The organism is Frigoriflavimonas asaccharolytica (genome assembly GCF_013294015.1).
GTDB classification, from domain to species: Bacteria; Bacteroidota; Bacteroidia; order Flavobacteriales; family Weeksellaceae; genus Frigoriflavimonas; species Frigoriflavimonas asaccharolytica.
This window is the reverse complement of the sequence record NZ_JABSNO010000013.1, coordinates 1-84,915: the sequence shown is the minus strand read 5'-3', so window position 1 is coordinate 84,915 and position 84,915 is coordinate 1. Positions and strand designations below refer to the sequence as shown.

At 31.8% G+C, this 84,915-nt stretch carries 77 protein-coding genes and 3 tRNA genes; 37 read left to right on the top strand and 43 right to left on the bottom strand.

Annotation, left to right across the window (positions count from 1 at the left end; translation table 11 throughout):
- Nucleotides 1–561: 561 nt before the first annotated feature.
- The 3 genes from HNQ03_RS09805 to HNQ03_RS09795 all read right to left on the bottom strand — a co-directional run bounded on the left by HNQ03_RS09805 (nt 562) and on the right by HNQ03_RS09795 (nt 5,300).
- Nucleotides 562–2,019 (bottom strand): LptF/LptG family permease, encoded by a 1,458-nt coding sequence (locus HNQ03_RS09805; protein WP_173779494.1) that lies wholly within the window; start codon nt 2,017–2,019, stop codon nt 562–564.
- Nucleotides 2,020–2,088: 69 nt separating this feature from the next.
- Entirely contained in the window at nt 2,089–2,736 is a 648-nt protein-coding gene (locus HNQ03_RS09800) for a LolA family protein (RefSeq protein ID WP_173779493.1), read from the bottom strand.
- Nucleotides 2,737–2,840: 104 nt separating this feature from the next.
- Nucleotides 2,841–5,300 carry an FtsK/SpoIIIE family DNA translocase gene (locus HNQ03_RS09795; RefSeq protein ID WP_173779492.1) on the bottom strand — a complete coding sequence of 820 codons (2,460 nt, stop codon included), beginning with the start codon at nt 5,298–5,300 and terminating at the stop codon, nt 2,841–2,843.
- Between the two features lie 374 nt (nt 5,301–5,674).
- On the opposite strand from HNQ03_RS09795, the gene ccsA reads away from it, so the two are divergent.
- The 6 genes from ccsA (at nt 5,675) to HNQ03_RS09765 (ending at nt 13,249) form a co-directional block, all read left to right on the top strand.
- The gene (gene ccsA, locus HNQ03_RS09790; protein WP_173779491.1) at nt 5,675–9,076 is read left to right on the top strand and encodes a cytochrome c biogenesis protein; all 3,402 of its coding nucleotides are present in this window, start codon (nt 5,675–5,677) and stop codon (nt 9,074–9,076) included.
- Between the two features lie 157 nt (nt 9,077–9,233).
- On the top strand, nt 9,234–10,784 hold the full coding sequence (gene amaB / locus HNQ03_RS09785) for an L-piperidine-6-carboxylate dehydrogenase (RefSeq protein ID WP_173779490.1): 1,551 nt from the start codon (nt 9,234–9,236) through the stop codon (nt 10,782–10,784).
- Nucleotides 10,785–10,905: 121 nt separating this feature from the next.
- The gene (lat, locus tag HNQ03_RS09780; protein ID WP_173779489.1) at nt 10,906–12,240 is read left to right on the top strand and encodes an L-lysine 6-transaminase; all 1,335 of its coding nucleotides are present in this window, start codon (nt 10,906–10,908) and stop codon (nt 12,238–12,240) included.
- 54 nt (nt 12,241–12,294) lie between these two features.
- The gene (locus tag HNQ03_RS09775; RefSeq protein ID WP_173779488.1) at nt 12,295–12,546 is read left to right on the top strand and encodes a putative signal transducing protein; all 252 of its coding nucleotides are present in this window, start codon (nt 12,295–12,297) and stop codon (nt 12,544–12,546) included.
- A gap of 72 nt (nt 12,547–12,618) precedes the next feature.
- On the top strand, nt 12,619–13,131 hold the full coding sequence (locus HNQ03_RS09770) for a GNAT family N-acetyltransferase (protein ID WP_173779487.1): 513 nt from the start codon (nt 12,619–12,621) through the stop codon (nt 13,129–13,131).
- A 44-nt stretch (nt 13,132–13,175) separates the two neighbouring features.
- A tRNA-Ala gene (locus HNQ03_RS09765) sits at nt 13,176–13,249 on the top strand.
- 152 nt (nt 13,250–13,401) lie between these two features.
- On the opposite strand, the gene HNQ03_RS09760 is transcribed toward HNQ03_RS09765, so the two are convergent.
- The gene (locus tag HNQ03_RS09760; RefSeq protein ID WP_173779486.1) at nt 13,402–14,076 is read right to left on the bottom strand and encodes a YceI family protein; all 675 of its coding nucleotides are present in this window, start codon (nt 14,074–14,076) and stop codon (nt 13,402–13,404) included.
- A gap of 141 nt (nt 14,077–14,217) precedes the next feature.
- On the opposite strand from HNQ03_RS09760, the gene HNQ03_RS09755 reads away from it, so the two are divergent.
- The 5 genes from HNQ03_RS09755 (at nt 14,218) to HNQ03_RS09735 (ending at nt 19,254) form a co-directional block, all read left to right on the top strand.
- The gene (locus HNQ03_RS09755; protein WP_173779485.1) at nt 14,218–15,099 is read left to right on the top strand and encodes a GLPGLI family protein; all 882 of its coding nucleotides are present in this window, start codon (nt 14,218–14,220) and stop codon (nt 15,097–15,099) included.
- 19 nt (nt 15,100–15,118) lie between these two features.
- Nucleotides 15,119–16,024, top strand: a complete 906-nt coding sequence (locus tag HNQ03_RS09750; RefSeq protein WP_173779484.1) for a GLPGLI family protein — start codon at nt 15,119–15,121, stop codon at nt 16,022–16,024.
- 20 nt (nt 16,025–16,044) lie between these two features.
- A complete protein-coding gene (locus tag HNQ03_RS09745) occupies nt 16,045–16,908 on the top strand; it encodes a GLPGLI family protein (protein WP_173779483.1) in 864 nt (287 codons plus the stop codon).
- A gap of 181 nt (nt 16,909–17,089) precedes the next feature.
- Nucleotides 17,090–17,458: a BlaI/MecI/CopY family transcriptional regulator gene (locus tag HNQ03_RS09740; protein WP_173779482.1), complete on the top strand. Its 369-nt coding sequence runs from the start codon at nt 17,090–17,092 to the stop codon at nt 17,456–17,458.
- On the top strand, nt 17,458–19,254 hold the full coding sequence (locus HNQ03_RS09735) for a M56 family metallopeptidase (RefSeq protein WP_173779481.1): 1,797 nt from the start codon (nt 17,458–17,460) through the stop codon (nt 19,252–19,254). Before HNQ03_RS09740 ends, HNQ03_RS09735 begins: the two co-directional genes overlap by 1 nt.
- 95 nt (nt 19,255–19,349) lie before the next feature.
- On the opposite strand, the gene fsa is transcribed toward HNQ03_RS09735, so the two are convergent.
- The gene (gene fsa / locus HNQ03_RS09730) at nt 19,350–20,003 is read right to left on the bottom strand and encodes a fructose-6-phosphate aldolase (RefSeq protein ID WP_173779480.1); all 654 of its coding nucleotides are present in this window, start codon (nt 20,001–20,003) and stop codon (nt 19,350–19,352) included.
- 173 nt (nt 20,004–20,176) lie between these two features.
- Between fsa and HNQ03_RS09725 the strand changes: the two genes are divergently transcribed.
- Nucleotides 20,177–20,866: a DedA family protein gene (locus tag HNQ03_RS09725; RefSeq protein ID WP_173779479.1), complete on the top strand. Its 690-nt coding sequence runs from the start codon at nt 20,177–20,179 to the stop codon at nt 20,864–20,866.
- A gap of 75 nt (nt 20,867–20,941) precedes the next feature.
- Here the strand turns inward: HNQ03_RS09725 and HNQ03_RS09720 are convergent, their stop codons facing one another.
- From HNQ03_RS09720 to HNQ03_RS09665, 12 genes are all read right to left on the bottom strand, one after another.
- Complete coding sequence (locus HNQ03_RS09720; protein WP_173779478.1) at nt 20,942–22,114, bottom strand: M20/M25/M40 family metallo-hydrolase; 1,173 nt, start codon at nt 22,112–22,114, stop codon at nt 20,942–20,944.
- Nucleotides 22,115–22,199: 85 nt separating this feature from the next.
- Nucleotides 22,200–22,544 carry a 50S ribosomal protein L20 gene (gene rplT, locus HNQ03_RS09715; protein WP_173779477.1) on the bottom strand — a complete coding sequence of 115 codons (345 nt, stop codon included), beginning with the start codon at nt 22,542–22,544 and terminating at the stop codon, nt 22,200–22,202.
- Nucleotides 22,545–22,666: 122 nt separating this feature from the next.
- Nucleotides 22,667–22,864, bottom strand: coding sequence for a 50S ribosomal protein L35 (gene rpmI, locus HNQ03_RS09710; RefSeq protein ID WP_173779476.1), 198 nt, complete (start codon nt 22,862–22,864; stop codon nt 22,667–22,669).
- Between the two features lie 165 nt (nt 22,865–23,029).
- On the bottom strand, nt 23,030–23,542 hold the full coding sequence (infC, locus tag HNQ03_RS09705; RefSeq protein ID WP_173779475.1) for a translation initiation factor IF-3: 513 nt from the start codon (nt 23,540–23,542) through the stop codon (nt 23,030–23,032).
- 135 nt (nt 23,543–23,677) lie between these two features.
- Nucleotides 23,678–25,597 (bottom strand): threonine--tRNA ligase, encoded by a 1,920-nt coding sequence (thrS, locus tag HNQ03_RS09700; protein ID WP_173779474.1) that lies wholly within the window; start codon nt 25,595–25,597, stop codon nt 23,678–23,680.
- A gap of 97 nt (nt 25,598–25,694) precedes the next feature.
- Nucleotides 25,695–25,886 carry a hypothetical protein gene (locus HNQ03_RS09695; protein ID WP_173779473.1) on the bottom strand — a complete coding sequence of 64 codons (192 nt, stop codon included), beginning with the start codon at nt 25,884–25,886 and terminating at the stop codon, nt 25,695–25,697.
- A gap of 9 nt (nt 25,887–25,895) precedes the next feature.
- Complete coding sequence (locus HNQ03_RS09690; protein ID WP_173779472.1) at nt 25,896–26,498, bottom strand: DUF4230 domain-containing protein; 603 nt, start codon at nt 26,496–26,498, stop codon at nt 25,896–25,898.
- 7 nt (nt 26,499–26,505) lie between these two features.
- Nucleotides 26,506–27,066, bottom strand: a complete 561-nt coding sequence (locus tag HNQ03_RS09685) for a thioredoxin family protein (RefSeq protein WP_173779471.1) — start codon at nt 27,064–27,066, stop codon at nt 26,506–26,508.
- 81 nt (nt 27,067–27,147) lie between these two features.
- On the bottom strand, nt 27,148–27,615 hold the full coding sequence (locus HNQ03_RS09680) for a pyrophosphohydrolase domain-containing protein (protein ID WP_173779502.1): 468 nt from the start codon (nt 27,613–27,615) through the stop codon (nt 27,148–27,150).
- Nucleotides 27,616–27,714: 99 nt separating this feature from the next.
- Complete coding sequence (locus HNQ03_RS09675; RefSeq protein WP_173779470.1) at nt 27,715–30,633, bottom strand: reprolysin-like metallopeptidase; 2,919 nt, start codon at nt 30,631–30,633, stop codon at nt 27,715–27,717.
- A 213-nt stretch (nt 30,634–30,846) separates the two neighbouring features.
- Nucleotides 30,847–31,974 (bottom strand): acyl-CoA dehydrogenase family protein, encoded by a 1,128-nt coding sequence (locus HNQ03_RS09670; RefSeq protein ID WP_173779469.1) that lies wholly within the window; start codon nt 31,972–31,974, stop codon nt 30,847–30,849.
- Nucleotides 31,975–32,061: 87 nt separating this feature from the next.
- On the bottom strand, nt 32,062–32,733 hold the full coding sequence (locus tag HNQ03_RS09665) for a phosphatase PAP2 family protein (protein ID WP_173779468.1): 672 nt from the start codon (nt 32,731–32,733) through the stop codon (nt 32,062–32,064).
- A gap of 103 nt (nt 32,734–32,836) precedes the next feature.
- Here HNQ03_RS09665 and HNQ03_RS09660 point away from each other — a divergent pair, with 103 nt between their 5' ends.
- From HNQ03_RS09660 to HNQ03_RS09650, 3 genes are all read left to right on the top strand, one after another.
- Nucleotides 32,837–34,729: an endonuclease gene (locus HNQ03_RS09660; RefSeq protein ID WP_173779467.1), complete on the top strand. Its 1,893-nt coding sequence runs from the start codon at nt 32,837–32,839 to the stop codon at nt 34,727–34,729.
- 252 nt (nt 34,730–34,981) lie between these two features.
- Nucleotides 34,982–36,655, top strand: a complete 1,674-nt coding sequence (locus tag HNQ03_RS09655) for a glutamine--tRNA ligase/YqeY domain fusion protein (protein ID WP_173779466.1) — start codon at nt 34,982–34,984, stop codon at nt 36,653–36,655.
- A 99-nt stretch (nt 36,656–36,754) separates the two neighbouring features.
- Entirely contained in the window at nt 36,755–37,318 is a 564-nt protein-coding gene (locus HNQ03_RS09650; protein WP_173779465.1) for a YceI family protein, read from the top strand.
- Nucleotides 37,319–37,348: 30 nt separating this feature from the next.
- On the opposite strand, the gene HNQ03_RS09645 is transcribed toward HNQ03_RS09650, so the two are convergent.
- The 7 genes from HNQ03_RS09645 to HNQ03_RS09615 all read right to left on the bottom strand — a co-directional run bounded on the left by HNQ03_RS09645 (nt 37,349) and on the right by HNQ03_RS09615 (nt 44,923).
- On the bottom strand, nt 37,349–38,335 hold the full coding sequence (locus HNQ03_RS09645) for a YpdA family putative bacillithiol disulfide reductase (RefSeq protein ID WP_173779464.1): 987 nt from the start codon (nt 38,333–38,335) through the stop codon (nt 37,349–37,351).
- Between the two features lie 4 nt (nt 38,336–38,339).
- On the bottom strand, nt 38,340–39,632 hold the full coding sequence (locus HNQ03_RS09640) for a glycosyltransferase family protein (RefSeq protein ID WP_173779463.1): 1,293 nt from the start codon (nt 39,630–39,632) through the stop codon (nt 38,340–38,342).
- 95 nt (nt 39,633–39,727) lie between these two features.
- A complete protein-coding gene (locus tag HNQ03_RS09635) occupies nt 39,728–42,274 on the bottom strand; it encodes a YfhO family protein (protein WP_173779462.1) in 2,547 nt (848 codons plus the stop codon).
- Nucleotides 42,261–42,488, bottom strand: coding sequence for a hypothetical protein (locus tag HNQ03_RS09630; RefSeq protein ID WP_173779461.1), 228 nt, complete (start codon nt 42,486–42,488; stop codon nt 42,261–42,263). The genes HNQ03_RS09635 and HNQ03_RS09630 overlap by 14 nt, the downstream gene beginning before the upstream one ends.
- A 16-nt stretch (nt 42,489–42,504) precedes the next feature.
- The gene (locus HNQ03_RS09625; protein ID WP_173779460.1) at nt 42,505–43,557 is read right to left on the bottom strand and encodes a DUF6263 family protein; all 1,053 of its coding nucleotides are present in this window, start codon (nt 43,555–43,557) and stop codon (nt 42,505–42,507) included.
- Nucleotides 43,558–43,609: 52 nt separating this feature from the next.
- Entirely contained in the window at nt 43,610–44,365 is a 756-nt protein-coding gene (gene rlmB, locus HNQ03_RS09620; RefSeq protein WP_173779459.1) for a 23S rRNA (guanosine(2251)-2'-O)-methyltransferase RlmB, read from the bottom strand.
- Between the two features lie 87 nt (nt 44,366–44,452).
- Complete coding sequence (locus tag HNQ03_RS09615) at nt 44,453–44,923, bottom strand: DinB family protein (protein WP_173779458.1); 471 nt, start codon at nt 44,921–44,923, stop codon at nt 44,453–44,455.
- Between the two features lie 317 nt (nt 44,924–45,240).
- On the opposite strand from HNQ03_RS09615, the gene HNQ03_RS09610 reads away from it, so the two are divergent.
- The 9 genes from HNQ03_RS09610 (at nt 45,241) to HNQ03_RS09570 (ending at nt 53,667) form a co-directional block, all read left to right on the top strand.
- Nucleotides 45,241–46,245, top strand: a complete 1,005-nt coding sequence (locus tag HNQ03_RS09610) for an AAA family ATPase (protein ID WP_173779457.1) — start codon at nt 45,241–45,243, stop codon at nt 46,243–46,245.
- A gap of 78 nt (nt 46,246–46,323) precedes the next feature.
- Entirely contained in the window at nt 46,324–47,187 is an 864-nt protein-coding gene (locus HNQ03_RS09605) for a DUF58 domain-containing protein (RefSeq protein ID WP_173779501.1), read from the top strand.
- A 6-nt stretch (nt 47,188–47,193) separates the two neighbouring features.
- Nucleotides 47,194–48,108 (top strand): BatD family protein, encoded by a 915-nt coding sequence (locus HNQ03_RS09600; protein ID WP_194305179.1) that lies wholly within the window; start codon nt 47,194–47,196, stop codon nt 48,106–48,108.
- A gap of 16 nt (nt 48,109–48,124) precedes the next feature.
- Nucleotides 48,125–49,117: a VWA domain-containing protein gene (locus HNQ03_RS09595; RefSeq protein WP_173779499.1), complete on the top strand. Its 993-nt coding sequence runs from the start codon at nt 48,125–48,127 to the stop codon at nt 49,115–49,117.
- Nucleotides 49,117–50,124, top strand: coding sequence for a vWA domain-containing protein (locus tag HNQ03_RS09590; protein WP_173779456.1), 1,008 nt, complete (start codon nt 49,117–49,119; stop codon nt 50,122–50,124). The genes HNQ03_RS09595 and HNQ03_RS09590 overlap by 1 nt, the downstream gene beginning before the upstream one ends.
- 229 nt (nt 50,125–50,353) lie before the next feature.
- On the top strand, nt 50,354–51,097 hold the full coding sequence (locus tag HNQ03_RS09585; RefSeq protein WP_173779455.1) for a tetratricopeptide repeat protein: 744 nt from the start codon (nt 50,354–50,356) through the stop codon (nt 51,095–51,097).
- The gene (locus tag HNQ03_RS09580; RefSeq protein WP_173779454.1) at nt 51,097–52,815 is read left to right on the top strand and encodes a BatD family protein; all 1,719 of its coding nucleotides are present in this window, start codon (nt 51,097–51,099) and stop codon (nt 52,813–52,815) included. Before HNQ03_RS09585 ends, HNQ03_RS09580 begins: the two co-directional genes overlap by 1 nt.
- A gap of 45 nt (nt 52,816–52,860) precedes the next feature.
- A complete protein-coding gene (locus HNQ03_RS09575; protein ID WP_173779453.1) occupies nt 52,861–53,457 on the top strand; it encodes a MarC family protein in 597 nt (198 codons plus the stop codon).
- Between the two features lie 12 nt (nt 53,458–53,469).
- Entirely contained in the window at nt 53,470–53,667 is a 198-nt protein-coding gene (locus HNQ03_RS09570; RefSeq protein ID WP_173779452.1) for a hypothetical protein, read from the top strand.
- On the opposite strand, the gene HNQ03_RS09565 is transcribed toward HNQ03_RS09570, so the two are convergent.
- From HNQ03_RS09565 to HNQ03_RS09545, 5 genes are all read right to left on the bottom strand, one after another.
- Nucleotides 53,653–54,618, bottom strand: a complete 966-nt coding sequence (locus HNQ03_RS09565; protein WP_173779451.1) for a chorismate-binding protein — start codon at nt 54,616–54,618, stop codon at nt 53,653–53,655. The two genes, HNQ03_RS09570 and HNQ03_RS09565, sit on opposite strands and share 15 nt — an antisense overlap.
- Nucleotides 54,619–55,053, bottom strand: a complete 435-nt coding sequence (locus HNQ03_RS09560; RefSeq protein WP_173779450.1) for a PaaI family thioesterase — start codon at nt 55,051–55,053, stop codon at nt 54,619–54,621.
- 38 nt (nt 55,054–55,091) lie between these two features.
- Entirely contained in the window at nt 55,092–55,664 is a 573-nt protein-coding gene (locus tag HNQ03_RS09555; RefSeq protein WP_173779449.1) for a 1-acyl-sn-glycerol-3-phosphate acyltransferase, read from the bottom strand.
- A gap of 333 nt (nt 55,665–55,997) precedes the next feature.
- Nucleotides 55,998–57,710, bottom strand: a complete 1,713-nt coding sequence (locus HNQ03_RS09550) for a PspC domain-containing protein (protein WP_173779448.1) — start codon at nt 57,708–57,710, stop codon at nt 55,998–56,000.
- Between the two features lie 11 nt (nt 57,711–57,721).
- Entirely contained in the window at nt 57,722–58,051 is a 330-nt protein-coding gene (locus HNQ03_RS09545) for a PadR family transcriptional regulator (RefSeq protein WP_173779447.1), read from the bottom strand.
- A gap of 297 nt (nt 58,052–58,348) precedes the next feature.
- On the opposite strand from HNQ03_RS09545, the gene HNQ03_RS09540 reads away from it, so the two are divergent.
- Genes HNQ03_RS09540 through HNQ03_RS09525 form a run of 4 tightly spaced genes read left to right on the top strand, consistent with a single transcriptional unit; the run spans nt 58,349 to nt 64,010 of the window.
- Complete coding sequence (locus HNQ03_RS09540) at nt 58,349–60,235, top strand: DNA topoisomerase IV subunit B (protein WP_173779446.1); 1,887 nt, start codon at nt 58,349–58,351, stop codon at nt 60,233–60,235.
- A 12-nt stretch (nt 60,236–60,247) separates the two neighbouring features.
- The gene (locus HNQ03_RS09535) at nt 60,248–60,742 is read left to right on the top strand and encodes a hypothetical protein (RefSeq protein ID WP_173779445.1); all 495 of its coding nucleotides are present in this window, start codon (nt 60,248–60,250) and stop codon (nt 60,740–60,742) included.
- A 2-nt stretch (nt 60,743–60,744) separates the two neighbouring features.
- On the top strand, nt 60,745–63,351 hold the full coding sequence (locus HNQ03_RS09530; RefSeq protein ID WP_173779444.1) for a DNA gyrase/topoisomerase IV subunit A: 2,607 nt from the start codon (nt 60,745–60,747) through the stop codon (nt 63,349–63,351).
- A gap of 14 nt (nt 63,352–63,365) precedes the next feature.
- The gene (locus HNQ03_RS09525; RefSeq protein ID WP_173779443.1) at nt 63,366–64,010 is read left to right on the top strand and encodes a rhomboid family intramembrane serine protease; all 645 of its coding nucleotides are present in this window, start codon (nt 63,366–63,368) and stop codon (nt 64,008–64,010) included.
- Nucleotides 64,011–64,984: 974 nt separating this feature from the next.
- Here the strand turns inward: HNQ03_RS09525 and HNQ03_RS09520 are convergent.
- The 4 genes from HNQ03_RS09520 to HNQ03_RS09505 form a co-directional block, all read right to left on the bottom strand.
- Complete coding sequence (locus HNQ03_RS09520) at nt 64,985–65,938, bottom strand: EamA family transporter (protein WP_173779442.1); 954 nt, start codon at nt 65,936–65,938, stop codon at nt 64,985–64,987.
- Between the two features lie 67 nt (nt 65,939–66,005).
- Nucleotides 66,006–66,866: a peptide chain release factor N(5)-glutamine methyltransferase gene (prmC, locus tag HNQ03_RS09515; protein WP_317170366.1), complete on the bottom strand. Its 861-nt coding sequence runs from the start codon at nt 66,864–66,866 to the stop codon at nt 66,006–66,008.
- 10 nt (nt 66,867–66,876) lie between these two features.
- Nucleotides 66,877–67,635: a peroxide stress protein YaaA gene (yaaA, locus tag HNQ03_RS09510; protein ID WP_173779441.1), complete on the bottom strand. Its 759-nt coding sequence runs from the start codon at nt 67,633–67,635 to the stop codon at nt 66,877–66,879.
- 166 nt (nt 67,636–67,801) lie between these two features.
- Nucleotides 67,802–68,413, bottom strand: a complete 612-nt coding sequence (locus HNQ03_RS09505) for an L-threonylcarbamoyladenylate synthase (RefSeq protein WP_173779440.1) — start codon at nt 68,411–68,413, stop codon at nt 67,802–67,804.
- Between the two features lie 90 nt (nt 68,414–68,503).
- Between HNQ03_RS09505 and HNQ03_RS09500 the strand changes: the two genes are divergently transcribed.
- From HNQ03_RS09500 to HNQ03_RS09475, 6 genes are all read left to right on the top strand, one after another.
- Nucleotides 68,504–68,576, top strand: a tRNA-Met gene (locus HNQ03_RS09500).
- Nucleotides 68,577–68,624: 48 nt separating this feature from the next.
- Nucleotides 68,625–68,756 carry a GIY-YIG nuclease family protein gene (locus HNQ03_RS16120; RefSeq protein ID WP_226927479.1) on the top strand — a complete coding sequence of 44 codons (132 nt, stop codon included), beginning with the start codon at nt 68,625–68,627 and terminating at the stop codon, nt 68,754–68,756.
- Nucleotides 68,757–68,866: 110 nt separating this feature from the next.
- Nucleotides 68,867–69,172 carry a GIY-YIG nuclease family protein gene (locus tag HNQ03_RS09490; protein WP_317170365.1) on the top strand — a complete coding sequence of 102 codons (306 nt, stop codon included), beginning with the start codon at nt 68,867–68,869 and terminating at the stop codon, nt 69,170–69,172.
- A gap of 147 nt (nt 69,173–69,319) precedes the next feature.
- Nucleotides 69,320–69,451, top strand: a complete 132-nt coding sequence (locus HNQ03_RS16115) for a GIY-YIG nuclease family protein (RefSeq protein WP_226927482.1) — start codon at nt 69,320–69,322, stop codon at nt 69,449–69,451.
- 110 nt (nt 69,452–69,561) lie between these two features.
- Nucleotides 69,562–69,912 (top strand): GIY-YIG nuclease family protein, encoded by a 351-nt coding sequence (locus HNQ03_RS09480; RefSeq protein WP_317170364.1) that lies wholly within the window; start codon nt 69,562–69,564, stop codon nt 69,910–69,912.
- Between the two features lie 238 nt (nt 69,913–70,150).
- Nucleotides 70,151–70,223 (top strand) — tRNA-Met (locus HNQ03_RS09475).
- 447 nt (nt 70,224–70,670) lie between these two features.
- On the opposite strand, the gene HNQ03_RS09470 is transcribed toward HNQ03_RS09475, so the two are convergent.
- The 7 genes from HNQ03_RS09470 to HNQ03_RS09440 all read right to left on the bottom strand — a co-directional run bounded on the left by HNQ03_RS09470 (nt 70,671) and on the right by HNQ03_RS09440 (nt 77,977).
- A complete protein-coding gene (locus tag HNQ03_RS09470; RefSeq protein WP_173779439.1) occupies nt 70,671–71,045 on the bottom strand; it encodes a response regulator transcription factor in 375 nt (124 codons plus the stop codon).
- 218 nt (nt 71,046–71,263) lie between these two features.
- A complete protein-coding gene (locus tag HNQ03_RS09465) occupies nt 71,264–71,758 on the bottom strand; it encodes a hypothetical protein (RefSeq protein WP_173779438.1) in 495 nt (164 codons plus the stop codon).
- Nucleotides 71,759–72,016: 258 nt separating this feature from the next.
- A complete protein-coding gene (locus HNQ03_RS09460) occupies nt 72,017–74,209 on the bottom strand; it encodes a TonB-dependent receptor plug domain-containing protein (protein ID WP_194305178.1) in 2,193 nt (730 codons plus the stop codon).
- A gap of 36 nt (nt 74,210–74,245) precedes the next feature.
- Nucleotides 74,246–75,055, bottom strand: a complete 810-nt coding sequence (gene kdsA, locus HNQ03_RS09455; protein WP_173779437.1) for a 3-deoxy-8-phosphooctulonate synthase — start codon at nt 75,053–75,055, stop codon at nt 74,246–74,248.
- Nucleotides 75,052–75,924, bottom strand: coding sequence for a hypothetical protein (locus HNQ03_RS09450; protein ID WP_173779436.1), 873 nt, complete (start codon nt 75,922–75,924; stop codon nt 75,052–75,054). Before HNQ03_RS09450 ends, kdsA begins: the two co-directional genes overlap by 4 nt.
- A complete protein-coding gene (locus HNQ03_RS09445; RefSeq protein ID WP_173779435.1) occupies nt 75,921–76,445 on the bottom strand; it encodes a DUF1697 domain-containing protein in 525 nt (174 codons plus the stop codon). The genes HNQ03_RS09450 and HNQ03_RS09445 overlap by 4 nt, the downstream gene beginning before the upstream one ends.
- 2 nt (nt 76,446–76,447) lie before the next feature.
- Nucleotides 76,448–77,977, bottom strand: a complete 1,530-nt coding sequence (locus tag HNQ03_RS09440) for a hypothetical protein (RefSeq protein ID WP_173779434.1) — start codon at nt 77,975–77,977, stop codon at nt 76,448–76,450.
- A gap of 101 nt (nt 77,978–78,078) precedes the next feature.
- Between HNQ03_RS09440 and HNQ03_RS09435 the strand changes: the two genes are divergently transcribed.
- Nucleotides 78,079–78,804: a glycerophosphodiester phosphodiesterase gene (locus HNQ03_RS09435; protein WP_173779433.1), complete on the top strand. Its 726-nt coding sequence runs from the start codon at nt 78,079–78,081 to the stop codon at nt 78,802–78,804.
- Between the two features lie 186 nt (nt 78,805–78,990).
- Nucleotides 78,991–80,091 (top strand): poly(ethylene terephthalate) hydrolase family protein, encoded by a 1,101-nt coding sequence (locus HNQ03_RS09430; RefSeq protein ID WP_173779432.1) that lies wholly within the window; start codon nt 78,991–78,993, stop codon nt 80,089–80,091.
- 30 nt (nt 80,092–80,121) lie between these two features.
- Here HNQ03_RS09430 and HNQ03_RS09425 read toward each other — a convergent pair whose 3' ends face one another.
- Nucleotides 80,122–80,466 (bottom strand): ribose-5-phosphate isomerase, encoded by a 345-nt coding sequence (locus tag HNQ03_RS09425; RefSeq protein ID WP_173779431.1) that lies wholly within the window; start codon nt 80,464–80,466, stop codon nt 80,122–80,124.
- A gap of 699 nt (nt 80,467–81,165) precedes the next feature.
- Complete coding sequence (recQ, locus tag HNQ03_RS09420; RefSeq protein ID WP_262888556.1) at nt 81,166–82,926, bottom strand: DNA helicase RecQ; 1,761 nt, start codon at nt 82,924–82,926, stop codon at nt 81,166–81,168.
- 174 nt (nt 82,927–83,100) lie between these two features.
- Between recQ and HNQ03_RS09415 the strand changes: the two genes are divergently transcribed.
- Nucleotides 83,101–83,535, top strand: coding sequence for a cold shock domain-containing protein (locus HNQ03_RS09415; RefSeq protein WP_173779429.1), 435 nt, complete (start codon nt 83,101–83,103; stop codon nt 83,533–83,535).
- A gap of 235 nt (nt 83,536–83,770) precedes the next feature.
- Here the strand turns inward: HNQ03_RS09415 and HNQ03_RS09410 are convergent, their stop codons facing one another.
- Nucleotides 83,771–84,484 (bottom strand): 3-ketoacyl-ACP reductase, encoded by a 714-nt coding sequence (locus HNQ03_RS09410; RefSeq protein WP_173779428.1) that lies wholly within the window; start codon nt 84,482–84,484, stop codon nt 83,771–83,773.
- Nucleotides 84,485–84,915 lie beyond the last annotated feature (431 nt).

The following is an 84,915-nucleotide window of genomic DNA, read 5'->3' as shown; positions in this document are numbered from 1 at the left end:
TCAAATTTTCTTCTCGTTTTTCTCATGTTTTTTCCGACTATTTAAAGTTAATAATTTCAACTTAAATAGTGGTCCAGTTTTTCAAGGGTATTATAGAAAGACATCAGAATTTGAGATATGAAAGCTGGAATTTCAATATAAGAGATACAGTTTTTAATATAACACATTTTAAACTTGATAATACTTTTAGCATAAGTGAAAGTACAAATCGAGGTTCATCGACAAGTTTTATCGAAGGAAAGTTTAGCAGAAAAGAGAATATAATTTGCTAAACAACAGACTCTATAAAATACAAAATCAGAAATGAATACTTATATGGATTTAGAAACTCAAAAGACAGTATTAAATTAACAAAAATTAAAAAATAAAAGTCCGAATGCATAACATCGGTAACCTTTGTACAACAATAAAATTTTTAAGTTTTTTAAAATACAACACAAAAACTAAGCTCTTTTAAAGCAATTTAAGAGAGCTTGGTTTTGGCCAAAAATTTATTTTGAATTTTATAGGAGCTGAAAATTCTACAAATATCAATTTCCAATCCCTTGTCAATGATCTTCTTTATTGATATCTACCATGCTCTTTCTTTTTGCTGAATTTTGCAATTAATGGTTTGAAGAGGGCTTTATATTTTTCTACGTCAAAGAGTTGAGAGTCCGTCAATGCTTTATACGTAAGCCAAACACCAAATGGAAACAGAATAATATTGGGTAGCCACGCTGCAAGATATGGATTCAATTTTCCTTCCCAAGCTAGATTTTCTATCGTAAGATTCATCACATAGAAAATAATAAAGATAATAATTGCTATTACAACCGGCAAACCAATTCCACCTTTACGTATAATGGAACCTAGACTTGCACCTATCATAAAAAATATAAGACAGGTGAAAGAATAAGAGATGATTCTCTGCTGATACATCACAATTTGTGTATAAAATTTCACTACAGGATTGATGACATCTTCTCTACTATTGGTAGAAAGTTTTACGGATTCTAACCTGTTGTATGCAGAATAGAGTGCTTCTAGTTTTTTATCCTGTTTCAGAGTATCAAATAGATATTGTGGTGCAAGTTTTTGTTTTGTAGGTGGTGTATTTGCTATTACATTTACAAAAGGATTGGTTTGCGATACCAAATCTCTACTCAAACCATCAAATGTATTTTCATTTTTTATTCTTAACGTATCAATCGCAATATTTATTTCTGGATAAGATTTAAATCGGTAATCGTCGGTTATTTTCTGTTTATCTAATTCACCCTTTATTATTTCGCTGATATCTATAAGAGATGAAAGTGTATCAAATTTTATAGCTTGATCTGGTTGTTTTGCTCTTTCACTATACTCTTTGTTGGCAATATTTTCATCAAAAATATAGCCGTCAAAAAGTAATAATTTTAAATAATTTTGATTTTTTGTAGGTACAAATTTTCCGTTTTTAGCTAATATAGATTGTTGATCTTCGTAAGCATTTGCCTTCTTGTGCAAAAATACACCGGTTACGTTTTCTCCATTTTCGCCAGATATTTCATCAAATTTTATTAAAAATTGCGGAACTTGATCTATAAATTGCCCAGGTGTGAAATTGAGCGCAGGTTTTGTGAGTGCTATATTGTACAGCATATTTTTTGCCTTCCGCTGAAAATCTGGTACTATATTATTAGAAAAGAAAAATAACAGTACGGAAATAAGAAATGTAACAATAAACAAAGGCATCATAACTCTTGTAAGTGAGATTCCGGCTGCTTTCATTGCTGCGAGTTCGTATTTCTCGCCCAAATCTCCAAAGGTCATGATAGAAGAGAGTAGTATGGTAAGTGGCATTACCAAATTCACCACATTGACACCAAAATAGAATAGCAATTTAAAAATTTCCCAATACGTAAGTCCTTTCCCCATGAACTGGCCCAATTGTATCCAAACGATGTTTACTATAAATATAAAAAACAAAACGCTGAAGATAAAAAAGAACGGTCCGAAGAAAGATTTTATGATGTATTTATCTAAAATTTTAATCATGCCTCAAAAGTAAGAAAAAGCCACAAAGAATTGCCTTGTGACTTTTAATTTTATTAAAATTATTTTTTCCTAAAGTTCTGTGATGATGTAATCTTTGTATTTATTCTTATCAAATTTAAACATATCCGCGCTTAAGGTTTGATTTTCTTTATACTCTTTTACCGCAATTACAGAAACATCTTTGTTGGTGCCATGTTGTTCCATTTTCACCATTTGTTTACTCGCGCTATCTATAAAAAGATAAACGTAATCTAGACCGTTTTTCTTCACTGGCGTTAATTTTATAAGATCAGAGTTTACACCATTTACCTCCATTTTTTTCACGTAATTCACGTTGAAATCTTTACGGTAAGAAGTTAAATAATTAATTGGTGAAAACATTGCCTCGCTTCCATTAGGTTTTGCAATGGTAACTTCCATATCTTCTTCGATGATGTTGTAGATTTTGTTGCCATCAAATATCTGCTCCGTTCCCATTATTTTCAATTTGTATTGATCTCCCGACGAATAAAAAATACCTGGTTCCGTTTTTGTCACTTTTCCATTGGTACCAGAGCCGAAAGAAAATTTGAAATAAGAATTCTTTTTGGAATTATAATTTGCAGTAACGGCATCAATGATGTCTTTAGATTTTTTATCAATTTTTTGTGCATTTGCAAATCCTATAGATCCTACAATTAATGAACTTAAAATTACTTTGCTTATTATTTTTTGCATTTTTTTATTTTTGAATAAAGAATTTTGTATTATTTTTTCTTTATTAATGAATCGTCTTGGTCTTTTCAAAAAACGTTCCAAGAAATATTAAAGAATCTTAAAGTTTAATTTTTGAGCTCATTTAGGAAGGTTTCCAAAGAATTCAAATCCATTATCTGCACTTCTCTCGCTTTAGAACCATTAAAGCTTCCTACAATTCCGGTAGCTTCCAGTTGATCCATTATTCTTCCTGCTCTGTTGTAGCCTAGCTTTAATTGACGTTGCAACATAGATGTAGAACCTTGTTGTGTGGAAACCACTATTCTTGCTGCATCTTCAAAGAGTGCATCTTTTTCATTCGGATCAAAACCTCCTACAGAGCTAGAACTTTCCGTAGTTTCTACTTCTGGCAATTCAAATGCAGAAGCGTAGCCTTTTTGAGAACCGATAAAATCTACAATTTTTTCCACTTCTGGTGTATCTACAAAAGCACATTGCAAACGGATGATTTCATTTCCATTGAAGTAAAGCATATCTCCTTTTCCTATTAATTGATCTGCTCCAGGAGAATCCAAAATCGTACGAGAATCTACACTAGAAATTACACGAAATGCTGCTCTAGCTGGGAAATTCGCTTTTATCATACCTGTAATTACGTTTACAGATGGTCTTTGTGTTGCTACTATCAAGTGAATTCCAACTGCTCTTGCCAATTGCGCCAATCTTGCAATTGGATGTTCCACTTCTTTTCCAGCGGTCATTATTAAATCTGCAAATTCATCTACAACCAATACGATATAAGGCAAATATCGATGTCCATTTTCTGGATTAAGTTTTCTTTCGCTAAATTTTTTGTTGTATTCTTTTATGGTTCTACAGAATGCGTTTTTCAGCAATTCATACCGTTGATCCATTTCTACACACAAAGAATTTAAAGTATTGATTACCTTGTTGGTATCCGTAATGATCGCATCTTCGGAATCTGGTAATTTTGCTAGATAATGTCTTTCAATTTTAGAATAAAGCGTCAATTCCACTTTTTTCGGATCTACCATTACAAATTTCAATTCGCTTGGATGTTTTTTGTAGAGTAGGGAAGTAAGAATTGCGTTTATACCTACAGATTTACCTTGTCCTGTTGCACCAGCCATCAAAAGGTGTGGCATTTTGGCAAGATCTGCCATGAAAATTTCGTTGGAAATTGTTTTCCCAAAAACCACCGGCAATTCCATATCTGTATTCTGAAATTTTTGAGAAGAAAGCACGCTTTTCATAGAAACCATCGTTGGGTTTTTCCGTGGAACTTCAATTCCAATAGTTCCTTTTCCCGGCATTGGAGCGATGATTCTTATTCCTAATGCAGATAAATTTAGCGCAATGTCATCTTGCAATTTTTTTATCGCAGAAACTCTAATTCCAGCTTCTGGTACTATTTCGTATAAAGTAACGGTTGGTCCAATGGTCGCTTTTATTTCAGAAATTCCTACGTTGAAATTTTTTAAAAGACCTACAATTTTATTTTTGTTTTCCTCAAGTTCTTCCTGGTTTACAGAAATTTCTTCGTTTCCATGACTTGCTAATAAAGATAATGGAGGAAACTGAAATTTTGCGAGGTCTAATTTGTGATCAAACAATCCAAATTCACTCACCAATTTTTGAGATTTTTGGTCATGCTCATCTAGTTCATCTACAACGGGAGCAATTTCTACCTTAAAAGAAATATCTTCCTCGGTTTTAACAATTGGTTTTGGCGCATCTACACTTAAAGAAATCTGATCTCCGCTATTCAACTTTTCTGTTTGTTCTGTAGAAGTTTTGTGTGGAGTAGAAATTATATCTAAAGTATTGCTAACAGGAACAACGGGCATTCCAGAAACGCTGATAGTCTCTTTTTTTGCTGGTATTGTTTTCTCGATTTCATTTCCGTCTTCTTGGATTTTTTCTAATGCTACATCTGCTTCAAAATCTTCTGAAGAATTTTCTTTTTTATTAAATTTGCTAAAGGCTATATCTTTCAACGTGTTATAACGATGTTGTATGGCACTTGGGCGAAGATTAAATTCTAAAATAAAATACAGCCCGATAGAAACGATAATTAAGAGCCAAAGACCAAATACGCCAATAATCGAGTCTAGAAAATCTACGATTTGGTATCCATAAACACCACTTAAAGTGCCTTGCGCCTTAAATATAGCTGCTATAAAAATTGGCAGCCAACAAATGAAAAATAAGGCATGACCAATAGTTTTATACGGCTTGAAATATTTCTTTTTTAGTATAAAAGTTCCTAAAACTAAGAATAGAAAGGCAACCAGAAATGCGGCAACGCCCAAACTATCAAAGATGAATAATTTACCCAACCAATCTCCAACTTTTCCAAAAATATTAGAAGATTCTATGGTAGTATCCATCATGGTTCCCGCCTGGCTTTGGTCGGATTTCCAATTGAGAAGGTAGGATATAAATGAGATTGTCATCACTAAAGAAAATACTATGCAAAGAATTCCAAAGAATATTCTTGGTTTGCTTAATCTTTTAGTGGTTTCTAATGGTTTTCCTGTGTTTGTTTTTGTGTTTTTTTCCATAATTTCTATCGTCGCAAATTTAGTATTTTTTATTAAAATTGAACTCATAGTTGATGTAAATAAATTAAACAATAAAATGTGAAATGGGTATATATCGCAATGAATTTACTAACTGAATATTATCATATCAACTCTATTTGTAGATATGAACACAGTAGAAAAAGCCTATAAACACTAATGAATTTGAAGAATTTAAGTGTTAATTTTAATATTTATTTTTCTTAAAATAGTTTTGCAATCATTCTCAATTTCGTTTTATCCTGCTTATTTTTGCAATTGATTTATTTTTTCTTATGAATATAAGATTTAAAATCTGGTTTGAATAAATAGTAAATGCTAGAAAATTTATAAAAAGAAAATACAAATATTTAGATATGAAAAAGCTTCAGAATATTATCATTAATACCAGAACAACTGCAGTTCTACTTTTGTTGTATGCATTTTCTATGGCGTATGCAACGTTTGTAGAAAATGATTATGGTACGCCAACTGCAAAAGCTTTAATCTATGAAGCAAAATGGTTTGAATTGATCATGATACTTTTAATCATCAATTTCATTGGTAATATTGGTAGATACAGACTTTTACGCCGAGAAAAATGGCCTGTTTTGATGTTTCACCTTTCGTTTGTATTGATTTTTATTGGTGGTGCGGTTACAAGATACATCAGCTATGAAGGAATAATGCCTATTCGTGAAGGCAAAACATCTAATGAAATAATTACAGACAAAAATTTCTTCAAAATACAGATAGAAAACAAGGGAGATGTTCTTAAATATAAAGATGCACCTTATATTTTAGCATCAGATAAGCCATGGATCGCGAAGATAATTCCGCATAAATTTTCCGCAAACTACATGTACAATGATTCTAAGATTTCTGTAAGGCAAATCGATTATGTACAAAGAAAAAAAGATTCTTTGATAGTCGGAAATACGGGTACAGAATATTTACACATTGTTTCTACAGCAGATACAGGAAGAAAAAACATCTATATTAAATCTGGTGAATCAAAATCTGTAAACGGAATGTTGGTTTCTTTTGATAGAAAAATTGATGGAGCCGTAGAATTTGAAAAAAGAAATGGTCAATTATACATAAAAACGCCTGTGAATGCGGAATATATGACGATGGCAACTCAAGCAAAAGGAACGACAATTAAAGATGAATATCAACCGTTGGTTTTGCGAAGCTTGTACAGCGTGAATGATTTGAAATTGGTAGTACCAATCGGCTTACAAACTGGAAAATTAAAGGCATTTGAAGGGGACAAAAAGAAAGATCAAAATGTACCAGATGTTTTAACAGTTGCTGTGAAAGGTCCAAAAACCACACAAAATGTAGAACTTTCTGTAGAAAAAGGGAATCCAAACGCATACAAACAAATTAAATTAGATGGATTAAATATTATGCTTGGTTTTGGTCCAAAAATTTATAAAACACCTTTTTCTATAAAATTAGATGATTTTGTGATGGAAACTTACCCTGGTTCCACATCGCCAAGTGCCTATGAAAGTCACGTGAAAATAATTGAAAATGGTAAAGAAACACCTTACAAAATATATATGAACAATGTATTGAATCATGGCGGTTTTAGATTTTTCCAATCCAGTTATGATCCAGATAGATTGGGAACTGTACTTTCTGTAAACCACGATTGGTGGGGTACAATTATTACATACATTGGGTACACTTTTCTATTCTTAGGCTTGTTTATCATATTCTTTTGGAAAGGTTCTCATTTCTGGGATCTAAATAATAATCTAAAAAAAGTAAACTTGAAAAAAGGGATGATGATGCTATTGTTGCTCTTCAGTTTTGGCTTGAATGCGCAAAATATTGATATGCACGGTACAGAAGATGGGCACAATCATAGCGCAGAAGAAGTGCAGCAAATGTCTGCTCAAAATGGGCAAACAAATACACAATCAAATACGCAGGAAACTGTAGCAAGACCTTTAAATAAAATTCGACGCATCTCTCCAAACGAGATAATTGCAAAAAATAAAATATCCAAAGAGCACGCACATAAATTTGGGAATCTTTTAGTTCAAAATTATGAAGGTAGAATTGTACCAATAAACACTCAAGCATTAGATGTATTAAGAAAATTGTACAGAAGAGATACATTTAAGCCTTCCGAAGAGCCAACATTTATTGATAAAGTGAAAGTGATGCTTGGGTTAAAAGATCAACCTGAAGCTTTAACAGCAGAGCAATGGTTCCTTTCCATCAACACAGATACAGAAAGTTGGACAATGGTTCCACTCATAAAAGTTGGTACAAAAGGTGGTGATGATCTAAAAAATAAAACAAAAGCCAACGATGATGGTTATACAACATTGATGGATCTTTTTCCAGTAGATCCTACTACGGGAAATATTAAATATGTTTTGGAAGATGATTACAATATTGCTTTTAGAAAAAAACCAGCAGAGCAAAGCAATTATGATAAGGAAGTCATTACCGTAAATGATCGAGTACAAGTTTTTAATGGTTTCTTTGGAGGTCAGTTTTTAAAAATTGTTCCCGTGAAAAATGAACCTAATAACACTTGGCATTCTTGGATGGATCAAAATTTCGAACCAGATATGGCTTCGCAAGAAGTAATGGGACCATATTTCGTAAGCATTATTGATGCTCAGAATACAGGAGATTGGTCTAAAGCTGATGCAGAATTGAAGAAATTGTCTGCCTTTCAGCAAACTTGGGGAAAAAACGTGGTACCTTCTGAAACAAAAGTGAAGGTAGAAGTATTTATGAATAGAGTGAATATCAATTTCAAACTATTGATTTTTTACACGATAATTGCTAGTTTATTGATGATTTTAGGATTTGTAGAATTATTTAGACCTTCAAAATTAGTACAAAAAAGCATTAAAATCTTAATTTATACAGGAATCGTTGGTTATGCAGCTCATTTTTTAGGATTGGTAGCAAGATGGTATATTTCTGGTCATGCACCTTGGAGCAATGGATATGAAGCAATAATATTTATTAGTTGGATCGGAATATCCGCTGGATTGATGTTTTATTTTGGTTTTGGGAAACCAACATTTACAAAAGAAGAATTGGCAGAAAATTCAAATTTATTAAAAAAGAGAAAAGTAGGTAATAATGCTTTAATTCCTGCTGCAGGATTTATGGTAGCCGTTATCATGATGGGATTTGCACACGGAGGTTCTGCTTTAGATCAACAAATTACTCCATTAGTTCCCGTTTTAAAATCATATTGGTTAATTGTTCACGTGGCAATTATTGTTTCTAGTTATGGTTTCTTTGCATTGTCTATGGTTATCGCTGTCATCACTTTGATATTTTATATTATTGCAAAAAAACATCATTTCAAATCTCATAATGATAGCACATTAAAAGAACTGACCATCGTTTCGGAAATGTCTTTAACGATAGGTATTTTCACTTTGACTGTAGGTAATTTCTTGGGTGGTATTTGGGCAAATGAATCTTGGGGAAGATATTGGAGTTGGGATCCAAAAGAAACTTGGGCATTTATTTCTATAATGGTATATGCATTTGTTCTACACATGAGACTGGTACCAGGTTTGCGTGGTAGATGGGCATTTCACACTGCCGCGATGTTTGCATTTTGTTCTATGGTAATGACGTATTTTGGCGTAAATTATTATCTTTCTGGCTTGCATTCCTACGCAGCAGGAGATCCAGTTCCAATCCCATATTGGGTTTATCTTGGTTTGGCTTTTATGATAACGCTTTCTGCCGCAGCTTTTTATAAATTTAAAAAATTGCAGAAATAAATTTATTTTATATTTAACATAAACCTTTCAACTTTTGTTGGAAGGTTTTTTTATTGAATTCAAGCCTGGCTGATAGTCTTTTTTAAATATCATTTATAAAATATTTTCTAATCTTATCAAATTTTCCTAACTTTCCACAACATTCAAAAAATAATTTATGACAAACAATTCAAATGATTTTGGTATACAGAAATCTTTAGAAAATCTAGGTTTACTATCGGAAAATAAAGGTGTTTCTACAGGCGCAGATTACTTTGCAAGCGGAGAAACCATAGATTCTTACTCACCAACAAATGGTAGTCTAATAGCAAAAATCCAAATGGGTTCCGTAGAAGATTACGAAAAATGTATTGCGGAGGCAAAATCTGCTTTCAAAGAATTTCGTATGATTCCGGCACCAAAAAGGGGAGAATTGGTGCGTCAGTTTGGTTTAAAATTAAGAGAATATAAAGATGATCTTGGTAAATTGGTATCCTACGAAATGGGAAAATCTTTGCAAGAAGGTCTTGGAGAAGTGCAAGAAATGATAGATATATGCGATTTTGCAGTTGGACTTTCTCGCCAACTTCACGGTTATACCATGCATTCTGAAAGACCAGGACATCGTATGTACGAGCAATATCATCCTTTAGGAATTGTAGGAGTTATTTCTGCTTTTAATTTTCCAGTAGCAGTTTGGGCTTGGAATACAGCGCTAGCTTGGATATGCGGTAATGTAACCGTATGGAAACCATCTGAAAAAGTAGGTTTGTGTGGAATTGCATGTCAAAATATTATTAATGAAGTTTTAAAAGAAAATGATATGCCATCTGGAATTTCCAGTATGATTGTTGGAAATCACGAAGTAGGGCAGAAGTTGGTAGATGATAAAAATATTGCGCTTGTTTCTTTCACTGGTTCTACAAAAGTAGGTAGAATGGTAGGTAGAAATGTTGCAGAACGTTTCGGAAAAAGTATTTTGGAATTAGGTGGAAATAATGCCATTATTATTTCTAAAGATGCAGATATAGATATGACCATTATCGGTGCTGTTTTCGGCGCTGTAGGTACTGCTGGACAAAGATGTACTTCTACAAGAAGATTAATCATCCATGAAGATGTTTATGATACTGTTGTAGAAAGACTCAAAAGCGCATATTCACAACTAAAAATTGGAAATCCTCTAGACGAGAATAATCATGTCGGACCATTAATTGATAAAGATGCGGTTTCGCAATATCTTAATTCAATAGAAAATTGTAAACAACAAGGTGGGAAATTCATCGTAGAAGGTGGAGTTTTAGAGGGCCAAGGTTTTGAATCTGGTTGCTACATAAAACCATGTATTGCAGAAGTAGAAAATAGCTACAAAGTTGTGCAACACGAAACTTTTGCACCTATTTTATATGTGATGAAATATAAAAACCTAGAAGATGCAATTGCTACTCAAAATGATGTGCCACAAGGTTTAAGCTCAGCAATAATGACTAATAATTTGCGAGAAGCAGAATTATTTCTTTCTCAAGCAGGATCTGATTGTGGAATTGCCAACGTAAACATTGGAACTTCTGGTGCAGAAATTGGAGGCGCTTTCGGTGGCGAAAAAGAAACTGGAGGAGGTAGAGAATCTGGTTCTGATGTTTGGAAGTATTACATGAGAAGACAAACAAATACCATCAATTATACCGATAGTTTGCCATTAGCACAAGGAATTAAATTTGATTTGTAAAATAGTTTTGAAGAAAATAGACGAATAGAGAATAGATTTTTTAATTTCTAATATTCACGTCTATCATCTATCTGCCTATTATCAAACATCAATTATCATTAATCAACAATCATTTATAAATATGAACGACGCAATAGAAACAATAGAAAAGCACAGCAATAAAGTAAAAGAAACCCTTTCCAAACATATATTAGCAGACGGATTTGATTTCGTAATGGATTTCGAAAAATCTCACGGATCTTGGATTCATGATAGAAATACAGGCAAAGAATTTTTGGATATGTTTTCCATGTTTGCCTCGGCTTCCATTGGTTATAACCACCCGCATTTGGTTGCAAACACCGAATGGTTGGGCAAAATGGCCATTAATAAACCAACTTTAGCAGATGTATATTCTCAAGAATATGCAGATTTTATGGAAGTTTTTGAAAGAGTAGTAATCCCAGAACATCTACAATACGCGTTCTTCGTTTCTGGTGGAGCTCTAGGAGTAGAAAATGCCATGAAAGCTTGCTTCGATTGGAAAACGAGAAAAAATTTAGAAAAAGGAATTGATAAAGAAGCTGGAATTTGTATCCATTTCCAACAAGCCTTTCACGGTAGAACAGGATATACCATCAGCTTGACAAATACTACCGATCCTAGAAAATACATGTATTTCCCTAAATTTGATTGGCCAAGAATTGTAAACCCAAAGATGTATTTCCCTGTGACGGATGAAAATTTGGAAATTACAATGCAGCAAGAAAGATTGGCACTATTAAATATAGAAGAAGCAATTCTAACGCATCCAAATGAAGTAGCTTGTATCATTATAGAACCGATACAAGCAGAAGGTGGTGATAATCATTTCCGAGATGAATTTATGGTTGAATTAAGAAAATTATGCGACCAAAATGAAGTACTTTTAATTTTTGATGAAGTGCAATCTGGAATGGGATTAACGGGTAAAATGTGGGCTTATGAACATTTCAGTGTGAAACCGGATATTATTTCATTTGGTAAAAAAGCGCAGGTTTGTGGAGTTTTGGCAAACAAAGAGAAATTTGATCAAGTACCACACAATGTTTTTAAAGAAAGCTCTAGAATAAATTCTACATTTGGTGGCAATTTTATAGATGTAATGAGATTAAAACTCATCATGGAAGTTATAGAATCAGAAAATCTGGTAGAAAATGCCAGAGTTGTAGGAGATTATTTATTAGAAAAACTAGTAGAATTATCGCAAAAATATCCAAATCTAGTTTCCAATGCAAGAGGAAAAGGTTTGATGTGCGCATTTGATATGCCAGATACAAAACAAAGAGATGATCTTGCGCAAGAATTATATGATGATGGTTTGCTTGCATTAATTTGTGGCGCTCAATCTGTAAGGGTTCGTCCGCATTTGAATGTGACAAAGGAAGAGATACAATTGGCGATTGATAAAATTGACAACGCTCTTTCAACTAAATAAATTTGTTTCTTAAAAATATTTAAAGTATATTGTCTATTCAAAATAAATATTAAAATGGAAAGAGAAACTAGAGTAGTGGTTTTCGAAAGTGAAAATCCTGCAGAAATACAATTGATAAAATCTAAATTAGAAGACGCGAATATTAGTAACTTCATGCAAAATAGTTACATGTCTTTTATGAGCACGCCAACTGCAGCTACATTAAAACTGCAAGTGAATTTGACAGATGAAAAGCAAGCTTTTGAAATAATTGATGCATTTTTGAAAGAATCAGATTTAGATTTAAACAGTACTCAAGCAAATTAATTTTGCTACTGTTAACTTAAAATTATTGGGATTTAATATTATTAAATCCCAATTTTTATGTAAAATTTTAAAATGAAAAACGAATTTTTTGAAATTGCCAAAATTGAAGACGCTGCAAAAATCTGGGAGATTTTAAAAGATGCAATTGAAAGGAGAAAAATTGAAGGAAGTGATCAATGGCAAAATGGCTATCCCAATCTTGAAGTAGTAGAAAATGATATTGAAGTAGGAAAAGGTTTTGTGTTCAAAACTGATGAAGAAATTATTTCCTATTGCGCCATCAGCAAAAATGATGAACCCGCTTACGATTTGATAGATGGGAAATGGCTGCAAGACGGAGATTATTTGGTTCTACATAGATTAGCAGTTTCAGAAAAATTTTTAGGTCAAGGTTTTGCGAAAAAAATAATACGAGCAGCAGAAAACTATGCGAAAGAAAATAAGATTAAAAGTTTGCGATTAGATACAAAATATGATAACTTAGGAATGCTAAAAATCTGCGAGCAATTAAATTATACCTATTGCGGTATAGTGCTTATGAATCATTCAGAGAGAAAAGCCTTTGAGAAAATTTTAAATAATTAATTTTAAAAGTTAATAAAAAAAGATTATTATTGCAGAATAAAAATGGGGGATTAGCTCATCTGGCTAGAGCGCAACACTGGCAGTGTTGAGGTGGTCGGTTCGATCCCGATATCCTCCACAATCACAAATTTAAATAAATTTGTGATTTTTTTTGCCAGAAATTTAAGGATAAATTGATTTTTAAAAAGAAATTTTGTGTTCGTTGCCAAATAACACAACAAAAAAAGCCACAAATAAATGTGGCTTCAAATTTATAAATAGTGTTGTAAATTATTTTGTAGCTACAATATTCATATCAAGATCTACTTCTTGAGAAATTGCCCAATCTTTCACATCTCCTTCTGCTCCGTATGCTAATCCCCAATCTTGTCTGTTGATGGTAAATTTAGACCACATTTTCACTTCATTTCCAGTAATTTCAACTTTTGCTGGGAAAGTTACATTCACTGTTTTGTCTTTTATTGTCAAATTTCCACTCACTGTTTTGTTAGCACCTTCCGTTTTAGAAGATGTTCCTGCAGCTAGATCTTCTACTTTAGTTATTTCAAACTTCACTGTAGGATATTTTGCAACATCAAAGAAATCTGCATTTTTCAAGTGACCATCAAGATCAGCAGAAGTTTTTCCTTCACTTGCTTTTGGATCTACAGATTTCGGATCCGTAGTCAAAGAATTGATATCAGATATTAAACTTCCAGAAGTAAGATTTCCGTTTTCTACAGAAAGAGTTCCCGTTGTTTTTGTGATTCCAAATCTTGGGTTCAATCCTCCTTTATGGTATGCTTTCCAGTTTACACTACTGCTGTCTGTGTTTATCGTATACATTTCACCTTTACTTTCTGCAACAGATTGCTCTGTTGTAGTTGTTGCATCATCGGTTTTTGATTCTTTGCAAGAAACCGTAAATAAAAATGCGGAAAGTGCTAAAATTGTAATCTTTTTCATAGAATAATTATTTATAATTAAAATTAAGTCGTAAAAATAGTTTTTTAAATAATGCCATCAAATTTATTTAGCTTAGAATTAAAAAATTACGTTATATTTGTTTCACTAAACAAATAGTTATACAATTAAAAGCTTTAACATATGAAAAAAAGCACATCAACAATTTTTCTTGTCCTTTCATTTTTGTTACTCGGTATTTCTTTGTTTGCACAAAATCAACGTTTTATTTATGAATATACTTTCGTGCAAGATTCTCTAAATAAATCTGAAATTGGTACAGAACAAATGTTTTTGGATATTACAAAAGATGGTTCAAAATTTTACAGTCGCGATGTTTTTTTGCAAGATTCAATCATGATGGCAGATTTTGAAAAGCAAATTAAAGCTACGGGAGCTATGAATGTGATTTCAAAACCACAATCCAACAAAGCTAATTTTAAGAATAAGATTTTTAAGGAATACCCAAACTACAATATTTTTCTGGAAACGAGATTGGGCCGTGATCTCTTTAAAGTTGCTGACAATAGACCAATAGTTTGGGAAGTTCTAGCAGAAAAAGAGAAAATTGGAGAGTTTGACGCTCAAAAAGCAACAACAGAAATGTTTGGTAGAAAATGGACTGCTTGGTTTACTACAAAACTTCCTTTTCAAGATGGACCATATAAATTCCACGGACTTCCTGGTTTAATTGTGAAAATGGAAGATGCCTCCAAAACGCATGTGTTTGAATTAAAAGGAATTTCTAAATTTAATAATGTTTCTGCCGAACCATCCGAGTTTAATCGCACTTCAAAAGCCGTAGAAATAAATGAACAACAGTACAAAAAATTGTTTAAAGAAGATAGAAGTGATCCTGCTAAAAGTATGAAGCAAATGTTTTCTAGTGGAATGATGACGGGTATGAAAGATGCCAATGGTTCTAGTATTTCTACGGGCACGATGATAAAAAATATCGAAAAAATGGCAGCGGAGAGAAATGCTAAAAATAATAATTTGATTGAATTAGATCTTTTGAAAAAGTAACACCTTAAAAAATTAGTATATGAAATTTTTATCAGCAATTTTGCTATTTTTAGTCACTTTATTGTCAGCGCAAAATCATCGTTTTGTGTACGATTATACCTTTGTAAAAGATTCTTTGGAACAAGACAAACCAATATCCGAAGCTATGACTTTAGATATAACTCCCAATGGTTCCAGATATTATAGTTACGGAATCTACGAGAGAGATTCTACCATGCAAGCGGAAATGAGCAAACAATTGAAAATGGCAACCAATGGTTCAAATATTTCATTTAAATCCATATCTACTTCATCTAAAGCTACGATAAAATCTGTTGTTAATAAGAGCTACCCAAATTTTGCAATTTCTAGTAATGAAAAAATGGGCATGAATACTTACAAAGTAACAGATGCTCGAAACATTATTTGGAAAATACAACCAGAAAAAATGATGGTTGGAAAATTTAATGCACAAAAAGCAACAACAGAAATGTATGGTAGAAGATGGACTGCTTGGTTTTCCACAGAACTTCCTTTTCAGGATGGTCCATATAAATTTCATGGCTTACCAGGTTTAATTGTGAAGATAGAAGACGAAACAAAATCTCACATCATAGAATTGCAAGGCGTGAAAATACTTCCAAAAGATTTTGCTTTTACGCAAGATAATGAAATGTTTAGCGGCAGTACAATTACTTTAGATTACAACAAATTTAAGAAAGCTTACTTAGAAAATAGAGAAAATCCTAGCAAAGGTATGAGGCAAATGTCATCAGGAATGGGAAGTACAAGCAATGGTTCTACCTTTGTGAGTAGTTCTTTTGTAATGAAAGATCAAAATGGAAAAGTGTTGGATCCCAACAAAATGATGAACGAAATGGACGCAAAAGCTAAAGAAGCAAACAAGAAAAATAATAATCTACTGGAATTAGATTTATTAAAATAAGTTTTAACAATATTTACATTATGAAAACTATTATAAGCATATTTCTATTATTGGGAATTTCCATTAGTGGACAAAATTATCGGTTTACCTACGATTTTACATTTACCAGAGATTCCTTGCAAATGGATAAAACAGATTCCGAAAGAATGGTGTTAGACATCACGAAAAAAGGGTCAAGATTTTATAGCGAAGACGTTGCCTATTCAGATTCTTTGATGAATGCAGAGTTTCAAAAACAAATTCGTGGCAATAATATGAATATAAATATCTCAGGGATTGAACAAAAAGGAACCGTAAAATTAATTGTAGAAAAACAATACCCGAAGTATGAAACCATCCTCATCAATACACTTGGTGGAAGCATATACGAAATTTCTGACGACAGAAAGATGATATGGAAAATTGAAAATGAAACCAAAAAAATAGGTAAATTTTTGGCGCAGAAAGCTACTACTTCAATGTACGGTAGAAAGTGGATTGCCTGGTTTTCTACGGAATTGCCTTTTCCAGATGGTCCATATAAATTTCATGGTTTGCCCGGATTGATTGTGAAAATCGAAAGTTCTAATCAATCTCATGTTTTTGAATTGAAAGGCGTGAAAACGCTACCGAAAGATTACGAACTAAAAAAACAAAATTCTGCATTTGCTTCTTCAAATAACATTGCAATGGATTATAAAAGATACAAAAAAACATTCCAAAATTATCTTGTAAATCCTGTAAGTTCTATGAGATCTATGAGTTCTGGAGGTTCAGTTATTAAGATGACGGATGAAAATGGCAAAGAAATGGATCTAAATAAAATAATGCGAGAAGAAGAGGAAGCGCAAAAAAAAGCCAATGCAAAGATTAATAATATCATCGAATTGGAAAATTTAAAATAAAATTATTTTTTAAAAAAATCAAAATCCTGAATTTCTTTTCAGGATTTTTTCGTTTAATAATTTGATATAGAATTATATATCTATTATCAATCAACATTCATCAATTATTTTCATTTTATCCCTACAAAAATAGTTATATATCAAAGATTATTTCTATATTTGTATCACTAGATTAATAGTTATGAAAAAGATACCAAGTTTAACCAAAGCCGAAGAGCAAGTAATGCAATATTTGTGGAATCTGAAAAAGGCATTTCTTAAAGATATTTTAGAACTTTTCCCAGAACCAAAACCGCATACCAATACTGTTTCTACAATTTTAAAGGTACTGAAAGACAAAGATTTTGTTGATTTTAAAATTTTCGGTAGACAGCATGAATATTTTGCCCTGATTTCTAAAGATCAATACAGCGGGAAATCCATCAGCAAAATCATCAACAATTATTTTGATGGATCTTACAAAAATGCAGTTTCGTTTTTAGTAGATAGAAACGAAATGAGCATAGAAGATTTAGAATTATTATTAAACGAACTTAAATCTAAAGACTAATGGAAACGCTAATTTTCTACTTCGGGAAAGTGGTTTTGTGTTCTGCGGTAATGTTTTTATACTATAGCATCTTCTTGAAAGACAAAACATTTCATCATTACAATCGGTTTTATTTACTTGGCACTTTAGCCATAAGTTTGGTTTTGCCTCTGCTGAAAGTTAATTATTTCACGATAAAACTTAATGAAAATTTTTATCAAATAGTAGCATTTTTTCAAAACAATTCACCTTCAAATACTACGACAAATGATATCTCTATTTTTACAATTATTCTTGGAGCTGTTGCAGTTCTTTCTGTCTTTTTTATAGCTAAATTTTCTTTAGCATTATTAAAAATACATCAACTTAAACGAGAGTTTCCTGAAGAGAACTTTGAAGGAATTTCTTTTTTTATGACGAATTTAGAAAATGCACCGTTCTCTTTTTTCAAAAATCTATTTTGGAAAGATAGCATTTTGTTGCAATCAGATTTGGGCAAACAAATTCTAAAACACGAGATGGTGCACATAGAACAAAAACATTCTATTGATAAATTATGTATAGAAATCATCACTGCATTATTTTGGTTTAATCCAATATTTTATTTAATAAAAAAAGAAATCAACCTGATCCACGAGTATTTGGCGGACAAAAAAGCCTTGAAAAATTCTGATACCAAAGCGTTTGCGCAGATGCTTTTGGAAGCTCATTTTTCTGGAAACGTTTTGCCAGCAACCAGTCCGTTCCTAAATTCTAACCTTAAAAAAAGAATCACGATGTTAAAAAAATCCAACACAAAATTCAGTTATTTCCGCAAAGTATTCGCTTTGCCACTCTTGTTCTGTTTAGTTTTCGCTTATATGGTGAAAGCGGAGAATAGGGAGATAAGAAAAGATATTATTTCTCAAGAAAATCAGATTTCAAAGATTAAAAACGATACTGTAAATGCAGAAACTTTATATCAAGAAATTTTGGTAAAATTAGATCCGGAACAAAGAAAAGTTATGGAATCATTAGACCCTGCAACGCTGAAAAATCTAAAATCAGTATTGAAAGATGTAAGAGAAAAGTCAATTGCTGGCAAGAAGAAAGGTGAAAGGTACCAAGTTTCAACACAATTAATAAATACTGAAGATTATCTTGCCAAAACTAACCAACTTGCTGTAGCTTCTGAACAAAATTTAGCAGAATATAGACATTCAAAATCAAATGCAGTACATGCACAATTAGATTCTATGATTGTACAGCACAATACTAAACTTGAAAATGATAAAGTTTATAAAGCAAATAATGAAGCTGATATTACTAAACTAAAATTGATATCTGACAAAATAAGAATTGATAATGAAGCTAAACTAAAAAATCCAAAATATTATTTAGATAACATTGAGATTAGTTCTGCAAAATTTAAAAATATAAATCCTAATGACATCAAATCTGTTACTGTAGAAAAAATTGATGGTAATGGTAAAATTTACATAGAATCCAAATCTGGAAATTTAGATGTTGAAAAGCAGGGTTTAAAAAATGCACCATTTAAAACAATAGTATCTGCAAACAGTCAGCAATTTTTAAAAAATAATGACGTTATTTATTCAGCGTCATCTAGCTATATTACAGATGAAGATTCAACTGAAAACGAAACGATTGTAAATGATAAAAATTTAAAAAATGCAGATGTTTACATCAACGGCAAACTTTCTGATGAGAAAACTGCCAAAGCATTAAATCCTAAAAAAATAAAAACTGTCAACATCAAACGCAACAAGCATAATGGCGAAGAAAAAAACGAAGTAAGAATTACTACAAAAAGGTAAAATTTTTTGAAATAATTAGCCAAAAAAAATCCTGAAATTTAATTTTCAGGATTTTTAATCTATTATCTATCAGTCTATTATCTCTTGTTCTCAATTTACTTCATCTTCTCGGCATCAGCTACAAACTGCGCCAAACCTTTATCCGTTAATGGATGATTCAATAAATTTAATATGGAAGATAGAGGAGAAGTTACCACATCTGCACCTACTTTTGCACAATTGATAATGTGCATCGGTGAACGAATAGAGGCTGCAAGTATCTCACAATCATACATATAATTGTCAAATATCAATCTTATTTCTTCTATTAAATTCATTCCGTCTACAGAAATATCATCTAATCTACCCAAAAATGGCGATACATAATTTGCACCTGCTTTTGCAGCAAGTAACGCTTGTCCTGCAGAAAATATTAAAGTACAATTTGTTTTAATTCCTTTGTCTGCAAAATATTTTAAAGCTTTTATTCCATCTTTTATCATAGGAATTTTCACTACAATATTAGGGTGAATTTTTGCCAATTCGTCTCCTTCTGCGATCATTTCTTCGTAGGTTGTAGAAAGTACTTCCGCAGAAATATCTCCGTCTACAATTTCGCAAATGGTTTTGTAATGCGCATTAATAGCATCCTTCCCTGCGATTCCCTCTTTCGCCATAAGCGATGGATTTGTAGTTACACCGTCCAAAATCCCAAGATCTTGAGCTTCTCTAATCTGGTCTAAATTTGCAGTATCGATAAAAAATTTCATAATTATTTTTTTGGTTGTGCAAAGGTAAGAATTTTGATTTTGAATTTTATTTATTATTAATTTATTCTTATCGAAAATTCTTTATTTTAATAGTATTAAAGTTTGTTAAAGCTATTCAACAGACTTTTTTTAATTAATTAAATACGCTATTTTTGTGAAAATAATAAAACCTAATGGAGCAATTTGAAAGCTGGAAAGATTTATTAAATCCTGAATTTTATATAAAAATGGGTGGATTTTGGGTAATTTTATTCATTATTTTCGCAGAAACAGGACTTTTCGTTGGTTTTTTCTTGCCGGGAGATAGTTTGCTTTTTGTTTCTGGTATTTACGCTGTAGATATCATGACGACTACATTTGGCGGAAGTGGTTCGGATCTTTTGGATACTACTTTGCTTGCAGGTTGTGTTTCTGTTGCTGCTATCTTGGGAAATGCAGTTGGATATTGGTTTGGAAGAAAAGCCGGACCATCTTTGTACAAAAAACAAGACACTTTCTTTTTTAAGAAAAAATACCTTTTTCAAGCACAGAAATTTTTCTTAAAACATGGTTCTATGGCCGTTATAATGGCGAGATTTTTACCTATTGTAAGAACTTTTATGCCAATCGTTGCTGGTATAGTTGATATGGATAGAGCAAAATTTTTGAAAGACAATGTTATTGGTGGTATTCTTTGGTCTTTCTCTTTAATTTTCGCAGGACATTATTTGAATGAACTTTTTTCTAAGCAATTTGGTATAGATTTGAAATCGCATTTAGAAATGATTATCATTATCATCGTATTGGTTACTACTTTACCATTGATTTTAAAGTTTGTTTTTAGCAAACATGAAGTAGATAATTTTGAAGAAGATATTCATTAACAAAACATAAAAAAAAGGTAAATTGAAAAATTTACCTTTTTTTTTGATTAATTTAAAACCTATGCAATAGAAATATTATTTAGAAATAATAATTTTCTTAGTCAGTTTTATTTCTCCACTTGTAAAAGTCCCAAAATAAGTTCCGGTTGCAAAGGAAGAAACATCTATTTTACTTTCATTTTTACTTTGTAGAATCATTCTTCCTGCCGCATCTGTTAGTACAAAATTATATGTAATAATGTTCCGGTTTTTAATTTCTATATTAATGAAGTCTTTCGTAGGATTTGGAAAAATTCTAACTGCATCGTTATCAAAATCATTTCCTGTTTCATTCGTAGCCAATATAGTTGTAGAAGCCACAGCAAAGTGTTGTAGAGCTCCAAGTGCCGCTTTGGCAACATTGAAAACGAAAACAGGATCCATATTCGTATAAGTATCATTTGCAGTATGTGGAAAACTGCTGACGTTTGATTCGTAGAAACCAGTGATAACTTCATTATTGTTTTCAAATGGAATATAATCTGAAGAATATGCTGGTCCAATCGTGGTAAGAAGAGTAGAGTAGAGTGATGTACAATTTGCCAATTCTTGAGTAATGGTAGCAGATGCCGCATTATTTGTAGTTGGTGTACTTTCATCTCTTTCGCAAACGATGGTATTATTTATTTGTCCTGCTTTTCCACCAACTTGATCTATATTAAATACCAAACGAATATCCATTTTTGGTGTGCTCGCATTTACGATGTTATTTACATAATGTTGGCTACCATTCAAGCCTTGCTCTTCACCAGAAAAATTGATAAATTTAATAGAATATTCTGTTGGCACATCTTTCAAAATTCTCGCTGCTTCTAGAATTATAGAAATTCCGCTTCCATTGTCATTTACTCCAGGACCTGCAATGGTATCAAAATGACCGCAAATTATTACAAAAGTATTTGGGTAGAGCGATCCAATTTTTGTAACCACTAAATTTTTTGAATTAGTAGTTCCCACTGTAAAAGGATCTTCTACAATTTGTGAAGCTGCATATCCAAACGAAACATATTTTGTTTTTAGCCAAGCCAATGCGTTTGTATTGTTGGTGCTTCCAGTTGTTTTCACACCATAAGAAGAAAATTCTGTAAGATGAGAATTTATATTAGATTGTGTAATACTGTTTACTCTACTTTGGTAAGCGGGAATAAAACTTTGAGAAAATATAGATTGAAAAGAGATTATACCGACAAATAGAAGTATTTTTTTCATTGGAAGTTTCTGATTTTAAGATGTAAAGATAAAAAAAATCCTGGATAAAATATCCAGGATTGTAATGTTGATAACAAATGAATTACTATTTTACTTGATCTACAACTGCTTTGAAAGCTTCTGGATGATTCATTGCTAAATCTGCCAATACTTTTCTATTCAATTCTATGTTGTGTTTTTTGCATGCTCCCATAAATTGAGAGTATGTCATCCCGTACTGTCTTGCACCAGCGTTGATACGCATGATCCATAATGCACGGAAATTTCTTTTCTTTTCTTTTCTACCACGGTAAGCATAAGACATTGCTTTCTCTACCGCGTTTTTCGCTACTGTCCAAACGTTTTTTCTTCTTCCGAAAAAACCTTTCGCAAGTTTCATTACTTTTTTTCTTCTCGCTCTAGACGCTACTGCGTTTACTGATCTTGGCATATTAAATTTGTTTTTTTGAAAGAGGCGGCAAGCTATTTCATTGCACTTTGTTGCACTATTTCAGGGTTAAATTACTTGATTGAATGATATTCAATTCTTATAAACCGATTGATTTATAAAAACTAAATAATTGCTAATTGGCGAAGTACACTTTTTCTATCCACTTTTGCAACATAAGAAGTTTGCGTAAGATTTCTCTTTTGCTTGGTTTCTTTTTTGGTTAAAATGTGGCTTTTGAAAGCTCCTTTTCTTTTAATTTTACCAGTTCCGGTAAGCTTAAAACGCTTTTTAGCTCCTGATTTTGTTTTTAATTTTGGCATTTTTCTGCTTTTTAAAAGGTTTTGTTATCAACTATTACAGTGTGCAAAAGTACGATAAATATTGATGTAGACAATACTTTTATACTATTTAATTTCATTTATTTGATAAAATAAGAAACCACGAAAATTTTCGTGGTTCTATTTATAATGTAAGTTTGCAATTAATTATTTTGCAGGTTTCTTCGGGCTCATCATCATGATCATTCTTTTTCCTTCTAATTTTGGCAAAGAATCTACTTTTCCCACGTGCTCCAATTCTTGTGCAAGACGTAGTAGAAGAATTTCCCCTTGATCTTTAAAAACAATAGATCTACCTTTAAAGAATACGTAAGTCTTCAACTTAGCACCTTCTTCTAAAAACTTTTCTGCGTGTTTCTTCTTAAAATCATAATCGTGATCATCAGTTTGTGGACCGAAACGAATTTCTTTTACCACAACCTTTACCTGCTTCGCTTTCAGCTCTTTAGTCTTCTTCTTTTGCTCGTACAAGAATTTTTTATAATCTAAAATTCTTGCAACAAAAGGTTCAGCTTTATCTGAAATAACGACAAGATCTAATTCTTGATCTTTTGCCATTTGTTGCGCTTTCGCTAATGAAAATACACCTTGTTCTGGTCCTATTTCTATATTGTCTCCTACCAAACGAAGTTCATTCGCGCGGATTTTGTCATTGATCATGTGTAAATCTTCCTGACGTCTAGGAGTTCTTCTGTTGTAAAATCTTTTCTGTGCTATTGTAGTATATTTTAAATGGTTATTTTTCTATAAAGATAATATAATCTTTTTTATTTCGTTTGCAAATTTAGTCTTTTTTTAGATAGTTGCTTCTTTTTTAAACATGGAAATAAAATCTTCCAGTTTCATCTCTCCTAAATCTCCCTCGCCACGTTTTCTTACAGAAACAGTGCCATTCGCGGCTTCATTCTCACCAACAATCAACATAAATGGAAATTTGCTCATCTCTGCGTCTCGTATTTTCTTGCCCGTCTTCTCGTTTCTTGCATCTATTTCTCCGCTAATATCGTTATTTTCTAGCAATTCAGAAACTTTTTCTGCATAATCTGCAAATTTTTCACTTATTGGCAATAGAATATAAGGATTTGGAGCCAACCATAATGGAAATTCTCCAGCTGTATTTTCTATTAAAATAGCAATAAAACGTTCCATAGAACCAAATGGTGCACGATGGATCATCACTGGTCTGTGCTTTTCACCATCATTACCAATATAATTCAATTCAAATCTTTCTGGCAAATTATAATCTACTTGAATAGTTCCTAATTGCCAACTTCTTCCTAATGCATCTTTCACCATAAAATCTAACTTTGGTCCGTAGAATGCAGCTTCGCCGTATTCTATTACAGTTTTTAGATTTTTTTCATTTGCAGCAGTGATAATTGCATTTTCAGCTTTCTCCCAATTTTCATCAGAACCGATATATTTTTGCTTATTTTCTGGATCTCTTAAAGAAATTTGTGTGGTAAAATCTGAAAAACCTAAGGAATTAAAAACATAAAGCGTTAAATCAATTACTTTTTTGAATTCATCCATCAATTGATCTGGAGTACAGAAAATGTGTGCATCATCTTGCGTGAAACCTCTCACCCTCGTTAATCCATGCAATTCGCCAGATTGTTCATATCTATAAACTGTTCCAAATTCTGCATATCTTTTTGGTAAATCTCTATAGCTCCATTGCGATGTTTTATATATTTCGCAGTGGTGCGGACAGTTCATTGGCTTTAGAAAGAACTCTTCACCTTCATGCGGAGTTTTTATGGGTTGAAAACTATCTGCTCCATATTTTTCATAATGTCCAGAAGTCTTATAAAGTTCTACATTGGCAATATGTGGAGTCATTACAAATTCGTAACCACCTTTTTTCTGAGCTTTTGATAAGAAATCTTCTAATTTTTTTCTTAAAATAGTTCCTTTCGGCAACCATAATGGCAATCCTGCTCCCACTTTCTCAGAAAAAGCGAAAATACCCATTTCCTTACCTAATTTTCTATGATCACGGCGTTTTGCCTCTTCTAGTAATTCTAAATATTCCGTTAAATCTTTTTGTTTTGGGAAAGAGATTGCATAAACACGTGTTAATTGTTTATTCTTCTCATCACCTCTCCAATATGCTCCTGCTGCATTTAAGATTTTCACAGCTTTCACGATTCCTGTAGAAGGAATATGACCACCTCTACAAAGATCTGTGAAATCATCATGTTTGCAAAAAGTGATTTCCCCATCTTGAAGATTGGAAATTAATTCTTGCTTGTATATATTGTCTTTGTATTCCGAAAGTGCATCTTCTTTTGACACTGAGTATAATGAAAAGCTGCTATTTTTTTTAGCATTTTCTAGCATTTTCTTCTCAATCTTTTCAAAATCCTTTTCAGAAAGAACTTCTTCACCAAAATCTACATCATAGTAAAATCCATTTTCTATAGCTGGACCGATGGTTAATTTCGCTTCTGGAAAATAGGCTAAAATTGCTTGTGCCAAAAGGTGAGCAGAAGAATGCCAAAAAGCCTTCTTACCCAAACTATCATTCCAGGTTAGTAATTGTACCGTTGCATCTTTATCAATTGTTGTAGTTGTTTCTACTTGTGTACCATTTACTATTGAAGAAATGGTATTTCTCGCCAAACCTTCGCTTATAGAAAGCGCAATGTCATGCGGAGTAACTGGATTTTCAAAATTTTTGATGCTTCCATCAGGAAGTGTAATATTTACCATAATTGAACTGAAAAATTAATATGCAAAAATACGAAAATTTCTTTTACTAGAAAGAAATTCACGATAATAAAAGATGTAAGTGAATTCTGTTTGTAGACTATTTTTCTTCGTTTTCCATTTTGCCTTCCTCATTTGTCTCAGAAGATTTTTCTATATCGCTCTTGTCAATATCCGGAGGATTTTGATTTTCAGAGGCTGCAGGAATATTTTCAAAATCTTGATTTTGTTTTTGTCTTTGTGCTTCAGAAATTTTTTCGGTAGACTCTTGGTTTTTATCTTCTGTATTCATTGTTTTAAATTATAATTTTGTAGTATCAATTTGTCCTGTTTCATCTACAATTTCATATTTTAGTGCTTTTGCTAAAATAAATATCTGATTGAGGTTTTCTTTTAATTGATTTCTCCCTTCACTTCTCAATTGATTTTGATCAACTCTTTTTACAGCGGCATCTTTTGCAGATTTTGTCACTTTTTTTATTTGATTTTCGTCAATTCTATTGATGAAAGAATCGTCCATTGATTGTATTTCTACATTAGGATTTATCTTTATTTCCGCATTAGGCAATTCTTTAATGATCAATTTTTTATTGATGGAATCTACCTCCAATTTCATCTTTTTCAAATCATAAGAAACCTGAGCATTGGTATTTGTGAGGGTAACGATTTCATTATCAGAGATTTTTTTTCCTAGTATTTCAAAAGATAATTTGGTTTTTTGGATGCTAGAAAAATCTTGTTCTACAACCACCATTTTATTCATTTTTGTTATCTGGTTTGTAAGCAAATAATTGTAGCTGGTAGATTTTTCTTGGCTAATGGAACTGCATTTGTTGATACCAAACAAGATTAAAAGAACAATGATAGCGCCAGAAAGTAAAAAAATAATCGATTTCTTATCCATCAAAATTTTATTTAAAAATATCTTTTATAGAAGAATCATCTTTTTTTAATATTTCTAAAAGATCTTTTTCTAAATAGCCAGATGTTGGAAATTCTATAATTCTTCCTATTTCTTTTCCATATCTGCTTACGATAAATGTTGGAACTCTTTGAATATTTAATTGTGCTTCTTCACCATCTGGAGATTCTTTCTTTCTATTAACAGTAATTATCGTTAATTTATCTTCTGGAAAACCTGTTGCTTCCACAATTTTCATAAATCTTGGAAAATCTCTATGGCTATCTTCGCACCATGTTCCTAAAAAAACGGTGATGGCATAAGTTTTAAATTTTTGTTTTTTCAAACCTTCAATTGCCTCTGCGTTGATTTGATATTCTTCTTTTCCTTGTTTGTACCAAGAATCGTAAGGTGCTTTTTCAAACTGAGAAACTGTTTGAGTTCCGAGTAGCATCTTCCCATCTGATGTAGTTTCTACTTCTCTATTTACTACCACTTTCTGTGCTTCGCAAGATTGCGTGATCATCAATAAACCAGACGCTAAGATTAATTTTGTAATATATTTTTTCATAATTAAATTTTGATTTACATCATAGAATCACCACGCCTTATGGAAGTTTCTATGTAAATAGTAGATTGCAGCCTTACAATGTTATTTATTTAATATTGTTTTCAAATCCGCTGCAGAATAATATTTATTTTTTAAGACTTTATGATCAGAAGTTCTATGAACATTATACTTCTCACCAGATTTTTCGTAAAAAGCCTCTTCACCTTTTTCCAAATAATGTGCCACAGTTTCTTGCGCTTGTAATTCTGTTTCGCAAGCTTTAGACATATTTGATCTTTGAACTTCATTAAATAAATCTGGAAATTTTTCTCCTAAACCGAATTCTAAAACTGCCCCGCTCAAAACATATTGCAAATCGCACAATGCATCTGCAATTTCTACCAAGTCGTTATCAGCTATCGCTGTTTTTAATTCGTCTAATTCTTCTTGAAGAAGAGAAACTCTTAATTCGCATCTTTCTGCTGATGGAATTTCGGGATTTTCTAAAATTGGAGCTTTGAAAGTTTTATGAAATTCTGCCACTTGATTGAGTGGATCTATTTTTTGCATCATTATTCTTAATATTAGACAAATATAAACATTCAAACCTATAAACAAAAACCGCTCCTTAAAAAGAAACGGTTTTTTGATAATTTAATAAAGTACTTTTTATTGTTTGATAAATCTCTTTGATGTTTTTCCAATTTGAATAAGATAAACACCTGCGGAAAGTCTATCAATATTTATTTGTTGCTCAGTAATAACTCCGGAACTAATCAATTTCCCAGTCATATCGAAGATATTAAAATCTTTTGATTCATTATTTTTAATATACAGAATATTGCCTTTTACAGGGTTTGGATAAATAGTGAAATCTTGAACCATATTTTCTACACCAATAGATTCTCTTGCAGCAGAGTTGATATTTACTGTATAATCTTCCACTTGTCCATAGGTGAAAGTTCCGCACGGTGTAGTTGGAACTACATTGTACTGCATTATAACTCTCATTCTTGTTGCGCCTAATTTGGCAGAAGCAGGAATTGTAACTGAGCCTGTTACTGGAGTTGTAGTAGATGCAGCTTTGGTCCAAACTGTTTCGCCAGAATCTGTAAATAATCCATTTCCATTGTAATCAATATATACTGCGTAGGCTTCATTGTATTTTGTAGAACTCCAAGTTGGAGTAATAGATAATGTATAATTTGTTCCTCTTGTGATATTTGTTGATATTGAAGTGAAATTCTCATATCCAGAAGTGCCAGTAGAACTATTGTTGATGGTATTAAATTTTACATTTCCTATTCTTTCATCAGAAGTGTTTGTAGCTGAAGAAGTACAATAGTTTACAGCATTTGAAAGTGTAGTTACGGAAACTGTGTTACTTGAAGCTGAAATATTTCCTGCAGCATCTTTCGCTTTTACTGTAAATGAATAATTAGTTGCAGCTGAAAGTCCTGAAACAGAATAACTTGTTGAACTTGTAGATCCCAAAAGTGCAGTATTTTGATATACGTTATATCCATTAACTCCTACATTATCTGTTGCTCCACTCCAAGATAGATTGGTAGAATTTGTAGTTGTACCAGAAGCAGATAGAGTTGGCGCAGTAGGAGCGATGGTATCACTTGAACCCGCGGAAACAGTAATATTTGCTGTATTTACATTAAAGAAAATATGATTACTTCCTTTTACCATAATTCTACCAGTAGAAGTTGTAGCATTTGGAATAGTAACCGCTTGCGAACCATCATTAGGTGTTGCTGCTAATAATGTAGTCCAAGAATTTCCATTATTGTTTGACCATAAAATATCAACATTCGCAGCATTGATACTATTTGCAGTTGTTCCAGCTATATTCCAAGTAATCGTTTGTGAAGAACCACCCGTGTAAGAAGTGCTGGTTGCTTGCGATGTAACTGCGAAAGGTCCTGCTGTAGAATTTACAGTAATTATGGCATCGTCAGAATTATTTGCAGATCCAGAAGGTCTATTATCTCGAACTGTAAATCTGAAATTTAAATTTCTTGCAACAGATGGCAAAGCTTCAACCACTATTTCTGAACCTGATGTTGTAGTAGCACCGGCCAAAACTCTCGACATGTTAGGGAAGTACCTTGTTGGAGTTGTTGTGGATAGATAAGATCTGAAAGTTGGACCAGAAGTCTTAGTAGCAGTAGCTGCTGAACTTGCTCCTGTTTGCGAACTAGAAGCATTATCCAATTGTTCCCAATTGTAAGTTAAAACGTCACCATTAGCATCTGTTCCAACTCCTGTTAACATAAATGGAGTACTTTTAGGAATGGTAAAATCTAAACCAGCGTTAGCAGTTGGAATTGAATTGCCAGTATTTGTAGATGTCGGACATGTTTTAGTTTTAATATTATCTGTTACTTGTTGGATACTAACAGCGTGGAAATAAGCATCAGAATGTGCTTGAATATCTTGACTAGTAATTCCAGCGTAACCCATTATAGTTGATCCAGAACCTGGCTCCATATTTACACCAGTTCCTTCATTGCTCATTGAAAATGTATGATTAGCTCCAAATTGATGTCCCAATTCATGCGCTACATAATCTACATCAAAATTATCACCACTTGGTACACCATCTGAAGGAGAAGTGTATCCACTTCCTTTGCTTCCATTTACGCAAACGCAACCAATACAACCAGCATTTCCGCCACCACCAGATGCGCCAAATAGATGCCCAACATCATAATTTGCTTCTCCAATTACAGAAGTTAAGGTTGATTGTAATTGAGAATTCCAATTAGCCATGCTGCTTGAAGCTGAGTAGGGATCAGAGGATGCGCTTGTATAAATTACCGCATCATTATTTGCAATTAATACCATTCGAGCAGAAAAATCTTTTTCGAAAATAGCATTAACTCTTGTCATTGTATTGTTAATTGCTGCTAATGCCAAGGCTTTTGTTCCTCCAAAATAGGCAGTATATTCACCTGTTACAGACATTGCTAAACGGAAAGTTCTCAATTTTGCATCATCAGCATTTGGTCTTGCAGTCATATTACTTACTATTTGAGATTTAGCATCATCAATAGTAGCACATTCAAATTTACTTAAACTTGATGTTTTATCAGATTTTTTGTAAACAATATAAGTTGAATTGTCCTTTGTGTACGGTTCTATAAAAACAGCGGAATCATCAGCGCTAATTTCCATAGAAGATAATCCTAATGGAGAAACGCTGAAATAAATAATATTTGTAGGATTTTCTAAACTTTGACCAACATATGATTTAATTTCTGGATACTTTGCTGCTAAAGCTGGATCAAAATTAGATAACTCTGAAACTTTAAAATTTTCCATTGTATTATTAGCCGTTGGAAAAGGGATAATATTTTGAGATTTTTCGTTTTTTCCTAATTTTTTGGGTGCATTTTCTAGTGCAGATTTTAGACCATCAATATTTAAGGAATATAACTGGGGATTGTTAATAGAAAGTTTATTTTCTAAAACTTTCGTTCCTGCATTTCTTGCAGTATTAGTCCACAAAGAACCGGCTTGACCAAAGGAAAAACCGGTAACAGCCATAAAGGCGATCGATAATAGTTTTGTTTTCATTTTGTTTAAGATTTTAAAATTCGTTATTTTTTATTCCTTATTAAGGGAATCAAATGTATGAATTATTATGAAACAAAAAACTTTTTTATTATCAAATTTTAAACCTTTTTGCAATTATGTTAAAACTATCGTATTTCACTATATTTTTGAGATGAATGAATAAAAAAACCGACTCATTTTTGAATCGGTTTGTAATTTAAATAAGAAAAATAATTATCTAGAAATTTCTCTACCAATTACCAATCTTTGGATTTCTGAAGTTCCTTCTCCTATGGTACATAATTTAGAATCTCTGTAGAATTTCTCTACTGGAAAATCTTTCGTGTAACCGTAGCCTCCAAAAATTTGAATAGCATTATTACTAATTCTTACACAAGCTTCGGATGCATATAATTTCGCCATTGCACCTTCTACAGTCATTTTTTCTTTAGCATTTTTTAGATTAGAAGCTTTTTGAATTAATAATTCTGCCGCAGAAATTTCTGTTGCCATATCTGCTAACATAAAATTCACTGCTTGAAATTCATTAATAGCTTTTCCAAACTGTTTTCTTTCCTTTGAATATTGCAAAGCTGCTTTGTATGCACCTCTTGCAGTTCCTAAAGATAGTGCAGCTATAGAAATTCTACCACCATCTAATATCTTCATGGCTTGTTTGAAACCAGAACCAACTTCTCCTAGTCTGTTTGCATCGGAAACTCTTACATTATCAAAAATTAATTCTGCAGTTTCAGAAGCTCTCATTCCCAGTTTATTTTCCTTTTTTCCAGATGTAAAACCAGCTGTTCCTTTTTCAATTACAAAAGCAGTGGAATTGTTTTTTGCTCCAACTTCACCTGTTCTCGTCATTACAACAGCAATATCTCCAGAGATTGCATGCGTAATAAAGTTTTTTGCGCCATTGATAATCCAATCGTCGCCATCTTTTACAGCGGTAGTACTCATACCACCAGAATCAGATCCTGTGTTGTGCTCCGTAAGACCCCATGCTCCGATAACTTTTCCAGAAGCCAATTGTGGCAACCATCTTTGTCTTTGCTCTTCGTTTCCAAATTCATATATATGATTGGTGCATAAAGAATTATGTGCTGCAACTGATAATCCGATCGAAGGATCTACTTGCGATATTTCGTCTAATATAGTTACGTATTCATGGTAACCAAGGCCAGAACCACCATATTCTTCTGGAATTACGATACCCATGAAACCCATTTCACCTAATTCATGAAATAAATCTTTTGGGAAAGTTTGACTTTCGTCCCATTCCATTATGTTTGGTCTTATTTTTTTCTCTGCAAAATCTCTTGCTGTTTCAGCAATCATTTTTAGGTTGTCGTTCATAAAGTTGTATATTTTGTAAAGGTAAATATTTTGTAATAAATAGAAAAATTTTAGTTAAAAAATCATTTATTTCTCAAAAAAAGAATTTTAATTTAAAGGAAACCACTTTCTATAGATATAAATCATCATCAATAGCCAACTGTAACCCAAGCAAAATCCTGCTAAAACATCACTTGGATAGTGTACACGTAGATAAATTCTACTGATACCAATAGCGATAGAAAGTGAAACTATCAAAGTGATCAGTGTTAGTTTCAAAAATTTCGGAAGTTGGGTTAGCCAAATTAAATAAGCAATTGCGCCATAAAAAACGAAGCTAAAAGTAGCATGTCCACTAGGAAAACTAAAACCATCTTCTGAAAATAATAAAGGATAGGGAGGTCTTGCTCGCGCAAATATATTTTTTAAAACTACTAATAATATAATGCCTCCAATTCCAGAAATAAACAGAAATATTGCTTTCTTTTTCTGTTTAATTATAAATAATAGCAATACCAATGCTGGAAAGAAGAACTTAATAAAAGTTGGGGAAGATAAATTGGTAATTGTTTGAACAATTTTATCCAATCTTTCATTTCGGATAAAATTTTTAAATAATGAAAAAATTGTCTCATCAAAGTAAGTTTCTTTTTCTAGAACGATCTCATCTGTAATCAGAAATATAATCCACAAGGAAATAAAAAATAAAGCTACAGAAATTAATAAGTAAATAGATTTATTTAAATAATAGTTTTTTAAAAAGTACCCAATTTTTTTCATTGAAAAGAAAAATTTTCTTTTGCAAAAATAACGTTTTGTTCATATAGAATTAAAACCTTTTTCCATTGTAAATCCGTAATTTTGCATATTACAATTATTAAACATGAAAAAATCTTTATATTTTCTCTTATTGATGCCTTTTTTTAGTCTAGCACAAATTCCTACCGGATATTACGACGGTACAAGTGGATTAACTGGTTATGCTTTAAAAAATAAAATTAGTCAAATAATTTCTGCAAAACATTATGCTTATAATTACAGCGATGTTACAGATTTTTACGCCACCACAGATATTGACAATATTTACGAAAACGATGGAACAATTCTAGATATTTATTCAGAAAATCCTACTGGACCAGATGCTTACAGCTATACTCCAACACAAATTGTTGGTACTGCTTCTGCAGAAGGACAGGGTTTTAATAGAGAACACGGGATGCCACAAAGTACCTATTATGGTGTTTATCCAATGTATTCTGATATGAATTATTTGATTCCTGCAGATGCGTACATCAACCAGAGAAGAAGTAATTATCCGTATGCAAGAAACAACGGAAACAATAGATTGTTCTCGAATGGCAGCAAACTAGGAAATAGTACAACTCCAGGATATTCTAATTTAGTGTACGAACCTATAGATGAATTTAAAGGCGATGTTGCGAGATATTTATTATATTTTGTGACGAGGTATGAAGGTTCTTTAAAATCTTTTAATCACCAACTTTCTACGTGTCCACTTGATGGGAGTGAAGAAAAAGGATATGAAGATTGGTATATCACTATGTTGAAAGAATGGAATACTCTGGATCCCGTTTCACCGAGAGAAATCAATAGAAATAATGCTATTTTTAATATAGAAAAAACCAGAAATCCATTTATAGATCATCCAGAATGGGTGAATATGATTTGGTCTGAAACTGCAGATGCAATTGCACCACAAGCTCCTGCTTTACTTATCAATAATGGAATTGGTGAATCTTTTGTTAAATTATCTTGGCAACAAATTGCAGATACAGACTTTCTTGGCTATCAAGTTTTCCAAAATGGAAATTATATTGGTTACACAAAAACAACCAATTTTGTGGCAGATCGCTTAACGCCAAATACAACATATAATTTTACGGTAAGAGCGTATGATAAAGGATATTTGCAATCTGTAGACAGCAACGTATTATCAGTTTCTACGGTTGGTGCAGATATTCTCGCAAAAGATTTGATGATTACAAAATACATAGAAGGATCTACAAATTCGGGAAGTAATCAATCCAACTCTGCTATAGAAATTATGAATAAAACTGGACATGATGTTGTTCTAAATAATTATCATTTGTCCATTCAATTTAAAGGAACTGGAACTACCTATTATTTTAGCGGTAGTTATATGCTAGAAGGAACTTTGGCTCCGAATGAAAGAAAAGTGATCATCAATCCCTTTGCTAGTTTTCCAAATTACACCGTAGACCAAGCAAATTTCGTAACTGCAGCTCCACCATTAACTTTCACTGGGACGCAATATGTAGAACTTGCTTACGCTACAAAATATTTGAAAACAGTTTCCACAAATAATTATGATATTTATTATACAACAGTAGATGCTATAGGTTTTAAAGATACTTCAAACACATTAAACAATCAATCTTTATATAGAAATATGGACGTTACGGATCCAAGATCAGATTTTACAATTTCTGAATGGACGCAACACCCAAACGATTATACAGTAGATTTAGGTACAGATTCTGTCCTGAATGTTATTGAATTTGCGAATGAAAATCAATTTATCATCTATCCAAATCCCGCTCAAAACGAAATATTCTTAAAGGGTAACGATTTACAAAAAATAACAGATGTGAAAATTTATGATGCAACTGGAAGATTACTACTTTCCGAAATTGCACCTTTTAGAAATAAAAAATCCATCAATATTTCTAAGTTAAATGTTGGCGTATACTATTTGCAAGTAGCTGGTAAGAATTTAAAATTTATAAAAAATTAATACTTCAATAAAAATTTACATATGGTATTTAGTAGGATTAAATTGATAAATTATTAAAAACTAGGTTAATCGGCCAGAAAATGTTCTTTTTGATTTCAAAAGATGTATTTCATTAGATCATCATTTTTAAATGAAAAAATTTAATAGTGCTCAAAATATTTTCGTGCGAATTTACATGGATGTTGATTTCTAAATATCATTCCATCCTATTTTTGGTAAAATTATCCCTAAATTTGCAGCCTAAATAAAGATATGGAAGAAGAATACAAATCCCTGAATTTTATAGAACAAATTATAGAAGAAGATATCGCAAATGGTTTACCTAAAGACCAATTGCGTTTTCGTTTTCCACCAGAACCAAATGGTTATTTGCATGTTGGGCACACCAAAGCCATCTGCATTAATTTTGGTTTAGGCGAAAAATACGGCGCACCAGTAAATCTTCGTTTTGATGATACCAACCCAGAAAAAGAAGAGCAAGAATTTGTAGATTCCATCAAGAAAGATATTGATTGGTTGGGTTTTAAGTATGATAAAGAATTGTACGCATCAGATTATTTTGATGAATTGTACAATTGGGCTGTTGAAATGATAAAAAATGGAAAAGCCTATATAGATGAGCAAAAGTCTGAAGCTATTACCGAGCAAAGAAAAACCCCATTTGAAGAAGGTGTAGATTCACCGTTCAGAAACCGACCTGCTGAAGAAAGTTTAAAACTTTTTGAAGGCATGAAAAATGGAGATTTTGAAGTGGGAGCAATGAGTTTGCGCGCAAAAATAGACATGAAATCGCCCAATATGAATATGCGCGATCCTGTAATGTACCGAATTTTGAAAAAAACGCACCACAGAACTGGCGACCAATGGAAAATCTATCCAATGTACGATTGGGCACATGGCGAAAGTGATTATCTAGAGCAAATTTCGCATTCCCTTTGTAGTTTAGAATTTGAAAATCATAGACCTTTGTATGATTGGTATTTAGACCAAATATATAAAGATGGTACCGTTAGAAATAAACAGCGAGAATTCGCTAGAATGAATGTCTCATACCTGATTACTTCTAAAAGAAAGTTGCAAAGATTAGTGGAAGAAAAAGTGGTAACAGGTTGGGACGATCCTAGAATGCCAACAATTTCTGGTATGCGTAGAAAAGGTTATACGGCCAATTCCATCAAAAATTTTATAGAAAAAGTAGGCGTTGCAAAACGTGAAAATTTGATTGATATTGCTCTTTTAGAGTTCTGTGTACGCGAAGATCTCAATAAAGTTGCTAATAGAATGATGGCGGTTTTGGATCCTATAAAATTAATTATAGAAAATTATCCAGAAGGCCAAGAAGAATGGTTGGAAACAGAAAATAACCAAGAAGATGAATCTGCGGGACTAAGAAAAGTGCCTTTCAGCAGAGAATTGTATATAGAAAAAGAAGATTTTAAAGAAGAAGCCAACAAGAAATTTTTCAGATTAAAATTAGGTGGAGAAGTTCGTTTGAAATCTGGCTACATCATTAAAGCAGAAAGGGTTGATAAAGATGAGAACGGAGAAATCACGACTATTTATGCTACTTATGATGAAAAAAGTAAATCTGGAAGTGGAACTGAAGAAAGTTTAAGAAAAGTAAAAGGAACTCTGCATTGGGTTTCTGCAAAACATGCAATTCCATTGGAAGTGAGAATGTTCGAAAGATTGTTCACCGTAGAACAACCAGATGCAGAGAAAGAAACTGACTTTTTAGAATTCGTAAATCCAAATTCAATGACGATTATAAGTGGTTTTGGCGAACCTGCTTTAGCAGAAGTAGAGATCGAAAAAGCTTTGCAATTTCAGCGTTTAGGTTATTTTGCGAAAGATAGAGATTCCTCAGAAAATAAATTAATATTCAACCAAACGGTTACTTTGAAGGATGGTTTTAAGCCAGAATAATTGATTTTTTTTAATAATTTTTTCTGAATATTTATTATCTTACTTCAATTTATCAAATAAGAACAAGAACTATATTTGCAACAAAATTTAATATAAAATATGAAATACCTAATTTTAATCGCAACATTTTTTACAACGTTTGCGATGGCACAAAACAAAAAAGTAACTTCTTCAACCATCAATTGGTGGGGTTATAAAGTAGCAAAAACTGCAGCATCTTCTCACACCGGAACTATTGATTTAAAATCTGGATACTTCGTAGTGAAAGGAAAAAGTGTAACTGGTGGAAGTTTTGTTTTCGATATGAATTCGCTTACATCTACAGATCTTTCTGGCGGAACTTTAGAAAAATTTAATGGCCATTTAAAAAATGGAGATTTCTTTGAAACAGAAAAATTTCCATTAGCAAGTTATGTGATTACCTCTATTTCTAAAAGTAATAATGCAGCTTTTCCTTTTATGATTAACGGAAATCTAACTGTAAAAGGAATTACAAAGAAGGTTTCTTTTCCAGCAAAATTGACTCTAGGAAAGGTTTTGACTTTAGAATCTGATAAATTTAGTTTCAATAGACAAGATTTTAACGTAGAATATCAATCTGCAATGAAGGACGTCGTTATTAAAAATGATATCGATATGAAAATCAATTTGACAGCGAACTAGATACTAATTATACTATATCAATTGCCACTTTTACACAGAAGTGGCAATTTTTTGTTTAGAAATTATATCCCCAACAATTATTTTGGCATGAATTCTAGAATTTTCTATAAACCAAAGATGCGTATCTTTTCCACCACAAACCACACCTGCCAAATATAAATTTGGAATGTTAGATTCCATAGTTTCATCACTATAAATAGGTTTCAGATTATTATCTTGCAATTGTATTCCAGCATTTTTTAAAAATTCGAAGTTGGGCAAATATCCCGTCATCGCAAGTACAAAATCATTTTCTATTTCTAAATTTGCTTCATTTTCATCTTTGAAAATAACCGAATTTTCTGTAATTTCTACAATTTGTGAATTAAAATAAGCTTTTATGCTACCTTCTTTTATTCGATTTTCAATATCTGGTTTCACCCAATATTTTACACTTTTAGAAAACTCAGAATTTCTGATAATCATGGTAACGTCTGCACCTTTACGATAAGTTTCCAAAGCTGCATCTACAGCAGAATTGCTAGAACCTACAACCACAACTTTCTGGTTTGCAAATGGATAAGCTTCTTTGTAATAATGCAGTACTTTTGGTAAATTTTCACCTTTCACATTCAGCAGAACAGGGAAATCATAAAATCCTGTTGCTATTACCACATTTTTTGCTTCGTACTTACCCTTGGAAGTTTCTATAAAAAAATTTTCACTTTTAGTAATTTTTAAAACTTCTTCATACAATTTTATATTAACATTTTTTTGTCTCGCAATTCCTTGATAATATTCCAAAGCATCTTGTCTGCCTGGTTTTGTAGAAGTTGTAATAAATGGAATTTGCGAAATTTCTAGTTTATCTGCTGTAGAAAAAAACTGCATATACAAAGGGTAATTGTAGAGTGAATTTACAATCGTTCCCTTTTCTATGATCAAATAAGACAGTCCCTCTTTTTCCGCTTCTAGTGCACAATTCAACCCAATTGGTCCAGCTCCAATGATAATAATATCCCACATTTTTTCTTCCATTTCATTATTTATTTAAAGTTTGCGCCAACTTTTCTGTTAGATTTTTTCTACTAAATTTAGAAATATCCTTTTCAATCGCGAGAGAATTTCCACTTTTCCAATCTTCGTATCGTTCTAAAATAAATTTTTCTAAATTTAAATCAGCTTCCAGAGAAAAATGCTTACCAGAATTTGTTTCTTCTAAAATTTTTGCAACATCGCTATTTTTTGGACCAAAAGATAATACAGTATTTCCTGTTTGCAAATATTCGAATAATTTCCCAGGGATAATTCCCGCAGAATTTTCATTATTAAAATTAGTTATAAGCAACATATCCGAATTTTGCATTTCCAATACAGATTCCGAATGGGGTAGGTAATTCAAATTATTAATAAAATTTTTTAATATTGAATTTTCTAAATTTGATAAAATATTTGCGTCTATTTTTCCGACAAATTTTAATTGAAAATCTTTCCTGAACTCAGGATTATCATTTAAAATTTTAATTAAAACTTTCCAAAGTATTTCCGGATTTCGAAGCTGTTCTAAAACTCCGATGTAGCTCATTATAAATTTTTCATTTTTATTTTTAAATGAAGAATCAAATATTTCGCCATCAAATCCATTGGTAATACAAAATGCGTTTGCACCTTTTTTTCTAAAATTCTCGGCATCTGTATAGCTTGTTGCCAAAGTAATATCGGCAAAATCAAAAACTTGTTGCTCTAATTTTCTATGTTTTGCATCAGAACTTTTTGTCAATTTAAGATGTTTATAATAAGAAATTTCTGTCCAAGGATCTCGAAAGTCTGCAATCCATTTTAAATTTGGGAATTCTTTTTTCAGATTTAATCCAATCAAATTCATAGAATGTGGCGGACCAGTGGTTACAATGGCATCAAAATTATTTTCTCGCAAATATTTTTTCAAAAATTTCACAGAAGGTTTCACCCAAAAAACTCTGGCATCTGGTATGAAAAAATTCCCACGGATGAAGATGGATAGTTTTGATTTCCAGTTCTGGTTTTGTTTTAAATCAAATTGTCCGGCTTTGTATTTTTTATTGGCTTTCCCGAAAATCTCTGCAATTCTATAAGGTTCCCATATTTTAGTTTTAATGATTTCTAGATTATCTGGAACTTCATCTACCAAAGTGTCGTCTATTAAAGGATAACTCGGGTTTTCGGGAATGAATAGAGTAGGATTCCACCCAAATTCTGGTAAATATTTTACAAATTTCAACCATCTTTGTACACCTGGTCCACCTGCAGGTGGCCAATAGTAGGAAATGATTAAGATTTTTTTTGGTTTGATCACTATTTTAAATTATGAGAATATTTCAACTTATTTTTTAAATAAAAATATGTAAACAGTAAAAATTTTGAAAAACATCAACAGTAAAACAAAATAGTTTATTCTTTTATTACCAAATTCGGTACATTTTTATTACGATAAAGCAAAAACAATCCAGCAATACTCAACAATAAAAATAGGGCAAACGCAATCATAGAAATTATTTTTCCTTTTCCGATAACTTCAGGTTCAAAAACCATAGAAACAGTATGTTTTCCTGCTGGAACATATACAGATCTCAAAAGATAATCCGCTTTTATATATGGAACTTCTTTCCCATCGATAGAAATTATCCAGCCATATGGATAGTAAATCTCGGAAAAAACTGCCAATTGTGGCGTTTTAGATTCGCTGGTAAAAGATAAATAATTTGCTTTGTAATCATCAAGTTTCATCACCGCGGTAGAATCTTCTACCAAACCTTTACCTTGAAAATATTTTTGATCTTCTATATTAACGACTGCAGTTTTTTTGGTATCAACTTCACCTATTAAATTTAATTCTTCGTTCGCGTTCTTAGCAAATTTTATATCCGAAACCAACCAAGCATTTCCGTTAAATTCCGGATTTATCTGAACTTGCGGTTCTTCTAAAGTACCACCAATAATATATTTTGTATTTAATAAATTCAATATTAAAGAGGTTTTTGCACCTTGTATAGAATCTTTTGCAAAGAAATATTCATTAATTAAATCATCATATCTTCTTAATTTTACTGCGTGATAGCCACCAACGGAAGATTTAAAATAAGAAGTATTCGTTTCTCCAAAAGGATTGATCAATTGATTGAAAATCCTGTAATGCTTTTGATCTTTTTCGGCAATGGTTTCTAAAACCTTATTCACTCTTGCATTTTGTAGAATAGATTGCAATTCTTTATTATCGCCCACTTTTTCAACCACTAAATCAGAAATTTCTGTTTGAAATGGTTGCTCTGCAAATACAGAATCTACAAAATTATCTTCATTCAAATATCTTTGATTGACAGACCAAAGATCGAAAAAACTTACAAGACCAATAACAACTAATGCAACATTAGCATTCAGTTTTTTCTTTAAACCTAAAAATAAAGCTGCGGCAACGATTGCAACATAAAGAATTGCTTTTATCGCATCTGCACTAAACAATTTGTATCTTTCATCAACGAGATAATCCAGCAAAAATGGCGGTAGATAAGTTTTTTCATTATCTGTGTAAAAACCTAAAAGTGATTTTCCAAAAACTAATAACAAGATAGTAATTCCTAAAATTGAGCCAGAAACATAAAAAAGGATTTTCTTTTTATATTCTTCTGTTAATTTTTCGTCATTAAAAAATCTGTACAAACCGATAATGGCAATCAATGGAAACAATAATTCTACAACAACCAAAATAGAAGAAGGTGCGCGAAATTTATTGTAAAATGGTACAAAATCAATGAAAAAGTCGGATACAATTTGAAAATTACTTCCCCAAGCTAAAAGTATCGTCAGAATAGAAGCTCCTAAAACCCAATATCTATATTTTTTCCATCCAAAGAAAAATCCTAAAATTGCTAAAAATACGACAACTGCTCCTTGATACGCTGGACCAGAAGTTCCTGGTTGATCTCCCCAATAGGTTAAATTTCCAAAACCTTTGGAAACTCTATCCATTTCTTGTTGAGATTGTACATTTTCTTGCACCATTTCTTGGATTCTCGTCATCATTGCTTCTCCTTCTGGTTCGTTGGATCCACCTCCCATTAATCTAGGAATAAAGAGATTTAAGGTTTCCAATTTTCCATAGCTCCACATCAAAATGCTCTCTTTGTCCATTCCATTTGTAGAATTTCCAGCATCTTTATTTTCTAAAATTTGCTTTCCACGTACGGTTTCTTTCACATATTCTGCATTTGCCATGATGCGCTGAGAATTCATCCCAACTCCTAATATAAAGGCAAAAGCAACAACTGCAGATGAAATAAAAAAATGTTTTAAGGGAGTTTTTTTCTGTATAGCTCTTACTAATTCAGATAAAAACAAAAATCCTAATCCTAGGAAAAGATAATACGTCATTTGTGGGTGGTTTGCAGCAATTTGCAATCCCATAAATAAGGTAGTAACAATAAAACCTACAACATAATTCTTCCTGATGTAAACCAATAAAATCCCAGCAAGGAGTGGCGCAAAATAAGCAATGGTATGCACTTTTCCATTATGTCCGGCTGCAATGATGATATAAAAATAAGTAGAGAGACCGAAAAATGTAGCTCCCAAAAGTGCATATCGCCAATCTCGGACCACCACCATTCCCAAAAGGAAAAACCCTGAAAAAAGTAGAAATAAGTAATTAACTGGTTTTGGTAAAAAATTTAAAACATCATCAATTTTTTTGATGATGTCTCCTCGAAATTGTGATCCCATTTGATAAGTTGGCATGCCACCAAACATACTATCACTCCAGTAGGTTTCTTTTCCATTTTGATCTCTAAAATCTAGCAGCTCTTTCGCACCTCCTTTATATTGTATAATATCGTGCTGAAAAAGTTGTTTGCCAGAAATCACAGGATTTGCATATAAAAACCCAATGATAATAAACAGTACAAGAGCTCCTAAGCTAAATAGAAGATTTTTATTTTTTTTCATATTTATCTTCTTTTACTTCTTCGTAATCTACTGTTTCTGCATCCCATTTTACATTTTGGTTGATGCTATTTTCTTTCTTTTCGTTTACATTTTGATTCGGCATATTTTGTCCGAAATAGTTGTAAAATTTATTAAAGAAAATTCTCTTCAAAATATTCCAAGTGAAAAATATAATGATCGTCGCTAGAATTAATAGTATTAATGTTTTTACCATGGTAAATGTTTAATAATTAAGGATTTACAATTACAGAAGAATTTGTAGTCGTCGTCATACTTTGCGATTGCTTGCCATCATTGATGGTTTCTTTCTGAGTCGTTTTCACATCTATATTTTGATTGACGATCCAGCCAGAATTTACATCAAATTTTAAGCTTCCATTTTGGCTAAAATCTGAACTTATACTTCTTGTAACACCGTTCATCGTGTTTTTTTGATTTTGTTTTGGAATCCCACCTGTTAGCGTAATTTCCGCAACACCATTTTCTATTTTCTTTAATGTATAGTTGGTTGTCACTTTCACTTTTCCGTCTGCAGATGCATTTTCGGATACACTCCATTTGTCACCAATTTTTGCACCTTTTTTTGGTAAAATCATGATGTTTTTGGAAAATTGCTCGGTAAGATTTTTTTCGTTGAATCCTGATTTCGATTCTGCCAACAATTGTTTTCTGATGTTTGCATCTTTCGTAAGACTATTGATGGTTGCAGAAAATTTGGAGTAAGCCGGTTCAAATCCAGTTATAGAAATAATTTTACCTTGCTTGCTCATTTTCATATTCAATTTATTGCCTACCATTGCTTTGTCCAGAGTCCATTTGTTTTTAAGACCTTCTTCTGTTGGAGCTGGTTTTTTGGTATCTACACTCACCGTTTTTCCTTGTGCAGTTTGCGAAGTTTTTTTTGATGCAAAATTGATGGTAATATCATAAATATCCTGAGCAAAATTATTTACAGTAAAATTTACTTCATCTGTAGTTTCTCTCGTCATATTTTGTTTTTCTCCATTAGGAGCAACCGCAGAAATAGATTCTTTTTGAAAAGTAGTAAAAGGGTAGGTTTTACCTTTTTCTAAATTAAAATTTTGCACAAAATAACCTGCAGAATCTTTGATGGCAGCTTTGGCAGACATTTCTTTTATCATTTTGATAGAATCTGCTTCATTTGCAACTTCAATCTTTATCGTATCTCCTGTTGTAGGATCTATTTTTGTGATTGTTTTCGCCTCCTTTTTACAAGAAATTATTGCTAAAGAAAGTACGAAAAGTACCGTAATTTTTTTCATCTAATTTTTTTATAATACAACTGGTAATTAAAAACTAATAATTGTTTCAATTTTAAATATTTTCAGCTAATGTAGCTTCCCATCTTTGTCTGGTAGCTTCATAAAGCAATGCTCCACAGGCAACAGAAACATTCAAACTTTGCGTTTTGCCAACTATTGGCAGTTTTATTTTTTCTTCCGCTCTATGCAAAACTTCCTTAGAAATTCCCGTTTCTTCATTTCCCATCACTATTGCGCAAGGCTCTTTCATACTTACTTCAAAAGCTAGCTTTTGGGCTTTTTCTGTAGCTGCAAAAACTTTAATTCCAGATTTCTGTAGAAAGTCAACCGTATTTGCAAGATTTTTTTCTTTGCAAATTTTTAGGTTATAAATTGCTCCGGCAGAGGTTTTTATAGCATCAGAATTTATGGGTGAATTTCCTTTTTCTGGTAATACAATCGCATCTATACCTACACATTCCGCAGTTCTACAAATAGCACCAAAGTTTCTAACATCCGTTAATCTATCTAAAATTAAAATAAATGGATTTTTTCCTGCCTCAAATAATTCTGGCACAATAGATTCTATAGAATGAAAAGGAACATCGGAAATAAAAGCAACCACACCTTGATGGTTTTTTCTCGTAAATCTGTTCAATTTTTCAATGGGAACATAGTTTGCGCGGATTTTATTTTTTGATAATGCAGATTTCAATTCTGCAAAATTTTGCCCTTGCAATCCATTTTGCAAAAATATTTTATCAATAGTTTTTCCAGCTTCTAAAGCTTCCATCACAGGTCTTAACCCAAATATAAAGTCGTCTTTCATTTGTAATTTTTATTGTTTATAAAATCATATATAATCGGAAAAATCTTCATAGGATTTCTTTTTAATTATATAGATTTCATTTTATTTCTAAAATTGCTCGCCAATTATAGCGCGCTTTTGTGCCATTGCATATCCTAAATGCAAGGATTCGTGAATATTATTAAATATAATTGCATCTTGTATATTTTTCAAATCCATTCCAAAACTTGTGGTGTAAGGTGTGTAATCTGAAAAGAAATCTGCATCATAATCTTTCATCAAAATTTTTGAAGTTTCCGTTAAAAGAAATCCTAAATCTTCAACTTCTGTTGCAGAAACTTCTGATGTTGGTAAAGTACCTTTTTTATAATTTTCTACCCAATATTTGTCTATTCTGAAAGGATTTCCACTTAAATAATAGTGCAAAAGCTGCTCAGTTGCAACAGTATGCGCAATATTCCAATAGATATTATTGTTATAACCGTCCGGAATGATAAGCAAATCTTCCACAGAATTTTTTTGAAGAATATCTAATAAATTCTTTCTAATTTGCAGATGCACTTGAAAATGATAGTTCATATTTTCAAAATATTATGCGTCAAAAATAGCGTAATTAAGTGAAAATTACAAAAGTAGAGGAGTGACAATCATAAGTGTCTATAAAATAATGCAACACATTTTTTTTATATTAATACATTGCAATTTATAATTAAAGTATTGATAGACAAAACTTTACGGTATAACATTATAGATTATAGCAGTATTCCTTATTAATAATTAAATTTTTACTTTAATATTTATAAATGCTTTTAACAAACTTTAACTCAAATTTATTACTTGTTGTGTTGATATTTGCTTGAAATTATTAGAAATTTACGCAATAATTAAAGTAAACAATGTCAGAATTACATCAATCAGAAGATATTCGCCAATTAACAGAGAAAATAAAAGAGCAAAACTATTATTTTACTTTATTAAAAACAGAGATCAACAAAGCAATTATCGGTCAAGAATATATGATAGATCGCTTGTTGATAGGACTTCTTGGTAATGGTCATGTACTTTTAGAAGGTGTACCTGGATTGGCGAAAACTTTAGCCATAAAATCTCTAGCAGAAGCTGTTGATGGGCATTTCTCTAGAATACAATTTACGCCAGATTTGCTTCCGGCAGATGTTGTAGGAACACAAATTTTCAATATAAAAGACAATGATTTTTCTATAAAACGCGGACCAATATTCGCAAATTTTGTATTGGCAGATGAGATCAATCGTGCTCCATCCAAAGTACAATCTGCACTTTTGGAAGCTATGCAAGAAAAACAAGTCACAATTGGAGATGAAACCATGAAATTGCCGAACCCATTTTTAGTTTTGGCAACTCAAAATCCTATTGATCAAGAAGGTACATATTTATTACCAGAAGCACAAAGCGATCGCTTTATGTTGAAATGTAAAATAGATTATCCAGAATTTGAAGATGAAAGGAAAGTAATGAGGATGGTTTCTACTTCGCATCAACCGAAGATTAACCCTGTAATTTCTTTAGATACAATTACGAATGCAAAGCAATTGATCAATCAAATTTATTTGGATGAAAAGATTGAAAAATATATTTTAGATATCGTTTTCGCGACAAGATTTCCACAGGATTATCAACTTTCAGATTTAAAATCTTATATCAGTTTTGGAGCTTCTCCGAGAGCTTCTATAAATTTAGCTATCGCATCCAGAGCTCATGCTTTCTTGAAAAATAGAGCATTTGTAATACCAGAAGACGTGAAAGCTGTGGCAAAAGATATTTTAAGACATAGAATAGGATTGAGTTTTGAAGCCGAAGCCGAAGAAATTACCTCAGAATTTATAGTTGATAAAATTTTGAGTAGAGTACAAGCACCTTAAGAATTAGTGATAAAAGATTATTGATGAATGATTTTAAAATTCAATTATCATGTAGCAATCATCAACTATTTTTCAAATATGGAAATAAAAGACATCATCAAAAAAGTAAAGCAGATAGAAATCCGTACCAGAAGGAAAACGGAAGCTTCTTTGATGGGTTCATATCATAGTGCATTTAAAGGACAAGGAATGACTTTTTCGGAAGTCCGTCCTTATCAATTTGGCGATGAAATTCGTAGGATTGATTGGAATAAAACCGCAAGATTTCAAGAACCTTTCGTGAAAGTGATGGAGGAGGAGCGGGAATTGACGATGATGTTGCTTGTAGACATATCTGCATCAATGGATTACGGTACAAAAACGCAGCTGAAAAGAGAATTTGTGGCGGAAATTGCAGCTACCTTAGGATTTTCTGCTGCTGGAAATAATGATAAAGTTGGCGTGATTCTTTTTGCTGACAAAGTATACAAAGTAATACCACCAAAAAAAGGAAGAAAACACATATTATCCATTATTAGTACAATTCTTTCTGCAGATTATATTCCAGCTAAAAGTAATATAGATGTAGCACTAGAATATATGTTGAGTGTATTTAAAAAGAAATCTTTGCTTTTTATGTTTTCAGATTTTGAAGATGATTATAGTTTGAAAATTTTGAGAATCGCCTCAAAAAAACATCAATTTTTAGGCTTAAGGATTTATGATGATAAGGATAATGAAATTCCTGACATCGGATATACCTTATTTCAAGATGTAGAAACTGGCCGACAAGTCTGGGCAAACACCAGTAGCAAAAGATGGCGCTATCAATTTGCGGAAGCTCAAAAACAAAAATTAAAAAAAATAAAAGAAGATTTTGAAAATTCTGCTTCAAATTTCTTAAATATAAATACTGGAGAAGATTACTCTAAATTTCTTTATCAATATTTTCAAAAAAAATAACTTTCAATGTTTAGAAATACAAACATTACAAAATTTACGATTGTAAGTTTTATACTTTTTTTTCAGTTATTTTCTAGTCAGACCTTAGGTTCTAGATTAGATAAAAACACACTAGCTCTTGGTGAGGTAGGAACTTTCACCATTAATATTTCAAATTTAAACGGAAAAGCTGTACAAATTGCACCAAAAAATGAATTGCTGCCTTTTCATTTTGAAGAAATTAAAGATAGTATTTCTACAACTTCAGAATTTTATGAAAGGACGATAACTTTTGCCGTTTTTGAAGAAGGGAAATATACTATTCCTGCAGTGAATGTAAAAGTTGGTGGAGAAATTTATAACACTATTCCGTATGAAATAGAAGTAATTAATACGGCGAAGAAAGATGATCAGATTTCTGATATCATGAATAATAAGAAAGTAGATCTTCAATTCACAGATTATTGGGAAATGTACAAATGGTACGTTTTGGCTGGTTTAGCTATAATTGCAAGCATATTTGCAATCATTTTCATTATTAAATATGCAAAAAAACAAAAATCTTCTCCAAAAATTACCACCAATTTAACTTTGAAGGAATTAAACGCTTTGCAGAAGAAAAAATATATCGAAAATAATGAATTTCGCTCTTTCTATGTAGAATTTATAGATATTACAAGAAATTTCATTGCGACTCAATACCATATTCCCGCAAACGTTTTGCTTACAGACGATTTGATAAATTTAATGAAGAAAACGAACAGCATTTCTCCAGAAAATGAAAAAGCATTGGAAGATATTTTTTTAAGAGGAGATTTGGTAAAATTTGCAAAAACTTTCCCAGATCAAGCAGTGATGCAGCAAGATTTTGAAATCGTGAAACTATTTGTGCAAAATTCTACCAAAGATTTGGAATTAGACACTTTAAGAAATGGCGTATGATATGATGATGCTCTCCATATTTAACGCAGAATTTCAACAGCCTTGGTTTTTACTTTTGCTGCTTTTATTCATTCCACTTATCTTAAAAGACGCTGGAAAAAAAATAAAACGTGGAATCCTTGTTCCCACAACTCAAAATATGCAGGAAAACACAGCAATTGTTTTCATTATTTCTTTATTAAAAATATCAAAGTACATATTACTTTCTTGCTTAATTATAGCTTTAGCTAGACCAAGAACATACAGCACTTCCATAAATAAAGACGATACCAAAGGTTTGGATATCATTTTGACCGTTGATGTTTCATTAAGTATGCTCTCGCAAGATCTTGAACCAGATAGATTGACAGCATTAAAAGGAATTGCACAAAAATTTGTAGAAAAAAGAGTTAATGATAGGATAGGAGTTGTTGCTTATTCTGGTGAAGCCTTCACGAAAGTTCCTGTAACATCCGACCATCAAGTAGTTTTGGAAGAGTTGGAAAATTTGAATCCGCTAGAAATGGAACAAGGAACTGCGATTGGCGAAGGATTGACAGTAGCTGTAAATCATCTTAAAAATAGCAAAGCAAAAAGTAAAATCATCATTTTGATGACGGATGGTGTAAATACCATTCCAAACGCAATGGATCCTTTGGTTGCTGCACAATTGGCAAAAGAAAACGATATAAAAGTGTACACAATTGGAATAGGATCTAATGGTTATGCTTTGATGCCTACAAGAACGGATATTTTTGGAGATTTAGTGTTTACTGAAACGGAGGTGATGCTAGATGAACCAGGATTGAAAGATATTGCAAAAATAACGGGTGGTAGCTATTTTCGGGCAACTTCTAATTCTAGTTTGGCCAATGTATATGATGAAATAAATTTACTAGAAAAATCTGACGTGAAATCTAATAAATTGTATGATTATCAAGAATATTTTAAAATATTTTTATGGATCGCACTTTTCGTTTTGTTTTTAGATGCGCTATTGAGATGGGTTTTATTTAAAATTTTGAATTAATGAATTGGTATTTTGATGAACCTTTGTATCTAATTTTGCTGTTGCTTTTGCCGCTGTTTGCTTTGGCAATGTTTCGATTTATAAAATGGAAAAAACATAAAAAATCTCTTTTTGCAGAAACAAAATTTCAAGAAAAATTGTTTTCTAGTACGGGAAAATCTTCTAAAATTATACCGATTTTATATTTATTTGCGGTTCTATTTTTAATAATTTCCATCGCAGATTTATTAAATGGTACGGAAGAAGTGAAAACCCAACAAAAGATGAGTAATGTGATATTTTTGCTAGATGTTTCTAATTCTATGAATGCTGAAGATATACCTGCAAACAGACTTGTACAAGCAAAAAACATCATGCTGAACACCATGTCTAAAATGAAAGATGATAAAGTTGGTCTGATTATTTTCGCTGGAGAATCCACATCTTTGATGCCATTAACTACAGATTATGCAGCAGCAGAAACTTATATAAGTGGAATATCTACTCAAATGATGAAAGTACAAGGTACAGATTTTTTGAAAGCAATAAATAAGAGTGTAGAAAAATTTAAAAATGTACCAAAAGGTTCGCGAAAAATAATTCTTTTAAGCGATGGAGAAGATAATGAAGGAAGCGAATCTGAAGCTGCAAAACTTGCCGAAAATGAAGGAATCAATATCATTTCTGTAGGAATAGGAACTGTAGAAGGCGCACCAATACCAGAATATACTTACGGCCAATTAATGGGCTACAAAACAGATTTTAATGGAGAAACCGTTATTTCTAAAAGACAAACTGAAGCACTAGAAAATCTTGCAAAAAATACAGGTGGAGAGTATATCGATGGAAATAATTTAGAGGAATCTACCAATCAAATAATAGAAAATTTAAATAAAAAGAATACGTCTTCTGGTACTTGGGTAAAATCTCAGAACGCCGTTCATTATTATCAGTATTTCTTAGCAATTTCTCTATTTATTTTCTTTGTTATTTTACTTTTCAATCCTAAAAAAGATTTTAATATTTAATTAAAATTCGTCAAAAAAATAGAGAATTTAACAGAAAAAATCTTTTGTTATTTTATAAGATTTCATCAATTTCAGATAAATGTAAAGCTTATATTTTTTGGAAAATAGTCACAACATGATTAATTAATTGATGGAATTGCAGTATTTCTGCATTATTTACTCATACTTTAACCCAAATTTAACACTTACCATCTTTATTATTAACATATTAAGAGATAATTTTGCATAGATGAATTGTAAATCTATATTCTCCTTATTCATGATGCTATTTTGTGCAGGAAGTTTTTTTGCACAAAAAAGTTATGATGCTTTGATATACGAAGGAAATAAAGATTTTGATAACAAAAAATACGACGCTGCAACTTCCAAATATGCAGATGCAGTTCAAAAAAATTCTAAAGATTTCACAGCGCACTACAATCTAGGAAATTCACTCTACAAAACCGAAAAGTACAAGGAAGCACAAGCAGAATTTGAAAAAGCAGAGAAACTTGCATCAAATTCTCAAGATAAATCTGCTGCATTGCACAATCTTGGTAATGCATACATTCAACAAAAAAATCCTGAAAAAGCTGCAGAATTCTACAAGCAATCTTTAAAAAATAATCCTTACAGCGAGGCTACTAGAAAAAACTATGAAATTGCAAAATTAGAGCAAAAGAAACAGGAGCAAAAAAACCAAGATCAACAAGACAAAGAAAAAGAAGGCGATAGCAAAGACGACAAAAACAAAGGTGATAAAGGTAAGGAAGGAGATGAAAAAAAATCTTCGCAACCAAATGGTGAAGATAAAGACGAAAATGGTGAAGATCCAAAAGGCGATAAAAATAAAGAAGACCAGCGTGGAAAATTGCCCAAAGATTTGCAAAATGCAATACTAAACAGGTCTAAAAACAAAGAACAAGAAACTGCTAGAAAAATTTTAAACAAAAACGCCTATTCTATGCCAGAAAGCAATGAAAAGGATTGGTAATGAACAAAATACAATACATATTTTTCCTACTTGCGACAGTATTTTGCTACGGTCAAATAACTTTTGTACCATTAATAGAAGATAAAGTTTACAAAGTAAATCAGAAATTTCTGCTTACCTTTATTTTAGAAGTTAATAGTGAACATTTTGGAGATCAATCTAGCATAAAATTACCAGATTTTTCCAAATTTGAAAGATTGGGTAGTGGCTCTGAAAAAAATACGCTTATTTTAGAAAATTTAGCTGTAAATCAAATAATTTTTCAACAGGTTTTGTCTCCGAAAATTTCTGGTAAAGTAAAGATTGGATCTGCTTTGATAACTGTAAACGGTAAAATATATAAAACCGAGCCATTTGATATAATGGTGGAAGAGGCAGATAAAGTGGCAACTATAAATACTCCTACAAAAATAAAGAATGACCTTTATTTGAATTTAGAAATTGCAGATAAAGAGGTTTATCAAAATCAACCAACTGTAGCAGTGTTAAAGGCCTATTCTTCTAATATCAACAACTTTCGGAAGGTAAATAATGTGCGACTACCGATGCAAGATAATGTAGAATTTTCTACCATCAAAACACAAAAATCTGATATCGATTTAAATAAAGCTGCTCTTTCTTCTCAGATTTTAGCGGTCTTTTTAGTTTTTCCAGAAGAAAGTGGAAGTGTAAAAGTAGAATCTGCTTCGGCTAGTTTTAGCAAAATTGCAAAAAAAATTCTTTCAAACGGAGTGAAATTAAATGTTAAAAATTTACCGGTAAATGCACCGAAAGATTTCAAAAATGCCGTGGGTGATTTTAAAATAGATTTTGCTAAAAATAATGAAGATAAAATAGAAATTAATAAACCAATCAATGTAAGGTTAACCATTTCTGGTAAGGGAAATTTTAATAATATTCAACTTCCAATTATTAAAGACTCTGAACTTTACGAAGTTTTTCAACCGAGAGTAAGAAAAGACATTCATGCGAATGAAAAAGGTGTAAACGGAAAAATAGTTGCAGACTACATCATCATACCAAAAAAAACGGGTCCACTTTCTATTCTTACAGAAAGTTTTTCATACTTCAATCCAGAAGAAAAAAAATATATAGATTTAGGTTCTCAATCAATAGATTTGGATGTGAGAAGCCAGAAGGAAATATTAGCAGAAAGAACACCTTTAGAAATCGTAAATGCCTATTCCAATAATGTTTTAGAAACTGTAGATAATCCAGTACTAGAAACTAAAACTTTAAAATTAAAACAAAATAGCCACATCAATTGGTATACTTCTTTGCTAAATTTCATATTATTTTGCGCTATTATCGGGCTTTTGTTATTAATAAATAATTTCAAAAAAAATAAGAAAAAGAAAACGAGTAAAAATGTAAGAATTAATACATTTTCTGCACCAATTACAAACATTGGAATCAGTGATTCTGAATTACAAAATGCTTTTGGATATTTAAAAAGAATGCTGCGGGAAAAGAATTATGCAGAGATTTTCACCACCATTAAAAATATAGATTTAAATTTCAGAAATGCTTACAACACATCTGTTGACGACAATTTTGCTACAATACTTGAAAATGCGAAAGGCTCTAAAATAGCAGAAGAATATCGTACTCTTTTCCAAAAAATAGAAATGGAAAGATTTGCTCCCATAAAACTTGAAGATCAACTTGAAGAATTGGTGAATTCTACCATAATTTTCTTTACAAAGATTGCCAAATAATTAAAAAAATGTATTAATTTTGCGAAATATTTAATTTCACAAATTATGTTTGACTATTTTTCTTGGAAAGAAATTCTAACTTCTACGATGGTGCTTTTTGCGGTTATTGATATTGTTGGTTCTATCCCAATTATCGTAAGTTTAAAAAAGAAATTTGGACATATCGAATCCGGAAAAGCAACGCTGGTTGCAGGTGCTTTGATGATTGCCTTCCTTTTCGTAGGAGAAAGTATTTTAAAATTTATTGGAATAGATGTTAATTCCTTCGCAATTGCAGGTGCATTTGTAATCTTCATCATCGCGTTAGAAATGATACTCGGAATTCAAATACAAAGACATGGTGAAGCAACATCAGCATCCATCGTTCCTATTGCATTTCCTTTAATAGCTGGAGCTGGAACGTTGACAACAACTTTATCTTTGAAAGCAGAATTTCATGATATCAATATCATTTTGGGGATAATATTAAACACTGCCGTTGTATATTTGGTTTTAAAATCTGCAACCTGGATTGAGAAAAGAATGGGAGATGGTACGCTAAAAGTCATAGAAAAAGTCTTCGGAATTGTGCTTTTGGCAATTGCTATTAAATTATTTACCGCTAACTTTGCACAGCTATTTCAAAATTATGTTCATTTTTAAAATTTAAGTATAATGAAAACCATTTATAAAGTATTTTTAGCAATATTCATCATTTTCATCGGATTCAATTTGTATGCAATACAATGGGATTTAGGTTTTTTGAATGAGGAAAATACAACATTTATCATTTCTCTATCTGCAGCAATATTGGGAATTATAGTTGTATTTGTTCTTAATTTCATGAGCAAATTGAGCTTAAAGCAAAACTAGATTTTTTGCAATAGCTTCGGCTTTTAATTCTGTTTCTCGCCATTCTTTTTGTGGGTTGCTATCTTTTGTTATACCGCCACCTACAAAAAGAATTGCGGATTCTTTGTAAATTTTTGCGCATCTTAAATTTACGAAATAATATAGAAATTCATCAGTTTCTATTTTTATATATCCTGCGTAAAGTTCTCGATTAGAATTTTCAAAATTTTGGATCGCAGTTTTGCAAATCTCTTTCGGGATGCCGCAAACTGCGGGAGTTGGGTGCAATTCCGCGATTATATTTTCTATATTTTCCGGCTTTATTTTTAAGGAAAATTCTGTTTTCAGATGTTTAATATTTCCAGAAATATGATCTTTCGTTTCTGATTGATGCACGTTTTCTGAATATTTTTTTAGAATATCACTAATATAATTAGTTACTGTTTTTTGTTCTTCAATTTCCTTATTTGTCCAAGTTTCCGAGAGTGGAAGCGTACCAGCAACGCTCATGGTTTCAAATATTCCTGTTTTCTTATTGTACTTTCCAAGTATTTCTGAGAAAGCGCCAATCCAGCAAGTTTCATCTTTGATAAATAAATAGGAGAGCGCATTTGGAAAATTTTGCCTTAAATTTTTGAAGCTTTCTACTAATTTAATTTCTTTAAAATTAATTAATTTTCTTCTGGAAAAAACTAATTTTTTAAGTTCATTTTCATGGATAAAATCGATTACATCGGTAACTTTAGCAAGATATTCACTCTCATTAATAATCGAATCTTCATTTTTAAACTCTGGTAAATCTTTTACAGAAAAATTATTAAAAACATCTAATTTACTTTCTGTGTTCTTAATTTGTCCATAAAAATTCACTTGATTTTGTCCGTTAAAATCTATAAAAGAAACGGCAGAATTTTCTGAATTTTCTGCAACTGTATATATTAAATCTTGAAATGGAAGTGAAAATAAAATCATTTAAGCCAATTTACTATTCGGGATAATGTTATTCGTCATTGTGGTATGATTGATTAAATTTCCTTTTTCATCGCGGATTTCTATTTGAGAAACGTGCATCGTATTGCCTTTTCTAATGAAGCTTGCTTTTCCTGTAAGCATTCCTTTTCTTATTGCTCGTAAATGATTGGCATTGAGATTGGTACCAACCGGAGAAAATTTATCCAAATCTACATTGATTACAGATAAACAAGAACCCAAAGTCTCTGCCAAAACACAACTTGCACCTCCGTGTAAAATGCCATAAGGTTGGTGTACTTTACTTGTAACAGGCATTGTTGCTGTAAGAGAATCATCTTCCACATCCGTAAAAACGATTTCTAAAACAGTGCCTAAAGTTTCGCCCTTCCAATTGTTTAATCTATCTAATATTTCTTTCCTTTTGTCTGCTTCCATTATTTATTTTTATAATTTAATATTGAATTTTTAAATTCCTAGTATATTTTTGGATTCCAAGAATCTAAATTTTTTGCAATGATATTGTGTTTTATGAAATAATTTTGCAATTCTTCCATCACTTCTTCGTAAGTAGAGGTTGAAAGTTTTTCGTAGGAAATAGTATAGCCCATATACATTATTTTTTTATTGAAATCTCCAGATGCAATTGCAATAGGTACTTTTGCAGCCATTGCCATGTTATAAAATCCTTTTCTCCATTTTGGCACCCAACTTCTGGTTCCTTCTGGCGTGATGACGAGGCTAAAGCTACTTTTATCAAATTCATTTTTTACAAAATTGACAAGATCATTTTTTTGAGATCTATCAATACCAATTCCTCCCAAAGCTTTTACCAAAAATCCATACCAAGCCTTTGTGTGAGCATCTTTGATAATTATTTTTAACGGCTTTCCTAAGGACCAAAAAGCAAGATTTCCCAAAAGATATTCGCTATTGTGTGTATGTGGTGCAACGACTAATATGCATCTATCTAGCACATTTTTATCGCCGTGCAATATTACTTTCCAACCAACAATTTTGAGAATAAGCTTACCTAGAAATTTTTTCATTTAATGATTTTTTAAAATTTTATAAAAAAAAGTATAACCATAAAATGGTTATACTTACAAATATATCGAAAATAAATTGTGTTTAAAATAAGTTGCTAATGAAATTCATTACCACTACTGCTACTTCTAGAACTAATTGTATCATGATTTTTAATTTTTAGTTGTTATTAACCTATTGAAATTATTAACACCACGAATTTACTAAATTTATTATTAATCGAGCAAAAAATTGTGATTTTTTTATTTTTTAAGAGGAATAAGGCAAAAAGAATATAATAACAATTAAACTAGCATCTAGAAATTTCCCTTTGCACTTATCCACTCTCAAGAATTTTATTTAGTTTTGATAGAGACTTCTTTGTCGCCTGCTTTTATATTTATATTTACATCATCTCCGTTTTTACTTTTTTGAAGTTCTTTTTTGATGATGTCTGAACTCACTTCTTTAGGATATTTTTTACCATTAACGATGATGCTATCTGGATTTCTTGAATCATATTCGAAGTCATCTGTTTTTATTTTAATGATACCATTACCATAGGAAACTTCTTTTTCATCCTTATTATTATTAGATTTTTCTTCATTGTCGTCGCTTTCATCATCTAAGTAAAATCCATTCCCTTCGTTTAATCCTATTACCTTCATATTTTTAGGAACTACCAATTCATATCTTACATTGTAATCTCGCATTCTATCTTTGTAGTTATACATCATATAATTTGGAAAGTAGATTTTGTTGCCAGAAATTTCTACAGGTACTTTTAAATTTAATGGTTGGTTGTAACCATCTGCACTTTTTATAATCATTAAATAAGGTGCTTCTATTTCTTTTCTAACAACATCAATTTCTGGATAATCTTTCTTAAAAACTGTTTTTTTATCTGAATACACATTATCCCAAAAAGATTCAAATTGCGCAGGAATTGCAACTTTTTTCACATCTACCATCAAAGAATCTGATGTAGTATTGATGGCAATATTTTCTGTATCTTCATTTTTACCAGAATATTGAGATTCATATTTTGCAGCTGTAAATCCGATTGCAGCCAACATACCGATCCAAATAAATACCAATCCGCCGATTACATATCCCGTATAGTTTAATTTCGTTTTTGGGGAAAGCAACTTTATAGATATTAGGAAAAAGATAATTGCCGGAATTAAAGTGCTTAAAAAAGCAAAACCCATGGCCAAAAATTTCAAATTATAATCTTCTAAAAAGAAACCAATATTTGAGGGTGCATCTATCGAGCCATTTCCTAGCCAAGAAACTCCAAATATTGCAGCACTACCTACCAAACATCCAATACCTAGAAAAGCGAAAAAGGCTCCTACTAAATATCTGAAAATGGTACCAATACCTTTTCCAGTTTGATTAATGTATGGCTTATTTTCATTGTAAATTTCTCCAACACGTTGGCTGCTTTCGTTTGCAAATTTTACAATTTTATTAGATTCTTCTTTCAAGTTATCAAAATTGACAGGTTTTCCTTTCATTTTCAAAAAATCTGATGCTGTTTCCGCTTTTGGAAGCACTAACCACAGGATCGCGTACAAAACCAATATTAAAACTGCACTTCCCGAAGCAGGAATCATTATTAGAAATACAATTACCCAAATTGCACGCATCAAAGTCATGTCTAATCCCACATATTGTGCTAAACCTGCACAAACACCAGCAATTTTTTGTCTCTCTGGATCACGAAACAATTGTCTTTCTCCATTGAAACGGTTTTGTTTTTCTTCAGATTTTTGCTTCGTCTGATTTTCAGAGTAGTAGGCTTGTTCTTGCTCTTCTATTATTTCTGGTGCTCCTATTTTGGCAATAACTTTTTCTACATCTGCATCATTCACGACTTCACGTTTTTGCAGATTTTCATTAAAGATTTCCACAATTCTTATTTCTATATCGTGCATTACTTCGTCTGCTTCATTAGCATCTAAAGAATTGCGAAGAGCAGCTAGATAATCACTTAATTTTATGTAGGCATGTTCTTCTATGGTAAAAGAAAAACCTGCGAGTCCTATTGAGAGTGTCTTATTCATGATATTTGTTTTTAGTAGTTTTTAGTAATTTGATTTACAGAAGTTGTCAATTCATTCCATGTAATTTGAAGTTCATCTAGAAATTTTTTTCCATTCTCTGTAACTTCATAATATTTTCTGGGCGGTCCTCCAGTAGATTCTTCCCATCTGTAGGAAAGAAATTCTGCGTTTTTCAATCTTGTAAGTAGCGGATAGAGTGTACCTTCCACTACATCTAGTTTCCCTTTTTTAAGTTCTTCTATCAAATCCGAAACATACATTTCTCTTTGATTGAGCAAACTCAGAATACAGAATTCTAGAATTCCTTTTCGCATCTGTGCTTTGGTATTTTCTGTGTTCATGATTATGTTTTAATTTTTTAATTAATAAAAAGCAATTGCAGTACTTTAATACTTTACTATGCAAATATATATCTTTTATTTAGTATTATGCAATACAAAGTACTGAAGTATTTAAAAATATTATTTAAATACTTGAAAATCAACATATTTAATTTAAATGATTTTATAGTATTCTTTTTATGGGTGGAAATAAATAGATAAATTTGATATAAATTGTAGCAATTTTAAATTATTTTTCCAGAAATTTTCAGAAATTATAACATTTCCTTATATTTGTAGGTAATCCTAAAACACAAAATGAGCATCATCCAAGATACAAGCTACACAGACGATAATATCCGCACGCTAGAATGGCAGGAACACATAAGACATCGTCCCGGAATGTATATAGGTAAACTAGGTGACGGATCTTCTGCAGATGATGGTATATATATATTATTAAAAGAAATTATTGATAATTCTATCGATGAATTTCGAATGAAATCTGGCAAGAAAATCGATATCAAAATTGACGACGGAAAAGCTACGATACGAGATTATGGTCGTGGAATTCCGCTTGGAAAAGTTGTAGATGCCGTCTCCAAAATGAATACTGGTGGAAAATACGACAGCAAAGCCTTCAAAAAATCTGTAGGTTTAAATGGTGTAGGTACAAAAGCGGTGAACGCACTTTCGGAATATTTCAAGGTAAAATCTGTGAGAGACGGGCGCGCAAAAATTGCAGAATTTTCTGGCGGCGTAATTACAATAGATACCCAAGAAGCAGATTCAACGGATAAAAATGGTACAGAAATAAGCTTTATACCAGACACAAGTATTTTTTCAAATTTTAAATTTCGGAAAGAATACATCGAAAAGATGCTCCGAAATTATTGCTATCTGAACCCTGGTTTGAAAATAAATTTCAACGGAACAGTATTCTTTTCAGAAAATGGATTGAAAGATTTATTAGAAGAGAATATGGAGGGAGAAACCAATTACCCCATCATCCACATCCGCGAAGAAGATATAGAAATTGCCATCACGCATTCTGATAAATCTCAATCCGAAACCTATTTCACCTTCGTGAACGGGCAATATACTACACAAGGTGGAACCCATCTAAATGCTTTTCGTGAAGCTTACGTGAAAACAATTCGAGAATTTTTCAACAAAAATTTTGATGCGGCAGACATTCGTAAATCCATAATTGCTGCAATTTCCATCAATGTAGAGGAGCCAGTTTTTGAATCTCAAACAAAAACAAAACTCGGCTCCAACGATATGGGACCAAACGGACCAACAGTTCGTACTTTCGTGATTGATTTCTTGAAAAGCAGATTAGATAATTTTCTGCACAAAAATTCTGAAATTGCAGAAGCTATTCAACGGAAAATTTTAATTTCCGAACGTGAACGCAAAGAACTTTCTGGAATACAAAAATTAGCAAGAGATAGAGCAAAAAAAGTATCTCTGCACAACAAAAAATTGCGAGATTGCCGCCAACATTACAATGATCAAAAGGCAGAGCGTAAATCTGAATCTCAAATCTTCATAACCGAAGGGGATTCTGCATCTGGATCCATCACAAAATCTCGTGATGTAGAAACGCAAGCTGTATTTTCTTTGCGTGGTAAACCGTTAAATTGCTATGGTCTTACAAAAAGAATTGTCTACGTAAATGAAGAATTTAATCTTTTGCAAGCGGCATTAGATATAGAAAATTCCTTAGAAGATTTGCGTTACAATCAAGTAATCATCGCTACAGATGCCGATGTAGATGGTATGCACATCAGATTACTATTAATAACTTTCTTTCTGCAGTTTTTTCCAGATTTAATTAAAAATGGACATTTATTCATATTGCAAACACCCTTATTTCGCGTTAGAAATAAAAAAGAAACCAGATATTGCTACACAGATGAAGAACGCATTAAGGCTTTACAAGAATTAGGAAAAAATCCAGAGATTACAAGATTTAAAGGTTTGGGAGAGATTTCTCCAGATGAATTTAAACATTTCATAGGAAAAGATATTCGTTTAGAACCGGTAGTTCTTGGAAAAGACAAGACTATTGAAGAACTTTTAGAATTTTATATGGGAAAAAATACTCCAGATCGTCAAGTTTTTATTTTAGAAAATCTAGTAGTAGAAGATAATGAAATAGATAAGAAAGAAGAATTGGAAACTTCTGAAAACATTTAAATTTATTTTAGTATGAGGTTAAGTAATAAAGGAAAAGCTCCACTTATCAATTTTATTCATACCTTCTTGGTGATGCTTCTTTTGGTTGGAATTGCTTTTTTTGTATTTGAAAGATATTTTTATAAACAATTGGGAGCTGAAGAATATTTAGTAATAATAATTCCTGCATTTATTTTAATGATTTTCTACGCAAGAGGAAAACAAATATTTGAATATGATAGTGATGGCGAAACATTGACGATTAAAAATAAACACATATTGCCCATGTTTTCTGACTCCTCATCAGATGAGTTTCCAAAATATAAGGTTATTTCTTACAATATATTAAATGCCCTTATTTTAAAAAGACTATATCTAACCATACATAGCAAAAAAAGCAATTCGATTATTTTAAAATATGATATTTCTGATTTATCACAAAAAGAGGTCACAGATTTGAAACATTCTCTAAGCAAAATTGCTTATTACAACAAAGGAAAAGGACAATATACAAGCCAAGATAAATAATAATGGACGAAGAATTACAAGAAGGAGAAAGCTTAAGAAAAGTATCCGGACTTTACAAAGATTGGTTTTTAGATTATGCTTCTTACGTTATTTTAGATAGAGCAATACCTTCCGTTTTTGATGGATTGAAGCCTGTGCAACGTAGAATTATGCATTCTATGAAAGAACTAGAAGATGGTAGATACAATAAAGTTGCGAATATTGTAGGAAATACCATGAAATACCATCCGCATGGAGATGCTTCTATCACAGACGCAATGGTAGGAATTGGGCAAAAAGAATTGCTTATCGATACCCAAGGAAACTGGGGGAATATCTTCACTGGAGATTCTGCCGCAGCTGCGAGATATATAGAAGCAAGATTGACACCTTTCGCATTAGAAGTTGTTTTCAACCCAAAAACTACAGAATGGAGCAAATCTTACGATGGAAGAAACAACGAACCGGTAGATCTTCCCGTAAAATTTCCGCTGCTTCTTGCACAAGGAGTAGAGGGAATTGGTGTAGGACTTTCTACCAAAATTTTGCCACACAATTTTAACGAATTAATAGATGCTTCAGTTGCACATTTGAAAGGTAGGAAATTTCAAATTTTTCCTGATTTTATTACCGGTGGTTTTCTAGATATTTCTGAATATAATGATGGTGCAAGAGGTAGTAGAGTGCGAGCGAGAGCAAGAATCATCCAGAAAGATAAAAATACGCTGCAAATAACGGAGCTTCCTTTTGGCAGAAATACTTCAGATTTAATAGATACCATCGTAAAAGCGAGCGAAAAAGGTAAGATAAAAATTAAAAAAATTGAAGATAATACATCTGATAAAGTTGAGATTTTAATCTATTTGCACAACGATATTTCTCCAGATAAAACCATTGATGCATTATACGCTTTCACAGATTGCCAGGTAAGTATTTCGCCAAATGCATGTGTAATTGTGGGCAACAAACCAATGTTTCTTTCCGTTTCGGATATTTTGAAGATGAATACGGAAAATACCGTTTCTCTATTAAAAAAAGAATTAGAAATTGAATTGCATGAATTGCAAGAAAATTGGCATTTTTCTTCATTAGAAAGAATCTTCATAGAAAATAGAATTTACCATGATATTGAAGAAGTTGAAACATGGGACGATGTAATAAAAACTATTGACGAAGGCTTAAAACCACATACAAAACATTTACTCAGAGCCGTAACTACAGAAGACATTCTACGCTTGACGGAAATTAGAATAAAAAGAATTTCCCGTTTTGATTTAGATAAATTTAAAGAAAACATCATTGCGCTGGAAGATAAAATAGAGCAGTGTAAACACAATTTGGCACATCTAATTCCGTATGCGATAGATTATTACCTAAATATTCAAAAAAAATACGGAAAAGATAAAACCCGATACACAGAATTAAGAATTTTTGATACCATAGATGCAACAAAAGTTGCTGTAGCCAACGAAAAATATTACGCCAATTTTGCAGAAGGATTCGTAGGAACTTCTCTTCGAAAAGATGAATTTTTGTTTGATTGTTCAGATCTAGACGATATCATCACCTTCCGGAAAGATGGCGCAATGCAAGTGGTAAAAGTTGAGCAGAAAACCTTTGTGGGCAAAGATTTATTGCATGTAGGATTGTGGAAAAAGAATGATGCTCGCACCGTATACAACATGATTTACAGAGAAGGACGAACAGGTGCCGTTTTCATGAAACGCTTCACTGTAACATCCATCACCAGAAATACAGAATATCCGTTGGCTTCTGATGTGAAAGGTTCTGAAGTTCTTTATTTCTCTGCAAATCCAAACGGAGAAGCAGAAGTTGTGAATGTTCTTTTAAAACAAAATGCCAGAATTAGAAAATCTAAAATAGAAATAGATTTTTCTGAACTCGCCATTAAAGGTAGAAATTCCAAAGGAAATCTGGTCAGCAAATATCCCGTGAAAAAAGTGGATATGAAAGAAGAAGGAGTTTCTACCTTAGCACCAAGAAAAATTTGGTTTGATGAAACCGTGAAAAGATTAAACGTGGATGCACGCGGAACTTTGCTCGGTAGCTTCAAAGGAGAAGATAAAATACTGACTATCAATGCAAATGGCGAAGGGAAACTGATTTCTTTTGAACTAAGCAACCGATTTGACGACGATTTTCTCATCCTAGAAAAATGGAAACCACAGCAACCAATCTGTTGTATTTATTTTGATGGAGACAAAGAAATTTATTACATCAAAAGATTTGTAATGGAAAGTACAAATAATGTGCAACCCATAATTTCTACAGAACATCCAAAATCTTTCATAGAACACATCATTACTTCTAGTAATGCACAAGCAGAACTAATTTTTGCAAAAGTAAAAGGCAAAGAAGCAGAACCAGAAAATGTAGATTTAGATGAATTTATCGCTATGAAGGGTATAAAAGCAATTGGAAATCAATTGACTAAAGAAAAAATAAAAATCATTAATATCACTATTCCAGAACCAGAAGAAGACATAAATGATGGATTTGAGGAGATAGAAAATGCACAAGATAGCAACAGTTCTACTGATCAAGATTCCGAAGATGACGAAATCCCTGAGGAAGGATTGCAGGGTAGTTTATTTGAAGAAGACAATTAATTTTAAAATATTTAATGGATACAATATTAATCATAACCATTGCTATCACAGCAATCATCAGTTACATAAGTTTCGATAAAAGAAACGGCTATTTTGAGAAATATAAATTTAATGTAAGTGCAATATTATACAAAAAAGAATACATCAGATTGCTTTCTGCAGGATTTCTACATGCAGATTTTATGCATTTAGGATTCAATATGCTGACGCTTTATTTCTTCGGACCAATTGTAGTAAGCGCTTTTGGAGATGTTGGTTTCGTAGTTACCTACATCGGATCCATACTTTTAGGAAACATATTTTCCTTATTTTTATATAAAAATCAAGGTTGGTATTCCGCAATTGGTGCAAGTGGAGGAGTTTCGGGCATTTTATTCGCTTCAATTGCGATGTATCCGATGATAATGATCAACTTTATAATTCCCGGTTTTGTATTTGGATTCCTCTATTTTGCATACTCTGTTTACGCCATGCTCAACCCAAAACAAAATGATAATATTGGTCATTCAGCACATTTAGCCGGCGCATTTTTCGGCTTGGTTTATGCGGTTAGTTTGCAACCAGAAGTAGCCATGAGCAATGCAATTTATATTGGGGTAATGGCGCTTCCGCTATTATATATGGGTTATGAAGTTTTTATTAATAAGAAAATCCGTTAATTTTTTTGGAAATATAAAGGTTTTTTCTCTTTTGAAAAACTTAGCCTGCTATCCATTACAATCTTTTTCACCTCGTTTTTTCAAACGAGATAAAAAAGGATTTCCATTTCTATCAGGGTTAGAAGAAAAGATATCGTTTTTTTCAAATGAAGTATTGTACTTCAAAATTCACATGAAAAAGTCTAATAAAACGCTTCAAAACCAATAGTTAGTACTTCCGTAGGAAACCTAACGGAGTGCTTCGACGAAGTCAATCTTTGCGCTGAAATTCCTAGGGAATGACAACTTATGCGTATAAAATCTATTTTATATTTATATTTGATGTTATACTGTAAAAATTTGCTTGCAAATTCTTAATGTTTCTTAATTCCTTCACCAAATCTTAATGGTAAAAAAAATTCAGCAAACTTTTGCAAAATTTTGTATTTCATTTCCAAGCAAAATCTTTTGTAAATTTCGTAGTTAATATGGAAAATTTGCTTGCAAATTCCTAATATTTCTTAATTCCTTCACCAAACCTTAATGGTAAAAAAAATTCAGCAAACTTTTGCAAACTTTTGTATTTCATTTCCAAGTAAAATCTTTTGTAACTTTTGTGGTTTAAAAAGAAAATTTGCTTGCAAATTCTTAATGTTTCTTAATTCCTTCACCAAATCTTAATGGTAAAAAAAAAATTCAGCAAACTTTTGCAAACTTTTGTATTTCATTTCCAAGCAAAATCTTTTGTAACATTTGTGGTTTAAAAAGAAAATTTGCTTGCAAATTCTTAATGTTTCTTAATTCCTTCACCAAATCTTAATGGTAAAAAAAAATTCAGCAAACTTTTGCAAACTTTTGTATTTCATTTCCAAGCAGAATCTTGTGTAACTTTTGTGGTTTAAAAAGAAAATTTATTTGCAAAAACTTAATATTCTTAATTACTTCACCAAATCTTAATGGTGAAAATATTCTCAAATTAACACATTTTCAAGTCCTCAAATTTTCTTTCGCCTCTTCAAATTCATCACCACAATTGCAGCTATAATCAACAAAATCCCAATCCATTGCGAGAAAGAAACATGTTCATGCAAAAGAAAATACGCCATCAATACAGAAACAGGCAATTCTAAAGAAGAAACAATACTTCCCAAACCAATTCCTGTCAACGGAAAACCAGCATTTAGCAAAAGCGGCGGAATCACTGTTCCAAAAAGCGAAAGTATAATCGCCCATTTTGCAAAAATCTGAAAATTAAATGCTTTAGCATTAGAAAAAATCCCCATTGCTTGATCAAAAAAAGGAAACTGATTTGGCAAAATTTGCGTCAATAAAGTGAACAATACCACCAAAGTTCCCCCACCAAAAAGCATATATAAACTTCTTTGCGCAGAAGAGATATGTGTGGCAATTCTATTCGCCGTAAACATCGTTGTCGTAAACGAAGCTGCGGCCAAAAGTCCAAAAAACAAACCTAAAGGATTTAATTTTACAGAAGTATTTAGCAAATTTGTTGCTAATGCTGTACCTATTAAAACGATGACTACAGAAATCATTTTTCGAGCAGAAGGCAATTTTTTGTCCAAAATACTTTCCAAAACTACACCCATCCAAACGGTTTGCATCAGCAAAACGATGGCAATGGAAACAGGAATATCAAATTTTACTGCTAAATAATAGAAAATACTCGTCATTCCAGTAGAACTTCCAGCCAACATCAATTGAGAAACATTTTTTTTTGAGGCTTTTACTGTCGGCGTTTTGGCTTTATTTTTTAAAAATAAATTGATGATTAACATTCCAATAATACCAAATGCGAACTGAGAAAATGTAATTTCCGCTGTTGTATAACCTTCGCCATAAGCCATTTTTACAAATGTTGCGAGCATTCCATAACTTGTAGCACCTAGTGCGACTAATAAAACGCCTTTCAGCGTTGTGTTTTTTACCATGATTTTTTATAAAGCCGACAAAGGTAAGTTTTTTATAAGAATCAAGAGGTAAGATTCAAAAACAAGATTATTTTACACCAAATATAAACCGATCATTACCAGATAAATCTTTCAATAATTCTGAATGAGAAAAATATTGAAACAATTCTAGAGTTTCTTGTCCCAATTTTTGGTTAATTTCCAAAAATAGAAGTCCACCATTTTTTAGGTGTTTTTTAGAATCTTCGGCTATTTTTTTGTAAAAAATTAGGGCATCATTGGTAGGAGAGAAGAGCGCAATATTGGGCTCAAAGTTTTTTACGCCATTTTCTATTTCAGAAATTTCATCTTTTCCAATATAAGGTGGATTTGAAATTATAACATCATAACGATCCACCATTTCTGAATGTAAATAATCTTGCTGCAACCAATTTATTTCCACATTTAAATTTCTAGAATTTATATTTGCAACAGCCAATGCATCGCTAGAAATATCTAGTCCAGAAACTATTGCATTAGTAAATTTTTTCTTTAATGTGATTGGAATTATTCCACTTCCCGTTCCAATATCCAAAATTTTTATGTCTTTAAATTCTAGATGCTTGATATTTAATTCTTGTATCTTAAAAATCGCTATTTCTACCAATTCCTCTGTTTCTGGTCTTGGTAAAAGCACATTTTCGTTCACAAAAAACGTTTCACCATAAAATTCAGCTTTTCCCAAAATCTGTTGATAAGGAATTCCAATTTTCAGGGAAGCTATAATTTCTAAAAATCTTTTATATGTTGCCGTATCTACAATAAAATCCGGACTAAGTTTCAGTTCAACTTTATTTAATTTCAGCAATTCTTCGCAAAAAATTGCTACCAATTCTGCTATTTCAGTTTTGGAATAAATTGAAGTTAATTCTTCATCAAATTGTTTTCTAATGGCGTAGACTTGCATCATTTCAATAGATTTATCTTGTAAATACCAAGCAATTTTCTGTAGAAAGATCTTCTGCAAATTGATAATTTTCGTAATTAAAAGATTTTACATCATCCAAATTTTCACAATTATTTTCGGCGCAGTATTTTATTACTAATCCTCTCGCATGCTTTGTATACACTACTATTTGCTTCGGTTTCCCAGATTTTAATTCGTAGAAATGAAAGTTGATTACTTTCCCTTTCAATTTTTTTTCATCTAAAACTTTGTAATATTCTGCGCTAGCCAAATTAAGGATAAGTTCGTTTTTCTTTAATTCTTTGTTGAAGTTTTCAGTTAACATTTCTCGCCAGAAATCGTACAGATTTTTATTAGCTTCAAACTCAAAATTTCTACCCATTTCTAATCTGTAAAGCATTATTTTGTCGGATGGTTTTAGCATTCCATACAAACCCGACAGCATTCTAAAATTATCTTGTAAGTATCCTAGTGCTTTATCATCTAAACTTTGTGCATCTAAACCGCGATAAACCTCGCCTTTGAAGGCAAAAAGTGCTGCGGTAGATTCTTTTGCGTTAGGTTTTGCGTTCCAATTTTGGTTCCTTTCCCAGTTTTCATCTGCTAATTTTGTAGAAATATCCATTAAATTTTTTAGATAATCTGGAGATTTTTCTTTCAAATATTTTTGAATTAAAGTTGCCTCGTTAATGAATTTTGGAGTAGAAAATTTTGGAAGCTTGGGATTATTATCTACAGACATTAATTTAGCAGGAGAGGAAAGGATTTTCATTTTTAAAAGTTTGGATTTTTTTTTGCAGAAAGAAAAAATATCTGCAATAGAAATTATTATTCTTTTTACAAAAATAGTAAATATAGATTGAAATTCAATCTATAACTAGAGCGGATTCTTATTCTACCTTAATTGCAAAAAAGAAGCAAATGGAATTAAACTGATATTACAAAATTCCTTTTCCCTGTCGCAAAATTTCTGGCTCGCCACTTGTTAAATCCACAATTGTAGAGGCAATATTTTCTCCATAACCGCTATCAATAACGATATCAACAAGATGATCATATTTTTCTGCAATTAATTCTGGATCTGTAGAGTATTCTATTATTTCATCTTCATCTCGAATACTGGTTGAAGCGATAGGATTTCCCAATTTCTCGACAATCATCTGCGGAATGCTGTGATCAGGCACTCTAATTCCCACCGTTTTTTTGCCTTTGTATGCAAGTGGTAAATCTCGATTAGCTTCCATAATAAAAGTGAAAGGTCCTGGAATATTATTCTTTAAAATTCTAAAAGTGGAGGTGTTGATGTCTTTTGTGAAGTTCGAAAGATGGCTAAGATCATTACAAATGATAGAAAAATGGGCTTTTTCTAATTTAACATCCTTTATTTTCGCTAATTTTTGCATCGCTTTTAGGTTGTTGATATCGCAACCCAAAGCATAAATTGTATCCGAAGGATAAATAATGAGACCACCTGACTGTAAGGTTTTTACCACCTCTGCAATGAGACTTTCTTGCGGATTATTTTCGTAGATTTTTAATATTTTTGCCATGTGTAAATTTACAAAAATTTAAAAATATATAAAGTTTTTGCAAAAATATTTGCAATAAATAAAAATAATTGTACATTTGCACCACAAAATCGCGGGGTAGAGCAGTAGGTAGCTCGTCGGGCTCATAACCCGGAGGTCGCACGTTCGAGTCGTGTCTCCGCTACAAAGTAAAAGAGAATCATTAATTTGGTTCTCTTTTTTTATTTTTAATATGGAAGAGTTTGTAGTTTACGTTCTTTATTCAGAAAAGTATAAAATTCATTATACTGGTTTTACTTCTGATTTAATATCTCGTTTTAGATCTCACAATTTGCTTTCGAACAAAGGCTTTACAAGAAAATAAAGACCTTGGCTTGTAGTTTACGTTGAGTTTTTTAATAATAAAAAAAATGCAATTCAAAGAGAGAAGTATATAAAAAGTGGTGCAGGTCGTCAATTTTTAAAAAATAACTTGTGAGCTCATATCCGCCAAAGGCGGACGCACGTTCGAGTTCCGCCAATGGCGGACTACAAAGTAAAAGAGAATCATTAATTTGGTTCTCTTTTTTTATTTTTAATATGGAAGAGTTTGTAGTTTACGTTCTTTATTCAGAAAAGTATAAAATTCATTATACTGGTTTTACTTCTGATTTAATATCTCGTTTTAGATCTCACAATTTGCTTTCGAACAAAGGATTTACAAGAAAATATAGACCTTGGCTTGTAGTTTACGTTGAGTTTTTTGATAATAAAAAAGATGCAATTCAAAGAGAGAAGTAATTTAAAAAGTGGTGCAGGTCGTCAGTTTTTAAAAAATAGCTTGTGAGCTCATATCCGCCAAAGGCGGACGCACGTTCGAGTTCCGCCAATGGCGGACTACAAAGCAAAAGAGAATCATTAATTTGGTTCTCTTTTTTTATTTTTAATATGGAAGATTTTGTAGTTTACGTTCTTTATTCAGAAAAGTATAAAATTCATTATACTGGTTTTACTTCTGATTTAATATCTCGTTTTAGATCTCACAATTTGCTTTCGAACAAAGGCTTTACAAGAAAATAAAGACCTTGGCTTGTAGTTTACGTTGAGTTTTTTAATAATAAAAAAGATGCAATTCAAAGAGAGAAGTATATAAAAAGTGGTGCAGGTCGTCAATTTTTAAAAAATAGCTTGTGAGCTCATATCTGCCAAAGGCGGACGCACGTTCGAGTTCCGCCAATGGCGGACTACAAAGTAAAAGAGAATCATTAATTTGGTTCTCTTTTTTTATTTTTAATATGGAAGAGTTTGTAGTTTACGTTCTTTATTCAGAAAAGTATAAAATTCATTATACTGGTTTTACTTCTGATTTAATATCTCGTTTTAGATCTCACAATTTGCTTTCGAACAAAGGATTTACAAGAAAATATAGACCTTGGCCTGTAATTTACGTTGAGTTTTTTGATAATAAAAAAGATGCAATTCAAAGAGAGAAGTATATAAAAAGTGGTGCAGGTCGTCAATTTTTAAAAAATAGCTTGTGAGCTCATATCCGCCAAAGGCGGACGCAAGTTCGAGTTCCGCCAATGGCGGACTACAAAGTAAAAGAGAATCATTAATTTGGTTCTCTTTTTTTGTGCGTTGAAGCGACATTTTTTGAGGATTATTACTATTGAATAAGTATATAATTATGCATTCTAATATCCTATTTTCTAGTTTTTAGAAAATTAAATCTTTTTTATAGGAATTGTAATTTATTGTTGTATATTTGCAAAACAAAATCGCGGGGTAGAGCAGTAGGTAGCTCGTCGGGCTCATAACCCGGAGGTCGCACGTTCGAGTCGTGTCTCCGCTACAAAGGAAAAGAGAATCATTAATTTGATTCTCTTTTTTTTATGCGGTGAAGCGAGATTTTCGGAAGGTTTGTTGCATTGCTTTTTAAAATTAAAGTAGAAAATTAAAGTAGAAAATTAAAGGAAATTAGCAAACAATTTAGAATATAAAAAAACAAAAATTGATTTCACACTTTATAAATTTTTATCAGATTGATACGAAGGATATTATAAATCTGCACCATTAATGATAGATAAAGAATACTAAAATTATATTGAAGCCCAGTATAAAAATATCCAGTCTATTGAATAATAAACTGGATATTTTTCTTTAATGGTACATTCAAAAACAGAAGAAAATGTGTTTCTAAAGCATTTACAATAATTTGATATTATCTTTATACAAAATTCAATCTTGAATTATTTTGGTACATTAGATTTTTAATAGTAGATTTTTAAAAGTTTGAATTTTATTTTTCTATTCTCAAAAGTTTAAATTCTCGCGGAGATAACTCTACAGCTTCACCGTTTAAACTTAATTCGTAACGCTCGGTATCTATTTTCAGTCCGCCAAAACTTAAGACGTTCTCTATTTTTTCTTCCTCATTAAATCTTTTGAATAGGGGAGAGAGGTTTTTTTTGAATCTAAGTGTCTCAACCAAATTAAAACCATTCATTTTTGGCAACATAATATCTATGATTATCAAGTCCCAAGTTTTCCTGATATAGTTTTCTAAAACTTCTTCTGCATTTTGGCAATGAGTAACAAAATATCCATTTTCAACCAAACCTTTCACCAAAAATTCAGAGATTCGGGAATCATCTTCTACAACCAGAATCTGCATAATTTTAAATTTGTTGAATATTAATTCAACAAAAATACTTTAATTACTCAATAAATCAAACCTAGTAAATTTGAGAGTGCTACTTTTTATAAATTTTTATTATTTAAAATTATTCAGAAAAGCTGTAAGTAAATATGTTGCAGTATTTTGGAAAAAAAATAGAGAATCATTAAATTGACTCTCTATTATTTTGAAAATTGGAAATGTAAGAATTTTATTTATTTCAAATTTTGTGCAATTTCTTTGCAATCTATTTGTTTTAAGGAATGTCCACCTTCAAATTTCACCTGTTTTGCAGAGGTGTAATTTCCATCTTCATCTTGATTTCCGATACCTTCTTGCAGTTTTTCATTTTTCTTCAAAAACCAAATTTCACGAGTGGAAGATGTTCCTTCAGAATTAAAAACATAGATTAATTTTAAAGTATCTCCGCTTTTAAAACCAGATACATCACCAGTAGAATTATCTTTTTCAGCGTTTTTATAATTTAATTTTCCAGTAATTGTTCCTAAATTATCGCTGATTTTTAAGTAAACAGAGTCATTTTTCATATCATCAAAATAGCACAATGTTGGAATTTCTTCAATATTAATATCTGAAGAATTTACAGTTTGAGAATCTTGCTTGATATCTTTGATATTAGAATCCTCTAATTTTTTGTTGCAAGAAAATGCCAACGTTGAAGCCGCAAGTAAGAAGATAAAATTTTTCATAGGTTTTGTTTTTTTATAGTTAATAGATTTTGATATAGCACTTCAAATTTTCAAGTGCTAAGTACAACGTAAAGATACCAAATTCAAATATTTAATTCAAATTTGATATTCAGAAAATTTAATTAAGATCAACAAATTATAAAAATAGTGCCTCAGTAAAAATGTCCTATAATTTATATTATGTTAAATAGAATCAAAAACAACCAGAGAAATTGTATTAATCCTTCCTCTGGTTTATGTATTTATTAAAAATAAAATCTACAATCTAAATTCCAACTTAACGTTGAAGAATCTTCCTGTTAAATTTACTGGTACTGGAAATATTGTACTGGAATTCACATCTGTGATCCAATTGTTTGCAATCGTATTGTAAATATTAAAGGCGTTAAATATTTGAACTCCTAAAGTTAATTCATCAAAATTACTTAAAAAACCATAGGAATTATTATTTTCCTTACTATCTACAAATACGTAGGACAATCCAATATCTACACGCTTATAAGAAGATAAAGTTTTTTCAAATAAGTATGGATCTGAAAATAATGGCGATCCTGTAGGCAATCCCATTGCGTAAGTTCCTGTAAGATTTACCCGCATTTTCGGAAAGCTAGGCATATAATCTTGATAAAATATGGCAAATCTAAAATTTTGATCCGTCGGTCTTGGAATATCTCCTTTATTATCTATATTTTCGAAAGATCTTGCATAACTTGCAGACAACCAAGAATCTACACCTGGTACAAATTCACCATTTAATCTTGCGTCTACCCCATAAGAATATCCTGTAGCATTATTCAAACCTGTATATCTAATTCTCACATTATCAAGATAATATGGTATTAAATTATCTAATTTTTTATAATATAATTCTGTTGTTAGTTTAAATGGTCTTTCATACATTTCAAATTCATAATCATTTGCGACGATGATTTGAGTAGATTTTTGAGACTTAATATTGGGATTGAAATTGCCTTCTAAATCTTTAATTTCCTTGTAAAATGGTGCTTGATAATAGATTCCTCCAGCTACACGAAACAGCATATCTGCATCCCAATTTGGTTTTATGGCAAATTGTGCTCTTGGCGAAAAAATAGTTTCATCATTAAAATCCCAATGCGCAACTCTTGCACCTGCATTAATATTCACCTTACTGCTTCCCCAAAACATTTTGTGAGAAAACTGCAAATAAGCCGAAGTTCTAGTTGGTTGTATATTATTATCCCCCCGAATGAGATATTTTAAATCTAAATTACCATCATTAAAATCTCTTGGACCAGTAAATGGTCTTGGAACGCTATATCCGATGGAATCTTGCAATTTGTACTCATTGGTAAAGTCGCGTAAACTTTCCCTTTCATATTTACCACCAAATTCAAAATTTGTGTTCACATTTAGCGCATATTTTGCACGCAGTTGTGCACCATACGTTTTCACCAAAAGATCATTTCTTGCGTTATCTATTTGTCCACCAACATCATAAGATACTACAGGTTCTCCCGTTGCAGGATCAAAAGCTTGCAATCTATAAGCTGATGCTATTGTATAATATTCTCTTTCTCTATTTTGGTATGCAAAGGAATTAAGAGAAATATTCAGTTTTTCTGTAGGTTTGTAATTGATGGAAAATGTACCCATCATATTTTTATATTGATCGTCTTCTCTACCGTTGTAGAAAATATCAACTTTCAAGGGTTGCAACACAGAGCCGAAATCCACTGTTTTTTGCTTCGGAATTACTTCAAAATCATTTTTAGAATAGATACCAAGAAAAGAAAGCGACAATTTTGGAGAAATATGATAATTCATATAACTTTGAAAATCTACATATTGAGGATTAAAATCCGTTTCGCCTTTTTGGGTGTTTAGAAGTAGATTGGTGTTTCTATATCTTCCAGAAAAAAGTACATTAAATTTTTTATTTTCTGTAGCAAAACCTGTAGAAAGTCTGCCTCCTATCAAACTTGCTTCTCCAGAAACTTCAAATTTTGTAGGTTCTCGATAATAAATATTCAAAGCGGAAGACATTTTGTCACCATATTTTGCTTCAAAACCACCGGCAGAAAAATTCACAAAAGAAACCATATCCGGATTGATGATGCTCAAACCTTCTTGTTGAGAATCACGAATTAATTGTGGCCGGTAAATCTCAATATCATTGATGTAGACAAGATTTTCATCATAATTTCCACCACGAACCATATACTGCGAAGAAAGTTCTGAATTAGAATTTACGGATGGCAAAGTTTTCAGCATTCCTTCTATACCTCCCGAAGCAGAAACTATTTGTGAAGCTTCTCTCGCATTAATTCTCACATTGGTAAGATCTGATGTACTACCACCTTTTCTTTGAAAAACTACTTCTTCAATATATTGAGTTTTCAACGTATCTTTTTTTTGCGCAAAAAATAGCGTTGGTACAATGGATAAGGTGCAAAATATATATTTCTTCAAGTGAAAATGTTTTAAGGTTTAAATTTAAGAATTTAATTATAAAATTGCTTCTCGAATTCTGGTTAATTTTGCTAGGAGATTTTCTAGCTGATCTAGTTGCAGCATATTGGCTCCATCAGAAAGTGCCACTTTTGGGTTTGGGTGCGTTTCTATAAACAAACCATCTGTTCCTACAGCAATTCCAGCTTTGGCAATAGTTTCTATTAATTCTGGTCTACCTCCCGTTACACCAGAAGTTTGATTGGGCTGTTGCAAAGAATGCGTAATATCTAAAATCACAGGTGCATAGTTTTGCATCGTTGGGATTCCACGAAAATCTACCACCATATCTGTATAGCCAAAAGAATTTCCTCGTTCTATGATGGCTACTTTTTCATTTCCAGAATCTGTAATTTTTTCTACTGCAAATTTCATCGCCTCAGGAGAAAGAAATTGCCCTTTTTTCAAAGAAACGCACTTTCCAGTTTTTGCGGCAGCGACTAAAAGATCTGTCTGGCGAACCAAAAAAGCGGGTATTTGCAATACATCTACATAGTTTGCCGCCCACTCTGCATGGTGGTTTTCATGAATATCTGTTGTTGTTGGAATGTTAAAAGTTTCGCCAACTTTTTTTAAAATTTCCAAAGATTTCTCCTCTCCAATAGTAGTAAAGGAATCTACTCTGCTCCTATTTGCTTTTTTGAAACTGCCTTTAAAAATATATGGAATTTCATATTTATTGGTTATTTCCAACACTTTTTCAGCAATTCTCAGTGCCATATCTTCGCCTTCTATAATGCATGGACCTGCAATAAGAAAGAAATTTTTTGAATTTTTGTGGTGGATATTTTCTAGGTATTGGATCATTTTTTTGTTTTTAATTCAGCTTCTAATTGCTCAATAGTTGTTGTGTATTTTCCTTTTGTAATATTTTTTTTATAGATATCTATCCATTTTTGAACATTTACAAAATCTTGCGCGATGTAATAGTTATTCAATAAATTTGCGATACTCTCTTCTAGATATAATTTAGTTTTAAAACTATTTAAATTCTTTTCCAAGTAGGCAGAAGTTTCTGGTAGTTTTTTTTGAGAAGATAAAGAGTAAATCTTTTCTTTTATCATCAATTCATCATTAAAGCCTAATTTATCTGCTTCTTCAATTATTTTTTCTGCTTCGGAAAATTTCCCCAAAGCATTGTTTGCAAAAGCAAGCTCGAAATAGAATTTTGCAGATTTATAATTTTTCGCATGGAGAACGAGTAATTTTGGCAAAGCAATATCAGACATTCCTTGTCCGTTCAAAATACTTAATCTATCTACCAAATCTTCCACAGTTGGTATTTCTGTGTAGTAATTTTTCAACCATTCTGGAGATTTATCAATATTGAATTTAATTAATCTTTCATCAGAAAGTTTTGCAACTTTCAATCGTAGATTTTGCCAGCGGATTTTGGTAGCTCCAGTTTCGTCGGCTTTTTTGTGCAGCAAAACACCATTTTTTAGTTCAAATGAATCTCCAAGTTGCAAAGTGTAGCCGGCAACATCATCAAAATAAAGCATTACAGCATACAATTCCGTACTATTTTCATCTTTTGGAGGTAGTAAAACCCATTCTTTCTCTGTTTCAAATATGGGAGTATCAAAGTTGATATCCTGCGGCAATATTTGCTTTTGTGCAGAAAGAATATTTGCTGCCAAAAGTACAAATGCGCTAATTAATATTTTTATTTTCATAATTTATTTACAATTTTCTCAATAGTATTCAAATTTCTAGAAGTCATTTTATCTTTAAAATTTTTCTTGCCCAATACTTTTCCAAAATCAGAATCTAAAGTTAATCCTTTTTTTATTTGCCAGTAGAAATTAGTTTCTATTAATTCTGCAAATTCACCATCGGTTTTTTTTCCCGCATCAAATGTAGAAAGCAAATCTGCCGCTACTCCATTTTCTGATATAAAATAATAAATATGAAATTCAGCATTACTTTCAAACGGATTTTTTGTAATTATATTTTCAATTTCTTCCTTTGTTTTGATGAATATATTGGCATCATACCTGAAATAATCCGACAATGCTTTTTTCAAAATAATGCTTAACTTATCAGAGCTTAAGCTAGATTCAAACAAAATATTTCCTGTTGCCAAAACCGACGAAACTTTTATCATTCCATTTGCTTCAAAAACTTTCCGCACTTCTTCCATTTTCATGCTCGTACCATTCACGTTTATGCCGCGAAGAAATGCACAATATTTCATATTTAGTTACTAAATTTATTAGCAGAATCAAGCTCTATTTTTGGCTCTTGAATTTTGATTCTCTCATACAAATTGTAATCTGTGCCAGAAGGTTTTAGATGGTACATCTTTTCCAAAATTGGATATTCACTGCTTAAACTATTTTTGATTCTAAATTCTTTAATTAATTGATAATGTGATTTATAAAACTCAGAATTTTCAGCTTCGAAAAGATTTTTATATGCCAATATATATTTTGGTTTTCTATTCTTTGCTACATTTAATTTGTAATTTTTTCGGTCTTTTTTAATTTCCGTCTGCAATTCTTTATCTACCAAACCAACTTCGTCAATCGTTTTCAGCTGGGAAAAATAAGGAACATAACCAGCAGGTTCTAAGAAGATGAATTGATTTTTATCTTTCTCGTATTCGTTCAAAAATAGACCAATATTTCTACGGTAATTCCATTCGCCATTTCCTGTTGCAATAGAATGTACCGTTTGGAAGGCCAACATTGGAAGGATGTAAAAGACAATTAATAAAGATAGCCAGAGATATTTTTTCTTATTTATTTCTAAAATAAAAACCAAAATCGGTACAAAAAGCAAGATTTGTGGAATCCAATAATACCAATCAAACAAACTTTTTTGCGAGATAAAGATCATCTGTTTGCTCCAGCCAAAAATGAAAATAATCCATAGAAAATAATTGCGGTTTTCTTTTACTTTAATTACAATTATGAATGCTATCAACTCAAACAAAAGAACAATGACGGTAAATAAATTGAAATCTCCTGGAAGTTTGAGCATTCCCCAGAAATTCCCGTAATTCTGCAGAAAATATTCCCAATTTTGAGCTGCTGTAAAATGACCTTCATAGGTCAATTGTTTCGCAACAATGGTATTATTCACAAATTCATTAAAATAGAAATAATTAAAAGATAAAAGGACAGAATTAGCCAAAATTCCACCTAAAACATATACCCAATTGATTTTTCTATGCCAAATTACATCAATTAAAAATACAATTCCGAGGAAAATAACGGTGTCTAATCTGCAAAATAATATTAAAATTGGAAAAACAATCAATGCCCAATTTTTCCTTTGATGAAAGCCGAAATAGAGTAAACTCATATAGAGAAAAAAGAGAATTCCATATTCCATTCCAAGAATAGAAATCTTGATGGAAGGTGGTAAAACACCAAATAAAAATATGAAAATCGCTTGCTGAATGGGATTTTTTAAAAGTAATTTGGACAAGAAATAACTGCCAATTGTAAACAATACAGAATTAAATATTAATAAAGGATAGATGAAATTTTCTTTCCCAAATAATAGATTGAAAAACCAAGAAACAAATACATATAAATGTGTGGTAGAAGCAGAAATCTTGGTATCTCCATTGAAGCCAATAACGCCATAATCCAGAAGATTTTGGGCAACTCGCCAAGTGATGAATGCATCTTCTTGTATGTGATGCGTCAACAAAAAAAGAAGCTTAAATAAAACTGTAAAAACTATTGCAAAGAGCGGAAGTTGCTCAAATTTCTTCATCAAAATCTATTTTCGGCAAATATAAAAGATTTTAAATAAATTTTACAAAATATCCTAAATGCAGAACCTAATTTGATGAAAAGTAGATATATTTGTTTTAAATGGAAAATATAAAAACGAAAATAGTTGCGCATCGTGGATGCTCTGCAGATTATCCAGAAAATACATTGTTGGCTTTTCAAAAAGCGATAGAAAATGCTGCGGATTTTATAGAATTAGATGTGCACAAAACCAGTGATGAAGTTTTGGTAGTAATTCATGATAATACAATTGATAGAACAAACTCTGACCATGCAACAGGATTGATTTCTGAAATGACTTTTGCAGAACTTTCCAATATAAATATGGGATATTCAGCAAAATTTGGCAATCAATTCAAGGATGAAAAAATTTCAACATTAAAACAAGTTTTAGATTTGGCAAAAGGAAAAATTAAAGTTTGTGTAGAGATAAAAGTTGTTGAAGCTGAAAAAGAAATTCTAGAAATAATTCATCATCTTGAAATGGAAAAAGAAATTGTAATATTTTCCTTTTACGAAGGTGTTTTAAAAAATATAAGAAATCTTGATGCAGAAATAAACACCCTCTTTTTAGTTGAAAAGTTTGAGCACCAGGATATTTCTACCGCAAAAAAATTAGGTTGCTTTGCAATTGGTGTGGGAAATGAAACAAATGTGAATAAAGAATTGCTGCAATTACTACATGCTGAAAATGTAGAGCTTTGGCAATATACAATCGACGATGAAGCTGAGATGAACAATTTAATACACTTAGGATTGGATGGATTGATCACCAATAGACCAAAAGATGGACTCACATTGCGATAAGCTTTTCTACAATAGCCATTTATTTTAAACTTGAATTGATATACGCACTTCAAACAAATATATCATGTTTCAGAAATTCAGGAATATTTTGCATAAATAATTGATACACATAAAAATTTGACTTAAAAATGTATCTTTGATTTAGCAATAAAATCATTATTTTTTTAAAATAAATATCCATTAATTATGAAAAAACTCTATTCTTTAGTTCTTATTTTCATTTTTACTACTTCCAGCCTCAATTTTGTTTATGCGCAATGCGCAACTGTAACTGCAGCGAGCATTACCAATCCTGGAAATTATACCATTGCGACACTTACAGAAAATGACGGCGTGAGAAATGGACCAAACTACAATGGTGCAACAATATACTACCCTACCAACGCTACTCCGCCATATGCGAGCATTGCAATTGTACCAGGTTTTGTTTCTGCTCCATCTACTGTGCAAGATTGGGGACCATTTTACGCATCTCATGGTTATGTTGCCATCATTATTGGTACAAATTCTTTGTTTGATTTTCCTGAAGCACGTGCTAATGCACTTTTAGATGCACTAGAGACCATGAAACAGGAAAATATTAGAATGGCTTCACCTCTATTTGGCAAATTAAATTTGAATAAATTAGTAGTGAGTGGTTGGTCTATGGGAGGTGGTGGTGCGCAAAGAGCTGCCGTTCTAGATAATACTATTTCTGGCGTCATTGCATTGTGCCCGTATTTATTAGCTCCTCAATTAAACCATCAAAGTCCGCTTTTAATATTTAGTGGACAAGCAGATCCTACTGCTCCTCCAGCTCAACACGCAGATCTTCACTACAATGCCACACCAAGTACAACAAGCAAGATGCTTTTTGAAGTTGCAAATGGCAATCATTCTGTAGCCAATACACCAACTGGTGCAAATGGTGATGTAGGAAAAATTGCAATTTCTTGGTTGAAGAAATATGTGGATAATGACGATTGCTATTGCAATTTATTAAAAAATTCTCTTTTAGCAAATAATACTCAAGCTTCTAAAATAAATCAAAACTTTCAATGTGATGGTGTTTTAAATGTGCTAGAAACGAATTCTAAGATAGGCGTGTATCCAAATCCTGCGAAAGATTTTATAATTGTTGATATTCAAGAAAAGGCTGATTATAAATTGTATTCCTCTACAGGAAAATTAGTTTTGACGGGTAAAATCTCTAAGCTTGAGAATAAAATAAATGTGCAGAAATTAAGTGCTGGCGTTTTTTATCTAGAAATCAACAATCAGGTAATTAAAATTATCAAAGTTGATTGATATTAGATTTGGAAGGTATGCTGCTATTTTTTAATTGTACCAAACAGCATAGCCTTTTCTACGCAATTCTAAAGCTAAATCTGCTTCCATTTTTAAGGCTTCTACTCTAGTCATTTTTTTTAAATTAAGCTCTTGGTACAAACTAGGACGAAGATAAGTCCCGTATTTTTCTACAATATTTGCAGAAATTTTATGCCCTTTTTTATTGATGTGCCCCGTTTTGTGCTGCGCCAATCTTTCTGCGGGTGTTTTGCTCGTCATTCCCACATACAAACATTCTAAAGAACCATTGTACTGCGGATTTGCTTTTCGAAATTTTGCCAAATCTGAAAAAACTTTTTTGTGCAATTCTACTACATACACTTGATAATTCATTGTAACAAATAATTAAAATTAATACTATTTCCTTACTGATAAATGTATAATAAACTTCATTCCAGACATAGTTGGGTTTATAGAATGGTAGCAAAACGTTTTTCGTTTAATTTTACGGAACGCAAACAAGGTTGATATGTATAATTGGACCTGCTTCTTCCTCGTTTTTCTCAACTAAAATTTCTGTCATTGCCTTTAATATTTGTTATCTGATTGAAATATAAAATATAATAATAAAACCTGTTGTGCATTTAGCATTTAAAAAATAAAATTAATTTTTTTACGTAATTTTTTACTGCATGACAAAAATTTTAAACCACAAAAGTAACAAAAGGAAACTCCTAAAAAAGCAGTTTAAAAGTTAAAATAAGTTTGAAAATATATAGCTTTCAACTTATTTTATCTTTTCAAATCTAAAAAACATCTGCTTTTGTGTTTAATTTTTCACCTTATATTTTTTGTCGTGTACTGAAAAGTAATTTAGACATTTTGTAAACGCAAAGTTAATTTATATCCTTAAAAATTTAAATGAGCAAAGAGGCATCTGCCAGCAGATTTTATTAAGCGTACGCTTTACATGCGAATATTCGCATCCTTTGCATCCTTAATTCAATCGTAACTGATTAAAAATCTTTGCGTTTGAAATTCTTCCACAAATACACAAAAGGTGTATTATAATGCGAATACACATAAAAATGTTTATTCTAACGCCAAATGATCTACAATTACCTCCAAAAATTGTTGCCCAAATTTTTCTAATTTCACAGCTCCAACACCAGAAATCTTTTCAAAATCTGTGAGGTTTTGTGGTTGCCGATCTGCCATATCTCTCAAAGAAGCATCATTGAAAATTACGAAAGCCGGCAAATTTTCTTCCTTCGCAATTTTTAAGCGCAATTCTTTCAGTTTTTGAAAAAGTGCCGCATCTACATTCAAAATTTCCTTTTGTATTTTTTGAACTTTCTGCGCAGCTACAAATTTTTGAATAGAAACCAAACTAACCTGTTTATTCTCGAAAAGTATATCTTTCGCAAGCTTCGTTAATAATAATCTTCCTTTTTCATGAAATCTAATTTCCAAAATACCTTGGTTAATCATCTGGATGATGTATTGTTGAAGATCCAGCCAAGAAGTGTTTTTTAATATTCCGTAGGTTTTTATATGCTGATATTTTTTCTCTAAAACCTGAGCATTTTGCGCACCACGAAGCACGTCTATCACCATTCCTGTAGATTCTTGCTCCTTCAATCTTGCGATACCAGAACATACCTTTTGAGCAATTAAAGTTCCATCAAAATATTTAGGTGGTGCCAAACAAACATCACAATTATTACAATTTTCTGCGCCAAATTCACCAAAATAATTTAAAAGTACCACTCTTCTACAGCTATTTGCTTCTGCATATTGCTGCATTCTATCCAATTTTGCATTTTGATATTCTTTGTTGGTGGCATCATCAATAAATTGTCTTAATTGAATGACATCTGCAAAACTATAAAACAAAAGACTCTGCGAAGGCAAACCATCTCTACCTCCACGTCCGATTTCTTGATAATACCCTTCTATATTTTTGGGTAAATTGTAATGAATCACAAAGCGCACATTTCCCTTATCAATTCCCATCCCAAAGGCAATAGTTGCAACAATGATAGGTGTTTCATTGGCAATAAAACTTTCTTGAATATCTATGCGCTCTTCCGCAGACAAGCCTGCATGATAGGCTTTTGCTTTGTGTCCGCTTTTATTCAATTTTGCGGTGATGGATTCTGTGCTTTTTCGGCTCAGACAATAGATGATGCCACTTTCAAAAGGGCGAGCATCTAGAAATTTCAATATTTGATTCAATCTATTGTTTGCTGGTCTCACTTCTAAAAAAAGATTTGGCCTATCAAAAGAAGAAATGTGTACCGTCGCATCTGGCACATTTAGTTGATCTACAATATCTTTTCTCGTTGCTTTATCTGCCGTTGCTGTGAAAGCTGCAATCGGGATTTCTGGAAATTTCTTTTTTAGATATCCCAGCTGCGTATATGCTGGTCGGAAATCATGACCCCAAGAAGAAATGCAATGCGCTTCGTCTATGGCAAAAAGGCTGATCTTTACATTAGGAATCTGTGGAAAAATGTTTGCAAGACTTTCTGGGGCAATGTATAGTAATTTCAACTTATTATCATTCAACATTTTCAAAACTTGATAGTTGATGGTACTATCTTGACTGCTATTGATGAATGCTGCAGGTATATCATTGGCTTTTAATGCATCTACTTGGTCTTTCATCAAAGCGATCAAAGGGGAAATTACAATTGCTGTACCTTCCATCAGCAAAGCCGGCAATTGAAAACAAATTGACTTTCCGCCACCAGTTGGCATTATGGTCAAAACATTTTTTTTATCTAAAACATCTTTGATAATCTGCTCCTGGTTGAACCGAAAACTGCTATAGCCGAAATGAGTTTTCAATGATTCCAAAATTTTTTCTTGAGAAATGACCATAAGAATTGTATCTTTAAATTTAACACCATAAATGTATTACTTTTCAAATTATCTAGCTCAATATTAAAAATAATTTAAATATATTTGCTTTCAATAAATTTATGTTGTACATTATCCTCCAATTTAAAATAATAAAAATACATGGCTGAATCTTTCTCAAAAAAAGAAAAAATAAAAAAGAAAATCGCGAAGCAAAAAGAGAAAAATGCTAGACGTGAAGATCGCAAGGAAAACAACGATAAAGGAAAAGATCTGGAAGATATGATGATGTACGTAGATCAATACGGACAATTGACCAGCACTCCACCAGACAAAAATGACAAAATAGACGTAGATGTGAATAATATCCGTCTTGGTGCAGCTCCTGTAGAAGAAGAGGAAGTTGTAAAAGTTGGTATCGTAACGTTCTTAAGTGAAAAGGGTTATGGTTTTATAACCTCAGATAGTATGAGAGAAAATGTATTTTTCCATACAAACAACTGTGCAGAGATGATAAAGAAAGGTAACAAAGTTACATTTGAAGTAGAAAAATCTGCAAAAGGTTTGGTTGCCGTAGATATAAAAATCGTTAGATAATTTTTTCTTTTTTGATAAAACAAAAACGCTCCATATTTATGAAGCGTTTTTTTTATGCCTAAAAACTACTGCCATCAATTTACTATTTTTAAAGAAATCAAACTTAGTAATGCAAATAGATTTTTACGGTTAATTTACTTTGTACAATTTTCCTAAAATAAATTTATATACAAAAAAAAGCGGGTTTAACCGCTTTTTATTTCTGTGAGTTGAAACACTAAAAGTCTCTATCACTTTATGGGTTTGTAGAGAAAATAGAAGCGTTTGCAATTAATGCTCTTCTATTCATTTTCAAAATATCGCGCACCCATTCTGCAAAATCTTCTGGTTGAAGCACCGTTTCTGGATTTCCATCTGTTAATCCACCATCAATCGACATATCAGAAGCAATTGTACTTGGCGTTAATGTAATTACACGAATGTTTTCTTTTCTCCATTCTGCCATCATGGATTGAGAAAGTGAAACCACAGCAGCTTTTGATGCAGCATAAGCCGACATATTTGGTCCACCTTTTAAGCCAGCAGTTGAGGCTACATTTACAATATCTCCTGCACCTTTTTCTTTTAGAAAAGGATAAACTGCTTTGGCAGCATAATACACCCCGAAAAGATTAATTTGCATAATCTCTTCCCAAGTTTTAGAAGGCATTTCTTCTATGCTTCCAAAATTTCCGATTCCAGCGTTGTTGATTAAAATATCAACACCATCCAATTCTTTTGCTAAATCTGCAATTCCTTTTTGAACTTCTGCTTCTATCGCTACATCAAAAGCAGCATAGGCAGCATTCACGCCTAAACTTTTTAGTTCTTCAACCGTGCTTTTTAGGTTTTCTACATTTCTGCCAGTAATCCCAACATTCACGCCTTCTTTAGCTAAAATCAGCGCCACCGCTTTTCCTAAACCTCTACCACCACCTGTTACGATGGCATTTTTTCCTTTTATATTCATAATACTATTTATTTTAATTAATGTTTGATTTAAAGCCTTTAAAGAATTCTACAATTAAATTTTTAACCACAAAAGTAACAAAAGAAGAAGCTTAATTAAATCGTTTTAAAGATAAAATAAGCAGACATTTTTAGATTTCCTTTTTGTTGATTAGTTTTATGAATGTCCGTTTTTAATAATAACGTTACTAAATTAACACAATGTTGTCATTCCGTAGGAAACCTAACGACGTGGTTCGACGAAGTCAATCTCAACGCTTTGTAAGACAGGACGCTAGATTCCTACGGAATGACAAAAATCCTGTTAAAAACCTATTATGATAAATTACGGATATACATAGTCAGCGCTTAAAAACACTATGATTTTCAATTTCTAAAATTTTAATATTGATATTTTCTGGAATTTTTGATTCCAAGTTAAAGTTATCACGG

Bases quoted from the DNA above. Each gene is read 5' to 3' on its own strand.
- HNQ03_RS09615 (WP_173779458.1), bottom strand. From the start codon at position 44,923: ATGAACTATCATTTTCAAGTGCATCTGCAAATTAGAAAGAATTTATTA.
- thrS (WP_173779474.1), bottom strand. From the start codon at position 25,597: ATGGTAAATATTACACTTCCTGATGGAAGCATCAAAAATTTTGAAAAT.
- HNQ03_RS09750 (WP_173779484.1), top strand. From the start codon at position 15,119: ATGAAATTTTTATCAGCAATTTTGCTATTTTTAGTCACTTTATTGTCA.
- HNQ03_RS09600 (WP_194305179.1), top strand. From the start codon at position 47,194: ATGTTTAGAAATACAAACATTACAAAATTTACGATTGTAAGTTTTATA.
- HNQ03_RS09695 (WP_173779473.1), bottom strand. From the start codon at position 25,886: ATGAATACAGAAGATAAAAACCAAGAGTCTACCGAAAAAATTTCTGAA.
- HNQ03_RS09410 (WP_173779428.1), bottom strand. From the start codon at position 84,484: ATGAATATAAAAGGAAAAAATGCCATCGTAACAGGTGGTGGTAGAGGT.
- yaaA (WP_173779441.1), bottom strand. From the start codon at position 67,635: ATGAAAATCCTTTCCTCTCCTGCTAAATTAATGTCTGTAGATAATAAT.
- HNQ03_RS09690 (WP_173779472.1), bottom strand. From the start codon at position 26,498: ATGGATAAGAAATCGATTATTTTTTTACTTTCTGGCGCTATCATTGTT.
- HNQ03_RS09470 (WP_173779439.1), bottom strand. From the start codon at position 71,045: ATGCAGATTCTGGTTGTAGAAGATGATTCCCGAATCTCTGAATTTTTG.
- HNQ03_RS09725 (WP_173779479.1), top strand. From the start codon at position 20,177: ATGGAGCAATTTGAAAGCTGGAAAGATTTATTAAATCCTGAATTTTAT.
- HNQ03_RS09425 (WP_173779431.1), bottom strand. From the start codon at position 80,466: ATGAATTATCAAGTGTATGTAGTAGAATTGCACAAAAAAGTTTTTTCA.
- HNQ03_RS09435 (WP_173779433.1), top strand. From the start codon at position 78,079: ATGGAAAATATAAAAACGAAAATAGTTGCGCATCGTGGATGCTCTGCA.
- HNQ03_RS09745 (WP_173779483.1), top strand. From the start codon at position 16,045: ATGAAAACTATTATAAGCATATTTCTATTATTGGGAATTTCCATTAGT.
- HNQ03_RS09795 (WP_173779492.1), bottom strand. From the start codon at position 5,300: ATGGAAAAAAACACAAAAACAAACACAGGAAAACCATTAGAAACCACT.
- HNQ03_RS09610 (WP_173779457.1), top strand. From the start codon at position 45,241: ATGTCAGAATTACATCAATCAGAAGATATTCGCCAATTAACAGAGAAA.
- HNQ03_RS09570 (WP_173779452.1), top strand. From the start codon at position 53,470: ATGAAAACCATTTATAAAGTATTTTTAGCAATATTCATCATTTTCATC.
- HNQ03_RS09635 (WP_173779462.1), bottom strand. From the start codon at position 42,274: ATGAAAAAAAATAAAAATCTTCTATTTAGCTTAGGAGCTCTTGTACTG.
- HNQ03_RS09590 (WP_173779456.1), top strand. From the start codon at position 49,117: ATGAATTGGTATTTTGATGAACCTTTGTATCTAATTTTGCTGTTGCTT.
- HNQ03_RS09605 (WP_173779501.1), top strand. From the start codon at position 46,324: ATGGAAATAAAAGACATCATCAAAAAAGTAAAGCAGATAGAAATCCGT.
- HNQ03_RS09450 (WP_173779436.1), bottom strand. From the start codon at position 75,924: ATGAAAATAAAAATATTAATTAGCGCATTTGTACTTTTGGCAGCAAAT.
- HNQ03_RS09670 (WP_173779469.1), bottom strand. From the start codon at position 31,974: ATGAACGACAACCTAAAAATGATTGCTGAAACAGCAAGAGATTTTGCA.
- HNQ03_RS09440 (WP_173779434.1), bottom strand. From the start codon at position 77,977: ATGAAGAAATTTGAGCAACTTCCGCTCTTTGCAATAGTTTTTACAGTT.
- fsa (WP_173779480.1), bottom strand. From the start codon at position 20,003: ATGAAATTTTTTATCGATACTGCAAATTTAGACCAGATTAGAGAAGCT.
- amaB (WP_173779490.1), top strand. From the start codon at position 9,234: ATGACAAACAATTCAAATGATTTTGGTATACAGAAATCTTTAGAAAAT.
- HNQ03_RS09520 (WP_173779442.1), bottom strand. From the start codon at position 65,938: ATGGTAAAAAACACAACGCTGAAAGGCGTTTTATTAGTCGCACTAGGT.
- HNQ03_RS09800 (WP_173779493.1), bottom strand. From the start codon at position 2,736: ATGCAAAAAATAATAAGCAAAGTAATTTTAAGTTCATTAATTGTAGGA.
- HNQ03_RS09555 (WP_173779449.1), bottom strand. From the start codon at position 55,664: ATGAAAAAATTTCTAGGTAAGCTTATTCTCAAAATTGTTGGTTGGAAA.
- HNQ03_RS09655 (WP_173779466.1), top strand. From the start codon at position 34,982: ATGGAAGAAGAATACAAATCCCTGAATTTTATAGAACAAATTATAGAA.
- HNQ03_RS09580 (WP_173779454.1), top strand. From the start codon at position 51,097: ATGAACAAAATACAATACATATTTTTCCTACTTGCGACAGTATTTTGC.
- HNQ03_RS09775 (WP_173779488.1), top strand. From the start codon at position 12,295: ATGGAAAGAGAAACTAGAGTAGTGGTTTTCGAAAGTGAAAATCCTGCA.
- prmC (WP_317170366.1), bottom strand. From the start codon at position 66,866: ATGATGCAAGTCTACGCCATTAGAAAACAATTTGATGAAGAATTAACT.
- HNQ03_RS09720 (WP_173779478.1), bottom strand. From the start codon at position 22,114: ATGAAAAAAATACTTCTATTTGTCGGTATAATCTCTTTTCAATCTATA.
- HNQ03_RS09550 (WP_173779448.1), bottom strand. From the start codon at position 57,710: ATGAATAAGACACTCTCAATAGGACTCGCAGGTTTTTCTTTTACCATA.
- HNQ03_RS09740 (WP_173779482.1), top strand. From the start codon at position 17,090: ATGAAAAAGATACCAAGTTTAACCAAAGCCGAAGAGCAAGTAATGCAA.
- HNQ03_RS09680 (WP_173779502.1), bottom strand. From the start codon at position 27,615: ATGCAAAAAATAGATCCACTCAATCAAGTGGCAGAATTTCATAAAACT.
- HNQ03_RS09505 (WP_173779440.1), bottom strand. From the start codon at position 68,413: ATGGCAAAAATATTAAAAATCTACGAAAATAATCCGCAAGAAAGTCTC.
- HNQ03_RS09585 (WP_173779455.1), top strand. From the start codon at position 50,354: ATGAATTGTAAATCTATATTCTCCTTATTCATGATGCTATTTTGTGCA.
- rplT (WP_173779477.1), bottom strand. From the start codon at position 22,544: ATGCCAAGATCAGTAAACGCAGTAGCGTCTAGAGCGAGAAGAAAAAAA.
- HNQ03_RS09575 (WP_173779453.1), top strand. From the start codon at position 52,861: ATGTTTGACTATTTTTCTTGGAAAGAAATTCTAACTTCTACGATGGTG.
- HNQ03_RS09755 (WP_173779485.1), top strand. From the start codon at position 14,218: ATGAAAAAAAGCACATCAACAATTTTTCTTGTCCTTTCATTTTTGTTA.
- ccsA (WP_173779491.1), top strand. From the start codon at position 5,675: ATGAAAAAGCTTCAGAATATTATCATTAATACCAGAACAACTGCAGTT.
- HNQ03_RS16120 (WP_226927479.1), top strand. From the start codon at position 68,625: ATGGAAGAGTTTGTAGTTTACGTTCTTTATTCAGAAAAGTATAAAATT.
- HNQ03_RS09685 (WP_173779471.1), bottom strand. From the start codon at position 27,066: ATGAAAAAATATATTACAAAATTAATCTTAGCGTCTGGTTTATTGATG.
- HNQ03_RS09560 (WP_173779450.1), bottom strand. From the start codon at position 55,053: ATGGAAGCAGACAAAAGGAAAGAAATATTAGATAGATTAAACAATTGG.
- HNQ03_RS09645 (WP_173779464.1), bottom strand. From the start codon at position 38,335: ATGGAAGAAAAAATGTGGGATATTATTATCATTGGAGCTGGACCAATT.
- HNQ03_RS09735 (WP_173779481.1), top strand. From the start codon at position 17,458: ATGGAAACGCTAATTTTCTACTTCGGGAAAGTGGTTTTGTGTTCTGCG.
- HNQ03_RS16115 (WP_226927482.1), top strand. From the start codon at position 69,320: ATGGAAGATTTTGTAGTTTACGTTCTTTATTCAGAAAAGTATAAAATT.
- HNQ03_RS09770 (WP_173779487.1), top strand. From the start codon at position 12,619: ATGAAAAACGAATTTTTTGAAATTGCCAAAATTGAAGACGCTGCAAAA.
- HNQ03_RS09430 (WP_173779432.1), top strand. From the start codon at position 78,991: ATGAAAAAACTCTATTCTTTAGTTCTTATTTTCATTTTTACTACTTCC.
- rlmB (WP_173779459.1), bottom strand. From the start codon at position 44,365: ATGAAAGACGACTTTATATTTGGGTTAAGACCTGTGATGGAAGCTTTA.
- HNQ03_RS09445 (WP_173779435.1), bottom strand. From the start codon at position 76,445: ATGAAATATTGTGCATTTCTTCGCGGCATAAACGTGAATGGTACGAGC.
- HNQ03_RS09665 (WP_173779468.1), bottom strand. From the start codon at position 32,733: ATGAAAAAAATTGGGTACTTTTTAAAAAACTATTATTTAAATAAATCT.
- HNQ03_RS09625 (WP_173779460.1), bottom strand. From the start codon at position 43,557: ATGAAAAAAATTACGGTACTTTTCGTACTTTCTTTAGCAATAATTTCT.
- HNQ03_RS09540 (WP_173779446.1), top strand. From the start codon at position 58,349: ATGAGCATCATCCAAGATACAAGCTACACAGACGATAATATCCGCACG.
- HNQ03_RS09525 (WP_173779443.1), top strand. From the start codon at position 63,366: ATGGATACAATATTAATCATAACCATTGCTATCACAGCAATCATCAGT.
- HNQ03_RS09465 (WP_173779438.1), bottom strand. From the start codon at position 71,758: ATGAAAAATTTTATCTTCTTACTTGCGGCTTCAACGTTGGCATTTTCT.
- HNQ03_RS09675 (WP_173779470.1), bottom strand. From the start codon at position 30,633: ATGAAAACAAAACTATTATCGATCGCCTTTATGGCTGTTACCGGTTTT.
- HNQ03_RS09415 (WP_173779429.1), top strand. From the start codon at position 83,101: ATGGCTGAATCTTTCTCAAAAAAAGAAAAAATAAAAAAGAAAATCGCG.
- infC (WP_173779475.1), bottom strand. From the start codon at position 23,542: ATGATCAATGACAAAATCCGCGCGAATGAACTTCGTTTGGTAGGAGAC.
- HNQ03_RS09530 (WP_173779444.1), top strand. From the start codon at position 60,745: ATGGACGAAGAATTACAAGAAGGAGAAAGCTTAAGAAAAGTATCCGGA.
- HNQ03_RS09660 (WP_173779467.1), top strand. From the start codon at position 32,837: ATGAAAAAATCTTTATATTTTCTCTTATTGATGCCTTTTTTTAGTCTA.
- HNQ03_RS09535 (WP_173779445.1), top strand. From the start codon at position 60,248: ATGAGGTTAAGTAATAAAGGAAAAGCTCCACTTATCAATTTTATTCAT.
- HNQ03_RS09650 (WP_173779465.1), top strand. From the start codon at position 36,755: ATGAAATACCTAATTTTAATCGCAACATTTTTTACAACGTTTGCGATG.
- rpmI (WP_173779476.1), bottom strand. From the start codon at position 22,864: ATGCCAAAATTAAAAACAAAATCAGGAGCTAAAAAGCGTTTTAAGCTT.
- lat (WP_173779489.1), top strand. From the start codon at position 10,906: ATGAACGACGCAATAGAAACAATAGAAAAGCACAGCAATAAAGTAAAA.
- HNQ03_RS09630 (WP_173779461.1), bottom strand. From the start codon at position 42,488: ATGGTAAAAACATTAATACTATTAATTCTAGCGACGATCATTATATTT.
- HNQ03_RS09760 (WP_173779486.1), bottom strand. From the start codon at position 14,076: ATGAAAAAGATTACAATTTTAGCACTTTCCGCATTTTTATTTACGGTT.
- HNQ03_RS09805 (WP_173779494.1), bottom strand. From the start codon at position 2,019: ATGATTAAAATTTTAGATAAATACATCATAAAATCTTTCTTCGGACCG.
- kdsA (WP_173779437.1), bottom strand. From the start codon at position 75,055: ATGATCCAATACCTAGAAAATATCCACCACAAAAATTCAAAAAATTTC.
- HNQ03_RS09565 (WP_173779451.1), bottom strand. From the start codon at position 54,618: ATGATTTTATTTTCACTTCCATTTCAAGATTTAATATATACAGTTGCA.
- HNQ03_RS09545 (WP_173779447.1), bottom strand. From the start codon at position 58,051: ATGAACACAGAAAATACCAAAGCACAGATGCGAAAAGGAATTCTAGAA.